Origin of the sequence: Microbulbifer agarilyticus S89, assembly GCF_000220505.1 — a bacterium.
GTDB classification, from domain to species: Bacteria; Pseudomonadota; Gammaproteobacteria; order Pseudomonadales; family Cellvibrionaceae; genus Microbulbifer; species Microbulbifer agarilyticus_B.
The window spans coordinates 1-115343 of sequence record NZ_AFPJ01000042.1; the positions used below are offsets into that span (position 1 = coordinate 1).

Here is a 115343-nt window from a genome sequence, read left to right on the forward strand (position 1 = left end):
GCGGCTGGCTTTTTTATTGGACTATAGGGCTATTATTAGGGTCCTTATTCTGCAGGCAGATAAACGCGGGGAACGCGCTGGGTTAGGCCAGTGAATAGTTCATAAGGGATAGTACCTGCGCAATCTGCCACTTCTGATATCGATATTTCGTTGCCCCACAGTTCAACCTCTGTGCCCACTTCGGCATGCGGCACCTTCGACAAGTCTACGGCCAACATATCCATCGAAACACGTCCGATCAAACGGGTACGCACTCCTCCGACCATCACTGGCGTGCCGGTGCCAGCATGTCGCGGATAACCATCGCCGTAGCCACACGCGACAATGCCATAGCGGCCATCCTCCTCAAAATGAAAATCCGCCCCGTAGCCAATCGACTCACCTTTGTGGACGGAACGCACCGCTATCAAGCGTGATTGCAATGTCATACTGCATGCCAGTGACTGAGTCTCGGCTGGGCGATCAACGCCTCGCACAACCGGGTCACTGCCGTACAACATGATACCCGCCCTATTCCAATGTCGATGGGCAGCTGGCAACGCGAGGATCGCTGCGGAGTTTGCGATACTTTGCTGGAGCGCGAAAGCTTCACCTTCTGCTCCTGGAAGATCCTTCAGCAGCTTTTCCACAGCGTTTACCGCCCTGTCAAACGACGCTAACTGCTGCGCATTTTCCTCACGGTCTGGTTCATCGGCACAGGCGAAATGGCTCGTCAGTATCACTGACTTGACCATATCCAGTGAGAAAAGCTCTTTGTACTGTTGAGCAGCTCTATCCGGCGAAAATCCAAGGCGCCCCATTCCGGTATCAATCTTGAGCCAAAGGTTTAATGTGCTGTCGCCGGCGTTTGGCTGGTACTCTTGAAGAAGAGCAACTTGATAGTCACTGTGTACAACAAGATCGAGATCTAATCGGTTGGCGGTAGCGAGCGCTTCCGCGTCAAATACACCCTCCAGAACCAAAAGTCGCCCGGGGACATTTGCCGTTCGCAGCTCAATCGCTTCTTCGAGAGTCGCCACCGCCAGAGCATCCACATGAGGGGAAAGGTGGAGACCAACATTGACAAGGCCATGGCCGTAGCCATTGGCTTTGATAACGGCTACCACCGCGCCACCGGCCAACGTTTTTGCCTGACGGTAGTTGCTTACAATGGCATCGAGTTTAACGATCGCCTGAAGAGGCCGTGTCATGCGTACTCCATGGCAAAACTATCGGCTGCAAATAGATCGCTTGCCTGACACTCCGCAATGATTGGTGCAGCCAATGCTTGCAGCCCTGCAATGAAAGACTCACTACGAACGAGTGGCAAACCGTCCTCGGTCGCAGCAGCACACTGTGTTACACCATCGACAAACCCCGCATCGACCAGGGCGTTCAGGCAGGTCGCGAGTTCAAAGCCTGTCAGTAAAGGGCGTCCAACACAGGCCGATGCCAGCGCGAGCAGAGTATAAGCTCCCCAGTTCGAAACATCCGCGAGCACGAGGTGGTCAGTGCTTGCCGACGCACAGGCCACAGGCAATTGCTGCAGGTGCGTAGCCACAAGCCCCATACCAAGCTCGTTACCACCATCCCCTATAGCAAGGGTCGGACATATAACCTGCTGCAACAGAAGTTCCCAGGTGAGGGTTTGCGCACTGATATCTTCAAATCGCATATTTCGGTGGGTGCCATCTCGTCCAACACCAGGCACCTCGATAAATATCACCAGCGTGGGCTGGAAGTCACTGACAAAGGTCCTGAGTTGGGCTTCACACTGCCCCTTGTCAATCGGCACAACACAGTCTGCGAGCTGTTCACCGTTTGCGATAGCTGCAGGCAATGCTGCACGCAGTGCCTTTGCGTAGCGCTCTGCACCCACTAGGGCTACTTCCGCACCCAATCGCTGTAGCCCATTGGCAAGCGCGATAGCGCCTGCGGGGCCGTCGGTCTCAAAACGCTCGCCTACGGGGAAACCACTCACAATCGCAACCCGCCCGCTGTTGCGCAACAGTGCCTGTACCGAATCGCGCAAGTACCCTCGATAACCACTATCGCGGACCGTCGCCATTCCCCGCAAATTACCCGCCACCATCAATGCTTCCAATTGCATGGCCAACTGGTCAGTACTGGGTCTGAGGCCTTTCTCAAAGGTTAAATTATGCATTTGCACCTACCACGGCACTGGAAAAGAATTGAGATTGCAACAGCCACTCGTGCTGCGATTCCGCCCGATTTCCCATGACAAAGCGCACTTGTGCACCCGGCCGGGCTTGCGCCAGACGGTCCAGGTCCACTCGGTAAACATGCCCGAGCTTGGGGTAACCACCTATTGTCTGGCAATCCTGCATCAACACAATTGGTTGGCCATTGGCCGGCACCTGAATTGCACCCGGGCTCACTGGCTCAGAAATCAAATTGCCCGGCGGTTCCGGTAACGCGCTACCGGCGAGGCGCACACCCATGCGGTCGGAATCCGGAGCCACGGTATAGCTGGTATTCAACAGTTGATGCACGCAATCCGCAGAAAAGGCATTGAACTGATTGGAAGGGACAACCCGCAAAGTTACTGCGGTGCCATAGGTACGTCGAAACTGGCTGGGAACCGCGCGAACCGAAGCATCATGGATTCCTGAATTCATTGGGCAGCCAAAGGTAAGGACGTCACCCTTTGCCAACGGTTCGCCATTTCCCTTCAGGCCACCAAGTCCGTCACCCTGGCTCGTTGCACGACTTCCACAAATAAGCGGGGCGTCGACACCGCCAGAAAAGCCCAGGTACCCCCGCAAACCATCGGTAGCAATCGATGCTTCGAGTTTCGCACCCGCCCGCGCTCGATAGGAACACCAGTTTTCCAGTCGCTCGCCATCTAGCCGCCACCCCAGATCAGCACCTGCAATTGCAAACCGACCCTCAGATTTGAACTGCATGCGAAAGTTTCCCAGGCACAGTTCGATCACTGCGTCACCGCTGGAATTCCCCAAGAGTCGATTGGCCCACCCGGCCCCATGGCTATCAGCAACTCCACTGGCACCGATACCGAGATGTTGATAACCAAAGCGACCGCGGTCCTGAATAAGCGCGAGCGCTCCCGGGTTCAGAATTGTTGCGAGACAACGACGCAACGCGATATCTGATGAAGAAAACGCTATGCTATTCATCAAAGCAGCCGCCTAGTTGCACATATTCATCGCGGGAAATTTGCTGGAAGCGCACCCGAGCACCGACCGAGAGCAATACCTCGGGCTGCCCGGACGAGCATGAAAACAACGGTGTGGGGCAACGACCAATCAGGTTCCAACCGCCGGGACTCGCCGATGGATAGACCGCAGCCTGATTGCCGGCAATGGCAACAGAGCCCGCGGGAACACGCTTACGCGGCGATTCCAAGCGTGGAACCCGTATGGATTCAACGACATCTCCCATAAACGCGAAACCGGGGCGGAACCCCAAAGCAAAAACCCGATACGTCTGGGAGGAGTGAAGATGGATAATTTCATTCGAACTCAATTCACACGCACGGGAGACTCTTGCCATATCAGGCGCTGACTCCTGCCCATAATAAACAGGAAGGGTAATGAGCGGTGCTTGTTCGCCCTCGCATCGGCTCGCCTGCTCCGTGTCGAGTGCTTCTCCGAGTTCACGAATGGTTCTGCGCAGAACAAAGTAGTCACAACGCAAAATGTCAAAGTACAGGGTTACGCAACAATAGGAGGGAACAATATCCTGCACGCGGTCCCCGAGTAGCCGCTTCAGTCGTTCGGCAAATGTGAGTACGCGGGAAAGCGAGTGTTCACTTGGCTTGTCTGCAAGGTAAACCGTGATCGCCGTATCACCTGAGTCTACGATCTGGAACATCAGACCCCACCTAGCTCCAATCGAGTGACTGAATATCGGTGACCAACTCAAGTTCTGAATTGAGCCTGTCAGTGATCAACATATGACCCGGCGCGTGAGTAATACAAAATGGCAAATTGGCATTACGTAGAGCTTCAATCGCCGTGACTCCACACGCCCAGAATGACGGGATCTCTTCTTTGCCAACACGTATCGCTTCGCCGAAATCCGGCTCGGCCAAATCTTCAATGCCCAGCGCGGCCGCGTCGCCAGAAAAGATGGGCGCACCATGTACCAGCGGATAGCGGCCAGAGATTTCACAGGCCTGTTCAGTCGCATTGCCACTAAAGGGACGCATGCTCACAACCAATTTGCCATGGAATCGCCCTTCCGCAACGCACTCTTTGTCGGTACGGTACATTGGCACATTGCGGCCCTCAACGATGTTCCGCACCTCCAAGCCCGATGCAATCAGTGCCTCTTCAAAAGAAAAGGAACATCCCAGAGCAAAAGTCACCAGATCATCGCGCCACAAAGCACTGATGTCCGTCACCTCCTCTGCGGGCTGTCCGGCACGATGCACCAGGTAGCGCGGCACATCTTTACGGATATCCACGTCCTGCCCCAACCCGGACATCAGGAACTGGCCTGGCTCGGCTCGATACAACAGCGCACAGGCCCGGTTATTCCTGTCACAAAAACGCGCAAACTCATCCGCGTACTCAGCGGGCACTATGGCAATATTCGCCTGAACATAACCGGCTGCGAGACCAGACGTTGGGCCGGCAAAGCGTGCCGCGCGAATTTCTGCACGAATCACACGAGGGCACTGCTTGATCATGCCACCTGGACCTCAGTGTAGAGCGGTACATTGTCCGCACGAATGAATTTCCCAAGTTCCAATTCAATGGCAAGACCGAGTTGGAGCAAGGCGGCGTCGGCATATGGATGCCCGGCCAATTGCACGCCGGTCGGCACACCATTGTCCCCCAGACCACTTGGAAGTGAGAGCACCGGACAGCGACTCAAGGTGTTGAACGGATACGTCATAAACCAGCCTTTCACGGGGTCCACGCTGACACCGTCAACTTCCAGTGAGTCTCTACCGTAGTCGAAATCTGCGGGGACTCGTGTCGTGCACACTGTAGGGCACAGCAAGAAATCGTAGTTACGGAACACCTGCTCTAGTGACTGCCACATATGCTGAGCATAATCGTTCGCCTCTTGGATACGCTCGGGGGAAGCCGCAGACGAAAGATCAAAATAGTGGCGAACGTAACTGCTTAACTGGTCGCGGCATTCTGGGTTGTCGTACTTCTGTCGCAACATATGTCCCATGGAAGCGCCCTGGTGAATCTGCGCGGTGCGAATGCAGCGTGCATCCCAATCCAGGGATACCAACTCGACCTCGGCACCCAGTGCTGTTAGCTGGTCCGCATACGCCAGGGTGTTACGACGCACGTCGTCATCCAGAGGAAAGAAGCCCAAATCCAGGGACAAGCCAACTTTGAGGCCTTTTAGCTTCAGCGGTGCCGCTGGCACTGACTCTTTCGCAATCTGGGACACCAAATCGACCGGGTGTGGTCCAGAGATCAGGTTGTACAACAACACCATGTCACGGGCACTGCGCGTGAGCATGCCGTGGTGTACGTAGGGGTCCACGTTATAGGGAGGGATTTCGGGGATACGCCCATGTGAAGCTTTAAGCCCCACAAGCCCGCACTGGGAGGCCGGAATGCGAACCGACCCGCCCATGTCCGTACCATTGGCAATGGTGCAAAGACCTGCGGCCAGGGCAGCAGCCGAACCACCGGAGGAACCACCAGGGGTAATATCGGTATTCCAGGGGTTACGTGTCACCCCCCACAAGTCAGACCACGTATAGGCGGCAACGGAGAACTCTGGAGTTGCGGTGCGCGCATGGAATATTGCACCGGCAGAGAGCAATCTCTCTGGCACCGGATCGGTCACGTCTGCCACGTTGTCTTGCAACAGCCGCGAACCATTGGTGGTCACCTCACCGCGCACGTAGGTCTCATCCTTGATCGCGGTGATTATGCCTTCCAGCGGTCGCGCTTCGCCGCGCGCATACGCCTGCTCGGCGGCATGCGCCTGCTCCATTGCCCGTTCAAAATTGCACTGTGTAAATGCATTGATTTCTGGGCCAATCTGCTCATACCGCTCGATATGTGCCGCGAGTACATCCACTGGTGACAAATCACCGCGGATATAGTGCTCGCGCACCTCACAGGCATCCATGTAACACACGTCCATTCGCATGGTGCACCTTTTATTGTTCTCACTTCGAAAGCGCTAGTGTGGCGGTCCAACCGATTGAAATTAAATGATTAACCAAAGGCAGGACCGATAGACATCACAGTGTGACTATTCAACCCTCTTTATTCACCGCCTCGCCATCTGCTTGCATTACTCCTGCACTAGTTACGGTTACTGGCAGCTCCCCGGCAGAAACCTCAGGGCTCAGTAACGCACGCGCGAGTGCGTGGTAGATTGGTCCTTCGAGCCGCTGCCCTTCACCGAGGTAGGCTTTGTAATCGAAGCTTGCCAAATGCACATCGGCCAAGGTTTCGAAGCGCGCAGCCTCGTATGGAGAACGCATACTGACAAAGACTGTCTTGGCTCCATGAGCATTTGCAGCCTGCAACGCATCGACGTAGATTTCATAGCGCTGCTCGAGATCGATCACACGATGCTCAAGTATTGCCAGATCTTCCATACCGCCCAGCTCTACGGCACTTTCGGAAGGTACGATACTCGCAACAACAAGTGCATCAGCAGCAGACTCATTAATTGCGCTTACTGCAGAATCGGGGTTCAGAACCTCGACCTCAACGTCGCTCGCCTGCATCAATGCAATACGGAAAGCCTCACCAATTGCGCGGTGCGGCGTTAACACCTGTACACGTTTTACCGTACTATCAATGACCGGCAACTTGGCAGGATCTGGGGTGAAAATATTGGTCAGCGCCGCACTTGCCAGCGCATCGGCCAGAGCGCGATGCTCCTCCGTTGCCAGCACTTGTTCCGCCTGGGCGATTGCTTTCTCCTCAGCCAGTGCCATCCAACTCTCATCGATGAACTGCTGCTTGAGCTTCTGCACACGAGCGAGTGAAGCATCGATCTCTTGCAGCGACAGCTCACCACCTTCAACCGCTAAAACAACACGGTCTATCAGTTTATCCAGCTGCACCAGATCTTCGGGAAAACGGATTTTTATCGGCATGAGTGCAATATCGGCACCAGCTTTAAAGGTATTCACCACCGCCTCTTCCGGGGTGAAGTAATCGCTGATACCTGCCATATTCAGAGAGTCAGTGATGATCACCCCCTGATAAGCCATGTCTTCTCGCAGTATTCCGGTCAGAATCTTGCGCGAAAGAGTAGCCGGCGCCAGCATCTGCTCCCCGGAACGCGATGTGAGCATGCTGGTATCCAGAGATGGATATTGGATGTGTGCAGTCATCGTCAGTGCTGGTTGCGCGCGGGCGATCACCTGTTTGAATGGGAGCAAATCTATCGCTTGTGCGTCTGCTGCGGTGCGCTCTACACGGGGAAGACCTGTATGGCTGTCCACACTGGTATCGCCGTGCCCCGGGAAATGCTTTACCGTCGCAGCGACACCGCGCTGCTGGAACCCTTCGACACTCGCGGCTCCCAGGTCAGCGACGACCTGCGGGGTTTCACCATAGGAGCGCACATTAATGACTGGGTTGTCGGGGTTACTATTTACATCCAGCGTTGGTGCGAAGTTCACATTGAACCCAAGCACACGCAACTGCTCCGCCATGACCTCTGCGGTAGCACGGGCAAACCGATCACCTTCTCGCGAGTAGGTTGCTCCGATCGCCATATTGCCAGCAAATGCTGCGGCCTCTTCACGCGGCAGCCTGTTTACGCGCCCCCCCTCCTGGTCGATACCTATCAGCAGCGGCAAACCGGAGCGAGATTGGGCGGCAGCTGCCTGCAGTGCTCTATTCAGCTTTACCATCTGTGTGCTGCTTTCCAGGTTATCAGCAAACAGAATGATGCCACCAAGGTCACTGTCTGAAATCAACGTCGCCAGCTCTGGCGGCAGCGAGGTAACCGGCTGTGCACAATGCGCCGCACCGGCTTTCCCTTCCGCCGGGCGCTGCATATCCGGGCAAAAGTAGCGGATGTCCAACATCAACTTCTGCGCAATTTTCTGACGCAAATCCAGCGATGCACCTGCAGAGCCTTGGCCGCTCTTGTCGGACTGGCCACAGGCACTTAGAGAGGCGATCAGTGCCGCGAGGGAACAGGACTTCAGCGCTTGCACAAGCAACGGTTTAACCAGCATAAATAATAACCAATTATAAGATATTTGAAATTGCGGAATAATTTATTCTTCACATTTAGCGCGGCAACGCAATAGGAAGTTTTCGAATCTAAAAAAAAGGGGGCGAAAACGCCCCCATCAATCCACAATGAGTCGATTTAGTTAGAAATCGTAGGAGACGTTCAGGCCAATAGTGCGTGGCGCCGTGTAGATTTTACGCTCACCCACGTAATGCTCTGCTTGGTAGGAAACCTCAGCGCGTTCATTCGTCAGGTTTCGAGCCCAGACTCCTGCAGTCCAGTCGTCACCCGAAAGTGCCAGGTTGGCACTGTACAGAGTGTACGAATCGTAGCGAGGGGGTTCTTCATCAGGTGAATCCGCGCGATTACTTTGAATCTCACTCGTATAAGCACCACGCACATTTGCAGACATGGTTAGACCGTTACTTAGATCGTAGAAAAAGTCCGCACCCAGATTGTGACGCCACTCTGGTGCACCACCGAGAAGGCCACCCTCGGACCAAGTCCGGCAGCTAGACCCATCTGTGTAGAGACAAACCTCTTTCGTTTCTGCCCATTTCGCTTCGGTAGTCGCAGTTGCGTACTTCAGATTAATGTTGTCAGTAACCTTCAGGCGGCTGCTGAAATCAAAGCCGCGCGACTCAGCCGCGGGACCGTTGGCAGTACCATTCAGAGGGAACAGGTTGATGCTCTGAGAGTAATAGGTCTGAGTGTTATCCCATGCAATCTGATATACGTTTGTTTCAACATAAAGCACGTCATCGAAGAAACTGCCTTTCAATCCGAGCTCAAAGTTATCAACAGAGTCAGGCGCGTAGTTCTGGGTACTTTCCGCAACCTGCTGATCTCCCAGGTTTTTGAAACCGTTCACGCCACCACGACGGAAGCCCTGGGATGCAGTTGCATAGACCAGCAGATCATCCGTCAGGTCGTAAGAAGTATTGAGCTTGAAGAACTTTTCGCCAGACTCAGATGTGTCAGTGGCACCTTTGGTGTCAACAGCGCCGAATGCATAATCTGTAATCTGGGGATCCGCTTCGTCGGAGAAGTTAAATACTCGCGCTCCCAGAGTCACATCCCAACGATCAGTCACTGCATAGGTGAGCTCGCCGAACAAAGCCAGCTCACTGTAATCAGAGTTGATGTCCTCGGAATAGCCAGCGTCCACACTACCGCCAACCGCGGAGCGATCGATTCCGCCCACAGAATCCAATGTCGGGAAAATTTCTGAGAAAGTCAGGGCGCGCTCTTGTTGGGTGTAATAAATACCACCAATCCAGCTCAATGCGCTATCACCTTCAGACACAAAGCGGGTTTCGTGACTCAAGCCAGAATAGGTGTTGTCAAACACCATGTACGGGGTTTCATCCGTATTATCCGGAGTCAGGGCACTCCAACCCCAGTCACCGTAATACAGGTAGCCAATACCGTAGTTGGCTTGACCCTCACGCGTGTCCTTAAAGTAAGAGGTACTGGACTTCATCGAGAAGGAGTCGAAGCCCCACTCAAGATCCATTGAGTCTAATTTGAAAGAGCGGTCAGAAAACTCACGGTAACGCCCCACAACAACATCCTGACCATACTGGAGCACGTCGCCATCCTGAGTGGGATCGATGGTGCTACCACCTGAGCCGTTGGCAAGCTGACTTTGCTGTGCATGCGTAAATGTGAGCTTCGCATCCGGGTTGATTTGCCAAGCTAATGCCACCTTGCCCGTGGTTACGTACTGATAATCATCGTTTTCATAGCGGGTCTGGCTCGTGCCGTCGACATTAGTCCAGGGGGTCTCGGTACGGAAAGACGGAGAGATCACTCGATCGGTGTATCCAGCCTCGTCCAAGTACGCAAGAGACGCTCGAATAGCCACATTCTCACTCAGTGGCTGGTTAATCACCACGTCGGTGTCGGTACTCAAGCCGCCGCCCTTGGTCTGATACATTCCGGTGTTGAAGCGCACAGTCGACTCGTCAAAATCTGGCTGATTGGTAATGTAGCGAACAGTACCCCCCAAACTACCAGAACCGTACAGAGTCCCTTGAGGGCCCAACAGGGTTTCTACACGCGCTATATCCTTAATACGGTAGCCGATATGCGGCAATGGGGTCTCGTCCAGGTAATAAGCCAGTGTAGAGCGCACAAAGAATTCAAGGTTATTCTGATTTACCGGTGAAACGTTGAGGCCTCGCACCGTAACGGAATCAGCGAAGCGCGCAGAATTACCAGGGGCGCTGATAGTCACAGAGTCACTGATCAAGTCTTTCAGGTCAGTGATCGCGCGTTTACGCATTTCCGCCTCTCCAATCGCGGAAATATTCAACGGAATATCTTCGACAGATGCCTCACGTCGGGTAGCGGTAACAACTACCGTCTCTAGCGCCTGGACTTCCTGGCTTCCTTCTTTCGCCAGTTCCTTCTGGTCTGCTGTACTTTCCTGAGCAAAAGTTACAGGAGCCAGACTCAGAGCAAACATTGGCACAATGTATGCCAGCGGTTTTTTATTGAATGGGAACATACCCTAGATCCTTATTATTTGACTAAGACTCTCTTCTCGGGCGCGCGAACTCATCGACCCTGCAATCAGGATCTCTCTCGAAGCTAAAAATTGGAAAATATCAACCATCGGCAACGGCGATAGATAAGCGGAAAGATAATATTACTGGTCGAGGAAACTCCTTTTCGCCAAAAGCGCACCAAGTGAGCGCGCAAACTGTCGAAAATTCAGTCGCCAGCACCATGCCGATGCAAAACCTGAGACATTTATCAGCCGCCAGATCAGGTGGAAATTACAGAAAATCCCTTAGAGCATGAGTCAAATGGCCGGTTGTGGGGCATACTGAGTTTTGATTCCAAACTGGGAATGCATGCCGCCAACGCACCAAGTCGGTTAATATCGGCCACAAGTGTGGTTAAAATAAGACCACGCTTTACAAAACCTATGCCGTCGCTTTACAGAACAATGAACTCTGATACAGTGATTTCCATAGGCCAAGCCGATACAAGCTATTCGCCGGGCCAACGAGATCTCGCATGATGGCCAGCTCGATGGAGCTAAGCATCGAACAGATGCAATATTGACCATACCCAATAAAAACTTTGGCAATTGTCGCGTTACAGGGGATTTATGGAATCGCGCTTCTTTATCGCACCAGAGCAGCTAGAGGCCTTTGAGGCAGCTGCACGCAGTGGATCCTTTTCCGCGGCCGCACGGTCTCTGGGAAAGGCGCAATCAACGGTTTCAGGACTGATAAGCAACCTTGAGATTGACACGGGCTTGACGCTCTTCGACCGCTCTGGTCGCGAACCCAAACTCACCGCCCAGGGGCGCTCCCTGTTACATGATGTTCGCTCCCTACTCAATTCCTATTCCCGCTTTGAAGCAAAGAGCCGCAGCCTCAATGCAGGGCTAGAAGAGTCACTTACTATTGCCGTCGACGAGTCCGCCATTGATTTGAGCGCTCTGGCGCAGGGACTGGAAAGATTCTATGCCGAGTTCGGCACCGTGACCATTAGCTTGCGACATGCTTCCGGGGACACCGCCGCGTCCTTAGTTCGAGAAGGTAAAGCGGATATCGGTATTGTTTTGAGCCAGGGGGACTACCCGGAAGACTTTGATTTTCGAGGGGTCGGCAATTGTTCGTTTATGCTTGTTGCAGGGGCTAACCACCCACTTACGAGACTGGATAAAGTGAGTATCCAGGATCTACACAACCACCTGCATCTGCGTATTAGTGCAAGCAGTGATCCGGCGTCCCTGCCGGAAAATGACCTCAGCGATCGAGTCTGGTACCTCGAAAGCTATTCACTGTTCATGACGATGCTGACAGAAGGGCTCGGCTGGGCATTTACCCCGCTGCATATTGCACGCCCACACATTGAAAGCGGTGCAATTGCCGTATTGGATACGGACTTCCAGCTAACTCCCTACCCATACTGCACCGACCTTATTTGGTCACGCCGTAAAACCCTGGGCCCTGCCGGACAGCGGTTAATCGATGAAGTATCCAATATCCTGTCCGCAAAAACTGCCGAGCCCGCCTAGACGACGGGCAGGTAAACGCAGGCCTTAGGCAGTCAGCTTGCGGGGGGCAGCAACAAGCCCCTCTTTTTGCAAATCGTGATAGGTGTGCTCAATTGCCGCACCTAGCCTCTCCACTACAAAGTCCACGTCGTTATGGCTCATGGTTAGTGGTGGCGACATCACATTCAAGTGCACGATAGGACGCACAATCAACCCATTCTGCTCAGCGCGGTCCGAGATCCACTTGCCAATATTCAGCTCATCCGGCAGCAACTGCTTGGTTGTTTTGTCCGCGACATTCTCCACGCACATCATGAAGCGCTTGCCACGAACGTCGCCGACAAGCGGGAGATCGCACAATGTCTGCAATCGCTTCTCGAAATACGCACCAACCTCAACCACACGTGCCAGCAGATTTTCCCGCTCGATAATCTCAATATTTTTGAGTGCCGCCGCACAGGCCACCGGATGCCCCGAATAGGTGTACCCGCTGGCGAAGTAGCGATCTGCATCACCGGTTGCGATCACATCATAAATTCGATCGGAGAACAGAGTGGCGCCCAGCGGCTGGTATCCCGAAGTCAGGCCCTTGGCACAGGTAATGATATCCGGCTGTACACCGAATAGATCTTCAGAGGCAAACCAGTGGCCGACGCGGCCAAATGCAGTAACCACTTCATCGGCAACAAAGAGAATGTCATTCTCCTGGCACAGTTCCCAGATTCGGCGGTTATAACCCTCGGGCGGTACAATCACACCCCCGGATCCTAAAATCGGCTCCGCAAAAAAAGCGGCGATTTTATCAGCACCCAACTCCACGATTTTCTGCTTAAACTCGTCAACGAGGAAGTCACAAAATTGCTGCTCATCCATGCCCGCGGGTGCACGGTAGGGGTTCGGACAACTCAGGTGGTGAATGGTGTCCTGGATATAATCGAACTCAGCAATCTTGTCGCCCGACTTACCAGTAATAGACATGGCCGCATAAGTACTGCCATGGTAGCCGCCCTTGCGCGCCAGAATGTGCTTCTTGGCCGGCTTGCCACGACAATTTTGATAGAAATGCACCAAACGGAACGCCGTATCAATCGCAGTCGACCCACCGCAGCTGTAAAAAACCCGATTCACATCGCCCGGCGCCAACTCGGCAAGCTTTTTCGCAAGCTGAGCCGCTGGCACATTCGACATATCCACAAAAGGATTGCCATAGGCCATTTCTCGCACTTGCTCGGCAATGACTTCCGCCATCTCTTCTCGGCCCAAACCAATGTTTGTGCACCACAGCCCACCTACTGCGTCAAAGTAGCTTTTGCCCTGTTCATCCCACAGGCGTGCACCTTTTGCCCGGCTAAGCATCAATGATCCCTCCTCTTTAAAGGAATCAAAATGGGTCCATGGATGCATCCAGTGGCGTTTATCCGCCTGCCAGTTCTCGCTACTCATAACCTTGCTCATTCTCAACGTTGTTGGAGTCCCCCCAACGGGACGGACAATGAGCTTAGTGTAAGCCGCTTATTGATCAGTGACAGTTTGTAGCTATCGACAGCGCCGATATGTCGAGTGCGCACTCGACTCTATAGCGTCGGTAGCTGCCATTGCGAGCGCAGGGCCATGTACTGCGCTTTTGGCAGTGCTACATACACCGGGAGCTGATCGGATTTTAGCCACTCTAGAATCGAATCCATTTGCGGCTCCGCCATTGCAGTGCAACCGGCAGTGGGGCTACCCGGCGCTTTCCACAGATGCATAAAGATGCAACTACCGGCCTTGGGTACATTAGCGGGATTGTGGGCGACAAAGATCCCTTTTTTGTACTGCTGATCCCCATAATGAATATCCCGGCGCATTCCTTCAGAGGAGCCCTTCACCTTATCAGCGCCTACCACAGCGGCGTCCACAGTCTGGTTGTACAAGGCAGACTCAGGCATATCGATACAATAATGGGAAGCGCTCATAGGTTGGTAGCCGAGCCCGGTGCGCAACGACTCCGGGTAGCCGAAAGCATCACCCAAACGAAAAATGCCCGCTGGCGCTTTTCCATCGCCCTCGCGCTTTTGAGGGTCACCTTCGCGAACAACAGAGTTGGGATGCAGTCCAATTCCCCACGCCAGCCCTGTGCGACCAAGGTTAACCGGAACTGGTTCCAGTACCGATTCCCAGCCCTCCGCTCCACGCTTAAATGCATACAGCTCGCCGGTGGTCGCACCCCAGTCATCCGTCAGGGTAATCAGTAATTGCTGACTATTCAGTGGTACCTGGGCGGCGGCGCTCAAGGTGCACAAAACCGCAAGTAAAAATAACGAACATTGTTTTCCCAACATAATATTTTCCTACGCGCGCGGTCAGCGCATCTTATTAACTAGGCGCAATACCTCCCAGCATGCACCCAACGTGTGATAGTCACACTTGCCGCCAGCGATGCTTTTTTGGTCAGAGTACTTCCGGTTGTGACGGTCAAGTAATCGATACCAAGCACCGAATTCATGGTCGACAAAATGCGCCCAGCTATATTCCCAAATTTTGTCATACCACTGCCAGTATTGCGTCTCACCGGTCGCCTCAGCAAGTAGCGCCGCCGCGGCAAATGACTCCGCCTGTACCCAGAAATATTTATCATCATCACAAATACTGCCATCTGGTGCGTGACCATAGAGAATACCGCCATACTCCCGATCCCAGCAGATCTCCAGAGCGCGATCAAACAAATTGGCTGCTCGCTCAATCATCCATGGCTCGGGCCGTTCGCGGTGTAAAAGCAACAAGAGCTTGGCCCATTCTGTCTGATGGCCCGGCTGAAAGCCCCAGGGGCGGTACAGGTTTTTGGGGTCTTCACGGTTATAGTCCCAGTCAATGCTGAGGTCTTTGGTGAAGTGCTCCCAGATCAGGCCATCTGCTTTGTCAGCAAGGGCAACTGCCACTGATTTGGCCAGGGTATATGCTCTGTCGAGAAACACAGGATCTTGCGTCGCGGAGAAGGCAGCTAAAAGCGCCTCACAACAATGCATATTTGCATTTTGGCCACGATAGGGAGATACAACGTGCCAGTCTGGTGAGGCTTCATCCGCATAGAGCCCCGCCTCTGGCTGCCAAAAATGCTCGTTAAGTAGCTCCCAGGTGGTATAAAGCTGTGAACGCATGTCGCCGACGCCGGTTTCGATACTTGTCGCATACGCGAGAATCACAAACGCCAGGCCGTAACAGTGGTTGGTCTGGTCCACTGGCCGGTTGTCCTGTAACACCCAATTATATCCGCGCCTCTCTGGATCCCAGTGATAACGTTGCAGATACTCCAGTCCAGCTTCCGCCAATGCCTTGTACTCTGAGCGCTTGGATTCATCCAAAGTGCTCTTATATGCCCGGCCATAGTTGAAAATCATCCGCGTGGTACTCACGAGATGCTTTTTGCCAATATCGAATACGCTACCATCATCGAGATAATTCTGGTTGAGACCGCCAAACGCATGATCACGCACATTCGGCCGGTAGAATTCGAGAATACTCTCGACATGTGCTTGCAAAAAATTTGGGGAGCGGAAATTAGTCATGATGAACCCTGCATATTTATTATTTTTGGAAAAAATTTCAGTAGCTGGCAGTCATGCCGAATCCAAACGTCTGCAAGCTTTCGAGTGTAGGTAGCGCGACGAAGGCACCTTTACGGGAAACCGCGTGGGCACCGCACGCACAGGCAAACTCCAGTGCGCGCATAAATTCTTTGGACCCTAACCACTCCGAAAGCCTATCTGGAGAAACTGTCTGCATGGAAAGCTGGTAGAGGAAGCCACCAATAAAGCCATCGCCACCCGCGGTGGTATCAACCGCTTCTACGCAAGGAGGTTGCACGCTACCGCTGTGACTGCGAGTCATCCACCGTACTGGCAGACCGCCATTGGTGATCAATAACAGTTGCGCCCCCTGCTGAAGTTGCTGAGAGATAAAGCCCTCAACGTCCGCGGCACCCTCATCGGCGAGAAATTCCAACTCCTCGAGGCTGAACTTAACGATATCTGCCTGTGAAACCAGGGAATTCACTGTTTGGCGATCCGCAATTCCTGCAGGCCACAGATCATGCCGCAAATTCACATCAAGACTTACTAACCAGCCGGCAGCACGCGCCCGATCCACAACAGCCTTTGTGGTATGTTCGATCGCCTTTTCAGTAAGGCTATTCGAGCAGATATGTAAAATCCCTGTGCCAGTAAATAACTCTGGAGAAAGATGCTCCTCACGAAATAACAGATCTGCCGCAGGTGGCCTATAGAACTCGAAACTTCGCTCCCCATTACTGTCCAGGGTGACGAAAGCCAAGGCTGTTTTTGCCTCATCGGTAAACTTTACATGGTCCGTATTGACGCCTTCTGCAGCTAATGCGCTATTCAGGAAGTGGCCAAACATGTCCTCTCCTAGCATCCCCGAAAAATAAGCATTACCTCCAAGCTTGGCAACGGCGACCGCAGCATTTGCCGGGGCACCACCAGCGAACTTGGTAAACTGCTCCGGTTCACTGATGCTAGCGGCGCCAGAAATACGGTTGGATAGCATGTCAACCAGCGCTTCACCAAAACAGACGACCCTCACAATCTCTCTCCTCTCCAGCATCCCTCAAGATACGTTGTAGTTATAGCGACTCAAAGACTTTCGGGAAACCTAACCGGATCCTTTGCATAGGAGGTTCGGATTACTTCACGGTAGTTTTCCAGGCCCTCGTAGAAAAAGAACACCTCCCCTAGCAGGCCTGCATCCCGATTGGCTGCCAACATGCCCCGCATCATCTCCTGCGATGGCATTGTGTCACCTACTTTAATCAGCACGCCGGGAGCAAAGCCTGAACGTTGGGTGTCTGGTATATATGAAAGGGTGTCATGCAGGGTTTCTTGGTAACTAACCAGTTGATGCCGGTACACTTGGGGAATTAACAGGTCTACTGCACCCTGCTCTATCCAGTCAGGCCAGTCTTGCAGATAGTGGTTCAAAGACCAGGGAAACACGGAAGGTGAGAAAGACACGATCACATCCGGGTCTTCCATTTTTACTGACTGATATAGATCAACAGCGTACTGATTCAAGCGGCCGGCACGCCATTGCACCCATTGAGTATCTTTGCTGTCAGCAGGTGCTCGCTGCCCCATTTCTGCATAGTAGGCGTCGGTCACTTCTGGGTTATACCCGCCCTCGGAGGGTAGGGCCGGAAGACGGTCATCACCCTGCACGCCGTCAATATCGTATTTACGCACCACTTCCAGCACAAGCGATGTCATAAACGCCTGCACTTCGGAATCCAAGGTATTCAGCCATTGGAAGCCATTTTTGCTGACCAGGTCACCGTTCCGGTCCAACGCTGCCCAGTGCGGTTTGCGCCGAACAAGTTCGCCCCCCTGCCCTCCATGCGATGCAGCAAAGCCAAATTCGAACCAGGCAAATACTTTTATGTCTCGTTGATGCGCCGCCTGAATGAGTTCTTGCAGCGGATCACGACCACGCTGCTCCGGATCCATTGACGGATCCATAGCAACGCCAGTGAATTCCTGCATAATTTCGGAAGGGTATAGGGTGTGCCCCTTATTCCAGGTGACCACGAAGATGCTGTTTATCCCGAGCTCAGCACAGAGCTCGACTGCGCGCTCTATTCCCTCGCGCGTGTACATTGCATCACTGGCCACATTAGTTAACCAAACCCCACGGACAGCTTCCGGCAGCGACTCATGCGATTCCGCCAGTTGCTGACTTTGGGCATGAGACTGCGCGATTACCATCTGCAACAGGATGCAAGCGACAACAAATATGTACCTCTGCATTACCAAACGCATATCACGCTGCCTCTCTGGACTTCTCAACTTTCTGAGGTGACACGGTGATGCCGTCTTCGCCAAATAAATAAGCATCCGTGCGATCGAAATCGAGGTATATGGCATCGCCTAGTCGTGGCAAAGCGAATTGCTGTGTCTGCACACACACATCCTGTCCGCCGACATCTATGTAGACAAAACTGACGGAACCCAACTGCTCAACAGCGCGCACCTTGCCCTGTATTGGACCTTCATTGCTAAACCGCAGGTGTTCAGGTCGTATGCCAAGAGTTGCCGTCTCACCAACCTGCCCCGCCTGTTTCACTATGGGGAAAGCCAGTTCCTTTGCTCCAAGCGCAACGGTCAACATATCGGTCGATTTCCGTACGGCTGTCACAGAAAGAAAATTCATCTTCGGAGAACCGATAAACCCCGCCACAAACTTGTTAACCGGATTGGTATACAGGGCCATTGGTTGACCGACCTGTTCGATTTCGCCATCACGTAACACCACAATGCGATCTGCCATGGTCATTGCTTCGGTTTGATCATGTGTGACATAAACCATGGTACTGCCGAGGCGACGATGCAGATCAGAAATTTCCGAGCGCATTTTTACACGCAATTCCGCATCGAGATTGGACAGAGGCTCATCAAAAAGAAACACCTCCGGGTCTTGCACCAATGCGCGGCCAATCGCTACACGCTGGCATTGGCCTCCGGAAAGCGCACCCGGCTTGCGTTTGAGGTATGGCGCCAGCTGCAAAACCTCTGTGGCATACGCTATTTTTTTTGCAATTTCGTGCTTGGGCACTCCACGCATACGCATTCCAAAGCTCAGGTTCTGCTCCGCAGTCATATGTGGATATAGGGCGTAAGACTGAAATACCATTGCCACCTGCCGCCGACTGGCTGCCAGTCCAGTCACATCCCGGTTCCCAATGTGTACCTGGCCTTCACTCACAGATTCCAGTCCTGCGATCATGCGCAGCAATGTAGATTTCCCACAGCCCGAAGGTCCGACGAATACAACAAACTCACCGGATTGAATACTCAAATCCACGCCGTGAATAGTCTGAGTATTACCAAAGCGTTTTTTTACAGCGGTCAGTTTCAGGTCAGACATAGGCAACCCCTAAATGTATATTCTCTATTCTTAAAAAGTCAGCTCGCACTATCCGGCGCACTTGGCCAGTGCAACGAGATTCCTTTCGTTTCCAGTAGCTGCTGAAACTGCTTTACCCGGATCTCACTCTCGTAAATACCGGCCGGCATCGTCTCCGTTTGTAAGCAATACGTGGCCAGAAGTCCGGCCACCTCACCGATCAGCCACTCAATGGGGTGGACGCGCGTCGCTGCATTGACCAAATGGGTGACGCTGATGTTTTTGCAGGCGGGTAACAGGTTATCGACGTCTACCGGGATGAAGACGCCCAGCGGAAGCTCAAACGGTCGAACAGCAGCATTCGTCCCCATACCAGAAACACAGGTAGGGTGGATATCCATGTTATACAGTCCAATACCTACGCTATTGCTAAAAACGGCAGGCTGCCAACTCTCATCGGAACCCTCATGCAGGATAATGTCGTTTTGGCTCAGGGTCTGTAATCCTCGAATGCGACGGGATTCCCGGACATAAACTTGCTGGGCAAAGCCATCATTGGTCCCCAGCACATCTTCTGCAAGCGCAAGCTCTGGAAACCCGGCCCCTTCTTCGCCAATGCAGTCTCGCGGTGCTTCTGTCTGGAGCCAGTGTACGAAGCAACGGGTCAGCGCTTTTGCCGATTCAACAACTTCCTGCTCACTCTGATTGTCGCCATCCAACAAAGGGTGGAGCGCATAGTCGTTTTGCGCCCAGTTGATCAGACTCACGTCGTGTACCGTGCCCAACTGCCAGTTGTGTGCAGCAATAATTCGGCGATAGCGCCAAAGGTCGAGTGTTGAGTCAGAGTACCGTCCAGACATGACGGCATCAGAAAGGAGCGGAAATCGAGTCGATAGATTCGCCTCACCAGCCGGTATCAAATCCGAAAACAGCGGATAATCGTAATGCGGAAGGATGTAGCTACGCCAAAATTCGTATTCCTCGGGCTTTGGAATCGGCTCACAGGGGGAATCGTGGCAGCGCAGTGCACACACGAACGTGACGGGTTGCTGATCGTCTCTATTCGCTTTCTCTGGCGCTTGTGGTTCGGCAAACTCTTTTTTGGACTCTTTTCCCAGCCGGCACGGTAGTCGTGCAAGGTCCAACAGGGCGCCGGTATCGGTAGCGTCCAGAAAATAGTCGGCACGGACTTCGATCTGTGTCGTTGAGCCTTGCAGCGTCTCTAACGTCACAGATTCGATCTTGCGGTGATTGCGTGACGCTGCCACTGGGCGCCTCAGCTCCAATAGCGTCAGCAGCTCGCTGTCCAAATAAGGTTGTAAAAGCTGGCGGAAATACCGTTCGGCAACCTCAGGCTCGAAGCACAAACGGCTAACCCATCCATCACCAGGATTACAGCCTTCGGTCATCACAGAGTGATCAACAAAATCCTCCTGTGATCGGTAATGCGCACGAATCCCATCCCTGAAATTCTTATAGCTTTCCGACAACCCAAACGATTCGATATAACGGTGTTCATCCGGCGGAACCCCCTGGCTGGTCATCTGCCCGCCGATCCAGGGAAACTCGCTTGTGAGGATTGTTTTAACCCCAGCACGACACAGTTGCCATGCCGCCATCACCCCACCCAGGCTTGCGCCAATTACCGCCACCTGAGCCTGTCTCACTGCAATTCCTGCGCTCATGCAGAGGCCTCCACGGAAAGCTGGCGCGATGTCTGGGTTAAGAGTGTGGACAAGCCGACTTCGAAACTTCTCCGCCAGGGGAAATACACATCATCCAGTACAACGTCGGTAAAACCCTGCTGTTGCAACCACTGACGTGCCGTGTCGAGGTAAACCTCGCGCAGGAGCTCAATATCTCCATCGGCTAATGAGAGCGATTGCTGCCGCTCACGCAATATCTGGCGGAACCTCGATTGATAGAGATAGTCGTCTAACAACCGGATCGCGAGTAAATGCCGATTTTGCTCACGGGAATTTTCGGTAGAGTGAGCCTGGCTTTGGGGGCTCACACTAAAACACAGCTGCGCAACCAGGCTGCCGATACTATTGCTTGCAGTATTCCAGCCACTATAGCCTTGCAGAGTACTCAGCCTCACGTTGCTTGTATCTTCTAGCACACTGAGCAATTCGGGATCCCCACCATTGGCATAGGCGAGATCCAGTATGGCAATGGGCCGGTGCGCTTCACGTACATCACGTTGCAGTTTTGCAAGCCACTCGTCGTCAAGCCCAAGGTCCTCCGATAGCGGATATTGCATCGCCCAATCGCCCTGTACCTTGCCGCGACAATGCACGGCAAGCACGACATCGGCCTCTTCTTCACACTCAACGATCACAGCGCCAGCAGCGTCAACCTGGCAGTGGATCGATTCCATTACCGGACGATCCTCATAGCGTGCCACCATGGCTGCCAGTGCTGAGGGATGGTGTGCGCGCACTGCGATCTTAATTGGCGACACGCTGTTGTGCCTTCGCTGCTCCAGTACCTGTACCTGATGGGCGAGTAAGGTGTAAATCACCTCGTCTGCGCCTGGATAGATCAATACGTTGTCATGTAACTGTTTGCGGGCAACCCATGACTGCAGCTGGCGGCGTTCACCAATATTGAAGCCATATTCCGCGGTATCGTCCTGGGGCAGGACCAATCGATCAATGATCTTGTCCTCGACCATCGCCAGCACTTTTTGCGTGACTGAAAAATTCCGTGCGCGCGTCGATAGATAATCGCGCTGGATCGTTTCAGGGATTTTCACCCGGGCCTTTTCTGCTCGCTCCTTATCCTCCTGGTCGTGCAGGCACGCGTATCGGTCACTGAAGTACGACCAGGACCAGATATCCGTGCCGTGCTGAGCCCAGTACAGTTTCTCTTCTTCGTTTTCATTATTGTTGGACATGCGCATTGTGGCACAGAAGCCATACAGCGGTTTATCCGGATAGTGCTGCTTCAGATCTTTCAGCAGTTCGAGCCGAGCCTCCAAGGATGGCCCAACGTCCTCAATGAACCGGCTCGGTACCAACCCGCCATATACAAGCATGTCCAGAGAGAAAATAAATCCGTCCGCACTGGCAGCGTTTTGCATCACCCAGTCGGCAAGCTGGTCACGATCCGCTGGCTGGCGAAAATATCCAAGGGACTCAACCGGCGGACACAACAGTTCACAGTCGGCAATCCGAGCGAGTAGCTGGACCTGCTCGCGGGTAACCGGTCTTCCATCTACCGACAGAGCCAGTATCTTAAATTTTGACATGAGCAGACCTCTCGCCCAGCTCACGTGTAGGGAGCTTAGCAACTGGGAATACAAAAGTGGCAATCTGATGCGAACCGACGCTACGAGAGTTCACAGAAAATTTCTCGGGGACACAACCCGCTAAGTCGGTGCGCACAAACGTATCGCTATTGAACTCTGCGGTAATCGCTAGAGACTCGGGGTTCCATACGCGCAACTCCAATGCTGGGCCACCTTGCCGTTGGACCCGGCGCAGACTACTAACCTGCAGGGTCGCATTTTGCAGTTCAAGCTGGGCAAAAGGGCCACGACCACCACCCCGTAGTAGCGTCACTGGCTTACGCCAGCTGTCCGCACGATTTAGCAGATCGATCGTGCTCGGGTTCCGGAGACTGAATGCAAATTGAAACTGATGTTTACGCAGGCACTGCGCTTCCGGTGTGGCTAGATCTGGGCCCGCCCCTAACCCACGAGTTTTCAAATCGCGACGGGACAACCAACCCACACTACGCACCAGAGTAATTGCCAAGCGGTCTTCCGAGCCGGCCTGGACCAGTTCCGCTTCCTGCAGTCCTCTGTGTAGGAAGCCCACTGGACCAGCACTCACCGCTGACTGGCTGGGGAATACCGCAACCGGAGACTCCTGCTGACCACTCACTTGGGTGCTATCTGCATAGATCTTGGGACGCTCAATCCAAGCAAAGGCGCTGTCCGAACCCGCATGCGAAACATGCTCTCCCAGTGATAGCTGCAGGCGCAGTCGCTGATCGCGTGCGCGGTTATCCCATTCGAGCTGGCAGTCGATATAGTCATCGCCGGGCATCAGACGTAACGTGAGCACGCCGGTACTCTCGACGCGCTCCGAGGTGCTCTTGCGGTCCATATCAAGCCCGGCTGGCTGGGTCAGGCGCAGCCGCAGTTCGAGGACTTGAATCGCATGCTCAGCAGACATGGAGAAGGAGGTAATTTCAGCCCGATAATCTTCACCATCAACGGGCGAAAAATTATAGGTGTCTCCACCGTCCTGCTCGCTCACCAATGAAAGTGCATCGCGATAGTGTTTTCCGGACTGCTTGTCTTCGATAACCAGTTGATTGCCATCGATAAGCAATCGATAGAAGCTGTTCTCAATACTCGCGGACAGCCGCGAGTGCTTGGCGACCGTCAAACCATTTTTCGAGTCACGCGCAGCGCCTTTCACGGAACAGCGCAACATTTCCAGGCCCGCCAGTTCGACTTGCACGGCCAGGGTATATCGGTGTCCCTTCGTCACGTCCGGAAAGTCATCGATGGGTGATTGAAACTCTTCAGCTGCCTCACAATACATCAATAGGGAAGGTAGTATTTTCCCCTGATCGGTTTCCAGCACAACCTGATCATGCGCGTCTCCCGCTAGAAAGAGGCTCACCTGCTGCCAACCGCAGCGAGGTTTGGGGGATGGATTGAACAAAGTGACACTACTGTCGTCGGCGAAGGGACTGGGCGCCATGCCGTCCCGATGAAAACTGACGCGATCATTTACAAAACCAGATACCTGTAAGGCCTGTTCAGTCAGTGCGACCATCCGCTGGTGCAACTGGGAAAATCGTACCTCCATTTCCCGATGCACTTCATCCACACTACAGCCACAAATCGAGTCGTGTGCATGCTGCTCAATCAATAGCTGCCAGGTCTGCTCAAGATAGTGCTGAGGATAATACTGGCCCGTCCACGCCGGGGCGGTCGATGCGAGTAGAGGCTCAACCAGGCCGGTGAGGAGATCTTCCAACAACTGGTTCTGGGCCTTCAGATATTGCCTTGTCGAGAGCACATCGGGCAGCACGAAGGCTGCCTGATTATCCCGCAGCTCACCAACTACCACGGAAAGCGGTTCCGCTTGCTCGCCAGACTGAACACTGCGCACATATTCCTCAAGGCCGCGCTGGACCAGACGAAAGTCACTTTGACCTTGGTTATATACATCTATTTTTTGCTGTAGCCCCTCAACCGTGAGCAGGTGATCGCCACCCTGAGTCAATAGCAAGTCACAGCCACTACTGCGATTGACGATTTTGCCCAGATAGGTGTTCAGGTTGCCCAGCCAATCCTCGGTATTGAACGGGTGTTGGTAGTAACCTTCCGTCAAAAATACGGTAACCACCGCACTACCATCTGGTGCCCGCCAGAGGATCTCAGATTGCGGCGCATCAATACCGCGCCAGGCAACAGCGTTATCGATACCAAAGCCTTGCAGGATTTGCGGCATCTGAGAAATATGCCCAAAAGTGTCTGGCAAGTACCCTACCTTCTGACACCGGCCATGTCGTGCAGCGCGGGACATACCCAGCTCAAGATTACGCACCAGCGATTCGCCAGCGCACAGGAACTCATCCGCCATGATGTACCAGGGGCCAATGACAATGCGCCCGGCCTGTACATGAGCACGCACGCGTTCGGCAAGTTCTGGCTCAGCATGTGTGTAGAAATCTTCTATCGCAGACACTTGCCCATCGAATAGGAAACTATGCAGCTCACCACAATCTAACTGTTCCACAACCTGCCGCATCACCCGCAACAGGCGAGCGAGAAACGTCTGATGCGGGTAGTACCATTCCCGATCCCAGTGAGTTTGTACAACAACTGCAACATCTCTAGTCATCGTTGCACCCACCCCTATCCTTTCACGGCGCCACGCATAGCGCCTTCAATGAAGTATTTCTGACTGAACAAGAACACCGCTAAAATCGGTAAAATTGAGAATACCGCGCCGGCGGCCACCAGTCGCCAGTCCATAGAGAAGGTATTGGCCAGTCGGTTTACACCGAGAGGCAAGGTGTACAGCGACGGGTCGTCAAGAATAATGAGTGGCCACAGGAAATCTCCCCATACAGCAATAAAACTAAATACCGCAAGGGTCGCCAGCGAGGGTTTCACCAGCGGCACCAGTACATACCACCAGATCTGCAATCGATTCAGCCCCTCCAGCAAAGCAGACTCTTCGAGGGCTTTGGGGATGCCGAGAAAGGCCTGACGCATCAGAAAGACCCCAAAGGCTGTACAAGCATGGGGTAGTACAAGGCCGAGATAGGAATTCTGCAGACCAAGTGAAATTGCCAGGTCATACACCGGGATCATGAGAAGCTGAAATGGAATCATCATGGAACTGAGTAGCGCGACAAAAATCAGATTCTTTCCGCGGAACTCCATGCGCGCCAACGGGTAGGCAGCGAGAGAGGCAAACACAAGATTGGCTGTAACTGAGAGCAATGCTACCAGCACGCTATTCTTTAGATACAAAATGAAAGGCTGGGTTTCGAGTACCCGGCCAAAATTCTCGAATGTCGCGTGCTCTGGCAACAGAGAAGGCGGGTATGCAAAGATGTTCTCGCCACCGGATTTCAACGCCGTGGACAATAACCAGAGAAATGGCCCCATTGTCAGCATGGCCACGCATAGCAAGCCGAGATAACGCAATGCGATTGCAAGCGGAGAGCTTTTCATCGATCTTTCCTCAACAGGAACAGGTTAACCAGAGACAAGATCAGGGTAAGCAAGAACAGTACGACACCAGCAGCCGCGGCGTAGCCCATTTCAAACTCTTCAAATGCGCTTTGATAGATGAAGTACACCAGCGTCTTAGTAGCATCCAGTGGTCCTCCTTGAGTCATGACATAGACCTCTTCGAACACTTTCATCGCCGCTATCGATGACATTACGGCAACTATGGCAATCGAGGGTTTTAGTAGAGGGATGGTAATGAACAGCGTCTGGCGCCACTTGGACACTCCTTCAACATCCGCCGCCTCATACAAATGCTTGGGAATGGACTGAAGGCCTGCCAAGTAAATCACCATGTAATAGCCGAGCCCGGTCCAAACTGTAACCGCCATCACGGAGTACAGCGCATTGGCAGGGTCAGTAAGAAAGGCAACAGGGTTATCGGTGATACCTGTGCTAAGCAAGAAGTAGTTGAGGATCCCCTGCTCCTCATAAACCCACTTCCAAATCAGACCGGTTACCACGAGTGATGTAATCACTGGCAGATAAAAAACCGCACGAAAGAACTTGATACCCGGTAGAGCATGATTGACTAGCAGCGCGAGAAATATCGGTGCAATCACCAGAACAGGCACCACCACCAACAAGTACAGCAGTGTGTTTTTTAAGCTATTCCAAAAGAATGGGTCCTGCACCAGCAACTTGTAATTGTCCAGGCCGACGAAGCGGGATTCGGTAATCATGTTGTAGTCAGTAAGACTCGCCATAATTGCATGTAACATCGGATAGAGAACAAAAGCGCCGATAATCACACATGCAGGCAGCAAAAAAAGATAGGGGGTCAGCCCACTCAAACCGAAACTGGGTCGCGATGTGAATGCAGCCTGAAGCTTCTGGCGAACTCGGGAAGTCAGCTGCCCCTGCCCTGTACCCGACGTCAGCAGTTCTTCACGCATCGTATTACGCGTTTGCATCCACAATCTCTCCCGATTTCGTATGCGCCAAAATTAGTTTGCCCGCGCCATGCACGCCCGCGTCGTTGTCGAGTTTCGCGGGCTGTATCTTTATGGGTAATCCTCGGTATGCAAGCTTTTCAATCATTCGCGGCCACCATAAATCACGCGCTTCCACCAGCCCGCCGCCGATCAATATGACATCAGGATCAAGTACCCAGTAAACCTGCTCCAGGACCATCGCGAGGTAGTTACAAAATTGATCCAGCCCGCGAAGTGCCTGATCGTTGCCAGCCACCGCGTGCTCAAGTACCGCACGACCATCCGCGAATTCCATATCACCATCTTCACGATTCGCCAGGTTCGTGAGGCCTGTCCCTGAAACCAGTGATTCCAGTGCAAGCAACTCACCGCGCCGCCAGGGACTGGGTACTGGCTGTCGACCAAAATGTCCGGCAACCGCGTGTGCGCCGACAACAATTTTTCCCTGCTCGGCCAGCGCTCCCCCCAAGCCAGTGCCCAAGGTAAGCATCGCAACACGGCCACTCAGGAGTTCGGCACTCTGATTCAACTCACCCAGCAATGCACACTTCACATCATTCTCGACAACCACCGGGCAGGCAAAGCGCGCTCGCAGCCATGCAGCAAGCGGTGTCCCCTTCCAGCCTGGGATCGCATCGGTCGCATCTTGAATCGAGCCTGTTTTTTCCTCAACGACACCAGCGGTGGAAATACCTATGCCAGCAACCCGGCCGTGTGGGACCGCCTCGTCACACCACGCCATACACTGGCCAATCACAGCCTCTAGCGCACTCAAGACACAGGTTTTGCCGGCACTGGCCTCACTGGGCACCTGAGTTTTAAACAACGTTCTGAGCGACCGATCAAATACCGCCGCACGAATTTTGGTGCCGCCAAGGTCCGCACTAATCAGCATCATTGCCTCGCCTTTCATTCCCGCCACCTCACTCAGTTGCCGGTGTGTCGCCGTTTTGGCGACGGCTTTGGTCGACGGGCTGGAGAAATAGTGACCAAGTTTCGCTGGTTCGCTCCAGAGCCTGATCCACTGTCAGGTGGCCGACCATTGCGGACTGCAAGTTGAATACAAAGCTGGTTTTAAGCTTGCTGTATTTGGGCAGAGGCGGAACCAGTACTGCACCATCGAGAACCTGCTGCGCGGAAAGTGCGCGCGCGCGTTCCACAACGGTGGGATTGTCCGGCAATGAAAAAAACGTATCCTGAAAAGACTCTGCGGTAGATGGCAGTAAAGGTATTCGACGAGCAAGCGCCATCTGATTTTCATGACTGGTCACAAAGGTTGCGAACGCAAAGGCGGCTTCCTTTTCACTAGACATGTTCGGCACAGCCAGATTCATCACAGCGACGTTGCTTTTGCTGGCCGGGTGTTTTAGTTGCGGGGCGACGTCAACATTTGCGTAGAGCTCAGGTGCATTCGTGCGAATGGTCTGCAGGAACTGCATACCGGTGGTTATCAGGGCCACCTGCCCGGACTGAAAGAGATCAACCGCCTTGTGATGCCCCTCGGTTAGAACATTTTTTGGGATCAATCCCTGCTGATACATATCCCGATTAAACCTAAAAAACGCTTTCCCACCCGGGCTATCAAACCCGATGGATCCATCGTCAGCCAGCAGTGGAACACCGCTGGCGGCGAGGTTCTCCAGTGGCCGACTGCCATCCATTGCAGGAAAGTAGGCATATTTTCCGAGTTTACGCTGGAGAACTTGCGCCGCGTCTAATAGCCCGGAAAAGTCCTCGGGTACGGCAACGCCGGCCTGGTCAAGCAAAGCCCGGTTGTAGATCGTAATTGTGGTAGAGAGATACCAGGGAATCGCGAAGGTTTCGCCCTGAAAGCGGTTTGCCTTCCAGATGTTGGGAAGATAGGCGGCAATCTCCTGTTCTGACAGGTAGTGTTCCGGGTTCGCCAGCGCACCAAACTCTGCCAACTTGGCTGAAAACTGCGGATTCAGATTGACGACATCGGGCGCAGTGCCGGCGGCCACCGACGCCAACATTTTCTTCTCCATTTCCTTCCACGGAACATCGACCCACTTCACCTGTACATCCGGGTGTCGTTGTTCGAATGCATCAATCATCCCCATCACATAGTCATCATGAAATGGCGAAAGTTGCATAGTCCAGAACTGGATTTGGGTCCTGTGAGCGCTCCCCGATGCGCTTGCCCACGCACTGGAATTTGCCAGTACGACGAGCGAAATGACCATCGCGATGTGCAGCTTCAAGAGCGTAGTTTTCATTATTCGGCCCCTATTGGATAGCACGACTTTAGCGAATCAAATTTTCCAAATCAAACCATTTGGTATATTATGCAGATAATTTAACCAACAAAACCAACCAAAAATTGATATTGGTTGTTTTTACTTCAGCAGGGGCTGTCATGGTGATGACACGCAAGCAACAGAAACTGCACGAACAATTGCTCGATATCATCGACCAGCAGCCGCCGGGCGCCAGGCTCCCGGCAGAGCGGGAGCTCGCTGCAGTGACGCAGGTATCGCGCGACACCTTGCGCCGCGCGCTCAAACACCTGGAAGGGCTCAAGCACATAGAAATCCGCCAGGGTGCCGGTATTTTTGTGTTGGCAAAACCACTCGCCAACCAACTGAAGCTCATGTCGTTTAGTGAAGAGATGCAACAGCTCGGGCTTACCCCGTCCAATAAATTACTGTTTAACGATGTAGTCAGAGCGGACGTAAAAGTGGCCAACAAGCTGGGGCTGGCTCCTGGCGCAGAGTTATTTTCTATTCGACGTTTGCGCTTGGCCGACGGTGCTCCGGTGGCGATCGAACAGGTGTACCTCCCAAAGTCGATCTTCCCGGAGTTGGCAACCAAAGAACTGCACACAGGCTCTCTTTATGATCTCCTCCACCGCCAGTATGAGATCGTAGTAGACCAGGCCAAGCAGCAAATCAGCGCGACCGTGGTCGATGAAGAGGAAGCGGATTTTCTCCAAATACCTGTGTTTAGCCCTGCTTTGCTCGCCGAGCGTACCGTTCTCGATGAGCAAGGCCGGATCATTGAATTGGCAAAAAGCCTGTACCGCGCCGATCGCTACCGCTTCGATGTCCTGGTACAGCGTAACGGCACCCGTCTGGCAACGGCATTTGAATAATGACAACACCCGCACCCCTTACCCTTGAACAAATCGATCAGCTACTCAGCTCGGGGCTCATCGTCTCCTGCCAACCGGTCGATCACGGACCGCTGGATACGGACGATGTCGTCGTCCGCCTGGCCAAAGCCGCCCTTGCTGGTGGTGCCGGCGGTGTGCGAATCGAGGGGGCTGCACGGGTCGCAAAAGTACGCGACGCTATTCCAGATGCCCTTATCATCGGCATCGTAAAACGCGATCTGGCAGACAGCCCGGTGCGCATCACGCCCTTTCACGAGGACGTCGAGGCATTGGCGACCGCCGGCGCGACGGTGATTGCCATTGATGCGACGCAGCGAATACGCCCGGTGCCAACCCTCGCCCTGCTTAAGCACATCAACCAGCTCGGTAAAATCGCTATGGCAGACTGCAGTAGTTTCGAAGACGCTGAGCGCGCTTTTGCCGCGGGTGCCGCAATCGTTGGCACCACGTTATCGGGCTATACGGGTGGACCTGTCCCCTCGGAGCCAGATTACGCGTTGCTGCAAAAATTCTGCGCTTACTTTCCCCGCGTCATGGCGGAGGGACGTTTCAATACGCCAGAGCATTGCATGAAAGCGCGTGAAATTGGCGCTTGGGCAGTGACGGTAGGAACGGCTATCACGCGGACGGAGGTGGTTACGGGATGGTTTTCAGACGCGATGAGCCGGGTCGCTCCACTTACGACTGCCGCTACCAACTGAGCACGATCAACGCGCCGCAGTAATTGCCAGAACAACAGGGACGGCACGCTGCTGATCCAGAACCCGCTCGCCCTCAACATACATTGCCGAGGAACCACCGCCATCCAGATTCATCGCATCCTCGCAGCCCAGCGCGAGAAGTTGCTGTGTCAATCCGTGTAGCGTTGCCCCGGAACTTACGTACAACACCAAAGTCTCTCGATCAGTCGTGCAGACTGCAGTGCGCGGACGTATATCATCGAGCTCAACACCGGAGCCCCAAAACAATTCCTCGTCATAGCTGATCGCTTTTGCTCCACCCTGCAGAAGACGAGGTCCACCGCCGATAGCCCATGCAGGAGAGATCTCCTCACCTGAACGACTATCTGGAGTTGGCAAAGGGTCGGCTTGATCGCGCCGATAAGGCATAGCCTCGGGAAATGCCTTCAAGACTCCAGAGATATCGATACCCACCCAGTCGAAACGGGCCTCTCCAGCCTTATTTATCCACAACGCGCTGCGCAATACCGGGTATGACTTGCCATTGCGTGTCACTGCGGACACACCATCGGCGAGTCGGTGCCCTCCTGAGACCACAAGGGATACTGGTGTGTTACCGATGAAGTAACCACCATTAATCACTGCAGCAGTATTCTTCTGCAGCGCCCAATCTTCCATTAGTAATGAAGTCGAGCGCATTCGTGGCGCCAGTAAATGCACCGCATCCGCTAGTGGTAGCTCCAAATAGTGCCCACCATCTTCAGTACTGGAGAACAATACCGAGTCTGGCAACTCACCATCATTCGCACCGACATCCGAAAATGGTGCAATCATCGCCAGGGCTACGAAGAAAACTTGAGCGGTGTGTTTTCGCATAATCACTGCTTGCTACATTAACAGTTCATTCGAGATCAAAGCTCGTCTGAGTACATTCATTGGGCTGAAACTCTTGCATGCCCCAGTCAATCGCCGCAATCTCTTCTTGCAGATAGTCATCGCTAATACGCCATACTGACGCATGCGGGCCGGCATGACGGACAAACTCGGTTAACTGGTCCGCGGTGAGCAGTTTGTCTTCATGAGAAACAATATGCCAGACCGGCTTGGTCGCCCCAAGCTCACGGTATTCGCAATCTCCCTGAGTGATGGTACCGGGGATATCCAGAATAAAATCACTCCCCCACTTTTCTATATACGTCTGCGGCATGTGCGCATCCACATACTCATCGATAATATCAATGCGCATGCCGTGGTATTGCGGGTTGCCCCAGCTTGTCGCGGTCAGCAAGAAATTCTCTGGAACGATATCGCCTAGTACTTCCAGACGATTGCGATGGGCCGACAGCAGCGTGTGCAGATCGTCGGAGACACCGTTATATTCTTCTTCGATATCCAATACGTAACCGACGTAACCTACACGCACCGCTGCTTCGAGCATATCCGCTTGCTCTTCAAAGGAATGTATATCGTTGTAGGTCCACGCCCAGGGTTCAATGCCCGCATCCCGGTAGAATTGAAGGTTTTCGGGCTCACAGGCGTCTTGCCATACACCGCAATTAACACCGTCGCCCTGGAAGGTAATTTTATTGGCTTCCCACTGGTAGTTGATATCACTGATCTTGATGAACACACGCTTCACGCCGAGACCAGCGAGGTACTGAGCCATGCTCGCGTGATCGCCTCGTATGAGTCCGGCCTCGTCGATGTACCAAATCCAGGCACCCAGTTTATTTTCTGCAACGGTTACCGGGTCTTCAGTGGTGTTCGTGTCATCGTCGTCATTGCTGCCGCCATCGGAACTATCATCGGATCCACCGTCGGCTACACCCTCGGTAACCTCTGGAGCGGGCGACTCGCTCTCACTGGAACCACCACAACCGACCAGTATGATGACCGTCATTACCGCCGCGAAAAAAACCCGCAACTTACCCCAGATACTCGCCATTGCCGCCTCCCTTCCTTTGACATGATGGGCAGATATTGGTCAACGGGAGAAGAAAAGGTAAAGCGGGAGCCATCGGGCAAAGCGATAGAGCAACTGCTACAAACGGGAAATTACCATCGGCCTCACCACAACAGACCTCCTAGCTCAGGCCGCGAGCCTCGACAATGGCACGCAGCCCCAGTGCAGAATAGGTGCTACCTGAGTAGTGCATACCTCTAAGCCCAAAATGCGTTAGCGCTTTCAGGTAAGGCTCCGCCAGGTAATCACCACAAATCAGGTGCACGACTGCGCCGGGCGACAGTTTATTCGCCACGCCCGCAACTTCACTGCCGATTAATAGACCTGAAAGATAAGACGCGCTTGCAGAGGCAGGCTGCAGGCCCAGTACCGACCTGCTACGGGCATTGAACAACCGATGAATAAGCCCGGCACCATCTGTGCTTGCCGCAAGACCAGCGTCAAACGCGCTATCACAAGCTATTTGGGCGCCCTGTACGAGCACACTGTGGTCATTCAGCAGCGCGTACATTTCGCCGGTGAATGCAGTGCTGAATTCACAGATTTCCCCTCCCTCCACATGCGCCCATTTACTATGTGTACCCGGCAGGCACAGAGTACTGTTGGTGCGTTCCTGCTCACTCGCCTGCGTAAGCCAACCAATGATTTGAGTCTCTTCGCCGCGCATCACATCCGCATCACCTTGCGAAGACGTCAGCTTTACACCTGGCACACACCAGGCATTCAGATTGGTCTGCGGGATGCGTACCAACGCCGCGGACAGTGACTTGACGGAGGCTGGGCAGGTTACATAAGGCACCTCGTACCAGCCAATACCGGATCCCACCATGCCACACAGGACCACAGGAGCAGTGATGCTGCCGAGCGTTGCCATTTGGGTCTTGAGATACGCCTCCATATCTTCGGGATTCAGCTGCTTTACACCTTGATCTGTAGCCACCTGAGCGAGGGTTTCACCCGACGCACTAACTCGCATTAACCGAAAGCTACTGGTTCCCCAGTCACACACCAAAATTTCACCCATTGCGACACTCCAAAACACATTCTTGTACGACTGGTTAATTGTTGACCAGACGCACTAAATCACGCCAAAATCGCAGCGAAATCGCGCTTTTCAGTACAATATCGCCCGCATCAGGGTAGATTTAACCAGCATAATTGTCGATTGTTAACATTTTATTGGGGATTTTTATTGTGGTCTGGGGTACTATCGGCAAATCGGGAGTCCGTTGTAAATTTGTTGCAACCCGTGCGTTACCGCAGAAGCAGCTGGTGACCATGATGGCCCGGGCATATCCGCCATAAGTCCTTGCCCTCCTCTACGCCAGACGGGCTGCAAGAGACGGCGAATGAAATGAACGAAATACGGTAAGCGGGGCCTCGCCTCCTACCCAAAGATAAATTGGTGAGCAGAATCGATCATGCGTGAAGCCACAAAAATTATTCCAGTCCGCGAACAGATCGCGGATCAGTTGCGCTCCGATATCATTTCCGGAGACCTGGCGCCCACTACCAAACTGAACGAACAGCAGCTGGCAAACCGGTTCGGCGTATCCCGCGGTCCCGTGCGCGACGTCCTGCTGCAGCTCACCAAAGAAGGCCTGCTGGTCGCCAAGAACAACTGCGGTGTTTCAGTAAACAGCGTGCTGGATCCGTCCATGCAGGAGCTGATGGTCGATATTCGCCGTCGTATCGAGGTGTTTGCGATCTCACAGCTGAAGGGCAAACTGACCGAAATGGATTTTGCCGAGCTGGAAGATATTCTGGTGCGCCTGCAGGATGCCTTTGATGCTCAGGAATTCAATGAGGTGACCAAGGCCGATATCGATTTCCACCGTTATCTGGTGCACGCAGCCGGTGGCGATGAACTGATCAATCTCTGGTACCCCATCGTGCTACGTATGCGCATGAACTACAAGCGGATCTCCAAACCGAAAGATTGTGTGGACGAGCACCGCGCGATCCTGGAAGCGCTGAAGGCCAACAAGATCAACGTAGCCACCACCGCACTGCGCGCCAATATCAAGTAATGTTAAGCAATATCAAATAAGTGTCACGCGACCCGCTGCGGTCGTTTGATTCGCAAAAGCCCGGCCTAGTGTCGGGCTTTTTTATTACCAACAGTTTATGTTTCCAACACCCCACAACTTTTTTCGGAGCAAAAAAAACGCGAAGCAAAACTTCGCGCAAAGTTGTTCATCCTGATGAGATGAAAGGAAGAGAACAGAGGCGCTCACGCCTCTGACAAATAAACCGTTTTCTTATCCACGTACTGCTCAAGCCCGTAGCGGCCATCTTCGCCACCGATGCCGGAAAGCTTCCAACCATTGTGGAAACCCTGGTGTTGCTCACCAATACCGCGATTCACGTAAACCTCACCAACTTCCATCTCGGCTACGGCCTGGTGGATGTAACGCAGGTTCTCGGTAAACAGATAAGCGGACAGACCGTATTCACTGTCGTTGGTATGGTTGATGGCTTCCTCGATACTGGAGATCTTTACGATCGGCAGAATCGGCCCGAAGGTTTCCTCATGTACCAGCACGTTGTCCTGCTGCACATTGGTCAATACCGTCGGTTCATACCAGTTGCCACCTTCGAAACCAGCGACATCCGCAGGTTTGCCACCGATCAACAGCTCCGCCCCCTGGGCAATACTTTGCTGCACCAGCTCGTGGATATGTTCGATTTCGCGCGCATTGACCTTCGGTCCCATCTGCGTCGCTTCATCAAGCGGGTTGCCGACATTCAGTGCTTTTACTTTCGGCAGGAATTTGTCCATAAAGGCGTCGTACACGCTTTCGTGGACATACAAACGCTCGGCACAGGTACACACCTGGCCGCAGTTGGCATAACGGGTCCACAGCGCCGCTTCCGCAGCTTTCTCCAGGTCCGCATCTTCCATCACGATAAACGGCGCCTTGCCACCCAGCTCCAGCATAACGGGAATCATGTGCTTGCCGCTGGCCTGATGAATCACCTGGCCGGCGCGGGTACTTCCAGTCATGGTAATCATGGCAGTGAGCGGACTTTCACAGAGCGCCTGGCCAACAACGGAGCCCTGACCATTCACAATGTTCAGCACACCGGCGGGAATGCCCACGTCGTTAGCAATGCGCCCCAGCTCCATGGTGGTGAGCGGCGTTTCCTGTGTAGGTTTGATAACGATGCTGTTACCGGTAATCAATGCCGGGCCAATTTTCCGGCCTGCCAACGCCAAGGGAAAATTCCACGCAGTAATCGCGACCACGACGCCGCGGGGCACCTTGTGGATATAGATTTTTTCGTCTTCGTTGTCGGAAGGCAAAATATCGCCTTCCAGCGTCAACGCGTTGTCACAGGCGTACTCGATAAACGTCGCGGTAGCATTCACTTCGTCGCGGGCAACGCCAATCAGCTTGCCCTGCTCTTTCACCAGCAGCTCGGCGAGGCCTTCGGTCTCCGCGCGAATTGCCACAGCAAACTTGCGCAGCAGCGCTGCACGGTCGCGCGCCGTGCGCTTGGCCCAAGACTTTTGCGCTTGCTTGGCATTGCTAAGTGCGCACTCGGCATCTTCAGCACAGCCCTTGGGGATACTACCCAGTACCTCACCAGTGCTCGGGTTTAATACGTCAATGACGCCGTCTGCCTCGGAGGCAACGTATTCGCCATTGATAAAGTTCACATTGTTTTTCAGTTCTAGCGACATGGGCTTATCTCCCCATCCAGCCACCGTCCACCAACAGGACGCTGCCATTCATGTAGTTAGAGGCTTCGGATGCCAGGAAGACTACCGGCCCCTTGAAGTCTGCGGGTTCGCCCCAGCGCCCCTGGGGGATACGGGCGAGGATGCTCGCCGCACGCTCGCTGTCTTCGCGTAGCGCCTGGGTGTTATCGGTGGCGATATATCCCGGGGCAATCGCATTCACGTTAACGCCCTTGGAAGCCCATTCATTGGACAGCGCCATGGCGATTTGCCCAATCGCACCTTTACTCGCGGCGTAACCCGGAACAGTAATACCACCCTGGAAAGTCAGCAGCGACGCGGTGAAAATAATTTTCCCAGCGCCGCGCGCGACCATTTCCTTGCCGATTTCGCGGCTCAAAATAAACTGTGCGTTCAGGTTAACTTCGATCACCTTATCCCACAGGTCGTCACCGTGCTCTGCCGCCGGGGCGCGCAAAATCGTACCGGCATTGTTTACCAAGATATCGATTTGCGGGTGTTCGCTTTTAACCTTGTCGATAAAACCATACAGCGAGTTGCGGTCTGAAAAATCGCACTGGTAGGGAAAAAACTGCTGACCCGCGGCTGCCACCTCGCGGCCCACTTCAGAGTCACTTAAATCCAGGTTGGCAGATACGCCGATCACGTCCGCACCCGCTTCTGCCAGAGCGACCGCCATGGCTTTACCAATACCGCGATTACAACCGGTAACCAGGGCTTTTTTACCGGCGAGACTAAATTGCTGCAACATCGTTTTACTCTCTAAATTATTTCTGGAGGATCAGTCCTCAGCACCACACGCAACCAGAGCTTTCATGCCAGATGGATTACCATCCATACTAGCGAAGGCGCTGCCAATGTCGTTTAGTTGCGCCACTTTGCTGATAAACGGCACCAGGTCGATCTTGCCTTTGGCAACCATGTCGATCGCCTGTTCAAAATCCTGCGCTTCGTACACACGTGCACCCACCAGCTCCAGCTCACGCCAGAAGAACTTGAACAGGTCCAGCTGCGGCTTTTGACTGTGGATCGCAACCATGCAAATTCGCCCGCGCACGGCGGCAATTTCGGTCATGGCGTCAATTGCCGGCTGCACACCAGAGACCTCGAACACCACATCGGCGCCCTTGCCTTGGGTCCAGTCTTCCACCGCGGCGGTGAGATCCTGTTCCAGCGGGTTAACCGCCAGTGCACCGGTCTGTTCCGCAAATGCGCGACGTTCTGGACTCGGCTCAGACACCATCACCTCAGCGCCAATACCCAAAGCAACCTGCGCCACCAATTGCCCGATAGGGCCACCGCCTAGAATGACCGCTTTCTCACCCGCCTTGAGGCGCGCACGGGAAATATCGTGGCACGCCACGGCCAGCGGCTCGATCAGCGCGCCCTGCTTTAGCGAAACGTTTTCCGGCAACTTGTGCAGGGTGCGGGCTTTTACATTCCAGAAGCTCTGGAACGCACCGACAGAGTCGATACCCATGAATTTCAGATTGTGGCAAACGTGGCTGTGGCCCTCATTACAGGCCGGGCAATCACCGCAAAAGTCGAGTGGGCGCACTACTACGCGATCTCCGACTGAGTACCCTTCCACACCTTCGCCAACGGCGTCGACCACCCCAGACATCTCGTGGCCGACGACTTGAGGCGGCTGTACACGCTGGTCCATCACACCGTGATAGATGTGCATATCGGTTCCGCAGATACCGACATAACCCACTTTAAGGCGCACCTCGCCGGCTGCAGGCGCTTCGCAGCGTCCTTCCACAACTTCAAAGGATTTGTTGCCAACATACTGAGCAGCTTGAGCTTGCATGAAAATTACCTGTTATGTGTACTTGACCAGATGTGGTCGCAGCAGTGCATCATCAAACACCACGCCGGTGCCGGGCTCATTGGAGGCAACAGCGCGGCCGTCCTGCAACACGATGGGGCGGGTGGTGTATTCATCAATTGGGAAAGAGTGAACTTCCAGGTAGCCTGCGTGTGGTTGGCTCGCCATCAGTGACACATGCAGCTCGTGCATACCGTGGCTGCACACTGGCAGGTTGTGGGCGTAGGCCAACTCGGCAACTTTCAACCAACCGGTGATACCGCCGATATTCGATGCGTCCGGCTGCAGAAAGCCGAGCTTCGACTGCGCAATCGCGTAAGTAAATTCGTGGATGGTGTGCAGGTTTTCGCCCATTGCCAACGGAATATTGATCGCCTCGGCAATACGGCCGTAACCGAGATAGTCATCGGGGATGGTGGGCTCTTCAAACCAGGTAATATCGCAGTGGTCGATGGCGCGCCCGAAACGAACGGCCTGCTCCACGGTCATGGAGTAATTGGCATCCACCATAAAAATGGCATCGTCGCCGATCAGCTTGCGTACCGCTTCCACCCGCGCCACATCTTCCCGGTAATCATCCTTACCGACCTTGATCTTGACCGCGTTAAAACCGCGCGCAAGGTAGCTGGAAATATTGTCGAGCAGTTTGGCTTCGCTGAAATTCAGGTCGATGCCACCGGCGTAACACTTGGTGGTGTTGTCCGCACCACCGGCCACCTTCCACAGCGGCATGCCTAGGCGTTTGCAGCGCAGGTCCCAAAGGGCGATATCCACGGCGGACAGTGCAAAGCTCAGCAGACCACCGCGACCCACGTAGTGCAGGTGCGACTGAATTTCTTCCCAAGCAGCACCGATTTCATTGGCATCCTTACCCTCCAGCAAGGGCTGAATATCGTCTTGCAGCAGGGAATAGATGGCACGGCCACCGCGCCCACCCGTGTAGGTATAGCCAACCCCCTCCAGGCCATCATTACAACGTACGCGGAACACCAGCAGCTCGAAATGGGTGTGGTCACCATGGCGGGCGTCAGAGAGCACTTCGGCCAGAGGTATCTGGTAGTACTCGACTTTTGTAGCGGCAATCGCGCTCGCGGGTAGCAGCGCGGACGCCTGCTCTTGCACTTCCATCAGCATGGAGGAACCCCAAAATCCGTGTCTTGTTATTAGAACTTCATTGATACAACGTCGACTATTGTAGATTGTTAACAATATTCGTCAATCACTTTTTACCGTGCTTCTGGAAACAATATGAAAACAGCGCACACGCACGAAGTGAGAGCGCGAAACCCGCCTCAAGACTACTAGGCGGAAATCACTTTCTGACAAAAGAGCTAACAGAGATTGATAGACAAGCATTTTGTCAACAATCTACAGTCATCTAACAGAAATGTAAACGTTATTGTTGCCCCAATTGGACATAACTGCTTGTTTTGAAACAAAAAAGCGCGCTACCCGGCGGGCAGCGCGCTCTCAAAGGACGGAGGATTAGGAACCGCCACCCTAGCCGGCCAAATGGGTGGAATTAGTCTTCCGACCGCGCACCACCGAAGCGACGCTCGTAGAGCCCTTCGTGGACTTCTTTGGCCGCCTTGACCATTTCCACATATGGGACGTCCGCAACCGACACAAAGCCGTTGGCATAGTTCTCACCATCGTAGGCGCGGCCAGTAATCGGCGAGTCCATGTACTGGAACATATGCACACCGACGAACCAGGGGTTGTCGATAAACGAGTGCATATAGTTCTTGAACATGCGGCCACGATCTTTCTGATCCGAGGAAATAACGATACCCGGGTGGAAATGGCCCTGATCATCGGAGCCGAAGCTGAACTCACCAATCAGGCTCGGCTTGTCGATCTCCGCCAGGAACGCCCACTTGGATGGGACCAGGCCCTCTTCGTACAGGTTGTAGCTGATAATGTCGACGTTTTTACCCGCCGCCTTGACGATTTCCGGAGGCATGCCCCAGCTTGGCAAACGGGAGCCCAGGTACAGGTGGTTGGGCAGCACAGACTTCATCGCCTTGTTAATCGTGCCGAAGTACTGATTGCCGTATTCGAACAACAGAGTGGCGTAGTCTTCCAGCTGCGCATCGGTGCTCACACTGGAGTCCATGCCCTTGTCGAACGCCTCCCACGAAGCGACCTGCTTGTCCCAGGCCTTGTTCAGCGCGTCAATGTTTCCGTATTTTTCTTTCAGAACTTTACTGAAGGCAACCTTGGCCGGCGTATCTGCCGCGTCCCGCGACAGTGCATTGATCACAATACCGTAATGCAGCTCATTGGATTCCAGACGGCCAAAGCTCTGCTCATTGTCGAAGAAAATACCCATACACCATGGGCTGGCATTAATCTGCTCGCTGACGGATTCCGCCGCAACCACAGCGCGGGCATAAAAACGCGGGTCGTAAGGGTCCGGTACCGGATGCCAGAAATCAAAGCCGCTAGAAAGCGTGCTGAATTCACCGATGATGTCTGCAAACGCAACGAACGGAATACGCTCTTCCTTGTAGTAGGAATCCGCTGCCCAGTTACCCAGGGAAGTAAAGCCCCAGTCCAGCATGCGATCGATGGTAACTTTCTGCCACGTATCCAGGTAAGACTCCGGATACGTCTCGCCGTAGCGACGCTCCAGATTGGCGCTGTAGAAGCTAAAGGTCTCCCCGTGCTTCAACGGGCCAGACTGGGTTTCGCGACGGTAACCATAGTGATTCCCCAGTGGGTCGTCATAGCCCGGCAGCCATTCGAACATATCCGCGCGGGTCTGGGAGATCAACTCGCGGGTGGCCCAGGCCTTCTCATCCACACGATTCAGCGGCTGGTCATCTTCGGCAATCACGTCTTCTGCGCTGCGCTTCGGGATCAGCGCCTGATCGTAGTCATAACCAGTAATGGTAGAGGAATTCGACAGGCGGATAATATCGATACCGGTGGAGAAATAGAGATAGCCTTCCGGGTCCACCAGCGCCCACTTGCCATTGACCTTTTCGGTACGGAAGTAACCGGTCGCTTCGAGCTTTGGCCCGTTTTTCCAGCCGCTGAACTTAGAGCGATCTGCGTTCGGCTCACCGGACAAGCTTGCCAGCTCCGCTTCAACAACCTGCTGCAACTGCTCGTCAGAGTGAATCTTGCCGACGTAATCCACCTTGGCATTCTGACCATATTGATCCAGCAGCCCGCTGAGGAAATTCTTATCCATTTCCGGGTTCGCACGCAGGCGCAGGTTATCAATGGTGTACTGGCGGTCGCTCAGACTGCCATCAGAGCCAAAAGAAATTTGGGTAATTCCGCTCAAATCCAACAGTTTTTTGCCCCAGAAGGAATGCAGCATGATGTCATCAGACTGCCAAGTGGGTGGGTTGGAGCGGAGGCCGGAGGCAAAGTTGAATTCATTCTGTGCTGCGGCCTTGGGGTCTTCCTGATCATGCCCGTGCAGCTTCGCGTAGTAAGTGCGCGCTACGCCGTCCGCTGGGACAACCAGTCCACGTGTGTAGAAATCCCCGTTTTTGTCTGCCATGGTGACGTCGATTTGGACAGACTCTTCGCCATCGTTGGAAACATCAAAGGCCAAGTTAAAATCGGAAAACTCACTCCAGTCCCAGGCCTCTGCCGGTTGAATGACAAGCCCCGCGTTATTGTGCTCGGCAAGTTTCAGCTTGACCTGCAGCGCTTTGCCACCGGCACCATCATCCACCAGAGCCGCGGTACCGTTGTTCACCTGCACCGACGCGGGCACACCATCCTTATCAAACCCTTCCAGCACAAAGTCTTCTGCCAGCAGGTTGGAATCCGCACCAGACACTGCACCGTCTTTTTGCGCACCACTTCTTTGTGCACTATCGCCCTGCTCTGCGGAACAGGCGGCCAAACCGCCCAATGTCGCCGCGGTTATGGCGAGGGCCAGCACAGAACGAATCAAAGGTGTTGAATGTGACACGGCGGCCGACGCTTTAGCGGCTGCTTTTTTGGTTTCCATCGTCTTTTCCACGTCTAATTATTGATATGTATTTCCTGAAGAAATCGTCGTTCGTATCGCGACTGCCCTTTTCAATTGAAAAAAGCCAACAAACGATTTCTTACCAATTGGTATAGCTACCGTCGGGTTTGTAGAGGCGCGGTGCCTCCCAAAATTTAAACGACTGCTCGGCAATCAATTCTTCGTTTACATCGATACCGAGACCGGGCGCGTCATCCACCTGGTAAACCCGATTCACTTCTTGCGGCCGGTTGATAAAGTACTTGTCGTGATCAGACTTGTTGCTATCGTAGGGAGCGATTTCGCACCACGCCAGATTCGGTACCGCGGCACACATCTGGATGGTTGCGGCGGTGCACACCGGGCCCAACGGGTCGTGCGGCATAATGTCGATGTAATGACTCTCCGCCATTGCCGCCACCTTCATGGCCTCGGTCAAGCCGCCGACATTACACACATCGATACGGGCGAAATTGGTGAGGTCACTTTCGATGTAAGGCATGAAGTCCCACTTGCTGGCAAACTCTTCACCAATTGCAAACGGCACATTCGTCAATTTGCGCAGACCCTGATAGGCAGTCACCGACTGGTCGCGAATGGGTTCTTCAAGAAAGTCGAGCACCCCTTCTCCCAACTTCTGGCAAAAACTTGCGGTTTCCGCCACGGAGAGTCGGTGGTGGTAGTCGATGCCCAGCACCAGCTCTTCGCCGAGTTCCTGACGAATTTCTTTCAAGCTACCGGCCGCCGCCGCAATGGATTTGCGCACATCGAATGTGGTGGGTTCGGTAGGGCTACCGTGCTCACCTGTAGTCGCGCGAATCACTTCCCAACCCTGCTCGCGCAATGCACGGAAGTCATCCATCAGCGCCTGACCCATGGGCTTGGTAGACGTGACGAACAGCGGAATTTCGTTGCGCTGCTTGCCGCCCAGCAATTGATAGGTCGGCACGCTCAGCGCCTTGCCGGCGATATCCCACAACGCGATATCAATGGCGGAAATTGCAGCGGTCAGCACGCGACCGCCCTCGAAATACTGACTGCGGTACATCTCTTGCCACAGCGCGCCAATATTGCGCGCGTCGCGGCCAATCAGAAAATCACGATAGTGTTTTACCGCACCCGCAACCGCTAACTCACGACTGGAAAGGCCGGATTCACCCCAACCGTAAACGCCCTCATCGGTCTCCACCTTTACCAGGCACAAGTTCCGGTGCCCAACCCAAACCGGGTATACCTTGATATCGGAAATCTTCATCGCAGCCAGCCCTTCTTTGAAGCCATTATTTCAGGTCATCGGTGGGACACAGACTGGCACTGAGGCCATGGTCTGCAGTGATGTTGGAGCCAGTCATGGCCCCGGAACAGGAGGACAGAAGGAAGGCGGCGATATGCCCCACTTCCTCGACCGTGTTGTACTTGTTGTCCGCGTGCATCTTGTCAAAGGATGCGGCCAGCGCAGGGCTCTCATCTGCGACCTTGGCAACCGCCTCGGTTTTCGTCAGGCCCGGGCACAAGCTGTTTACGCGAATACCTTTCTTGCCCAGGCTCCAGGCCATAGCGCGGGTCATTGCCACAATGGCGCCTTTGGTTGCGGCATACATTTCGTAGCCAGCCACACTGGCACCGGCATGATTGGAAGCGATGTTTACAATCGCCGCACCGGCCTGCATACGCCGCGCCGCAGCCTGGCACAACAGAAATACGGAGCGCTGGTTGACTTCCCACAAGCAGTCGAGCTTGTCCAAATCAAAATCGAGAAAGTCGCCTTCGATGGTCACGCCAGCGTTGTTCACCAGGCCATCGATACGTCCGAAGCGCGCCACCACCGACTCAATAAATGGGTCTATCGCCGAGGCATCGCCCACATTCAACGGAAAGTAAGCACTCTCAAAACCGCGGTCCCGCAGTGTTTCAACGCGATTGCCAGCATCGTTGATATCTGCCAGAACAACAGTGGCACCTGCCTCGGCACACACCTGTGCGATACCCCAGCCGATGCCCGCGGCAGCGCCCGTGATTACAACCACCTTCTGATCCAGCAAGGCTTTAGACATGAAGACTACTCACTTATTTAATCGTCGCTTATCGCCGTTTGCGGTGCGCGCTTACGCGCGCACCATGGTGGCTTCAATCTCTTCGATGGATTTATTCTTGGTTTCCGGCAGCAAGCGGAACAACAGCGCCAGGCTCACGGTGATGCAAGCGGCATAAAATAGGAAGATTTCCGCAGCGCCCATATTGTTCAACTGCCAGGGGAAGAACTGCTGTACGAAGTAACTGACGGTGCTCACAATCAGCGCAAAGAATGGAATGGCCACACCGCGCACATGGGTGGGGAAGATTTCCGAGAACAACACCCACATAACCGGCCCGATAGACAGGTTAAAGGACGCGATAAAACACATGATGCCCGCAAGCACCAGCGTGGCATCAATTTGAATTGCCTGCTGGATCAATAGGCCTTCATTGGCACGGGCTGTGGCCTCGCCCAATGCTTGATACATCGCCTGCTTGAAGGCCACGTCCGTTTCGAAGGCAGTACCCACCAGCGCCTGCATTGCCGACACATCAATATTCGCGGCCGCCAGTGCCTGCAGCGAGGCCGCTGTTAGTTCGTAGCTCGCCTGGTTGAATGCCCAGCTACACAGGAACAGGCTGACACCACCCCAGGCCAAACCAAACAGCACCAGCGGGCGACGGCCGAGGCGGTCGATCAGCAGCAACGCCAGGATGGTGAACATCACACTCACCACCCCCACAACAACCGCCTGCAGGAAGGCCGCATCGGTACCAATACCCACCTGCTCAAATACAGTGGGCGCATAGAACATAATCGCGTTAATGCCGGTAATCGGCTGGGCCACCGCAATGACGAGGCCTACCCAGAAGGCGGTGCGCAAGCGCGGTTTGAAAATCTCGGCAACTTGCTGCCGGAAACTACCGCTAGGCGCAGCGGCAGCGCTCTCCTGAATCTCCTGGATCTGCGGCTCAATATGAACCGCAGGCATCAGCTTACCCATGACTACGCGCGCTTCACTAAGACGACCTTTCAGCACCAGCCAGCGCGGGCTCTCCGGAATAATCAGAAGCATCAGTAGCCAGATCAGCGCCGGCACAACTTCCACCCCCAGCATCCAGCGCCAGGTGTACTGATCGATACCCAAGGTGGTTACCCAGGCGGCGTCCGCATTGGAAGCTTGCAGGATCAGGTAGTTGGCGAAGTACGCGGCAGACAGCCCCACCACTGTGGTGATCTGGTTCATCGAGACCAGCTTGCCGCGCATATTCGCCGGCGCTATCTCACCAATATACATGGAGGCCAGAGACAGGGAGGTAAATGCCAAACCACCGAGGAATCGCGCGGCCACCAGCATTTCAAAGTTGGGCGCGAGGACCGAGCCAATCGCCGATAACAGGTATAAGGCAGCGATGATCAGCAAAGCCGTCTTGCGGCCCCAGGCATCGCAGATACGCCCGGTAACCAGCAGGGCAAAGATCACCCCAAAACCCGGCGCACTTACCACGGTACCCACTTGCAGGTCAGACAGGGTAAACTCAGCGGTAATGAAGCGCACGGTGCCGGAAATCAGCGCCGCGTCGAGACCAAAGATGAAACCGCCAAACGCCACAATTGCGGCAAATTTGAAGGCGGTTAATTGAAATCCTCTCATCGGACGACCCTCTTTATTGTTATGGGTACTCCGACCGCAGGTTGCTGGAACGGGCACCACTTGATGTAGGCCCATCATACAACCCCATTTCCTTTTTGTTAACAATTAACTATATACAAATATTCCTGTAACCCCTTATACTGGCTCCATCCTGACCCCCTGTGGGAAAAGACCAGTAAGAACAACAGGAATACAACATGCTGAGCCAGCAGTTTCATCAGGCGTTGGAAGCCTGCCCACTGATCGCCATTATTCGCGGCGTTACCCCAGATGAAGTCGATATGGTCGCCAACACCCTGCTAGAGGCCGGTGTACGCGCTATCGAGATTCCGCTGAACTCCCCTGTGGAACCGCTCAAAAGCATCGAGCGACTGGCCACCATCATGGACAACTTCGGCGAAACCACCATTTGCGGTGCCGGTACCGTGCTCACCGAAGAGCAGGTACAGAGTGTACAAAATGCCGGCGGAAAGATCATTGTTTCACCTAATTGCGACCCGGAAATTATCCGGGCCACTGTCGACCGTGACCTGATTTCTGTTCCCGGTTGCCTCACCCCCACGGAAGCCTTCAGCGCGCTCAAGGCCGGTGCCCGGGTACTGAAGATGTTCCCGGTGGCAGATTTCCCGGCACAGTACCTGACCTCCCTCGGCGCGGTGGTACCAAAAGATGTGCTTACCCTGGCGGTAGGTGGCATCACCGACACCAATATGGATGAGTACTGGCAGGCCGGTGCCCGTGGCTTTGGCCTGGGATCCAACATATATGCGGCGGGCGATAACGCCAGCCAGATTGCCGACAAGGCGCGCATCATGGTCGATGCAGCCAAGCGCGCCCAGGCGCTCGGCGACTAGTTTCTCCCCGTATCGATGTGTGGTTATGCAACCGTGGCTTTAACCTCCGCGGCCCAGGCCAAGCATCAATACACGTTGTCAGTTGCGATTGACTCTTCGCAATCTTTGCCCTGCCACAACGCCATTTGTGGCGAACAGGGCATTTTCTCTCGCTTCAGCGCCTCTTTTGGGGCGCTTTTTTTATATCTGGAAAGAGCGCGCCCTTTAAATCTTCTAGTAAGCCTTCTAGGCCTGATAGGTCTGCACACCCCAACGTTCAACGCACTCAAACACCATCAAAGCCCGAGCGACGCACTGATACGGCCGGCAGACTCCTGTACCGCGCGAATCAATTCTTCACGCTCCAGTTTCTTGCCAACCACCGAAGTGAGGCTGGACACCGCCAATGCAGCAATAGTCGCGCCTTCGGGCCGACCCACCAGCGCCGCGCAGTCGGTAACGCCATCGGTTAGTTCACTGGTACACAGCTCGAACCCGGCCTCGCGCACTGCCAACAACGACTGCTCCACTTCGGCAGCCTCCGTCAGGTTATGCACGCCGCGCAGCAAATCCGCACGACGCCCAGGATCGCAATTAGCCAGAAGCACCCGGCCGGAAACCGTCTGCAGCAGCGGGAACAGAGTGCCTTCATTGAACGACAGGGATACCGGCCCCGGGCTCTGTACCTGCAGCACCACCATCAATTGCCCCTGGTGGATCACGCTCAAATGGCAGGACTGCCCGAGTCGCGCCGCCAGTGCCTCCATCTCCGGCTGTGCGGCAAAGCGCAACTGGGAGACAGGGGAAAGTGTGCGCGTCAGTTCCAGCAATTTGAGGGAGACCCGATATTTGCCGGACACCTCCTCCCGCAACAGGTACCCACGGGCCTCGAGGCCAACCAAAACACGAAAGATCTCACTGGTAGTACGCCCAATACCCTGGGCTATATCGGACTGCGACAGCGGTAGCGACTCCGCCGCCAGAAATTCGAGTATTTCCAGCGCCTTATCCAGCGCCGGAACCGCATATTTACTGCCGTTATCGCTCTTCTGGCCTGCACTCTTGTCTTTGTCTTTTGCGGGCACCGCTTTCCCCTTAAACCCGTTTCGATCAACCCAAAACAATCAACCGGTCGCATTCAAGCCATTGCTGTTCGGGCTTCTGCAAACCTTTTTGATGATTCGCGCATTTAAGCACAGGTTGACACCGGCAAAAAACGATTTTTATACTTGAACAATAATTTTATATATAAAAATCCTGATGAGCCGCCAACCAGCGGGCAAACACAGCCCGCAACCTGTCGACCAACACCGACGGGAGTTACCGAGAGAAAATCATGAGCAGCTCAACAAGCAACAGCAGCCCGGAACAAATTGTTCTGCGCGGTATGACCTGGAACCACACCCGGGGTTTCACCCCCATGGTGGCGGCCGCCCAGCGCTTTGAAGAATTGAATCCACACGTGACCATCGAGTGGGACAAGCGCTCACTGCAGGCTTTCGCCGACCACCCCATCGACGACCTTGCCGGCCGTTACGACCTGCTGGTGATCGATCACCCCTGGACCGGGTTTGCAGCACGGGAAAAAGTGATTCTGCCTTTGGATGATTACCTGCCAGCCGCTTTTCTGCAGGACCAGGCAGACAATGCCGTGGGCCAGTCCCATAACTCCTACAACTACGACGGCCAGCAGTGGGCCCTCGCCCTGGATGCCGCCACTCCCGTCGCTTCCCTGCGCCCAGACCTGCTGCAACAAAAGGGGCTGGACGAGCCAAAAACCTGGGAAGACTTGATGGCTCTAGCCGAGCAAGGCCTGGTGGCTGTGCCGAGCATTCCCCAAGACACCCTGATGAACTTCTACATGTTGTGTTCAGCCATGGGTGAAGACCCCTGTGTGGGCGAAGAGGAAGTAGTCAGTAGTGCGGTGGGCCTGGAAGCGCTGGGCATGCTGAAGGCCCTGTCCGATAACCTCGATCGCCGCTGCTTCGACTGGAACCCGATCAAGGTCTACGAGGCAATGACCCTCAGCGACGACTTCGCGTACTGCCCATTTGCTTATGGCTATGCGAATTACGCGCAGCCGGGTTATGCACGCAAGCGCCTGGCATTCCGCGATACGGTCACCGCAGGGCCCAAGGCAGAACACCTGAAAACCACCCTCGGTGGCACCGGCCTGGCAATTTCCGCCCAGACCAAACACGCAGAAGTGGCCGCACAATTTGTGGAGTTTGCCGGCAACCCGGACTTCCAGGGGTCTTTCTATATCCAGTACGGCGGCCAGCCGGGGCACCGCGCCGCTTGGCAAGCCGAGCCGGCGAACCAGCTCACCAACGACTATTTCGCCAACACCCTGCCCACGCTCGACCGCGCCTTCCTGCGGCCGCGCTACCACGGGCATATGTTCTTCCAGGACAACTCGGGCGCACCTATTCGCAACTACCTGATGCACGGCGGCGACGCCAACGCACTGCTCGACCAACTCAATGCACTGTATGTGAAATCTCGTCAGGGTTAATTCATGACGCAACCACTCAAAGGCATCACCGTTCTCGAATTCAGCCAGTACCTGGCAGGCCCCTATGCGGGTCTGCGCCTGGCAGACCTCGGTGCGCGGGTAATCAAAATAGAACGCCCGGGCAGCGGCGATGCCTGCCGCAATCTCGCCACCAAGGATTTATGGGTGGATGGTGACAGCTTGCTGTTCCACACCATCAACCGCAATAAAGAGTCCTTTTGTGCAGACCTGAAAAACCCGGGTGATCTGGCGGCGATCCGCCAACTGATCCGTCAGGCGGACGTGATGACCCACAACTTCCGTCCAGGGGTAATGGAAAAGATCGGGCTCGACTACACCAGTGTACAGGCAATTAACCCGCGCATTATTTATGGGGAAGTATCCGGTTACGGCAACGAAGGTCCCTGGGTACACAAGCCCGGCCAGGACCTACTGGCGCAAGCGGTGTCAGGACTCGGCTGGCTCTCGGGCAATCGCGACCAGGGGCCGGTGCCGCTAGGCCTCGCCATTGCCGACATGCTGTGCGGTACCCATCTGGCACAAGGTATTCTCGCCGCTCTGGTGCGCCGGCAGCGCGCCACAAAGCGCTCTGGAAAATACCCTGCGGACAACGGCGCAAATGGAATAGGGAAAATAGAAGGAATAGAAGGGGCAGAAGGAATAGAAGCGGGAAATACCGGTGCAAAAGTACAGGTAAGCCTGCTCGAGTCCATGATCGACTTTCAGTTTGAAGGGCTTACTACCTACCTGAACAATGGCCAGCAGCCACCAAGCCGCAGTGAAATCGCCAACGCCCACGCATTCCTCGGCGCCCCTTACGGGATCTACCAGACCAAAGACCACTGGATCGCAATTTCCATGGGTCCGCTGGGACCACTGGCAGAGGCACTGGCGTGTCCGGCGCTCATCCGAAACGATATTGACAAGCAAGCGTTCAGTCAGCGCGATACCATCAAGGCCACGCTCGCAGAGCATCTGCGCACTCAGTCAACCGACTACTGGATGCAGCGCCTCAACACCGCCGCCATCTGGGCATCAGAAGTCGTGGACTACGACACCCTGCTGCAGCACCCCGCGTTCAAGGCAGTAGCCATGGAGCTACAGGTCTCGCGACCCGCGCAAAATGCGCGCGGCAACGAAGTCACCGTAACGACAACCCGCTGCCCGTTACAGATTAACGGGCAGCGCTTTACCTGTCACAGAGCTGCCCCGGTACTGGGTGCCGATACCGCACACATCCGGCAAACACTGCTGGCAAAGCAGGAGGTTGTACAATGAGTGAACTGCAGCGACCGCTTGACGGCTTACTCGTACTCGACTTCTCCCAGTTTCTATCTGGCCCTTCCGCCGCACTGAGGCTAGCCGACTTGGGCGCCCGGGTGATCAAGATCGAACGCCCGGAGCGCGGCGAAGACGGCCGCAACCTCTACCTGTCGGATTGTGTTTTGGAAGGTGAGTCCACGCTGTTCCACGCAATCAACCGCGACAAGGAAAGCTTTTGTGTGGACCTGAAGGACCCCGCTCAACGGGATGCGCTGAATACGCTGATTAAGCAAGCGGATATCCTCATCGCAAATTTCCGCCCCGGGGTGATGCACCGGCTGGGCCTCGATTACCAATCCGTAAAAAGCCTGAATCCGGGAATCGTCTACGGGGAAATCAGTGGCTACGGCCTCGTTGGTCCGTGGGCGGAGCGCCCCGGGCAGGATCTATTGCTACAGGCACTCTCCGGCCTCACGTGGCTGTCCGGCAGCCGGGCAGACGGCCCCGTCGCCATGGGTGTGCCCGTTGCCGACATCTTTACCGGCGCGCAACTGGTACAGGGTATTCTCGCCGCCGTATTTGCGCGAGAGTTTTCCGGTGAAGGCAGCCATGTGCAGATCAGCATGCTGGAAGCGATGCTGGATTTTCAGTTCGAACCACTCACCATTGCCCTGCACGACCCGGAGCAATCCATCGAGCGCGCGGCCGTCAATGGCGCCCATGCGCTGGTTGCCGGCGCCTACGGGTTTTACCGCACTCAGGACGGCTATATAGCGCTGTCGATGGGACGGGTCGAGGATCTCGCGCGCCTGCTCGACTGCCCCGCATTACTACCCTTTTCCGACCCAGCACTCGCCTTCGCAGAGCGCGATGCCATCAAGCAAATTCTCGCCGACCACCTGCCCTGCCAGACTACTGCGCACTGGCTGTCACTGCTAGAGCCCGCAGACATCTGGTGTGCCGAGGTACTCGACTGGGAGCAGTTACTGGCACACGAAGGGTTCAAAACCCTCGGCATGTTGCAGTCACTCCCCATGCCCGGGGGCAACGCGTTAACCACCAGCCGCTGCCCTATCCGGATTGATGAACAGTGCCTTTGGGGCAGCCAACCTGCGCCACAACTGGGGCAACACCAGGCAGCAATTAACCAGGAAATACAAAGTTTCCTCAACGCATTGAAAGGAATGAGCCATGAGTGAAGGTCACACACCGCTCGGCGAGACAATGGTAAAGACAACGGCCACGCCCGCTCGAGTAGCACTCACCAAATCTGCGGAAGGCGTTGCGTACATTTCACTGAATCTGGCCCCCGCAAACGCCTACTACGAAGCATTTCTACGGGAAATTGGCGTGGTCATTCGCACTCTGGAGCAAGACGATAGCGTGCGCGTGGTGGTGATCAAAAGTGGGTTGGAAAAGTTCTTTTGTGCGGGCGCGGACATCAAGGTATTCGCGAGTAATAGCGTACAACAAAATCTCGCACTGGTTGCCGCCGCACGGATCAACGCGAATGCGATTGAAAACAGCAGCAAAGTCTATATCGCCGAGATTTCCGGGCACTGCCTCGGCGGCGGCCTGGAAATCGCGATGGCCTGCGATTTTATCTTCGCAGCGGAAGGCAACTACCGGTTTGGCCTGCCTGAAATCAAGCTTGGATTGATCCCAGGCAATGGCGGCACCCAGCGTCTGGTGCGCCGTATTGGCCGACGGGCAGCCATGGAACTCCTGCTTACCGGCGATACTTTTGGAGTGAGCCATGCGCAAGAACTGGGCTTGCTGGACGGTACCTACAGCCGCGATTCCCTGGCCGAGGGAACGCGTGAGTTCGCGAACGAAATTGCACGCAGCCCGGGCCGCGCCATCGCCGCCACCAAGCGCGCCTTGCGTGAAGGCAGCTCACTGCCACTCGCCCAGGGGCTGGCGCTGGAGGCCGAGTTGGCAGACGCGCTGTATGAAACACCCGACGCCGCAGAGGGCTTACAAGCCTTTCTGGAAAAGCGTTCGCCCGTGTTTAATCGATAAACGTAATCCGTAGAGACAATCAGTCCCAAATCAATCGATCAGACCCAGATATAAAAAATACAAGGAGAAGATGATGAGTACATCGAGCACAACCGCGCAACCCCATTACCAGTGCTATATCGACGGCAATTGGGTCGACAGCGCACAAAAGCTGTCGGTGGAAAACCCCGCGACCGGCGAAGTATTCAGCAGCGTACCCGACTGCACTCTGGAACAGGCAAACGCTGCACTGGCATCCTCTCAGGCTGCACTGCAAAGCTGGAAAATGTTGCCGGCAATCGAACGTGGCCGTCATCTGTTTCGCCTGATTGAAGCACTGCAACCAAAGCGCGACCTGTTTGCCCGCCTGCTGGTACTCGAACAGGGCAAAACCCTGAACGAAGCCTACGGCGAATTCGACGATACCCTGAATTACCTTACCTACTCCGCAGAGGCTGCGCGCCGCATCGAAGGCAATATCTTTCCCTCCGATAACGCAGGCGAACAGCTTTGGATTCAGAAGGTACCCTACGGCGTAACCGTCGGGCTGTGCGCGTTTAACTACCCGCTCGCCCTGATCGGCCGCAAAGTGGGCCCGGCACTGGTAACCGGTAACACCATGATAGTGAAACCCCACGAGGCGACACCGATTACCGCCATGGAGTTTGCCAAGGTTGTCGAGGAAGCCGGCATTCCAAAAGGTGTGATCAACATCATTAGCAGCAGCGGCATTGCGGTTGGCGAGCACCTGGTAAAAAGCCCGATTACCCAGCTGGTGACACTCACCGGCAGTATCCGCGCGGGCCAGGCGATCTGTCGTGCGGTGGCAGAAAACGTAACCGCGGTATCCCTGGAACTGGGCGGTAAAGCGTCCTTTATCGTGCTGGACGATGCCGACATCGACAAAGCCGTGGATGCGGTGGTGATCTCCCGCTACGCAAACTGCGGACAAGTGTGTATCTGTGCAGAACTGGTGCTGGTACACGAAAAGGTTGCTGACGAATTCACCCGCAAAGTACTGGAGAAAGTAAAAGCACTCACGGTGGGCAACCCCATGGACAACCCCAGCATGGGTCCATCGGTGACCGCACAGGGGTTGGACCGGGTGGAATCCATTGTGCAGGAAACCATTAATGCCGGCGCGACTGTCGCCTATGGTGGTGGCCGCCCACAAGGTAGCGAGTTTGAAAACGGTAACTGGTACCAGCCCACCGTGCTCACCGAGGTGACGGCAGACATGGCGGCGGCCCGTGAAGAGATCTTCGGCCCGGTATTGCCCATCGTCAAAATTTCGTCCTTTGACGAAGCGGTTGCCATCACCAACCGCCGCAACGACGGCCTGAGCTGCTACCTGTGGAGCAACGACTACCGCATCATCATGGATGGCATTGCCCGACTGGAAGTAGGCACAGTGTTTGTGAACAAGCAAATTGTCGGCTACATCCAGGGTTACCATTCCGGCCACAAGCGCAGTGGTATCGGCGGCGAAGATGGCATCTACGGCATCGAGGGATACCTGCAAAAACGCGCGGTGTATCTGAATTGCAACTAGTGCGGTGGCACTTGACAGAACGGGGGCCTAGCCCCCGTTTCAACAACGATTCTGTAGATGGATAAATGACCCAAGCCTTACCGCTCAGATGTTTTGGCCAAACCTAAACGATCACTGCGGGTTCGGGGAGCCCCTTGACCGCGTTGCGATAGACCAGCGTGACCCCATTGGCGACCTTAGCCCCCGGGCGATCTTCCAGCCCAACTGCGGCGGTGGTCACATACATATCGGTAAAATCCTCCCCCCCAAACGCCGGACAGGTGGTGCGAATCACTGGCGCTTCCAGCGCCGCGATTTCCCGGCCGCTCGGGTCAAAGCACTGGGTGCGCGCGCTGTCCCATAGTGAAGACCACATATTGCCCTGCCCATCCATTACTGCGCCGTCGGGAATCAGCTCCTGTGTACTCAGGTCCAGGAAGACTTCGGGCTCACCCATGGGCCAGCCATCAGCGGTATTCAGCAGTACGCGGTAAACGGTATTTTTTGCAGAGTCTGCGTAGTAGCCATAACAGCGTTCGCGGTCAAAGCAGATGCCATTGGGTACTGTCATTCCTGAATCGAGCCGACGCAGTTCGCCTTTGTACCACCGATAAAGGTTCCCCTGGTCCGGCTCACCATTGATGCCCATGGTACCAATCCAGAAACCACCCCAGGGGTCGGCGCGGCCGTCATTGCTGCGATTGCCCGGCATATCGGGTTCCAATACGCACAGCAGGGTCTTTTCGCCGGAATTCAAATCCATCAGGTGCAGGCCACTCTGGCAGGCAACCAGGGCACGGTCGCGATCCACCCAGCCTATCGCCGAAGGCATTTCGCCCATATCCCAGGTTTGCGCGCCATCGGGGCCCTTGGCCAACACTTTGTTATTCAGTAGGTCCACCCAATACAAGGTCTTGCGCAATGGATGCCACAGCGGGCCCTCGCCCAAGCTGCATATCCGCGCATCAAAAACTTCAGCGGATACGGTTTCCGAGCCCGGCTTTTTGTTCGGCGAATCCAGCGGTTGATCACTCACGTGTAATCCTCAAATTCATTCAGTATTTTTCGATAATAATTTCTGAGTCGGCTACTGTGCCTTTACTAAACCGGTAATTTTCGCCGATACGCTACGTTGCAGATCAACAGGTTTGGTTTGCCCGGCGGCACGTACAATCAGTAGTGCCTTGCCTTCACTGGTGCGCAATCGTTCACTCTTGTAACGCTCCATAAGCGCCGAACGACCGTTGTCGGTACCCAACAGTTCCAAACTCTCGGGTAGTTGGAACTCAATATTAGCCTCCTGGTGGCGCACCGGGCGGCCCTTGGCATCCACCAGCTGTGCTTCCACATGCGCCACGCTGTAGCTATCCGCAGGCAGTAAGTCGCGGTCAAAAGTGAGCTCGATAGACACCGGTTGCGCCGCCGTCTCCACCTCCGCGGCCGCCACACAACCATCGATACCCCGGGCGGATAGTTTACCCCCGGCGAACGGGACAGCCCACTTGAGGAGACGGTCAGGATTGTCAGCAAGGGCCCTGGCGCCCAGCGAGCTTCCATTCAGGAACAGTTCGACTTGCGGGCAGTTGCTCAGCACCTCGACAATCACTAGCTCGCCATTGGCGTAATTCCAATGTCGGTTAACATCCTGCCACCCCCACACACGCTGCTCCCAGGCACCCGGCGTCTTTTCTACCACCTTGCCGTCTGTATCGCGGCGATACAGGGATTTCTCTTCCGTCTGGGAAGTGATTGCCACATAGGGAGCTGGATTCCACAGGGTGCGGTACAGGTCATAGGCGGGAGTCTCAAAACCTGCAAGGTCCAGCAGGCCACTGCGCACCGCCTTGCGCGGCCAGGCGCCATGGGCTTCGCCCAGGTAGTCGGTACCGGTCCATAAGAACGTGCCGGGAATAAAGTCGCGTTCCTCGATGGCCTTCCACTCGTGCCACTGCACCACATTTTCGGTACCCATGATCATTTTCTCCGGGTACTTCTCGTGCCCATAGTCATAGATCACACGACGGTAGCTGTAGCCGACAATATCCAGCGCATCAGTGTAACCGGAGATATGACTCACCGAAGGCAGAATCAGGTTCGCGGTTACAGGACGACTGGTGTCGAGTTCCTTAACCCAGCCCGAGAGTTTGGCCGCCGTTTTAGCCAACACGTATTGCCCGGCTTCGCTGCCGTGAAAGCGATCCTTGATTTCCTGCTCGGTGATAAACGGCGGGTTGTAGAAGTAATTGCCGGATGCGTTCATGTCGAAGTATCCGGTGGCATCCTTGTAACGCGGGTAGGTCCACTCGATCTCGTTGCCAATACTCCACATAATCACCGACGGGTGGTTGCGATCGCGCTTTACCGAGAGCTTGAGGTCGGATTCGGCTTCCTGCTGGAAATAGTCGGCGTATCCCCGGCTGATCCGGTCGTCATGGCGCTCCCATTGGTTGAGCCGCTTGTCCTTGGGGTTATCCCATTCATCAAAAATTTCCGCCTGGACCAGAAAACCCATTTCGTCACACAGGTCGAGAAATTCCTGAGAGGCCGGGTTGTGTGCGGTGCGGATGGCATTGGTACCCGCCCGCTTCAAACTTTCCAGCCTGCGCCGCCAGACGTCTTTTGGCACCGCGACACCGACAGCTCCGGCATCGTGGTGCAGGTTTACGCCTTTGATTTCAGTGTTCACACCATTCAGGTAAAAGCCGGTATTCGGGTCAAAACGAATTTCGCGCACGCCAAAGCGCGTTTCCAGTCGGTCCACTACCACATCGCCCGACAAGATCGTGGTTTGCGCACGATATAGGTAGGGGGTATCAGGGCTCCAAAGGCTGGGCGACTTAATCGAGAGAGCCTGCATGAAGGTGCCAGATTGATCCGCCGCAAGTTTGCTACTGGAATCCGCTCTTGCGACCTCACGTCCCTGCCCATCCAAAATCACCGAGTGGATGGTAAATTGCGCAGATTCATCGCGCTGGTTGGCAACCTCAACATCTAGTGTTACTTCGGCACGCTCTTCCGTGACTACTGGTGTTTTGACAAATAACCCCCAGATGGGGATATGCAATGGGTCCACGGAAACCAACTTCACATCTCGATAGATACCGGCTCCGGGGTACCAGCGGCTATCGATGTAGCGACTGCGGTCGACGCGCACGGCCACTAGGTTCTGCTTACCCGGATCAAGCAGATGATCAGTGATATCGATGTAAAACGGGGTATAGCCGTTGATGCGGCCACCGACGCGGGTCCCATTCAGCCAAATTTCTGAATGGTTATAAATGCCATCAAAGTACAGAAGAGAGCGATTTTTACCTGCGGTTTTCGGGGTAACGAAAGACTTCCGGTACCAGCCAATGCCTCCGGGTAAATATGCAGTGGCGCCATCTAGCGATGGGTCAAAATCCTGTTCGATACTCCAGTCGTGTGGCAAGCGCAGCGCTCGCCACCCACTATCATCGTAATCAGCGTGCCTAAAGTCGCTACTGTCTTCCAGCTTAAACTTCCAACCGAAATTAAAATCGGTGGAGCGTACAGGCCCAACCTCTCCTCGATTTAGTGAAGCGCTAATCGATGTAGAGGGGTTAGCGAGCGCCGTTGATACTAGGGCGGACAAAAAAAGGACCGAAGTAACAAGAACAAACGACCGAATAGAGACTGAAGTTTTCACGGTATTTCCTGTAATAGTATCTGGCGGCAGGTCACTGGCGGCGTTCGCCAAAAGCAATGTTGGAACCTGGTACGGGATGTTCGAGTTGCTGCTGGGAACCGTCTCGCCATACCACTTCCACGCGCGTCGGCAGCATTCCCTGGCCGAGACCAAAATGCACAAGATTCAGTTGGCTTTGCGAGTGTGTGGCGCTGCCGGAACCAACGCGCTTGAGTCGGGTGAGTTCAGTTTCCCCGTGGGTAACTGTCAGGCGCACGGTTGCCGCAGAAGCATCCGCCCCCTTTGGTGAATAACCTACGTTGACCAATAAAAAGTCATTCGCGGGCGATGTATCATTTAGCTGGTTTTCAAACAAGTGCCAGCGACCCTGATCGTCGTCGCCACTCAGCAGGTCGACATCTCCGTCGAGGTCGTAGTCGAACGCGGCCCCCATGTCGCCATGCCCGGACTGCGGCACGGCAGTGGCGCCATGCATTAATTGCAGCCCAAAGTCCTTGCCTTGGCGATTGCGCAGTAGCAAGTCAACCTTGCGCTGGTGCAGCGCGCCAAACCGATATACGAAAAAGTCCTCAAAGCCATCGTTATCGAAGTCACCGGTTGCCACACCCCAATTATTATCGGTGGTTTGCACCGGCAGCAGCTGGCTTGCGTCGCTAAACCGGTCTCCCTCATTGCGCAACAGCAGGTCTGGGACTCCGAGCTCCTGGGGCTGCCAATCCGGTGTTACGGAAGTTACCCCGTGAATACTAGCGCGCAGGTCCCACGCCAGGTTGTCATTGAGGCGCCACTCAAGCCGCCATTGGCCGTCACGCACGTGGCCCAGATACCAGCCGTTTTTCGTTAGGTCCGCCGGGAAACCTATAGCCTGTTCCCGGCTCACCGAAATGCGGTCAGCACCTGCAGGTGTGTCCAGTGCCACCCCCGCTTCACCGAGGTACACAGGCAGTGTTACCTTTACACCGCGGTGCCAGTGGAAAAAATGATTGAGCTGGAGCTCCCCATCCGCGGTGAAGCTAATACCGTCGTGCCCGCTATTACCTTCATCTCGTAAGTCCAATCGCCGTGACCGCGCATCGAAGGCGACGGCATTGTTGGCAATTTGATAATAGGTTTTACCGCGGGCAAGGTAATAATCAAGGTCGCCATCGTTGTCGATGTCTGCCTCTGCCACCGCCATCACAAAGTCCTGCTCCACCGATTTCGGCAGCCATTCACCTGTGACATCTTCGAACCCAAATTCACCGTCTCCGGCCCATAAGCCAAGCGGCGCGAAGGTGATCAGGTCACTCACATTGTCGCCATTAAAATCGGTAACCAGTACGCGTTCGGCGTCGAGGGATTCAAACTGAGGATGGCTGCGGTAGCGAAATTGGTCCTGGGCGATATTTTCGAACAGGATATTGCGCGGTCCTGTTTCTCCGGGAATCATCATGGCGTTGATCTGCAACAGGTCCAGATCACCATCGTGATCCATGTCGATCCAACGCACAGAGCGGCCCCGTGCGCCCATGTGCTCGATACCACTGCCTTCAGTGATATCGACAAAATTTCCATCGTTGTTTTTTAAAATTCGCGGTGGCTGGGGGCTACTGCCGTTGCCACCACCGAGTGCGACCACTACATCCTGGTCACCATCCAGGTCGTAGTCACCAGCGGCAATGCCGTGGACATCCCAACGCATCAGTGGTGCGGGATCCAATGCATAGTGATTCTCACCAGTGGCCCAAACAAGCTGTGCAGGGACCTTATCGTGGTTACCCAGGAGCAGCTCGTAGCGCCCGTCGCCATTCAAGTCGGCAACCGCGGGACCGCCATATTTCCATGTGGGTTCTGTAACCAGACCGCGGGCTGCGGAAACATCCGTGAAGCGCACAGGTTGGGAGCGCAGTTGGTAGCGCAACAGGGTTTTGTGCGCAGTGATATAGATTGCCGATTCGTCGGCATTAAATGCCAGGTTAGCCGCAACACTCGGTGTCGGGATAGTAGCGAGGTGCTTCCCCTCCTCATCCAGCACCCACACACCACCGGGGCCGGTGGCGAACACCGTACCGGAACTGTGCACCTTCAACCCATCCGGCAAACCACTTCGATGGGCGCCAAGGCCTTTACGATCCAGTTTGTGGAATACGCGACGCGGACCCGGCACGCCGTCGGCATCAAGCTCATACAGGTACCACGCCGGTGTATTGGGATCGGAAGCCGCAACATATAAGCGGCGCTGGTCGGGAGAAAGTGCGATGCCATTGGGCAGATGGATGCTGTCATCCAGTAAGGTCAGTTCCCCGGATGGCGCAAGCGCATAAATACCCTGGAAATCCAGTTCCTTAGCCGGGTCTTCCAGTTGTGCGGGCAACCCGTATGGCGGGTCGGTAAAGTAGAGGGTACCGGTGTGGTGCAGCACGCCATCGTTCGGGCTGTTCAGGCGTTTGCCTTCAAATGACTCAGCGAGAGCTGTATACCTTGGTTGTGGTGTGTCGAGCGGCGCAGTGAGTTTGGCCACGCGCCGCGACCGGGACTGCAGGAGCAATAAGCTATTGTCCCGGTCCAGCAAGAGGCCGTTGGAGTAGCCGCTGTCTTCCAGATAAACGCTTGCCCCCTCGCCCGGGACATAACGGTACACACGATGCGTGGGAATATCGGAAAACAACAAATAGCCAGTGGCTGCAGTATTCGCGTTGCCCCCTGTACTGGTTCCGTGTGCTCCCTGCCCCCGGCCAACTCGAGATGCCGGCGGTACCCACACGGGCCCTTCCGCCCACACATAGCCCTCGCTGACCACCTCTACTTCCGCCTTGGGATCCAGTAGTGACAATACCCGCGGGTCAAAAATTTCTGCAGAACTACCTGCGCTAGCGGTGATTGGCAATATCCACCCGGCAAATGCTGCAATGACTGGCAACGCTTTACTCACGGGGTATCACCCTGTGCGGCAGCTTGTTCGCTACTGGTAAAGCGGCGTTGGTAAAGGCTTTTGTTCAAGCGGGTGACGGCATCAACCAAGGGCTCGTAGGGCGTATCGGTAACGCTCACAAAACCCACATTGTAGTTCTCCCCATCGTATGCGCGGCCGGTCAGCGGGGAGTCGATGTACTGGAACCAGTGGGCTCCCACAAACCAGGGGTTGTCGATCACACTGTGCATGTACTCGGTGTACTTCTTCCCTCGATCCACTTGCGAACTCGCGTGAATCAAACCGGGGTTGAGCAAGCCGGAATCCAGTGCCCCATTGTGAAACTCACCGATGATGCTCGGTTTGTCCAATGTCTCAAGGAAATGCCAAAACTTGTCGCTGACGCCTTCCTTGTAGTAGTTGTAGCTCACCACATCAGCATGTTTAGCTGCAGCGCGACGCACCTCCGGAGTCATGCCCCAATCTGCAAAGCGCGCGCCCAGGTACAAGTGATTGGGCATAAAGTGCTTCACTGCTGCACGCACTACTTTGAAGTACTGCCCGGTGTAGTGTTCAAGCAGTGCGGAAAAGTCCTCCACCATCGCAGGGTTAAAACTCGCCAATGCCACGCCACCAGAAAACTGCTCCCAGGAAGAGATCTGGGTATCCCACGCGCGGTTGAGCTGTTCTATGGAGGCATATTTCTCCTGCATCAACCGCACGAATTCGGCTTTGGTAGGGCTATCGACAGCATCCCGCGACAGGGTATTGATGACGATACCAAAGCGGGTTTCGGTAGAACCCTCCTGGCCCCAGCTCTTTTCATTGTCGATAAATACCCCAACGCACCAAGGGCTGCCCTGCACCTCCCTTGCGACCTGCTCGGCCGTAATGAATGCGCGTTCCTTAAACAATGGATCGAAGGGGTCTGGCAGTGGACTCCAGTAATCTTTGCCACTACTGACAGTCTTGAAGTTACCGATGATCCAGCCATTGGCAAAATAGGGAATGCGATCCATCTGGTAGTAATCGGGATCAATCCAGTTACCGAAAGACGTAAAGCCCCAACTGAGCATGCGGTCGATGGTGACCTCACGCCATTTCGCCATCAGCTGTTCGTCGTCGGTAATCTGGTACTTGCGCTGTAAGTTTGCGCGATAGAAGCTGAAGGTCTCACCGCGCGGAATCGCGCCGGTATGCACTTCCCGCCGATAGCCAAAGTTCTCGCCCAGTGGATCGCCGTAGTCCGGTAGCCAGGTGAACATTTCTGCGCGCAGTGAAGAACTGATATGGCGCGAAGGAAGCGCAGCATCCGGCACAGGGTTAAGCCCCAAGGAATCTTCAGGGGTTAAATCACCGGGCGCACGCTGGGGAACCGCACCCCGATCAAAGTCGTAACCGGTAATGGTGGAGGTATTGGCCAGGCGCACATTGGCGATACCGGTGGAGAAAAAGGGATAGCCTTCCGGGTCCACCAGCGTCCATTTTCCGTCGACCTTTTGTGTGCGAAAGAAGCCGGTGGCATCAAGCTTTGGTCCCTGGGTCCAACCACCGAAGCGAGAGCGCCCCTCCAGTGGTTGCTTACGCAGGATGGATCCTTCTTCCTCAGCTTGCTGGCGCAAAGTTGCAACCGAATCTACCTTGCCTGCAAATTCGCGCTTGGCACTTTGCCCGAAGGCATCGACCAAACCTTTCAGGTAGTCCTGATCCAACGATTGCGGTTGAATCAAACGAACATTGTCGATGCGAATCTCTTTGTCTTCCAGCACTCCGACAACGTTGAATTCGATACGCGCAATTGCGCTCACATCCAAATCTTTCGCGCCGTAGCGAAAGATAATATCTTGGTACTTACTATCCCACGAAGGCGGGTTGGACCGGATGCCGGTCTCTACCCCAAGATCCGGACCTTTCAGCTCAAAGAAGTAGGTGTTATCCGAGCGTTCTGGCACGACAAAACTACGGTTATGGGTCTTACCCTGTTGATCGTGGGCTTTCACATAAAAATGCACAGAAGATGGCTGTTGATTGGCGATGTCCAGTGCAAATGCAAACGTACCCAGTTCACTCCAGTCCCATGGCGATTGGGGTGAAAAGGAAAAGCCAGCTGTGTAGTGGTTTTCCGTTTGCAGCTTGATATTCAGTGCCTGCCCATTCTTGTCAGTTGTACCTCCAACCAACGTGGCCACCGCATTATGCAATTTGATCTCTGGCGGTACTGCAGTGTCTTCGAAATCCCATAAGGATTCGCCAATCGGGCGCTTATCCAATTGCGCCGCACTGGTCTGCTGCTGGCCATCCAAACGCTCGCTACAGGCAGCTATCAGCGCTCCCGCAAGGCAAGTTAAAACCGGCAACAAGATTCGATACCGCATTGTGGGTCCCCACCTCAATGATTATGAAAATATGGTGTGTTTACGCAGCCTGTGGCTCAACCGTGGAGCCTTCTTCGCCCTCGTGCAGCGTAATTTGCTCGATTTTTCCAACGAGAAATAAATAGGAACAAAGCCCCACCACGGCAAGCGCACCAATCAATGCCAGGGCAGGACGAAAATCACCATCGTGTGCGAGCGCCCCGATTGCGACCGGGATAATTACGGCGGACAATCCACCAACAAAATTAAAACAACCGCCTACCAGTCCGACCATATTTTTGGGCGCAATCAAGGAGACAAATACCCAGGTGATAGAGGCAAGCCCATTGCCAAAAAAGGCAAGAGAGAGGAAAAATGTCACCGCTGCCGTAGACTCCACATAATTCGCTCCAATCATCGAGCAGGAGAGCATAAGCCCAATGATGACCGGGGTTTTACGTGAAAATTCATTGGTGAACCCGCGCCGTACCAGCCAATCGGAGGTGAAGCCGGAGAGTAAGACACCGCAAAAAGCAGCGAGAAAAGGAATGGAAGCAAGAAAGCCGGTTTTGAGATCACCCATACCGCGGTACTCCGCGAGATAGGTAGGAAACCAGGTTAAAAAGAAAATCAGGGTACTGCCAAGGCAAAACTGGCCGATGTAAATTCCCCACAGTTTGCGGCTAGAAAACGCTAGGCGCAGGCTCTGCCAATTAATTGCCGCCTGTTGCGGGGCCGCACGTACAGGTTTCACCACCGCTGAATGGGTTTCTGCTTGCCCTGCATCCTCTTCCCGCTCTTTGACGACGTCTTGGGAATCTCCCGATTCGCGATACAGGAAATACCAAACCACCGCCCAGACGATGCCGATAAGGCCCGACACGATAAACAGCCCACGCCAACCAAACCACTCCTGAATCACCGCCAGCACGGGCATCAGAAAGGCCAATCCAATAAATTGCCCAGAGGTATACACGGCAATGGCACTGGCGCGCTCACGCTCAGGGAACCAATGGGTAACAATTTTATTGTTCGCAGGATACGAGGGCGCTTCAAACAGCCCGATCGCCATACGGCAGCCCACCAGGGCCGCGAGGGAGCTAACCAATCCCTGCACAACCGTCGCCAACGACCAGGCGATCAGGATAAAGGGGTACAGGATCCGTACACGCACCGCATCCACGATCATGCCGCCGGGAATCTGCATGATGGAATAGGTCCAGGCGAACGCCGAAAAAATAATCCCCATTTGTACCGGAGAGAGCTCCAGGTCCTGTGAGATCGCATTGGCCGCAACCGAAATATTGGTACGGTCCATGTAGTTGATCACCACACTGATGAAGATCAGAGCGAGCACACCAAACTTGCCGCTCTTTACGCTAGCACTGCCGCTCCGTCCTTTGGTCCCACCGCTCATCTGCCTGGTTACTCTTGTTAATGCGCGTATCAGCGCTCTTATTATTTTGTGACGTGATCGAGCAATCGCTGGCTACACCATCACGAGAACAAGGTCGCCCCTTACAATTGTTAACAATTTACATTACTCTCCTCGGCATAACAATAACCGCCCCTCAAACCGGGGGCACAAGGAGACGCGATGAAAACCACCTCTCTCACTTTGGCGGCCCTTGCGCTGTCATCCTCCGCGCTGGCTTCGGACTGGGACAATATTCCTGTTCCCGCCGATGCCGGAGCCGGAAATACCTGGAAACTCCACAGTCTTTCTGACGATTTCAACTACGCCGCGCCACCCGTCGGCAAGAGTGCGACCTTTTTTGAGCGCTGGAGCGAAGGCTTTATCAACCCCTGGCTAGGCCCGGGTGAAACCGAGTACTACGCCCCCAACTCCTATGTGGAAGGCGGTAACCTGGTCATCAAGGCCAGCCGCAAGCCCGGCACCATCAAGGTGCATACAGGCGCCATCCACTCCAAGGAGAGCATGACCTATCCGCTGTTTATGGAAGCGCGGGTAAAAATCACCAACCTCACGCTGGCCAATGCGTTCTGGCTGCTGAGCTCGGACTCCACAGAAGAGATCGATGTACTGGAGTCCTACGGCAGTGACCGCCCCAGCGAGACCTGGTTTGACGAGCGCCTGCACCTCAGCCATCACGTATTTATCCGCGAGCCGTTTCAGGACTACCAGCCGAAAGATGCGGGGAGCTGGTATCCGAACCCCGATGGCGGCCACTGGCGTGACCAGTTTTTCCGTATTGGCGTTTACTGGATCGACCCGTGGACACTGGAGTACTACGTAAATGGTGAGCACGTGCGCACCGTCTCCGGTGTTGAAATGATTGACCCCTATGGCTACACCAACGGCAATGGCCTCAGCAAGCCGATGCAGGTCATCTTTGATGCGGAGCACCAGCCCTGGCGCGATGCGCAGGGAACCTTGCCCCCCACCGATGAAGAGCTCGCCGACCCAAGCCGCAACAAGTTCCTGGTGGACTGGGTACGCTTCTACAAGCCAGTGGCAGACAGCAACGGGGGCGGCGACCCGGGCAATGGCGGTGATCCAGGTAATGGGGGCAACCCGGGAAGTGGCGAAACCATTCGCGTTGAGATGGGCAGCTTCTCCGCTACCGGTAAAGCAGGCGCGGCCGTTGCCGGCGACACCGTTGCTGGCTTCAACGCCAATGGCGACAACATCAACTACAACACCCTCGGGGATTGGGGCGACTACACCGTAAATTTCCCGGAAGCGGGTAGCTACAACGTGGAATTGCTCGCCGCCTCCCCCACCACTTCCGGCATCGCAGCGGACGTGCAGGTAGACGGCAGCTACGTAGGTACCATTCCCCTGAGCAGTACCGGTGACTGGGAGCTGTACAATACATTTACCCTGCCGAGCACGATTTATATTGCTTCAGCAGGCAACCACACAATCCGTGTACAAAGCGCTGGTGGCAGTGCCTGGCAGTGGAACGGCGATGAAATACGCTTTACCAAAACCGAGGATGACAGCACACCACCGCCGCCACCAGCGACTGGTGCCACCATCACCGTAGAAGCGGAAAGCTTTGCTTCTGTCGGCGGCACCTATGCCGACGGACAGGCACAGCCAATCAGCGTTTACACCACCAATGGCAGCACCGCGATCAACTACGTGAATGCCGGTGACTTTGCCGACTACACCATCAATGTTGCCAACGCAGGCACCTATGCCATTACCTATCACGTCGGTAGTGGCGTAACCGGTGGCAGCATCGAGTTTCTGGTGAACGAAGGCGGTAGCTGGAATAGTAAAACGGCAACGCCTGTACCGAACCAGGGCTGGGACAACTTCCAGCCACTAAACGGTGGCAGCGTCTACTTGGAGGCAGGTACGTATCAGGTGCGCCTGCATGGTGTCGGCAGTAACGACTGGCAGTGGAACCTGGATAAGTTCGTGCTGAGCAACTAATCACCAGTCATACAAACTAAAAAAGGGGGCCAGTGGCCCCTTTTTTCGTTAATACGATGATGCAGGCGAGATCTTGCAAGAGATACAAGCCCCCTCTGCCGGCTATGCCACCACCACCGGTGTGTTTGAAACACCAGACTACCTTTATGTCGGCAGCCTGCTCTCAGAAAATCTGGGACGCATGCAAAAACACTAGCAATACCGATTACCGGCGAAAGGGGTTTAGTAGCGCGGGCGCTCTGAGCAGCCCGCCTAGGTCCCACTTTCGCTTCGCCTTCGTTGCGCCGCCCTCACCCTGGGCATGCAGCAAGCGAACCAATGCCTCCACATCCCCACCTGAAAATTTGAACGGTGCGAAATTGCGTTCACCGCGTTTTGCCAGAAATGCGCGCACGGCGTCATCTACCGGGACATACTTCATCGACCATTCGTTAAAGCCCCGCTCACGTATATTTTTTAACGACAGAATCGTGGCGTCACTGTGACGAGGATCGGAGGTGATTCGCTCATAGGTTTCGGTGACCACGGTGCGACCGCCCTCTAGCACCTGAAAGAAGTACCCATCGCCAAAATAGAGCACCCCACCAATATCGACGCGACTGTTATTGCGACGGCTCTGCATCAATATGCGGGCGACGGAAGGCTCGACTCCCTGGCTATTGGGTGCGGGCTTGAACGTGGCCCGGCTCGCGTATACCAACTGGATTAGATCACTCAAGGCCTTCTCCGAATTTATGCATTATGTGATAGGTCTATACGCAGCGTGGTGAAAAATGGATCTGTCGAGATACCGTTCAAGAATACAAGACCAAAGATGAGTACAACCCCGGACAAATATTTAGTTGACCCGCAGAGATCAAGTACGCAGGGAGAAGCGAATACCCAACGTACAGACCGCGAGTGCCGGGAATGCGCTACAAGAACTACGCAAGCAGGTACTACGACTCACCTAGCCATGGAATTAGCTGAAGATAGGCCCGTAGAGTGCCGCACCGACAAATCGCGCGCGCTCCCCAAGGCTTCGCTGAATGCGCAATACTTCATTCCACTTCACCATACGCTCACTGCGGGCAAAGGAACCGACTTTGAGCTGGCCCGCGTTGGTTGCAACCGCGAGATGGGCAATAAACGCATCTTCCGTTTCACCCGAACGCGCCGATACGACCGGCAGCCAACCGGCTTTCTGGGTCATTTCGATGGCGGCCATGGTTTCGGATACGGTACCGATCTGATTGAGTTTGATCAGTACGGAATTCGCCAACTGGTTATCGATGCCATTTTGGATACGGGCAATGTTAGTAGTAAAGAGATCGTCACCGATTACCTGTACACGTTTGCCCACTTCTTCAGTAAACCGTTTCCAGCTATCGAAATCGGTGTCCGCAAAGGGGTCTTCGATAGAGATGATCGGGTATTTGTCACACCACTCAATCATCAAGTCACAAAACTCGGAGGGGGTAAATGAGGTACCGTCTTTCTTCAAGTGGTACCGCTCACCGTCGTACAGATCACTGGCGGCGATATCCAGAGAAATGGCCACATCTTTCCCAGCTTCATAACCCGCCAGACGCACCGCTTCCAGAAGGACTTCAAAAGGCTCTTCATTACTGTCAAACGCTGGCCACCAACCACCTTCGTCGGCAAGACCAACACTCTTGCCCCGCCCCTTCATCACTTCACCGGCGGCATGGTAGATATTGAAGGTCATCTCCAGCGTTTCTTCGTAGGTTTTCGCACCCACCGCAATAATCAGGAAGTCCTGAATATCAATGGCCCAGTCGGCGTGTGCGCCACCTCCCAGAATCTGGATCTCATTCAATGGGAGCAGGGTGCCCTGCCCTTTGCCCAGGTATTCATACAGCGGCACGCCGCGCGCGTTTGCCGCGGCATGGGCGCACGCCATGGAGACGCCAAGGGTAGCGTTAGCGCCGAGCCGGGATTTATTTTCCGTGCCGTCCAGCTCTACCAGTTTGCCGTCGATCGCTTTCAGGTCGGTGACGGTCATGCCCTGCAGCGCCGGGGCAATTTCCTCGCGAATATTCGCAATCGCCTTAAAGACAGACTTGCCGCGGAAAACAGACTTGTCACCATCGCGCAGCTCAAGTGCCTCAAACTGCCCAGTGGATGCACCACTGGGCACCAAGCCAGAACCGGTCACGCCGTTCTCGAGGGTGACTTCTACTTCAACCGTGGGAAAACCCCGTGAATCGTATATTTGAAACGCGTCAATACTTTGGATATTCATGGCGTGCTTAATTTATTTACCGTGTTTATTTACCGCTAATCATTCTGCGGCCAAAAGTTCTGTCCATTGATGGAGCAGCTGACTTAATGTGGTTGGTCCATCAGGGATTACTGCGTAAGCAAAGTCCCTGACGGTTTGTTGCTGGCTGGCATTCAGGTACTCCACTGGGGACTTTCCATCTACCCGGGCCAACATCAACATGGGCAGCAGGTGACACAGCCGGGACTCGAAGTCATCGTCAACAACCTCTCCCGCCGCAGCCAAGTAGGCTTCCCACACCTTCTCGCCCAGGCCCAGAATTTGCGCCGCGTTCTTTGGCTTGTGCAGTGCCTTGAGCAAAAAGTGATTTAACAGGAAGGCGACATCAAAGACGGGGTCGCCATACCAGGCCACCTCGCAGTCGAGAATCACCAGCTTGCCATTCCCAACCATCAGGTTTTTCGGGCTGTAGTCACCGTGAATAAGACAGGTAGCCGTGCTTGCAATCCGATCGGCCTCTGACACAAAGTGCGTGTTCAGCCCGGGGTGCCGGCTACCGGTTTTCAATAGGTATGGCTCAAGGCGAAGCTCGGTGAAGTCCTTCAGGGTATCGAATTTAGCTTGTGCCGAAGAATCACCAACGGACTTCTTGTGAATGCTGCCAAGATAGCTCCCCGCAAGGCCTGCATACTGGCGATCATATTCGCCAAGTAGCAGTCGCGACTTCCAGTTTTCCAGCCCTCCCTCAATCATTTCCATGCAGAAAAAATACTTTTCTGCATCGGAATAGAGAATGGCGGGCACAGACTCGGGCAGGAATGCACCGACATAACTCAGGTATTCCTGCTCGGTGATATTGCGTTTGATATCCGCAAACCAATCGTCTTTTACCTTGAGCTTGTCCAGCGCACGCTTAACGACAAAGCGTGCCTGACCGTCGTCTACCAGCAGGATCTCACAAGAAACCCCGCCGGAGAGCGGGGTAAAGGTTGCATCCTGTGAGTGCAGAAGACCTTTTTCGATCAGGTAATTACATAACGCTACCTGATCCACAGTTATTCCTCTTCGGGTTCGGCGATCGACAAATTGCGTGTGTAGTCCAGCATTGTTTCGCGGCTGTTCACGCCACCACCCATGCCACTGGCACTACAGGCACCATACGGCAGACCGTACGCAAACACGTTGTGCGCATTTACCCAGCTGTTGCCAGAGACCATCTTCTTGGCGATGGAAATAGCGCGGTCGTTGTTCGTGGTCCAAACGCTGTTGGCCAACCCGTAGTCCAGACTATTGACCTGACGCAGGGCATCGGCGTCGTCCTTGAAAGTGGTGATGTAAGCCACTGGCCCGAAAATTTCCTCACGGAAGCAAATATTTTCTTCAGAGCCCATCAACAGCGTGGGACTAACGTAGTAGCCAGAACGCTCCGCGTCAGAGAGCGGCTGGCCGCCATACACAATCTCTGCACCCTGTTCCTGCCCCTGTTGAATGTAGCCGTTGACGGTGTTCAGTTGGCGCTCGCTTACTAGCGGGCCCATCTGGCTGTCTTCGTTCATACCGGCCTTGATCAGCACTTTGTCGAGCTCCGCTTTTACCTGCTCGATAAATTCGGACGCTACGCTCTCATGCACAATCCAACGGGTCGCAGTGCAACATACCTGCCCAGTATTCAGGGTAATAGCACCAGCCAGACCCGCGGCAGCGGCGCTGATATTTGCGTCGTCGCAGATAATGGACGCGCCCTTGCCTCCCAGCTCCAGCTTCACCGGCTTCAGGTTTGCGCCACACGCTTCGCCAATCAGACGACCCACGCGGGAAGAGCCAGTGAAAGAAACAAAGCGCACTTTCGGGTGCTGGGTAAATACAGAGCCGACTTCCGGCCCCTCGCCCGGCAGCACATTGATCACGCCTGCGGGAAAACCAGCTTCCTCCGCCAATTTCGCGAGATACAGCGTGGAAAGCGGGGTTACCTCAGATGGCTTCACCACCACGGTATTACCCGCCGCAAGCGCCGGTGCAATACCCCACTGGCACAGGGTGAGCGGGAAGTTCCAGGGAAAAATAAAACCGACCACACCGTAGGGCAGGCGCACTTTGCGGGCCTGCTTCATACCGTCGAGAGTCAGCGGGGTTTCAAACTCTTCTTTCTCACAGAGATCCGCAAAATAACGCAGGCACTCGATGCCGAATGGCACATCGAACCCACGGGCGTTTTCTACTGGCTTACCGACATCCAGAGCTTCCAGCTGCGACAGTTCCTCGGCGTCGCGCTCACACAAGTCTGCAAGCTTGCGCAACAGTGCGGCGCGCTCATCAGGGCTGGTCTCTTGCCAGGAAGAAAATGCAGCATGGGCTCCTTCAATAGCTTGCTCAGCGTCACTGGCAAGAGCCTCGGAAATCGTTGCCAGATGGGATTTATCTGCCGGGTTCTCCACAGCCATGGACTTGCCAGGACTACCCGTGACCCAAGCACCATTGGAATAGAAAGGGACGGGGGACTGACCAATAAACGCCTGGACCTTTGCGGTAGTTTCAATCATCACTTTACCCATTATTTTTGGTTATCGACTAAAGGTGGGACTGCTGTAACTACGACATTACGCCTTTTGTTAACAATCTACAACATATAAATTGGCATGAAAAGGTGCTCTATTAATTACCTAACAGGGAAAAGGCAGCGCATTACCAATCTGGCACCAATGTCAGGAATGTCCAAACCACACACTTTTTGTCAACAATTTACTATTTACAGTAGCCTGCCGGCGCCGCTAGTATCCGCGAGACAAAACGATAAAAACGATCTGGAGAGAGAGCGGATGAGACCCTATTCCCTACCTGCGCGATTCGCTTTGCTTACCCTGACCGCAGCTCTTGCGGCCTGTGGCGGAGGCAGTAGCGGCAACTCTGGTAACGACCAGCCGCCACAAGACAACGGCGGTGTGCAACAAGACACACGTCCCGATGCCTTTGCATTTTCCGCCGTTAACGACGCGGACCTGGATACGGCTTATACCTCCGATGCCACTACCGTCTCCGGTATCAATACGGCCGCGAATGTGAGCATTAGTGGTGGAGAGTACTCGGTGAACAACGGCAGCTATTCCAGCGATGCCGCCACCCTTGAGAATGGTGACAGTGTCGCTGTGCGTGTCACTTCGAGCACCGCATACAGTACCGCAGTCGTCGCCACGCTGACGATTGGTGGAGTGAGCGCGGAATACACAGTCACCACTATGGCAGAACCTGTAGAACCGGCCCCTCCGGCAGAGAGTGCGATTAGAGTCGACTTCAACCTGAATATGCGGCACTCGGTGGGTGGTGAGTCAGAATTTGATCGTCGCAAGTTCATAACAGTCCATGCTTCGAATACCGAAAATGACTGGTTTGGTGGCAACTCGCAAAGCGCCGGCGCGGCGAATGAAGACCCGGACCTGATGACGAATTTCCTGGAAGGTTACGATGTCTATTTCGGCCGGGACACCGGCGGCATGAAATGGCAGTTGAGCCAATTGCCAGAAGACGGCGCGCGTCCTGGGTTTATCGATGTGGATTCAGCTATCACCAACGGTGGCGGTATGCGCTGGAACTACACCAAAGACATCAGCACAAAAGGCGAACTGATCCGGAAACATGGTCACCGTGCCATCGACATGGTGGTAGGCGGCCAACAGCACCCCTACTGGCCCAATGGCGCTGATACGGGTATGGGCTGGAGCTTCTCCACAACCGACACCGATGCAGAGCCGTTTGGTACCGCTGTCGGTCACTATATGGCGAATTTTCTCTACGAGTATTTTAATCGCGGCGAAAATGATGAATTTGGTCAACCCAAGCCGGTTTATCTCGAGGTAATGAACGAGCCTCTTTACGAACTGGTGGATTACCCACGCGAAGGCACCACCGCCACCACCCCGCAAAAAGTATTCGATTTCCACAATGCTGTGGCAAACGAAGTTCGCGCATATCGCGATACATGGAATCAGGCATCACACGAGAATGTCTTGATTGGCGGCTACACCGTTGCCTTCCCGGATTTTGAAAAAGACAACTTCAACCGCTGGGAAGAGCGCGACAAGCTGTTTATCGATGTCGCCGGCGACAACATGGACTTCCTGTCCGTGCACTTCTATGACTTCCCTGCATTTCAGGGCACCCGACAGCTCCGCCGCGGCAGCAATATTGAAGCCACCTTCGATATGCTCGAGCAATATAGCCTGATGGCAACCGGTGCACGCATGCCGTTTATGGTTTCTGAGATTGGCGCCACGGTGCACAGCATGATGAACGACGCCTGGTCGCCAGAGCGCGACAGTTACAAATTGCGCGCCTTGAACGGCCTTACCATGAATATGCTGGAGCGACCGGACCAAATTCTTAAGTCCATCCCGTTTGTCACCATCAAGGCGGAATGGGGGCGCGACCCAGATACCGGCATGCCCTACACCAACCGCCTGATGCGACAGAAAAAAGAAGGGGATGGTGAAACTGGCGATGCGTGGGTATACACCGAGTTCGTCAAGTTCTACCAGCTGTGGTCCGAGGTAAAAGGTACCCGCGTAGATAGCTGGGCGAGCGATCTGGATATACAGGTGAATGCCTATGTCGATGGCAATACTGCGTATCTGGTACTTAACAATCTGGAACAGGAAGCCTCGGTACTGGACCTCGCCACCCTCGGTATCGCTGGGAACAGTTTTGACCGTGCGACTATCAAGCAATTGCACTATGACGATAGTGGAAAGCCTGTACTGGACGAAACCTCGGTCACCGAGTTGCCACAAACGTTTACCTTAAACGCCGAAGCGACCGCCATTTTGCAGTTGACCTTTACCGATGCGATTACCATCGACAACGACAATATGGAAACCAAGTACTACGCAGAGACTTACAAACAGGCCATTACTGCTGGTGAAAAAATTTCGTTCGCCATCAACGGCGTTACCCTAGGCGATAACGGCGAAGCAATCTTGCGTTTGGGCGTCGGCCGAGATCATGGCAAGTCCCTCACGCCTTCCGTAACCATAAACGGCAACACCTTGTCCGTGCCGGAAGATTACCAGGGCTACGACCAATATTACGGTGGCAAAGGTCGCGCACAATTCTTCGGCGTTATCGAGATTCCCGTGGACCACAGTTACCTGAGTGAAAACAATGCAATTGAAATTGTATTTGACGATGACGGTGGTTTTGTCAGCACTGTCACCGCACAGGTGTCCAATACTTCGTCCCCATTAAGTCGTGGTGCGCGTAACTAATATACTTTTTCGTTAAATAGACATTTCTTGCCACTTCCCCCGGGTCGGCCGCCTCGCGGCCGGCCCCTTCTTCCGAGTTACCTCTAGTCCGTGCACCCTCCAGTACCAGTTCGCATTTCTGAAAAAAACGCAAGAACGGGAAAAATTCGCGCCATACATTATTGTCGATTGTTAACAGTTTATTGTTAAATATTGATACCGCGGATATAACGTGGACAGCTGCTGTGAAGTCGAGTGAGGCTTCAAGTAGCTGAAAGCAGAAACTACGGTCAATTCAAAGCCACTTCCTGTGCGCTTTGCCATTGCGAGGTATCGGCGAAACGCCAGAGCGGTTCAAAAAATAATAACGACACAAGCGGTACCGTGTCTCGATCCCGGAGCAAGCGATGAAACTCCCCTACCCCAGGCGCCCCCTGGCACTGGCACAGTCTGTGCTGGCGGCAGGACTCGCCTTCAGTACTGCTGCAACCGCAGCAGACTATCGAATAGAGGCTGAATCCTTCAGCAGCGTCGGCGGTACCTACGCCGATGGCCAGCCTCAAAAAATCAGCGTTTACAATGTAAATGGTGTGACCGCCATTAACTATGTAAACCGTGGTGACTACGCCGAATACGCCTTGCAAGTTGCAGAAGCCGGCACTTATAACCTGCAATATCTGATCGGTACCAGCATGACTTCTGGCGCAGAGATCGATTTCCAGATCGGCTCCGGCAGCAACTGGACATCCCTGGTCAAGAAGGCGGTACCAGCAGGCCACTGGGATAATTTCCAGCCGCTGGATGCAGGTAACGTTTCGCTTCCAGCGGGCACCATTAACCTGCGCGTTGTTGGCTCTGGCAGCAACGACTGGCAGTGGAACCTGGATGCCCTGGAACTGACTCTCGTCAGCACCGGCGGCTCTAGCAGTAGCTCAAGCTCAAGCAGCAGCTCGAGCGGTGGCTCTAGTAGTTCCAGCAGCGCCGGTGGCAGCACCGAATTTACCGTGGAAGCGGAAAGCTTCGCGCAGGTTGGCGGTACTTATGCCGACGGCCAGCCGCAAAAAATCAGCGTGTACTCAGCCAATGGCGCGACCGCGATTAATTACGTCAATAAAGGTGACTACGCGGAATACTCCGTTTCTGTGCCTCAGGCGGGTAACTACGACCTGACCTATTTCGCCGGCACTGCGGTGAACGGCGCGCAGATTGATTTCCAGCTGAACAGCAGCGGAAGCTGGCAGACTTTGGCACAAACCAATGTTCCGAACATCGGCTGGGACAACTTCCAACCGCAAGCCGCGGATACCGTATACCTGCCAGCGGGCAGCCAACAAATTCGCGTGTACGGCGGTGGTAGTAATGATTGGCAGTGGAACCTGGACCGCATGGAGTTTGCGTATACCGGTGGTTCCTCAAGCTCCGGCGGTTCTTCTTCCAGCAGTTCCTCGAGTAGTTCGTCCAGTTCTTCAAGTAGTTCGTCGAGCAGTTCGTCCAGTTCCGGCGGCAGCAGCTCCAGTTCTTCCTCGAGCTCGTCTTCCAGTTCCTCGTCGAGCTCCTCAAGCTCCGGCGGTTCCTCTTCCAGCTCCAGCTCTGGCGGCACCTCGCCCGGTAACGGCAGCCCGGTTTCCGGAACCTTTACCCTGCAGGCAGAAAGCGCCCATGTAGTAGGTGGTGATATCGACACCTATGCCATCAACGGTGGTATGGCAGTCAACTACTTCAACAGTGGTGACTACCTGGAGTACAACCTGAGCCTGGATCAGTCCGGCCTGTACCGTCCAAAGTTCTATGTGGGCACCGGAAATACTTCCGGTACGGCGGTTGGACTGATGGCCACCGACCACGAAGGTGAGCTGGTGATCAAAAACACCACCGATGTGGTGAGCCAAGGCGACTGGGATAGCTTCTATCTGGTAAATGCTTCCAGCGAAGTGAACCTGTTTGCCGGCGACCTGACCATCCGTATTTACGGTGCCGGCAGTGAGGACTTCCAGTTCAATATCGACTACGCCATTTTCGAGCGCGTGGGTGATGCTGACCTGAACCTCGACGGTGACGGCGACGGTACGCCGGATGTTAGCGACCAGTGCCCGAGCACAGACCCAGCGGAAACCGCCAACAGTGTCGGCTGTGCACCCTCGCAGCTGGATACCGATGAAGATGGCATCAACGATGCGGAAGACCAATGTCCTACTACCGGACCTGGCGAATTCGTGAATGCCGTAGGCTGTGCGAGCCCCGGTGGTGACGACGACGACTTCGATGGCGTACTCAACACGACGGATCAATGTCCCAACACCCCCTACGGTCAAAACGTTGACCCAACGGGTTGTAGCAGTTTCTCAGACAGTGATAGCGATGGTGTTGCAGACAGCGCGGACAACTGCCCGTCTACTGCCGCCGGTGCGTTTGCCAATGAGTCCGGCTGTTCTGCCGCACAAGTTGGTAATACCCACAGCGCTACCGTCACGGTAAATGCCAACATCGCACATAGTGTTAACGGCGTATCCGACTTTGGTCGCGCTCGACATATCACAGCGCATACTGCGATCTATGAGCAGGACTGGGTTGGTCACTCCGACAAGCTGAACTACCTGCTAAATACCCTCGACGTGACCCTCGGGCGCGACAACGGTACAGCTACCTGGAAGTTCTCGGATACCAAGGAAGACCCGAACAGGGAAAACTGGCCGGATATGGACTACATGGTGACACGCGGGCAGGAGCTGCGTGAAAACTATGAAGCCAACGCGTTCTACAAGCGCTTCAGCCCGGAAAGCACCGAACTGATCGCCGGTACCAACCCACATCCCACCTACCCGACACTGAGCTGGTACGACAACGGGAAGACCTGGCACAACTGGCAGCCGATGGATATCCAGACCTCTGCCGCATGGATGGGCCAGTACCTGAAGCACTACTACGCCAACAGCAGTAACGGCTTTATTGGTGATCCAATGCCGAAGTACTGGGAAGTGATCAACGAACCGGACATGGAAATGAAAACCGGTAAGTTCATGGTCACCAATCAGGAAGCGCTGTGGGAATACCACAACTTGGTAGCGCAGGAAATCCGTGCGAAGCTCGGGAATGAGGCACCGTTGATCGGTGGCATGACCTGGGGGCAGCACGACTTCTATCGTCGCGATGGAATCTCTCGCTATGGCGATGATAACTATGCCCAGTGGATCACTGCTGAGGACCCGGCAGAAGAAGCCGCTGCCGAAGCCTTCTTTGAGAATGCGATGGCTACCACGGTGGACGATACCCGCGATCAGGACTGGTATCAGTGGGATGTGATGTGGAAAGGCTTTATGGATGCTGCCGGTCACAACATGGACTTCTATGCGGTACACGTCTATGACTGGCCCGGTGTCGATGGCGACAACATGTCGGTACTGCGCCGCAACGGCCACCTGCCCGCCATGCTGGACATGATGGAGTGGTACGACGTTTACCAGAATGGTGAAGCCAATCGTAAACCTATCGTGCTGTCTGAGTATGGTGCGGTACAGGGTGGCTGGGACTATCTGGTGCACAACAATCGCTACGAATCTGAGGTGATGAAGTCCTTCAATGCGATGTTTATGCAAATCCTGGATCGCCCAGACTACGTCATCAAGTCCATGCCGTTCACCCCGGCGAAGCCGCTGTGGGGCTACAAACCATTCGGCTGCGGTTACGACGAAGTACGTACCTGTACTGCGCCTTACCACTACAGCCTGATGAAAGAGACTGCGCTCAACAGTGACGAGTGGAAGTGGTCCGACTACATCCAGTTCTACGAGCTGTGGGCAGATGTTGACGGCACACGGGTAGACAGCGTTTCCAGCGATGCAGACGTACAGGTTCAGTCCTATGTAAATGACAACGAACTGTTTGTCATCCTCAACAACCTGGAGACCTATGCCACTACCATCAACCTGAACGTGGCGGGCCTTGGCGGCGCTGCGGTACAGAATGTTGAAATGCGAAATATGCGTTACGACAGCAGCTATGACACCGTGACCGATCGTCACCACATGCAGCAAGCACCCAGCACGCTGACACTGGGTGCCGATGCAACGGTTGTTCTGCGCTACACCTTGGGTAACAACATCACCATCAACCAGTCCATGGATGAGAAGAAGTACTTCGGTAACAGCGTAAGTGGTGGCAGTGAACCTCACCGCATTGCCGTGGCCGGCGGTGCCAAGACACTGAGTATTAACAATGTGTCGGTACCTGCAGGTTACGCTGAAGCGCAACTGCGCCTGACCGTGGCACTCTTTCCGGATGAAGACGACAAGGTCGACACCAACCTCGGCATTGTGTCGCTCACCGTGAATGGTGAAGTGGTCGAGACACCCATTGACTGGCGTGGACGTCGGGCAAACAACGCCGAACGCTACTTCAACACACTGGAAATTCCTGTGCCTGTTGAATTGCTGCAAGCCAACAACACCATTGCCGTGGACTTCCGCCACGATGGCCAGTTGGCGGTTGCAAACCTGGTGATCAAGGAGTTTAGTGCGGCGCCTGTGCGCAACTAAAGACGAAAAAAGTAGCCGAAAAGCTCTAGAAAATCCGGTATCGCGAATATAAATTCAATACCGGTACTGTTAAGCCCACAGCTCTGTCTGTGGGCTTTTTTGTTGCCCAGAAAGACTCAACTAAAACTATTCAATAGGAAACCTATACTTCCGTAGAAATAGGCAAGCATAGAACACAGGAATTAGATTAGACGGCTCGGAATATCAGTTGGACAGAATGGAGAGGGTGTTGATCTGTCCTTAAATTAGAGGGCACTCCAGAGCCAGAAATACAGCACTATTCCACTAAGAAACAAATGGAACACTCCAGTTCCTCAGAAACATATACACCTGGATTCTGGTAGGTAACCTTTTCGTCACACCAAAACTTTTTACCACTGTCATATTCCCAATAAAATCCCGCGGTAAAAATTTTCAACTTTTGAATGAATCCGTAGAACAACCCTTTTTCAATATGAAATTGATCCTTATCACTCAGTGCAGCTGGAAGTTTATATGGGTACTAAGGACTGACTTCTCTCAAAGAGCTATAGAAATCCTGAGAGACTGTAGCGGAAAATTTGGCCTATTCGCAGCTTCGGAATAGCGCATCATCTGCAACCCCAAAACAAAAGGCCGCGCCTGTTTCCAGACGCGGCCAAGCAATGACAATAATTGCTAAGAGGACTTAAAAGCGTGCCTGTACACCCACGCGGAACGCACGACCAGTCTTGTACTCGATTTCGGTGCGACCTTTGGTTGCATCACCATCGAGGGGGTTACCCTCATCGTAGTAAACCGGAGCACCACTCGCATCGACATCACCCAGGTCCATAAAGCGGCTGGTGAAATAGGTGCGCACTTCAGAGTCAGTCAGGTTTGTAGCCTGGAAGTACACATCGAAGTTGTCGTTGACTGCATAGGTGGCCGAGAAGTCCAAGGTATTACGACCTTCCTGCCAAAGGGAACCGTTGTTCCAGCTACGATTTGCCAGCTGGTCGGAGGTACCCTGGTAAGCCAATCGAAGCTGGTGACCATTCTGCTCCCAGAAAACAGTCGCGTTATAGCTATGCTCTGGGGTATAGGCTACCGGCAGTTCCGGCAAGACAATGTTCGGATCGAGAGAAGATACCTCTTGATCGTAGGCACTATCCTGATAGGTATAGTTAAACATGGTACCCAAGCCAGCAAACACACCCGGCAGCATGTCGTAGGTTTGCGTGTACTGGAATTCGGCACCCAGGATCTCGGCGCCCTTACCATTGTTAATCTGCGTGGTCTGGAACTGCGCACACAATTGACTCAAGTCGTCAGAGTAAACCCAGTCTTCAGCCAACTCACCAAAGTTCAGGATACGACGCGGCATACAGCCTTCGAGGTCATCTTCACTCTTAATCAGATCGGCAGTGCTGTAGGGTTCACCGTTCTCGTTCAAACCGAGATCACGCAGATCATCTAGGTAAGTAACAATGGTTTGAGACTCTTCAAAGTTGGTCATGTCCTTGTAGAAAAGTCCAGCCGCCAACAGGGAGTTCTCAGCAAAGTACCACTCAAATGCAATATCCAGGTTATTGGATTCGAGAGGGTCCAGCTTGGTATTCGTCAGAGTCACCACGTTTCCTGGACGATCAAATCCACCCCAAACGCTTTCAGTGACTTTAAAGCCAGGACGCAGGGAATCGATCTGCGGACGAGACATAGTTTTGGACAGAGCCAAGCGACCTACCATCTCATCATTGATCACGTAATTCAGGTTCAAGCTTGGCAACAAAACGCGGTAGGTGTGGTCATCATCAACCTCGAAAGAGCGTTTGCTAAGATCACCTGTGGGCAGAAGCTGTCCATTTTCATCGTAGCGACGCTCACCGTACACATAGTACTGCTCGGTAGACAGGTCAGTGTGACGCCACAACCACCAGTTACTCGCTGGAGCACCATCTCCTGGGTGGATACGCTCAGCGCGTGCGTCGTAACAAGGCCCCTGATCGGGTAGCGGGGTATCGTCTTCTTTGGTTGCGGTTCCCTGAGTGTCGTAACCCTGGCCATCTACACGCGACCAACGAATCTCCTCGTTCCAGTCCGCACCGTACCAAACTGGATCAGCACAGGTTGGTAGAGAGGAATCCCGTAGTTCCGCCAATTTAATTGGGTCCAAAGTACGACCAAGGTTGAATGGATCACTCTGGAAAGTCACACCGGAATATCCGCTAGCAAATACGTCTGTCTCCACATAGCGCAAACCAGCGTCGCCACTCAAGCGATCATCCAAGAAAGAGAAGTTCGCCTTGAAGTAAACAGCCTGATTATCCAGCTCAGCAAAGCGGGTCTCGGTGTCGTCAGGAATAAAGCCCGCATCTGGACTTCCCTGAGCAGCAAGGAATGCTTTTTCTGCAGAAATAGTAGTCCAGCCGTCAGTGATATTGTTGCGGCTATAACCGAGAGACTCCATGAAGTCATCTGCAGGGAACTCACCCTCTTGGATATAAGTTCCAGGAATGTCCTGAAGGCCGTTAATGGTAGCTACTCGAACGCCAGTATCTGGGTCTACAACTACGACGCCCTCTCCTACCGAAAAGAACGCACCGGTTTGGTTATCGACAAATTTTTCTCGGTTGGAAATCTTCGCACCAAATTCAAGTCGATTAACACCTGCGAAATCCACATCCCAGTCTACATCTACGTATGCGGTTTTCTGAGTATCTTCGACTGCACGCACGGTACGGGCAAGATAGGAGAGATGCTGAGAACCCAGATCATCCGGGTTAAAACCAGTGGTTGAGAAGTTGTCCCAGACAGCACCACTTTCTGGATACTGGGTAGTACCTTGATCAAGCTGCCCAGTACCGCCAACCAACTCACATACGCCTGAAGTACAGTCAAAGCCAACCGGCTCAAGTTCATCTGGAGTTGCGTGCTGCAGTACCCACGCATTGATATTCGCGTAGTTTTGCAGGTTTACGTAAAGCGACTGATCAGGGATCTGCTCTGCGCTGGAATAACCAATACCGCCACTAACGACCACACTATCGCCTATCTCTTGGCTGATATCGATGGCAGCAATTTTGTTTACGTTGCTGAATTTGTTCTCTGACTGGGAGATGTCACCCAGTGCAGCACGGTTCAACATCTTGGTGAAGGTACGAGTCTCTGTATCGTATGTGTGCCAGTCTTCCTGAGGATCACTATACTCGGCAGGATCAAGAAAAAGACCCGGAGTCGAAACACCCTCAACCTTGTTACCGTAATCACCTATACGGGTGCGAATACTATGAGTAGTCGCTTCGATATCCTGTTCGTTCCAGCTCAGGTTGGTATTAACTTCAGTGGTATCAGTCGCTTGCCACTGCAGCGCTACGTTTACACCCTTGCGATCACGCTGGTTTTCCGCCAGTTCCAGGTTCGAGAAAGAAGGAACAATACCAGTAACATCATTAACGATGTTGCCGTTCTGGTCGCGTGCGATGCGAGACGTGTAGGTAGTAAAAGTTTCAGCGCGATATTGATCTTTTCGGCTGCTGCTTGATTCGTCAAAAGTAGTAAGCAAAACACCGAAGGTATCGTCAATAAACTTACCGGTATAGGTTTGCGAAATCTTATGGCCGTGATCGTCGGCCAGGTCATTGTAACGACCCTGGGAATTGATATTGAAGCCTTCGTTAACCTCGAGCGGCTTGGCCGATACGAGATTAATGTTGGCACCTAGCGAGCCTTCATCGTGATCCGCACTCGGGGTTTTTACAACCTCAATTTTGGAGAGAATATCAGCAGAATAGGACGAGAGGTCAACCGCCTGGCTAAAGTCGGTCGCACCGAGCTGCACGCCGTTCAGGCTAATGTTGTTCTGCTGAGCGTTTGCACCACGTACGGTAATGGTGGTGCCCTCACCGTCCGCCGTCTGCATGGAAACACCGGTCACGCGGGACAGGGCTTCTGCGATGTTCTGGTCGGTGGTCTTGCCGATGTCTTCGGCGTTGATGGTGTCCTTGATATTACCGCCGTAGCGCTTGTCATCAATAGACTTTTCAATACTTGCACGGATGCCCGTTACCTGAACTTCTTCAAGTGCTTCGTATTGGTTTTGTTCGTCGGATTCCTGCGCAAGCGCTTGGCCGCCACATACGGACAGTACCGCAACTGACAGTGCAGACATACGGAAGCGATTACGTACATTGGACGTAGACATGGTTATCTCTCTCCATCGGATCGTATTTTTATTATCAACTCGGCATTCACTGATACCGCTAGTGGCGCCGCCCCTAGATTTCGAATGAAGACCCGTTAGTTAAATTATTTGGGTTTCCTCCATCGATAGCTCAATCATCCACCAACGCCCAAATACATGTCAACTGTTGATTGTTAACAATATTCAATCGTTGTTTAATAGCGGCTGAAGAGCGCGTCAGGGGGCAAAAGCCTGCTCACTGACCCGAAAAACACTAACTTATTGTTTTTAATATACTTTTTACGACTCGCCGGAAAATTCCGTTAGCCGTTGTTGACAATTTACAAGCATGCACTCCGGGAGTAAAGCGCCAGACCTATCTGCTGGGCTTGACCACCGACTGGCGCCTTAAAATGCCCGTTAAACATGTCAATAATCCCTTTCGTGACAGTGATTTTCTCATACCCCAGCGGGTGCGCAACAAGGAGACATGACTGAGATGACAGATCTGGTAATTCTTGGGGAAAGCATGGTGGAGTTCAGCCAGGTAGAGCCAGGCCTCTATCAACAGTCTTTTGCCGGCGATGTACACAGTGTGGCCGTTTACTACAAGCGCCTTGCGCAGGCCGATGACCGGGTGCGCCTGATGACCGCCGTTGGCTTTGACAGTGCCAGTAACGGCCTGATTGATGCTCTGGAAGAGGAGCACATCGATACCTCACTGGTGTTCCGCCACCCCCACCGCCAATTGGGCCTTTATATGGTGAACACCGATAACGTCGGCGAACGCAGCTTCAGTTACTGGCGGGATAGCTCGGCGGCGCGGGAAGTCATGCCGTTGTTCCGCGAGGCAACACAAGTCGCGGGAGATGGGGGCTACTCCCCCGCCGGCCTCGCACCCCGGCCCGACATGTTCTTCTTTAGTGGTATCTCTCTTGCTGTATTGACGCCGGAGTCACGCCCCGCCTTTTGGGAGCTGGTGGAAAAGCTGCAGGATTGCGGTACCAAGATCGTATTCGACCCCAACTACCGCCCGAAGCTCTGGCAGTCGGCCAAAGAGACCCGCGAGCAGTATGCACTCGCCTTTGCCTATGCGGACCTGGCATTGCCGGGGATCGAAGACCTGGAAGCATTGTATGGAGTGAAGGACTTCTCCGGGGCCTGCGATCTGCTGGAGCCCTTCTCCATTACCGAGCTTGTGATTAAAGACGGCCCCAATGGGGTCTACTACCGAGGCCCCAAGGAGCGCTTTTTGGAACCGATTACAGCGGTAGATAAGGTAGTGGATACCACCGCAGCCGGCGATTCCTTCAATGGCAGCTACCTCGCCTTCCGCAGCCAGGGCGCATCCCCTCGCCAAGCGATCGCACAGGCGGCGAGGGTTTCTGCCGTAGTGATTCAGCACCGCGGGGCGCTTGTCGACCAATCCCGTTTTCCGGATACATTCGCCGACTAGCTCAATTGTTTCTCCCATAGAAAAATAACGAAACACGGTCTCAATCAATATGAAACGTCGCAACTTCATCAAGTTAACTTCCGGTACTGCGAGCATCCTTGGCGCAGCGCTGACCCCGGCACTAACGCCTTCTCTTGCTTCCGCAATGGCGGCAGCCAGACCCGAGCTTGTCGGTACCCGCCCTATTGAAGCCCTCCCCGAATCTGGCTTGCAGCACTGGCTGGGCGGGCCCCTGTGGGGCAATCGGCTACAGGACTGGCACTGCAACAATGGACGACTGGAGTGCTTGCAGGGGGAAAAGTCCTTTGAAGTGCGCACCGCAGCCTTGCTGACCCGCGAACTGAACAACCGCCACCAGGCGGGCCGGCTGCGCGCCCGGGTAGGCCTGCTGACACCAGAAGCCGGAGGCTTTTGCGGCTTTTTATTAGGTGTGGGAGCTGGAGAACTGGATTACCGGGGAGCCGCTCTGGCACAACGCGCCGGTGGAACCAACGGCGGCTTTATGGCGGTGCTGGATGACCAGGGAAACCTGAGCTTCCGCGACTTTTCCGACCAAAAGAACAGCATGGCGTTTACCCGCCTTGAGCGCGCAGGCAGCGTCGGCATCGACCGGGTAGGCACACGGGAGATTCAACTGGATTGCCATATCGATCCGGTGACCAACGGGCGGTTTGATGTGCGCCTGATTGCCAGCGACGTACACAGTGGCAGTGAACTCGGGTTTGCGGTGCGCAGCGGCGTAGAGGCTGAGCAACTCACCGGTGGGATTATGCTGGTTTCGTCTCCACACCATCAGCAGGCCGGTGCCCGCTGGTGGTTTAGTCATATTGAAACCGGCGGCGACAAGATCTCAGCCTATCCTGAGCGAGCACTCGGTCCAGTCATGGGCTGTATGCACAGCCTGAACTGTGCCAATGGGCCCGATAACGCGGTGCTGAAATTGTCAGCGCAATTTATGCCAATCGACCTACAGGCGAACCCTGCTGCACGGCTTGAATACCGCGTGCTTGGCACCGAAGAGTGGGTCGTCGGGGCCGAGGCAAAAATAGAAGATGGCTACGTTGCGGCGTTTCGTATTACGGGCTGGGATGCCGGGCAAGATCACGAGTATCGTGTGCGGTATGACAAACGCGAAGAGACTTTATACTCTGGGCAGATACAAAAAGACCCCGCTAAGAGCGACGCACTAAAAATTGCGCTGTATTCCTGCATCACTCCTACTGCGAAGAGCCTCGACGACATCGCAATAAAGAAACATATTCCGGAAGAGCGCACCCTTGGCCGCTACACAGAGGATTTTGTCTTCTTCCCACATGCGACACTGACCAAACATTGCGACAGTCACCAGCCAAACCTGTATGTTTTCGCCGGTGACCAGTACTACGAAACCTTTCCCACCCGCTACGGCCGCGATACGCCCCAGGCAAAGCTCGACACGCTGTATCGCTGGTATCTCTGGTACTGGACCTTTCGCGAATCCGTACGCAACCGCCCGTCGATCCTTCTGGTGGACGATCACGACGTATTGCAGGGCAACTTGTGGGGCAACAAAGGCGATGCCAGCGGCGGTCCGCGGGAAGAAGACGGCGGCTTCAAGCACGATATCGACCTGGTAAAAATGGTGTACCGCATGCAGAGCAGCCATACCCCGGATGCCTATGACCCCACCCCGATCCAGCACGGCATTCCAGTCACTTATGCGCACTTTGTCTATGGGAAAACCAGCTTCGCCATGGTGGAGGACCGCAAGTTCAAATCAGCACCCGACTATGAAGCTGAGCGACTCACAGTCACCGGCAGCTTGCTCGGCAGCCGGCAAGAGGCGTTTTTACAGGACTGGAAGCACATGGATCCGGGCATGCCAAAGGTTTGCCTCACCGCGTCCATCTGGGGCTCACCGCAAACTGATGAGACCGGCGCGGGCTTAGTTGACTACGACGCAAACGGCTACCCGCCCGATGGGCGTACCCGCGCGGTCAAACTGGTGGAAGACGCGAACGCACTGGTACTCGCCGGCGACCAGCACCTGGGAATGCTCGCACAGCAATACACCAATGACTTCTCCGGCGGTGCCCTGTTTTTCTCGGGACCCGCCTCCGCAGCATTTTGGCAGCGCTGGTTCGAAGGGTTTGGCAAGCTCGAGAACCCGGTCGGGAACGACCCGAATACCGGTCATTTCATTGATCCGTTTGGCAACAAGATGCGCGTATTAGCGGTCGCCAATCCGAAAATTTCGCACGCAGAGTTCAGTGACGACAATACCAGCTGGGGAAAATTTGTTTCGGATCGGGCGCTGAAGAGCGAGGGCTATGGATTGGTAACCATTGACCAGACTGCCAATCACTACACGATGGAATGCTGGCCCTGGGACGCGGATCCACAGCGGGATGCACAGTTTGCCGGCTGGCCACAGGTGCACCCCATCCTATCGGAACAAGATACCTAACGAATACGTGGAGAGCACACCTAAATCCAGCCACCTGAATGCGCGGTGTTCGCCGCGTATTCAGGCACACTCACAGCTGATTCTTTCTCTGGATTAATTTTCGCACTTGCCCCATCGAGGCACTCAACCAATACGCTGCCTGCAAGTATCCGTGCTGATGCATATACACAAGTTTGTCGGCTTCCAGCTGCTGTAGCTTCTCGTCATTGACCGTGTAAAGACCTTCGTAGCGCTTCTGCTCGCCACTGGCAAACTGGACATTGATATGCGCGGGCTCGATCAAGTCGTTGTCGGCCAGAAATTTCAAGAAAGCGGTGGTTGATTCCATCCCGCCCATGAGCTGACCCAACAGGTCACTGACCTCATTCATAAACGGTGTGTTGCTGCCTTCATCATCAAATAGGCGCATACCATCCGCCGAACTCCCGTCGCGGTTTACCCGCGGGCTATCCATATCCAGGGTGATCACCGCACCTTTGTCTTCGCCCGGCCCCGCTTCAGGGTTTCGATACCCAACCATGAATGGCTGCCTGCGGATATGCATGGGGACATATTGCGCGTCCCAGTTATCGCCATGTAAAAACAGGTTTTCACCCGGCTCAAAGCCCAACAACGCACACAGCGAAAATTGGCCGTTTTTAGGGTCCTTGGTGATACATACTGGATATTCGAGTACCAGATTGCGCAGCTCATTTGCCACCACTGGCACCAGGTGTGTCAATTCACCAAAAGCGGCGCCGCGCTTGGTCATCACTTTCAAGTTGCGATGGCTCTCGTTGTTCAATGCAACGGTATTGCTCATTTTTTCTCCCTCACTACTGCTTATTCTTGATATTGGCTGGTCTGGACTAGCTTATATTTTCTGTAACCCATGCCGGCAAATTTTATTGATTAAATCCCTGTGTGTTTCCAGCCCCTCCAGCATCTGCTGGGTGGCCTTACATTTTTGCTGAAACAACTGCCCTGCCTGCTCAAGCGATGCGCGCGATACACCGTGCACTGCGGGTTGCGTCTCGAATCCCATACCGTACAAAACATATTGGTAGCTCGCCGCCGGGAACACCTCTACTGCCCGATCAAAGTCGTCGTGCCAAGGTGGCTGGTAACGCCATAAGGTCAGCAGCTCCTGCAGACTGTCGGGAATCGTAGCCGGGTCGCAATTGTCGATCCAGAAACGGCTATCGGTGCGTTTGGTTAGTACATAGTGCAGCTTCAGGAAATCGATAATCCTGTCCCAGCGATACAAGAACGTCTCATTGAAACGACGGGCAACCACATCCATTGCGGCGCGACTTGCTGGAAACTGCTCCGCGAGCATGTTTGCCGAGATCTCCACCAACACCAGTGCCGAGGCTTCCAGCGGTTCCAGAAACCCCGCCGACAAACCAATGGCCACACAGTTCCGGTGCCAGAATTTTTCCCGGTGGCCGGGTACAATCGGGATTTTACGCACACCCAGCCGATCCAGCTCCCCTTCGCTTACCTTAAGGTACCGCGCCAGTTCGCCATAGGCGGCACTGTCGCTCGTGTGGGCGCTGGAGAAGACATGACCCACACCGCGCCGGCTCTGTAAACCAATGTCCCATACCCAGCCCGCATTCTGCGCGGTGGATATGGTATGGGTCGCTATCGGGCTATCTTCGCGCTCGTAAGGCACCTGTACCGCAAGCGCGCTATCAATAAACAGAACATCCTTGCAAGAGCGGAACGGCACCTTGTAGTGACCACCGAGCAGACGCGAACCGAAGCCACTGCAGTCAACAAATAGATCCCCGGAAACTTTTCCGTGTGCCTCCGTCCTTAGCGCCGCGATATCGCCCGTCTCCGATTCCTCAATGCCGGTAACATCCGCGAGAATATGCCGCACATCAAGATTTTCGGTGCAATGGCGTTGCAAAAAGCCTGCGAACTTTCCCGCATCCAGGTGATAGGCGTAATTGGCAACCGCCGCATATTCCGGGGTACCAATCTGCTTGGGGGCTCTATTGTGTTCACACAACGCTTCCTGCGGACAGACTGCATTCGAGAAGGACTCCGATGTGTTACCGCCAAGCCAATGGGTGGCGAGATTGTGGTTATGAAAGCCCTCCGGCTGCACCAAGGGGTGGTAGTAGAACTCGTCGTCAGCACCGGTAGTCCAGCGGGCAAATTTCGCCCCCTGCTTGAAGCCGACATTGCACTCACGAATAAACTCGGTTTCCCTCACCCCCATTTTTTTCAGTGTGCTGCGCATGGTGGGCCATGTGCCTTCCCCCACGCCGATAGTGGGCACATTTGGCGATTCAACCAAGGTGACACGAACCGGCTCCTCCTGCTCCCTGTTAAATCGGGCCGCCAAAGTGCCAGCGGTTATCCACCCTGCTGTGCCGCCACCAAGAATCACAACCGAGTTAATGGGATCAGACATACCTGGCCTCGAATTTATTATTTTGGAATCAGATTTTTAAAACAAGGAGGGCCGCCACATATGTGGCAGCCCTCCCTGGTACTACTTGACGATACTAACGCGCATTTAGAAACGCGCGCGAACGCCGATATTGTAGCGAGCACCATACTGCTGTGCGCTCACCAGCTGATTAGCGAAGCGACCATGACGACGGATGGTTTCCTCGGTCAGGTTCAAACCTTCCAAGAAAACAGATACATCTTCGGTCACATCATAGCTGGCATTCAGATCCCACTGGCCGTAGGCCTCGGTGAACACCGGCTGGTTGCCGATCTGAGACTGACGTGTATCCAGCAGGAAGTCATCACGCCAGTTGTAGGCGAGACGTGCCTGGAAGGCGTCTTTTTCGTAGAAGCCGATCAGGTTGGCAGAATCGCTCATACCGGTCAGTGCCACGGAGTTTTCGTTGTCGAATACATCGTACTCCACATCGCCATCCACCAGAGTGAAGTTGGCAATGGCACCAAAGCCGGAGTCGCCGAACATATGCTGTACCGCCACTTCCCAACCGTAAACCTCTGCCTCTTCCAGGTTACCCGGGGTCGCTACACTCCAGGTAATCACCGGGTCTCCAGCGGTGTTCAGACACGCCGCATTAGCACCGGTAGAATCGGGGCAGCCCGGACGCGGGTTGGCACTCGAGTCAGTAATCGGGTTTCCGTTAACGTCGTAAATCACACGCTCTTCGGTCGTTGCACCGATAAAGTTCTCAACGTACTTCTTGAAGAAGCCGACAGATGCATAACTGCCCTCCGAGTAGTAGTACTCAACAGAGAGGTCGAAGTTGTCGGAAGTGATTGGCAGCAAGCCCGGGTTACCCTGGGATGCGTTAAATGGACCACCCGGGCGGGACACATCCAGTGAGGTGGATGGGAACATCGCCGAGATATCAGCGCGGCTCAGGGTGCGGCTGTAAGAAGCACGTGCTACCAGGTCTTCATTCAGCTCAATGCTGGCATCCACATTGGGCAAGAAGCGAGTGTAGTCACCGTCAAGCGTATCTGCGCTCGGCATATCGTCATTGACTTCGCGCAGCTCTTCCACGTGCCAGTAACTCAGGCCAACAATACCGTTCTGGATAGAGGTACCCGATACGTCGGTATCTTCAAAGCGCAGGCCAGTGTTCAAACGCACTGGGTAGCCATTGAACTCTGTTTCGAAATCCATTGCCACAAAGGCAGCCAGGGTCTCTTCACTTACCTTGTCGAAAGTCGGCGTCGCCTCGTAGTAATCGCCATTGGCTTTCACTGCATCGATAAAGTCAGACGCTTCATAGTCTGCCAGTAACGGGAACAAACCACTGTTGCTGCCCATTTGGTCGCCGAAGTCGCCACGGTTCTCGAAGTCGATACCCAGAGCCGCGAGGTCACCCAGGTTTACAAAGGCAAAAGAGCCGCTTTCAAATACGTCCACCTGGTAATCGGTGGTCGCAACACCAAAGCGGATGGTCTTCAGTGCGCCGTCGTCGAGGTTTTCCCAGGCACCACTCAGCTGGAACTGCTGGATGCTGTTCTCAATCTCGTAGCCGCGCTCCTGGAACAGGTCAGATACGATGTTTTGTGGTGCGTATGCGCCACCGGCGAGATCGGAGTCATCAAAGCTGATACCCGGCAGACCACTGCTGCTGGAGAAATCGGCAACCACATCCACCATCTTGCCCGGGTTTTTGGTATTGGCGATGGTTTCCGCGGGAAGGCCGCCAGGCTGCGAGTGAGAAGTGGAATCGTGGAAATCCAGCGCGAAGCTCAGGGAGTCTGTCGCTTCCCATTCCACGTTGAGACCTACCGAGTCGTTGTCGGTCACGAACTGGTAGTCCCATGCCCAGAAGTTCAGCTCATCATTCTGCACACTTGGGTTGATCACGGTACCGTTGCTGTCGGTCACACCGGCTGAGGTGTCGAACCACACGCTGGTACGATTCATCGAGATCTGCTCATCGTAACGGGAAGCGGTGTAGTCCAGAGTCGCGGTTACGTTTTCGACTGGTGCAAACTGCACTACCAGCTGACCGTTCTGACGTTCGCGCTGATGGTCAGAAACATCTACATCAAAGGTCCAGGGTGCCCAGTAGGTACCCTCCGGGTTTTTGTTGCGGTCAATAGCAGAAGTATCTGCGGTGCCGTAGTTGGGTACCCACGCTTGGGTGCCGACGCCTTCACTGCGGCTATCGCGCTCAGCATGGGACAGGGTCAACAACACACCGAGTTTGTCCTCAAAGAAGGTACCGCTCACCATGCTGGAAAATTCCGGGGTGACAGAATCGCCTTTCTCGACGCTGGTATCCATGACGCCTTTGACACTCGCGCTGGCAACGAAGCCATCGTGGTCAAACGGGCGCGCGGTCTTGATATTAATGGTGGAACCAATACCGCCGGAATAAACATCCGCTTTACCGGTCTTCACGACCTCAACGCCAGATACGCTCTCAGCGGAAATCTCTGAAAACTTGAAACTACGGGTAATACCTTCCGATTGCAGTGCAGAGGAATTCGGCATTTGGCGGCCGTTCAGGGTCACCAGATTGTAGTTGGGGCCAAAGCCGCGCACGGTAACCTTGTTACCTTCGTTGTTGCTGCGGTCAATGGACACACCAGTAATGCGCTGCAGGGATTCTGCGAGGTTGGTATCCGGGAACTTGCCAATATCTTCTGCGGAAATTGCGTCTACCACACCGGCGGAATCGCGCTTGATATCCATGGCGTTGGTCAGGGATTGGCGAATACCGGTTACGGAAACCTCTTCCAGCGTGGTGGAAGCCGCGTCCTGGGCCTGCACGCCGACAGATGCTGCGGAAATCACGGCAGCAGACAAAGCGCTCAGGGTAAAGCGCTTGCTATTGATAGGCATGGGTGCTCTCTCTCCATGTGGAGGCTCGATGCTCAGACCCCTCACCTGCTCCCAGGCAACCGAGTATCGAGCGCTTATTTTTATGAGTTGAACCTTCCTTGCGGGGCACACTTGCACCAACTTGAACGTACGTGCAAGAAACCGCGCACCTATCGTCTGGTTTGCCAACAACAATGTCAATAGTTAATTGTCGACAATATGCAGTTTGTCTGCAGAGAATTTCACGTGCCTCAGGGGCGTAAAGAGCCGCAGACAAGCACGCCTCGATGACCTGCAGCCTGTGCGCGGCCAAGCGAGTAGGTTGACTCTCCACCTAATCTATCGGCATGTTAGTGTCTCAGGCCTAAGTAAAAGCAAAGACAGAAGCACAGTGCCAATCGGTCGCGTGAAAGATGAACCCGCGACAAAACGTACAAGAAACACCCAAAACAGTTGAAGTATGCAGAGCACAAGAATCCGAGCCGCCAACCATCTATCGACCCTGCTGGACATCTGGCATAGCCAGCGGGACGAACGCCAATGGGTCCTGGGAACCGTGTTCAAGACTGCCGGCTCCAGCTACCGCAAGGCCGGGTCAATGATGCTGTGCGACGATCTGGGGCGTTATTTTGGGCTACTGAGCGGCGGATGCCTGGAGTCAGATATCCAGCGCCACGCGCGCAAGGTCCTCGCCACCGGCAAGGCCAAAACCATCCGCTATGACGGTAACGACGAAGACGATATTTCCTTTCAGTTGGGTATTGGCTGCGGTGGCGAGGTCGACATCCTCCTGCAGCCCATTGACGAAGAAAATAATTTCCTGTACCTGGGCGAGCTGCGGGAGCAACTTGAGCAGCGTCAGCCGCTACTCTATCGCCAGAAGATTGCACGCAATGGCGAGAGCCAGGCGGAGCTTCGGCCGCTAGTGGAGGCTGGTCAGGGCTCCGGCATTCCACTGAAGCGCCCCATGCTCACCGAAGTCGACGGCGAACTCTGGCTGAACACACCAATTAAACCGCGGCCGCACATCCTTATTGTGGGTGGCGGCGTTGATGCCCGCCCCATGGCCCAGCAATTTAATGCACAGGGGTGGAAAGTAAGCCTGTGCGACCCGCGCCCCGCCAACGCCCGCGCCGCCTACTTTCCGGAAAGCACCACGTATCGCTGCCACCCGGATGCGCTGGCCGAATTGATGGATCTCGACTCCATAGATGCTGTGGTCGCCATGAGCCACAACCTGAATCTCGACGCCGCGACGGTACGTATTTTTCACAGGCGACCCATTCGCTATTTCGGACTGCTGGGGCCGACCAGCCGCAGGGACCGGGTATTGTCGCTCAGTGGCCTGTCCAGCAGCGAAACCGACCGGCTAGTAAGCGGCGTATTGCGCGCGCCGATCGGGCTCGACCTGGGCGGCGAGCTTCCGGAGAGTATTGCCCTGGCCACCTGCGCGGAAATCCATAGCGTATTGCATGGAAAATCTGGCCGCACCTTGACCAGCAGATCGCAGGAAATGGATGCGCGCGGTGAAGCGCACAACAAATCCCGGGTACCTTCGTGAGACGTATCCCTGATAAAGCGCTCAATGAAAAGCTGGCAACGGTGATACTCGCCGCGGGGGCGGCCAGCCGTTTTGGATCCTGTAAACACCTGATCCAGCAGAGCGGCAAGACCGTACTGCAACAACGGGTAGAATCCGTGCGCAGTGCCGGCCTGCAGGCCCCGTTGATCGTCACCGGGGCCTGGCATCAGGAAATTCAGCTGGCGCATCCGGACTTTGACCTGCACTTGAATCCCAACTGGCAACAGGGCCTGGGCACCAGTATTGCGTTTGCCATTGGCCAGCTTCCGGAAGACACCGAGGCGGTTTTGTTACTGTTGGGGGATCAGGTCGCAGTCAGTGCAGAAGAAATCCAGGCGCTTTGCCAACAATGGTCCGAGCATCGAGTACTCACCTGCGCGCATTACGGTGGCACGCCGGGAGTGCCCGCGATATTTCCACGCGCCCTATTCCCCCAACTACTGCGCCTCAACGGTGACAAAGGGGCCAAAGCGTTACTGAACAAATACGCCGGAAACATGATTCCTATGGCCAGCGCGGCCATTGATATTGATACGCCACATGACTGGCAGAATTGGCAGCGCGCACAACACACAAATAACGATTTCACAAAGGGAGAAGCAGTATGGAACTGACCATCAATGGCAAGGTTCACCAGGTCGATGTGGACGATGATACTCCACTGCTGTGGGCACTGCGGGACGAACTGAAAATGACAGGCACCAAGTTTGGTTGTGGTGCCGGCCTGTGCGGTGCCTGCACCATCCACATCAACGGCAATCCTGCGCGCGCCTGCTTGACCCCAATCACTGCGGCCAAGGGCGCAAAGATCACTACCATCGAGGGTCTCAGCGACACCGGCGACCATCCGTTACAGCAGGCGTGGGTCAAGCACAACGTGCCTCAGTGCGGTTACTGCCAGAGCGGCCAGTTAATGTCTGCTGCCGCTCTGCTGGCCAATAACCCCAATCCATCAGAGAAAGACATTGATAGCGCTATGAGCGGCAACCTGTGCCGCTGTGGCACTTACCCGCGCATCAAAGCGGCGATTCAGGATGCGGTGCAGTATTACAACGCCGGCGAGCAACAAGAAAAGCAAGGAGGCGAATAACATGACGGATAACACAAACGCGATTTCACTGGTCGACCGCCGCCGCTTCCTCAAGCTCGCGGGTGTCAGTAGCTCTGGCCTGATTCTCGGGGCTACCCTGCCCAATTTTCAGCCGGCGTGGGCCGACATTGCCGGCACTGCAGCGAAAGACAAATCTGCGGCACCGTTAAACCTGTTTGTCAGTATCGCCAAAGACAATACCGTTTCCATCGTGTGTCATCGCTCGGAGATGGGACAGGGTATCCGCACCGGCCTCCCACAAGTGGTCGCCGACGAACTGGAAGCCGACTGGGATCTGGTGGAAGTCGTACAGGGTCTCGGCGACAAACGTTACGGCAGCCAAAATACCGACGGCTCGCGCAGTATTCGCAACTTTTACACTACCATGCGCACCATGGGTGCCAGCGCCCGCACCATGCTGGAACAAGCCGCCGCGCAGTTATGGTCTGTACCCGTAAGCGAATGCCAGGCACGTAAACACCGTGTACACCACTCCGCCAGTGACCGCTCCGCGAGCTTCGGCGAACTGGCCGAGCTGGCCGCCACGCAAAAGGTTCCGGCGGAAGATACGCTGGTCCTCAAAACCCCGAGCAACTTCAACTATATCGGCAAACCCGTCGCTACCTACGACACTCCCGCAATCGTGCAGGGCAAAGGCGTTTTTGGCCAGGATGTCATTCTGGATGACATGCTGATTGCCAGTATCGAACGCGCACCGGTGCTGGGATCCAAGGTTGCCTCGGTGGACGATAGCGCGGCCCGCAAAATTTCCGGTGTCGTGGCAATCGAAAACATGGACGGCGGAATCGAGCCACCACTATTTCACCCCCTTTCCGGTGTCGCGGTAATTGCTACCAACACCTGGGCGGCCATGAAAGCCCGCAAGGCGCTCGATATTCAGTGGACCGACACCAGCCACGCCGGCCACAACAGTGCGCCGTTTATCGAGACACTGAAGCAGCGTGTTAAGCAGCCTGGTAAAGTCGTTACCAAGTACGGTGATGTGGCCTCCAGCCTTGCCGACGCAGCCAACACGCACAGCGCTACCTATTCGGTGCCCTATCTCGCGCACGCGAGCATGGAACCGCCCAGTGCCACCGCAGTAGTGAAAGATGATCACTGCGAAATCTGGGCCTGCGTACAGGTGCCCCAGGGCACACAGCAACACGTCGCCAATGCACTCGGACTCACTCCCGAACAGGTAAAAGTCAATGTAACGCTGTTGGGCGGTGGCTTTGGCCGTAAATCCAAACCGGACTTTGCCGTTGAAGCAGCGCTGCTGGCAAAGAAAATGCAACGCCCGGTAAAGGTGGTCTGGAGCCGTGAAGACGACATTCGCCACGATTACTACCACGCGGCAGCCGCCTCACATTTTGAGGCCGCCATGGATGACGGTGGCCAGGTGACTGGCTGGCAACAGCGCACCGCCTTCCCCACCATTAGCGGCACCTTTGCCAAGGGCGCAGAGCACCCGAGCAACGGTGAACTCAGCCTCGGCTTTGCCGACATGCCGTTCGATATTCCCCATCGCCAATGCGAAACGGCGCCCGCAGAGTATGAAGCGCGCATCGGCTGGCTGCGTTCTGTATCTAATATCCAGAACGCCTTTGGTGTGTGCAGTTTCGCCGATGAGCTGGCCCATCTGCTCAAGCGCAAGCCGGATGAATTCCTGCTGGAGTTGATGGGTGAGGACCGGCACATCGACCCGAATCAGGGTGACTTTGAGTACGGCAACCACGGTGCCAGCCTGAAAGACTTCCCGCTGGATACCGCGCGTCTGAAGCAGGTACTGGCAGCCACCGCCGCGAAAGCGGACCTCTCGCAAAAGGGTGACCACGCGCAAAAAGCAGGTGAAGGTTGGGGTATTGCCGTGCACCGCAGCTTCCTATCCTACGTGGGCATTGCCACCAAAGTAGCAGTGGAAAATGGCCGGGTAGCGATCAAGGAAATGCACTGTGTTGCGGACGTAGGCTTGGCGGTGAACCCGGATCGGGTGGAATCACAGATGGAGGGTTCCATGATCTTTGGTATGAGTCTGGCCCTGATGGGCGAGATCGGCATGGAAAAGGGTGCGGTAACCAACAGCAACTTCCATGACTACCCATTGTTGCGCATGCAGCAGAGCCCCAAGATGAGCGTAACCTTACTGGGCACCGAGCACGCTCCGGCGGGTGTAGGTGAGCCGGGTGTACCGCCGGTTGCCCCCAGCATTACCAATGCCATTTTTGCCGCTTGTGGTGAGCGTATCCGCGACCTGCCGGTAAACAAGCACTTGCAGCTGGCGTAGACCGCTAGTTCATGCCCGCAAAGTAAAAGCTGGGACAATGACGTCGGGGGTACTTTCAAGTACCCCCGACGTCACCTTGCCATCCACCAAATTTCTCCGCTTACTTAATTTTCCCCCACTGGATCTCAGGCAGCCTGGTCACCCATTTGCAGTACAGAAATGTTTTGCGGCAATACAAACCAGCGCAGTGCCTCCGCTGTATCCGACAGTTCCAAACGATAGGTCTCACCCTCTCGATTAGGTCGCAACAGCTCCTGCTCAGCTTGCTCCAGTAGCCCGGCAAAAGAGGTGCCGAAATCCGCACTTGCTGCCGCCGCTGGTTGGGAGAAGTCCAGCGTATTCAAACTCACTTCCGGCGAAAGCGCCCTCTTCTGGTAGCGCCAGGTTCCGTTGGTAGTATCGAAGTAGTAGTACGGCAACAACCTCCAGCCGTGCTCCGCCACCAGTTCAACCGCGCGCAACAGGTACTCATAGGTTTCCTCATCAATAAAATAATTAAAGTTCAGTCGCACCCAACCGGGGCGCAGCACCATATTTCCCTGGAGTAATTGCGCTTCAATCGCTTTACTCTGCTGCATGCTCATGCCGAGCAGGCTATGGCCATAGGGCCCGGCACAGGAACAGCCCCCGCGGACCTGAATACCAAACAGGTCGTTTAGCAACGCAACCACAAAGCTGTAGTGCAAATCTTGCTGTTGATACTTCACTTTGAATGAAACAATGGAAAGGCGCGGGGCCTCGGTACTGCCCAGGATTTCAATATTTTCGTGTTCGTTCCAGCGCGCCATGGCACGCGCAACAAAGTCCGCTTCACGACGTTCGATCTCGTGCGTACCGACATCCTGTTGCAACTTGAACACCAGGCCCGCACGAATGGATTCAACAATTGCCGGTGTTCCGCCTTCCTCGCGGCGCTCGCAGTTGGTCAGGTAACGGTGATCTTCTGGCGTAACGTAAAGCACCGTACCACCGCCGGGGACAGCCGGAATAGGGTTTTGCAGCAGGTGCTTTTTCACTACCAGAACGCCCGGGGTACCAGGCCCCCCCACAAATTTATGGGTGGAAATAAACACAGCATCCAGGCTCGAGTCCCCGCTTTCGTTCTGCTCGCCCGCCATATCGATACCCACATAAGGCGCCGCTGCCGCATAATCCCAGCAAGCGATGGCGTCGTACCGGTGTAGCAAACGCGATACCGCGACGGTATCGGTTTTTAGTCCCGTTACATTGGAGGCCGCTGAAAAGGAGCCCACCTTCACGGCTCGGCCCTGATACTGAATCAGCGCCGATTCCAGTGCTGCGAGGTCAAGAACACCCTCTTCGGTCAGAGGAATCGTGACCAGGTCTACATCGCATTCTCGCCACGGCAATTCATTGGAATGGTGTTCATAAGGGCCTATAAAAACGACGGGGCGCTGCACAGCGGATGCCGGCTGGCGGTTTCTCAACCCCAGAATATCAATGAGCTTGTTGATTGCGGCCGTCGCGCCAGACCCGCAAAAAATGACCTGATCATCCGCACCGCCATTCACTGCAGACCGAATCTGCTGCCTCGCCTCCTCCCGCAGCCGCGTGGTTTGTGCACCGGTGTAGGAGTTTTCGGTGTGCGTATTCGCGTAATAGGGCAAAACCTGTTCTCGAATAAAGTCCTCGATGAAGTCGAGGGCGCGGCCCGACGCCGTGTAATCCGCGTAAACGAGGGGCTTTTGACCAAAACAGGTGGTGATCTGTGAGCCTTCGCCAATGACCGACTGGCGAATCTTCTCAAGTAATACGTTGTGCTTTGCGCCCATTATTCTTTTCCTAAACGGTGTGAATCGGGGCAAATTGTAGGGTTCAGCGCCTGAAACATTGCTTCTAAATGTTCGACCGAATACCACAATATCGGCACAATGATCCATATATGAATATTTTTAGGCACACTGTTTCACACCTGATTAAAAATTCGCTAAAGTGGCTCATGCCCACCCTAAAGAGATCCGTCGGACAGGTACGGGCAGGTAGAAGGAAGCAACATGGCTGAGCTGAAACTCGACAAGCAGGACCGCTCGATCCTCGAACTGCTGCAAAGAGATGCTGGGCGATCCGTCGGCGACATCGCCGAGCAAGTCGGCATCTCCAAGTCCGCCTGCTGGCGACGTATCCAAAGACTCGAGAAGGAGCAGGTGATTCGCGAGCGAGTAACCCTGCTGAACCCGGAGAAGGTCAATCTGCCCCTCACCGTATACATCTCGGTGCGTACCAACCGGCACAACGATGCATGGTCCAACCACTTTCGCGAAGTCGTCGCCGGGATTCCCGAAATATTGGAGGTGCACCGGATGAGTGGTGACCTGGATTATCTGGTCAAGGCTGTGGTGACCGACATGCCCGGGTACGACCGCCTGTACAAGGAGCTGATCAAGGCAGACCTGTTTGACGTGAGCTCCAGCTTCGTAATGGAAACGATGAAGCAGACGAGCGAGTTGCCACTGCACAATCTGTAAGCCTGCTTGGGTGCTAGGCAAGACAAGCCAGCGACAGAGCCGCTTGCCAGTGCTGGTTTTACGTTACTGCTCTTTCGACCATTCGACCTTTCGGTCCGATAGTTCTCAACCGCCCCGTTTGGTATCCTACGCGGCTTGCATGAACCGCCCGCAACAGGCGGCAACCGCCATCAGGCGGCTGCAATAAAAACAACTAACCCACTGTTTTATAAAGATTTTTCTGCAATGCCCGCAACTGCCGCCGCCAAGACGTCCAAGCCCGAACACACCCCCATGATGCAGCAGTACCTGCGCATCAAGGCGGAACACACTCAGGAGCTGGTGTTTTACCGCATGGGTGACTTCTACGAGCTGTTCTACGATGACGCCAAGCGGGCTGCCGAGCTGCTGGATGTCACCCTGACGGCCCGCGGTAAATCCGGCGGCCAGCCAATTCCCATGGCCGGTATCCCCTACCATGCGGCGGAAGGCTACCTGGCGCGGCTGATCAAGGCCGGCGTTTCTGTAGCCATTGCCGAGCAGATCGGTGACCCGGCCACGTCCAAAGGCCCGGTCGAGCGCAAGGTTGTGCGGATTGTCACTCCCGGTACTGTGACCGACGAAGCGCTGCTCAACGAGCGCCGTGACAACCTGCTGGCATCTACCGTTCTTGTGGGCGACCAGTTTGGCTTGGCGCTACTGGATGTGGGCACCGGGCATTTCGCGGTGCAGGAAGTCGACAGTGAAGAAGCCCTGGCAGAGCAGATCCAGCGCTTCAGTCCCACCGAATTGCTGGTATCCGAAGACCTGACCCTGCCGGTGGAAATCGAACGCCGCCCCGGCGTGCGCCGCCGCGCGCCCTGGGAATTCGATCTGGAAAGCGCCCTGCGCCTGCTGAACCGCCAGTTTGGCACCATGGACCTGGAAGCCTTCGGCTGCAGCCATATGCATGCGGCTCTGAGTGCGGCCGGTTGCCTGCTGCAATATGCCCGCGACACCCAGCGCACTGAATTGCCCCATATTCGCACCCTGCGTACCGAACGCAGTGAAGACACCGTCGCGCTGGACCCGGCCAGCCGCCGCAATCTGGAAATCGACACCAACCTGAACGGTGGCGACGATAATACCCTGCTGTCGGTATTCGATGCCTGTAAGACGGCCATGGGCAGCCGCCTGCTGCGCCGCTGGCTGAACAACCCGCTGCGCAACCTGAATACCTTGCAACAGCGCCAGAACGCGATTTCCGCACTGATTAGTGATTACCGTTTTGAGCCGCTGCGTGAAGCGCTGAAGCCCATCGGCGATATGGAGCGCATCCTTGGCCGCCTGGCCCTGCGCTCCGCGCGCCCCCGCGACCTGTCTCGCCTGGGCATGTCCCTGGCCCAGTTCCCGGAACTGCAAAGCCAGCTGAGCGAGACCGACGCTGCCCTGCTTGGCCAGTTGAATCGTGAAATGGGTGAGTGGCCACAAACCGTGGAGCTGCTGAAGCGCGCACTGGTAGAAAATCCGCCCGTGGTTATCCGTGAAGGCGGTGTAATCGCAGACGGCTTCGATGAGGAGCTGGATGAGCTGCGCGGTATCAGTGAAAACGCCGGTGATTATCTGGTCCAGCTGGAGGTGCGCGAGAAGGAGCGCACCGGCATTCCCACACTGAAAGTCGGCTACAACCGAGTGCACGGCTACTTTATCGAGATCAGCCGCGGCCAGAGCGACAAGGCACCGGCAGACTATATCCGCCGCCAGACCCTGAAGAATGCCGAACGCTTTATCACCCCGGAACTGAAAGAGTTTGAAGACAAGGCACTGTCGGCCAAGAGCCGCGCCCTTGCCCGCGAGAAGTTCCTGTACGAGGAACTGATCACCACCCTGAACGAATCCCTCGCGGAGCTGCAAACCGCTGCCGCCGCGGTATCCCAGCTGGATGTACTGGGCAATATGGCCGAGCGCGCGGATCAGCTGCGACTGACTAAGCCGGAGCTCTCCGAGCAGCCGGGCATCCATGTAGAAGGTGGTCGCCACCCGGTGGTGGAGCAGGTCCTCGAAGACCCATTCGTGGCCAACGATATCGACCTGCACACGTCCCGCCGTATGCTGGTCATCACCGGCCCTAACATGGGCGGTAAATCGACTTACATGCGGCAGACGGCGCTCATCGCCCTGCTGGCGCACTGCGGCAGCTTCGTTCCTGCTGACAGCGCGCGTATCGGCCTGCTCGACCGTATCTTTACCCGAATTGGCAGCGCCGACGATCTGGCCGGCGGCCGCTCTACCTTTATGGTGGAAATGACCGAGACCGCAAACATCCTGCGCAACGCCAGCGAGCACAGCCTGATCCTGATGGATGAAATTGGCCGCGGTACCAGCACTTACGATGGCCTGTCTCTGGCCTGGGCCTGTGCGCACTTCCTTGCCGACCACGTGCGCGCCTTTACCCTGTTCGCGACCCACTATTTCGAACTGACCGAACTCCCTGAGCAGTGCGGCGAAGTGGCCAATATTCACCTGAATGCTACCGAGCACGGGGATTCCATCGTGTTCCTGCACCGCATTCAGGAAGGCCCGGCATCCAAGAGTTACGGCTTGCAGGTGGCGAAACTGGCCGGTATTCCCCAGGAAGTACTGGATGAAGCCAAGGCGCGGCTTGCCGCCCTGGAGGCCGGCCACACGACGCGTGATTCGGGCCCTGGTCCCGTGGCTTCTGTTATTGAAGCGAAAACAGCCGAGCCAGTATCCCGAGAGCCCGTTAAAGAGGCCCCCAAGGCTAAGCCAAAATCCGCAGCACCCGCACAGGTAGACCTGTTCGGCAGCGCCCCGCATCCGGCTGTGGAAGCACTGGAAGGGTTGGATCCGGACGATATGACCCCGCGTCAGGCGCTGGAGCAGCTCTACGCCCTGCGCAAATTGTTATAAGCACCCAACCAATTTGACTCAAAAGCCACTACAATTCGCGCCATTAATTGCTAAAATCCGCTGCTTAAAAAATAAAGCGCGGTTTCAGCAGCAACTGGCCGAGCACTGGCAACGCCAAAGTATTATCGAGGGACTAGCATGACATTCGTAATTGGGGAAAACTGCATCAAGTGCAAATACACCGACTGTGTGGAAGTTTGCCCGGTAGACTGCTTTTATGAAGGCCCCAACTTCCTGGTGATCCACCCGGACGAGTGCATCGACTGCGCCCTGTGTGAACCAGAGTGCCCGGCCAACGCCATCTTCTCGGAAGATGAGGTACCGGACGATCAGCAGGAATACACCGAGCTGAACGCTGAGCTTGCCGAGGTGTGGCCGAACATCACCGAAAAGAAAGACCCTCTGCCAGACGCTGCAGAGTGGGACGGTAAAACTGGCAAACTGCAGTATCTCGAGCGGTAAGACCTCACCACGCCATCACGTAAAAAGCCGTCCTAGAGACGGCTTTTTTGTACCCCTCAATTCCCTACCGGGCGAATCAAGTTACCTGTCATTAATCGACCGGGATGCCCAAAAATGACGCCGCGTGACTCAGCTCCGCAGTCAGCCCGGCAACCGCGACCGCTTCAAGGATCTCGGCATCGCTCGCGCCGGCTTTGCGTGCGGCCTTCACCGCAAGGTCACCGTCGTCGTGTGGTGTGGAATTCATGTGGCGGGCAAGCTCCAGCAGAGCATGATCTTTCCGGTCAAAATGCGCGTGATCGGGATCCGTACGAATGCGCAGTATTTCCCGCGGCGCCACACCCAGCTTTTCCAGCCATGCCACATGCTGAGCAATACCGTAGTCACAGTGTTCGTCTGCCGCAATCATCAGTGCGATGGCTTCCTTCAGTTTCGGCGACAGTTCACCGGTAAGCATCACATGCTGATACCTGTCCCATAACTGGGATAACAAGGTGGGGTTATTTGCATAGGCCCGGAATAAATTGGGCACCTCCCCCAGTTGGCTGCGCACTTCGTCCAGTACGGCTTTAACGCCAATATCTTGGGGGGCGTCCGCTGCAGCATGCACCAATGGCATCGAGTTCATGTCCTCCTCCCACTGCACCTTGATCGGTACAGATTATGGTTGGCTGCGCCCAAATACTGGATATAATCCCAGCATGCGCAAAATCATCCATTGAGTCAAAGAATTAATTTAATTCCAATAAAATCAATAACTTAGATGAGTTGTGTTACACGATATGCACTACAAAATGTAACACGATTTCAGAGATACAGAGATCGATTCCCTGCTGGCAATCTCTATCCTGATTCCTCACATTGTAGTGAGCTGCATGTCTAAACAAATACAACCCCTGACACGATCTAAGACCACTCGCGCTCAACGCTTATCTAGTGGATAAACTCTAAGTCACCGTAACCCGAACTCACAGAGTACACAGCAGGACGCTGTGATTCAGTGGGTTTATTGGGAAGGTTAAGAAAGGGGCGATAAGCATCAAGGCGAGTAGCCTTAGATCGTGTCAGGGGGTGGCGTCTTAGACTGTCAGTTCTTTCTGAACATCAGCGACACCGAATCGGCTAACAGCTTCTACCAGTTCCATGGGCAACCGGTAGCGGGAAGCGGCGTTATCCATTATTCGATTCAAGTACTGGGACTGCTTAGCAGGTGATAACCAGAACAGATGCTTGGTCTCACGCTCAACGTACCTAAGAGCAGCGGTCAGGCTCTGCGCCGTACCGTTTAGAACAGCCTTTTGGAGGTCTGTCAGTTCATCTTGGCCTTGGATGTAGCCACCGTGCTTGCGAATGCTTGGTAGTACTTCCTTGAAGACCCAGCGCTTGAAGCGTTTAGCTGACTTGAGCGTACTACCGAAGGCCAGTCCATACAGGCCAGCTTCATTGATCAGGTTCAGTGATCGGGCTTTGGAGTTGCCGGTTAAAGTTTGTGCGTCCGTAGAATGACATCTCAAAATGTCTTCCGGTTCTACTTGATCAAGCAGTGCCTGTCTTGCGTTCTTGTAGCCAAGGATGTCGCATACTTCTTTAGCAATCCAGTAAGGCTCTCCTTCACGCTGGACAACCTTCAATGGCTGGCCCTCGAAGTTGAGGGTGGTTACATCGTTGATAGTTAATTCATTCATCAATCAACTCTCCAGCTCTTCATTCTCAGCAACAAGGTACGGGTGTTCAGCCAACAGAAGGTCAAGGCTGGTGCAGTTCACGTTGGCCCACTCCACGAGCACTTCGAGTGCATCACACCGTCCACAGCCCAAGACATGATTACGAAAGGTGTCAGGGTTCTCTGAGGTCTCCCACGTGGACATGTAGTTATCCAGCGCGGCAGCAGCAGCTTCCCTAAGCGCTTCCTGATAGCCAGCAGTCGTCTGAAGGGAAATGCGTAGCTCGACGAACTTATCAATCGGGTCGATATAGTTGGTTTCGTTGTTGGTGGTGTTAGTAGTGTTGGTCATGGTTAGTGGTCTCAGTTAATAAATTACAGACACAGGCAAACGCAGTAGCGATACAAGACAGCTACTGGTCGGCCTGTAGTGGTTAGTTAGTTGGGTTACTTACTCTTAGCGCGACGGAACGCTTCAGCAACTTCAGGTACGTTATTGAATCTGTTGTACATGGCAGACGCCAAGACTGAAGTAGCCAGCTCACGGGTCTGACCTCGCTCCAATCCTTTCGCCCATTGGGCCATCTCGTAGACATCTACATCAGTGTCGCCATTGGCTTCCATCACATCAGCAATCTTGCTCAATGCTTGGTTCGCCATACTGTCGTAAAGACCGGTCATGTCTTGAGCTGTTACACCAAACCCGGTTAAGTGACTGGCAATGTCCAGTGCTGGAGTACTGTCGCCCATAACGTAAGCAGTTAGAGCGGCGTTGAACTTTGATTCACCTACAGTGCCTTGTACCCATCGAGCGTTATCAGAAGTTTCCTTGTCGAACTCCAGACGCTCTACGTCAGCTTCAGGCGGTGCTTCAGCATGTGGATCGATACCCAAGGCAGAGCTAATAGCATTGTTGTAAGTCTCCTCACTGATGGTGCCGTTATCCTTCATCCGATCAAGACTCGCCTTGTATGCTGGGTCGACCTGGCGAACGGTTGTAGTCGTTGATTCGTGTGGGTTAATCCAATTTGATTTAACACCAACACCAAGGTCATAAGCCTTGTCGATGTCCAGATAATCACGACCACCACGGCTCATGGCTTGCTGTGCTTTCTGATCAGCAAGGTAAGCTTCTGTAGCGGCTTCTCGCTGACTTTCAGATGTCGATGTAGGGCGTAGGGCTAAGTTAGAACGACCACTGCGGTTGGTCTCAGTGTTGATCATGGTTCCGTGTTTAGTAATTTCGGTCATGGATGGTCTCCAGTATTAAAGGTTGTGAAAGACACGGCAGCGTCCGTTGTTAGGGCTGGCTTTATGCGTGTCGAGATAGATTTGATTGATACAGAATTTGGCTACCCACTCAGCGTCAACGCTCTCGCCTTGGAGCTGGCTGAAGTAGGCAATCAGTTGTTGAAGCCTCAGACCTGTATCAGTTGGCCTGAAGTGATCTTCGATGCGCTGAGACATCGTCTGGTAGCTGCTCAGATTGTTGGTCTGTGGCGGCAATGAGTGATAGTCGGGCTTCCTCATAATGGGAAATCTCCTGTTGTACTGACCATGTATCGAGAGCCAAGAAGAACAAGGCACTTAACACAGCAGCAATATTGAATTTATTGGTCATTGAGCCATCGGCTCGACCTATCGCAGATACGGTCATGAGTGGTTCCAGTAGTTGACTTTTAGAGGGCATCAGGAATGACGCCTACAATCGTTTCCCTGCTCTACTGGTTAAATGATGTTGGTAAGTTCTCAGGCGAGCTGAGAGAGGCTTACAGGCAGCCTCAGGAGCGCTTAGGAGGCAGCTCGACACGACGATTAATAATGTCGTCAACGAGTTCAGCTACAGCTACTTTTCTATCGCGCTTCTTCTGTTCTTGGTGTTGCAGCTCAGACAGAATCTTTGCTGTCTTGGGTGGTAACTTGACGATGATGCGGGCAATCTTGTTTGGGTGAATGCACTTGTAATCGTCAATGCGTAATTGTTTTAGCATGAGTGGTTTCCTAAAGGATTTTTTACAAAAAGAATTGGGGTGATCAGTGATCGATGATGTAAGGGAGTTTTTACAAAAATGATGGACGACCACTGCCGAGGTAAGAGCAGTAGCCGACCAAAAGACCTCATCGAGATAAGGCCAGAAGCAAGGGGATATGACTGAACAGGTAACCAGAACCTAAACAAGTCTGACACGATTAAGAGTCGGTCGAGCCAAAGGCTCAGAGATAATGAGCAAAATCACAACGAAGGGCTTAGTCCACCCTTCCGATAGCGCCCTGATGCTGTCGTACTGTCTGGAGACCACCCATGACCAACGATGCGGAGATAAGACATCGATTCAAGGAGTAGACAGTACTTTAAGACAACATCAAGACGCTGACGGAAAGACGGAGAAGACAAGGAATAAGACAATGACCAAGGTAACTGACTGGTGATAGTCCTTGGTTGATAATCAACAATGATTTATCCAAGACAATCGATCTTAGACAAGCTTTAAGTTAGCTACAGGACAAGGCGAAGAGATACCAGTAGTGATTCCTGTAGATATCTTAAAGTTAACTACTAGTTAGATATTTAGTAGATAACATTGATTAACTAATCTACTACAGGCTAAAAGATAACTTTAAGATAGGAAGCCATTCCGTTCCGCACCTTAATTTACTGTCTTTTCAGTGGTCTAAGGCTCGATACTTTCCACGGTATCATGCGGCTCTGTTACTAAACCTCCAGACTGTTCAGGGCCATTACCTCCTTACTGAGTCTTTTACAACATTCACCGATAACTTCAGGTTGTCACCGAGCTTGCTTAAGGCTCTGTCGTGGTCTGTCGTTGTCGTTGCCATCTAAGGCAGTCAATGAAGTGGTGTCTTTCGCAACATGGATCGGTCTCGATGATAGTGATCATCTTGTGAGACTGAGTGTGTCCATGGTTTGTTGTCTTGGGGACAGCCTACCGGTATTTGGTTCAGGTAGGTCTTCGGGGTTTTTACGTGCTACAAGGGAACTACTGGCTAAACTACAGGGCGTCAGGAATGCACAGGCTCGATAGCTGAAAACTTTATTGCATAGGTATGGGAGAGCTTTTGACCAGACGCCACAAGCGATGCAGAGATGTCAAGAAAACTTTTAGTTTTTGCTCCAAGTTGGCCAGTAGATGACCTGAAGCAAGTAGTGAAAAGTTTTATCCATAGGTATGGGATACCCCCCTTAGACCACTACAGTCAGACCTGCACGATACGCTTGAACCTTCAGGTCGTTACCTTCCAGTTTCTTCAGCGCGGTCTCAGCCTTTTCCTTTTCACGGAACAGCAACAGTCACCAGTTGGAACGCTAAGGAACCTTAAGGAACGCTGTCGGAACGGTTCTGAAGGTCAACTGTTGTAGTAGTAGCATCAGGAAATAATGTTTTCTTGTTGGATAGGAGGGGGACCCCCCTTGACGTTTCAGAAACACCTATACCTACAGCCTTAAACCTACTTCAGCAACCGATACAAGTGAGCCTTACTGATCTCGTACTCAGCCATGATGTCCTTGATCAGAACGCCTTCAGAACGCTTCTGACGCATCTCCTCGATCAATTCATCAGTGAATTCATTCTTACGACCGAACTTAACACCATTGGCCTTAGCCTTGGCGATACCGTCAGCTTGTCGCTCCTTCCTGATGTCAGTCTCGAACTCAGCGATTGCAGCCAGCATGGAGAACATCAGCTTGCCTTGAGCTGTACTGGTATCAATGTGTTGATCAATGACTTTGAGTTCAACTCCTCGTTGTCTCAGGTCTTCAGCGATCTGATGTAGATGAACAGTGGAACGAGCCAGACGATCAATACGACTGATTACCAGCGTGTCACCTTCACGTAGATACTCAAGGCAAGCTTTAAGCTGTGGTCGCTTACCGTCGAGACCAGAGCGCTTCTCCTTGAATACCTTGTCGCAGTCTTTCAGCTTCTCTTCCTGGACTGCCAGAGATTGCCCAGTGGTACTTACTCGGGCGTAACCAATCATTGAACCTTTATGCTTTGCCATGCTGCGTCTCCTATGTCCTTAACTGTTGTGATACAGTAATTCTGAGACATAGAAGAGACACAGTCAATACGTCGGCATCAATTAGGTAACATTATGTATACATTAAGAGACGCACTGAGAGACTGATAGATTTCTTCCGAAGGTATGGGATACCCCCCTAACTGATCAATCACTGGCTACTGTCGTTGCTCTTTACTCTGTCATCTGACAACGGAACAGCAGACCAGCGGTGATCATTAAGTTGCTACAGGCTGGCAAAGGGAAGGCTTCAGGCTGGGCAGGTCAATGGGGTATAGGGGGAAACCTGGAAGTTAGTCGGTCGATGTATGGCCTCAGATTTTTCCGACGAAAAACTCTTGGCTATTAGTATGTCGAAAAGTGGCTTTTCATATTCTCACCACCAAAAATTACTTGATATATTTACAGTCGCCCCAATGCTGTAATGATTACCAGTGGCTCAAAGGGAGGGAGTGAAATGACCGCATTAAGTAACGAACTGTTTCAACATGGATGTAGTGTCGACCGGGAGCCTGATACTTGCCCCAGATGTAATCGGGGTATCGATCCTGAGCTAAAAACTACATCTTATACGTATAAAGACAATAGATTAGAGCGTCTGCAAGTTGCGTATCGCTGCCCCCGACATGAGTGTGCTGAAATATTCATCGCCAACTACATCTGCATGCTGAGAGTCTGCCACCTAAAAAGCGTTTCACCTAAAAAGCATGAGCCTCGCGAGTACCCCACAGAGATAACAGGCGTTTCAACGCAGTACAGCGAAATTTTCAATCAGTCCGCAGCAGCGGAAGCGAACGATCTAACACTAATTGCCGGATGTGGTTACCGAAAAGCCTTAGAATACTTAATCAAAGATTACTGCATCCAAAAGATGCCAGATCAAGAGGATAAAATTAAGAAAATGTTCTTGGGTAATGTCATTGATAAGTTTGTTAGTGATACTACCTTAAAAGAAGTCGTTAAGCGGGCAGTCTGGCTTGGAAATGACGAATCTCACTATACGCGCAAGTTTGTAGATAAAGACGTACAAGACCTCAAAGAAATTCTACAGTTAACTGAATATTGGATTTGTCACGACGTGAAGACCCAACAGCTACTGAAGGAAATGACCCCCGCGTAAGAACCTATTTTATCGATTACAACGCCAGCCCTTTGAGAGTCGGAGTATTTTCAATGCCCCGCATATGCTCAGCCAGTTGCTCAATCTTCAAGCCATCTGAGTACAGACCATAAGTCAACGACCCATCTTCATGTCCAACGATTTGCTTGGCTACGGAGATGGGAACGTCCTTCTCTTGCAAAGCAGTAGCAAGAAACTTCCTGAAGCTATGAAAGACCTTCTGACCTTTCTCATCGTTCTTAATACCCAGTGATGTCTTCAGGCTGCTAAACCAGCCAGACGCTCTCTGATCATTCTTCCCTGCCAGCTCAGGGAACAGCAGCTTACTACTACTAAACAACCCCTTCTCGCGCTGAGCCAGTACCATCTCAAGTATGTCGGGATGTATAGGCACCTTACGGATACCGGCTTTAGTCTTGCTTTCCCGTATATCGAAGTACCACTGACCATGCTCGGTCTGTTCAATAGCATCGACTCCAGCTAATGCCAGCTCATTGATACGTGCACCGGTATACATCCCAAGTCGGGGCAACAAGTATTTGTACCCTTCCATGTCACGAGTCTTGTCGAGGATTGCTTGGACTTCCTGCTTGGTGAATGACTGGAAGTGTCCGTCGTCCTTACCAAGTACTTCCTGATCACGGAACGGGTTCTCTTTAGGAATACCCTGAGCAACACGGCGACTATCGGTGTATATCTTCGCCAACGCTGTGACCTCAGCATTGATCGTCCCACGGACAAGCCCTTGATCAGCTCTAAAATCGATATAGCCTGCAACCTGCTGTTCAGTGATCGAGACAAGCGGTACATCCTTCTCACCGAGATAGTCCAAGAATCGCTTAGCATAGATTTCACGGCGCTCTATCGTCTTAGCGCCCCGCCCTTCCCTCTTAGCTTTCTCAGCGCTGGCCTTAGCCCCATCCAAAAGACTGAAGCCGTGCTTACCTGACTCATGGTCTTTCCGCTCCCAGAATTGCTCCAACGCCTCTCGACGAATCTGAGGAGTATTTGCGTTAATCTCGAAGTCTGGTGAGTGGTGAACGCCGTGGTCATGCGGCAGCTCATGAGGGCTTTGTGCTGGGTAAATTGCACCACGCAATTCGGAAAGAACTGACCGGAAACGATCACGGGTAGTTGTCTGCTGCTCTTCCAATACTTGACGAGCGAACTCTGCATCCATTTGGTCACGGAAAATCATCGCAGCCTTAACATCACTGGTGCCGGTAGAGCGGCGAATATGTGACTTTCCACCGTAGCGATGCTGGATACTCTTGGGTATTCTGCGCGAATACACCCACTTGTTGTGATGCAGGGTCAAATGCTTAAGGTTCACAGCCATCTCCGGTCGATTTCGGCGCCAACTTACCACAGATGTAACACGATATGTAACACGACCTGTGACTCGCCAGCCCCCGCACCATGCGGGTTTCCCGCCGTTATTGGGTTTCAGAGATGGTAAGAAAAATCATCCATTGTGACTGTGATTGCTTCTATGCCTCGGTAGAAATGCGGGACGATCCCAATTTACGTGGGCGTCCTATCGCGGTAGGCGGGTCAAGCGACCGCAGAGGCGTTATCTCGACCTGCAACTACGAAGCACGCAGCTTCGGAGTGCGCTCAGCCATGCCCACCGCACAGGCCAAAAAGCTGTGTCCTGACCTGATTGTAGTGCCGGGCAACATGAAAAAATATCGAGAGGTGAGCGAGCAGATACGGGAAATTTTTCTATCGTATACCGATTTTATTGAGCCATTATCCTTGGATGAAGCCTATCTCGATGTCACAGACAGCCCACACTGCAACGGCAGCGCAACTTTAATCGCCCAAGAAATTCGCGCGCGAGTACAGCAGGACCTAGGCATCACTATTTCCGCAGGCGTAGCGCCGAATAAATTCCTCGCCAAGATCGCCAGTGATTGGCAAAAGCCGGATGGATTGACAGTCATTCACCCAAATGCTGTCGAAGACTTTGTGCTGCGCTTACCGATCAAAAAGATTCACGGTGTAGGGCGGGTCACTGCAGAAAAAATGCAACGGCAAGGCATTCGCACCTGCAGCGATTTACGGCGCTATAGCCAAATTGAGCTGGCCCAAAAATATGGAAAATTTGGCAATCGCCTGTACCAATTGTGTCGTGGTATCGATGACAGAAAAGTAAGCAGTGATGGCGCACGGAAAAGTGTCAGTGTGGAGCGCACCTTTCGCGACGACTTGATTACTTTGGAATCCTGGCAGAAAGAAATGATTCACCTGTATGGACGATTGCAAGAGCGCATGGAGAAGCTCGGCGACCGCTACGAAATTAGTGGCGCAATCGTCAAAGTGAAGTATGCCGACTTTACCCAGTCCACCCATGAGCGCACCAGCAAGGCTGGACGCATTAGCGAGTTCAAGCAACTACTGGAGCAATGTTGGGAGAAGCGCAGCGATCCGATCCGCCTGCTGGGTGTGGGCATCAAACTAAAAGACTTGCGCGCCGAATTAGGGCCGGAGCAACTACCACTCCCGCTGCGCTACCGGCCCTCATCCAATACCTGATTTTGCTCAACTTTAGGTACCCTACTGTGCCGAACCCGATTCAGGCGTTCCGGTTACAAACGATTTCCACGCCAGTTTCGGCAGATTTTCGCGTCGCGGAACCTTTGCCCAAAATACCTGTCGAGCGTCCGCCGGCTATACTCCCATCACGGTTTTTAAAGCTGCTCCACTGAATCTATGAAGCGTGTACTTCCCAGCGCATTTGTGGGCTGGTTTCTCAATTACGCCCGCAAGTTGAAGCACCCGCAGCTATTCAAGTGGATATGTGCCCTCTTTTTACTTGATCTGATTATTCCGGATCTGGTGCCCTTTGTGGACGAAATTCTGCTGGGACTCGCAACGATTTTTCTCGCCTCATGGCGTAAAAATCGAGATGATCTGCGAGATCCTCCAGAGCGTAAAGAGAAAGTGGTGCACGGTAGTGCAGAAAAGGTTACTCCAAGAAAGTAGCCTGCAATGTGTAAAGCGTCGCACAAGAGACGACGCAAATACGAAGCCGGTACGGTTAACACTGAGTCAAGAGTGGTATTCGCTCGAAGCTGTTTTTCAGCGAAATAACGTTAACAAACTACTTGCTGGTGCATGATGTCGCCCAGGGAAGGATTCCCAAGGGATTACGCACTAGTAAGTGACGATGGGAATTGAGGCCAAGGAGGCAGATCCCATGTTTGCGGACAAGTTGTGTAGTCTCAGTGACGAAGACTTAATTCAACAGTATTACCACACACGAAACCGTCAGGCATTTCGCGAGATTTTCCATCGCTATAAGGAACCGTTGTTCCGTTACTGTGCACAGATGGACTTGGCTCGCTGTACCGCACTGATGGAGAATTTCTGGCTTACCCTACTTTCAGAGCCGCCCCTACTCGAGCGTCAACAGCTGAAAAACTGGCTGTACATTCGCGTAAACCGCTTGCTCAACTCTGCCTGTGGTGACGTCACCAGCGAAATTAACTCGCAGGAGACCACCTTACAAAACGCCTTCGAACAGTCTGACATGCTCAAGGCGCTGCAGCAGCTGCCGCGCCGCCAACGCAACATTTTCCTGCTGTACAAGCAGTGCGGCCTCTCGCTGGCGACGGTGGCAGACATCGAAAGAATTTCCCTGGCCGTGTGCCGCCAGGAGCTGGCAGATGGCAGTAACTCCCTGGAGTTCAACTTGCACGGCAGTGCGCGTAAGCCCTGGGTGTCCAGCGTCACTCTCGCGAAGCAGGCCGCTGAGGCAGATGCCCTCGCGCAAGAGCAAGCGCGCGAGCAACCCCAAACGGCCAAGCCCCGCTTCACCTGGGGAACACGGTGGGCAGCCAAAAGCCTGAAACCATCCAACTCCGAAACCAGTAAACCTACCGTTGAGATTGCGCAGGCATGAACACGAACCAATGGGAATCGTCCTACCAGCAGGCCATCGACACCATTCATGTGCCTTCGCATCTTGACGAAAAAGTCATGGACAGCCTGCGCAATATACAACCTGAGAAAAAGAGCCGACGTGTGCATGGGGAAGCCAGCACTTTTTCCAAGGTCAGCTCAGGGTTAGGTGTTTTGGCTGTCGCCATTGTGCTGCTGCACCCGGCGCAATATATCGGGGCAGAGCCCGGCCAGATCACTCCGGGCCAGGCAGAGCGAGTACAGCCAGCAGAGAACCAGCGCGTCCGGAAAGCGGCCGTTTCCGCGACCAGCCAACCGGTGCTAGATGAGTGGTACCACATACGCGCAGAAGTGCAGGCGGGAAATTTTATGTCGCTGTGTGCGCAGTGGCGCCGGCTAAAGGGCGACGACACTAGCGTCCGCCTGCCCAAGGATTTGGCAACCAAAGCAAAACAGCACTGTCGGTTGCTACCCTGACTCTCCCGAGTGCTGGGCCCCTCCCGTCAGTAAGCGGAAACGCCTCCATCAACTGCCAGTGCTTGCCCAGTGACATAGGTGAGCGCTGGGGAGCACAGCATCACCATTGCGTTCACCACCTCTTCCGGATCCCCCAAACGTTTCATCGGGCAACCCGCCGCGAGTACCCCATGTAACTGTTCTACACTGGCACCCGGGGGTGGCGTCAGCCCCGCCACCATAGGGGTTAACGTGAAGAATGGGCAGATGGCGTTCACCCGCACATTGTGCCGCGCATATTCCACTGCAGCGGTGCGAGTAAGCCCCACCACCGAGTGTTTGGCACCAGCATAGGCCGCCGCCTTCGGCGCGCCGCCAAGGCCTGCCATGGAGCTGACATTCAAAATAATGCCGTGTTTCTGTCCGCGCATGAGCTTGAGCTGATGCTTCATGCCAAAGAAGACCCCTTTGACATTCACGTTGTGTTGACGATCGAAGGTCTCTTCATCAACTTCTTCAAAATGCACCTGGGGTGGCGCAATGCCAGCATTGTTCACCGCAATATCCAGCCGCCCAAAGTTCTCCCGCGCCAGCGCGACCATCGCCGCACAGTCCGTCTCTGAGGATACATCGCAGGTAACGGCCTGGACTTCGATACCCTGTGCCGTCAACTTATCGACCACTACATGCAAGCCTTCTTCATTGATATCCCCAAGGACCAAACGGGCACCCCGGTGACCAAGCGCCTCCGCCAGTAGCGCGCCAAAGCCACTGGCGGCTCCAGTAATCAACGCTACCTTGCCGGTGAAGTCCAGCAATGGATCTCGCTGAAAGTCTGCCATGATTACAGTCCTCCACAGGCGGTGAGGCCGCCATCAACAACGACACATTCGCCATTGGTATAACTGCCGGCATCAGAGACCAAGTACAAAACCGTACCGGCCATTTCTTCCGGCTCGGCATGTCGGTGCATCGGGATATGCCCAATAGCAGCCTGGTAGATCTCGTCGTGAGAAAACAGGGCGCCGGCAAATTTGGTTTTGGTGAGCCCGGGCAACAACGCATTTACGCGGATATTGAACTGCGCACACTCCTTGGCGAAAGCCTTGGTCATATTCACCACGGCGGCCTTGGTGATGGAATAAATACCCTGGCCTACCCCGGGCTGTAACGCGTTGATCGAGGCTGTGTTTACGATGCAACCGCCACCATTTTCTCGCATCAATTTTCCGGCCTCTACGGACATATAAAAATAACCGCGAATGTTTACATCCACGGTTTTTTCAAAAGCACCAAGATCGGTATCGAGAATATGGCCGAAATAGGGGTTGGTCGCTGCATTGTTTACGAGAATATCGAGCTTGCCGTATTGCGCGCGGATATGCTGAAACACCTGCTCAATATCTTGCATGTTGCCAATATGGCAGGGCAGCGCTTCCGCTTTGCCACCGGCGTCATTGATCGCATCAGCCACCGCCTGGCAGCCCTCAATCTTGCGACTGGACACCAGCACCTGGGCTCCCTGCTCCGCCAGCAGCTTGGCGATCGCCTCACCAATGCCACGACTGGCGCCGGTTACCAGCGCAATCTTTCCCGTTAAGTCAAAGAGGTTGGTCGCCATGAATTTCTCCCGATGGTTATCGTCTATACGTTGTTCGGTTACTGACACCCGAGGCACCCAGTCCGGCACTGTATAAAAAGTGCACGAGCGGCCCCATTAGAGTCCTGATTTTCACGTTACCGGGTCCCTCGGAATCAACCAAATTAATTATGTGAATCGCCCCACATTCAAAAAATCTATGACAAATACCCATAACAAAAAAACGGGTTTCAGCACTGAGGTTCAGGCGCCAATACCCCCTGTCACAGCGG

85 protein-coding genes are annotated in these 115343 nt (G+C 54.3%); 29 read left to right on the top strand and 56 right to left on the bottom strand.

Going from position 1 to position 115343, the window contains the following annotated elements; genetic code table 11:
• Positions 1-44 precede the first annotated feature (44 nt).
• The 8 genes from alr to AS89_RS0113190 form a co-directional block, all read right to left on the bottom strand.
• Complete coding sequence (alr, locus tag AS89_RS0113155; protein WP_010133153.1) at positions 45-1190, bottom strand: alanine racemase; 1146 nt, start codon at positions 1188-1190, stop codon at positions 45-47.
• Positions 1187-2143 carry a glutamate cyclase domain-containing protein gene (locus tag AS89_RS17570; RefSeq protein ID WP_010133154.1) on the bottom strand — a complete coding sequence of 319 codons (957 nt, stop codon included), beginning with the start codon at positions 2141-2143 and terminating at the stop codon, positions 1187-1189. Before AS89_RS17570 ends, alr begins: the two co-directional genes overlap by 4 nt.
• Positions 2136-3137: a biotin-dependent carboxyltransferase family protein gene (locus tag AS89_RS0113165; protein ID WP_081475738.1), complete on the bottom strand. Its 1002-nt coding sequence runs from the start codon at positions 3135-3137 to the stop codon at positions 2136-2138. Before AS89_RS0113165 ends, AS89_RS17570 begins: the two co-directional genes overlap by 8 nt.
• Positions 3130-3834, bottom strand: coding sequence for a 5-oxoprolinase subunit PxpB (gene pxpB, locus AS89_RS0113170; RefSeq protein ID WP_010133156.1), 705 nt, complete (start codon positions 3832-3834; stop codon positions 3130-3132). Before pxpB ends, AS89_RS0113165 begins: the two co-directional genes overlap by 8 nt.
• Before the next feature lie 10 nt (positions 3835-3844).
• Positions 3845-4654, bottom strand: coding sequence for a putative hydro-lyase (locus AS89_RS0113175; protein WP_010133157.1), 810 nt, complete (start codon positions 4652-4654; stop codon positions 3845-3847).
• The gene (locus AS89_RS0113180; protein WP_033230486.1) at positions 4651-6093 is read right to left on the bottom strand and encodes an amidase; all 1443 of its coding nucleotides are present in this window, start codon (positions 6091-6093) and stop codon (positions 4651-4653) included. Before AS89_RS0113180 ends, AS89_RS0113175 begins: the two co-directional genes overlap by 4 nt.
• 109 nt (positions 6094-6202) lie before the next feature.
• Complete coding sequence (locus AS89_RS17575) at positions 6203-8152, bottom strand: glycoside hydrolase family 3 N-terminal domain-containing protein (protein WP_010133159.1); 1950 nt, start codon at positions 8150-8152, stop codon at positions 6203-6205.
• A 141-nt stretch (positions 8153-8293) separates the two neighbouring features.
• Positions 8294-10663, bottom strand: coding sequence for a TonB-dependent receptor (locus AS89_RS0113190; RefSeq protein ID WP_010133160.1), 2370 nt, complete (start codon positions 10661-10663; stop codon positions 8294-8296).
• 609 nt (positions 10664-11272) lie between these two features.
• Between AS89_RS0113190 and AS89_RS0113195 the strand changes: the two genes are divergently transcribed.
• Positions 11273-12190 (top strand): LysR family transcriptional regulator, encoded by a 918-nt coding sequence (locus AS89_RS0113195; protein ID WP_010133161.1) that lies wholly within the window; start codon positions 11273-11275, stop codon positions 12188-12190.
• 24 nt (positions 12191-12214) lie between these two features.
• On the opposite strand, the gene AS89_RS0113200 is transcribed toward AS89_RS0113195, so the two are convergent.
• The 13 genes from AS89_RS0113200 to AS89_RS17585 all read right to left on the bottom strand — a co-directional run bounded on the left by AS89_RS0113200 (position 12215) and on the right by AS89_RS17585 (position 29001).
• Positions 12215-13612 (bottom strand): aminotransferase, encoded by a 1398-nt coding sequence (locus tag AS89_RS0113200; protein WP_010133162.1) that lies wholly within the window; start codon positions 13610-13612, stop codon positions 12215-12217.
• A gap of 131 nt (positions 13613-13743) precedes the next feature.
• The gene (locus tag AS89_RS0113205; RefSeq protein ID WP_010133164.1) at positions 13744-14490 is read right to left on the bottom strand and encodes a L,D-transpeptidase family protein; all 747 of its coding nucleotides are present in this window, start codon (positions 14488-14490) and stop codon (positions 13744-13746) included.
• 21 nt (positions 14491-14511) lie between these two features.
• On the bottom strand, positions 14512-15714 hold the full coding sequence (locus tag AS89_RS0113210) for an AGE family epimerase/isomerase (RefSeq protein WP_010133165.1): 1203 nt from the start codon (positions 15712-15714) through the stop codon (positions 14512-14514).
• Positions 15715-15751: 37 nt separating this feature from the next.
• The gene (locus AS89_RS0113215) at positions 15752-16768 is read right to left on the bottom strand and encodes a carbohydrate kinase family protein (RefSeq protein ID WP_010133166.1); all 1017 of its coding nucleotides are present in this window, start codon (positions 16766-16768) and stop codon (positions 15752-15754) included.
• A 29-nt stretch (positions 16769-16797) separates the two neighbouring features.
• Positions 16798-17976, bottom strand: coding sequence for a glycoside hydrolase family 10 protein (locus AS89_RS0113220; RefSeq protein WP_010133167.1), 1179 nt, complete (start codon positions 17974-17976; stop codon positions 16798-16800).
• Position 17977: 1 nt separating this feature from the next.
• Complete coding sequence (locus AS89_RS0113225) at positions 17978-19081, bottom strand: ABC transporter ATP-binding protein (RefSeq protein ID WP_010133168.1); 1104 nt, start codon at positions 19079-19081, stop codon at positions 17978-17980.
• Between the two features lie 38 nt (positions 19082-19119).
• Positions 19120-20745 (bottom strand): FAD-dependent oxidoreductase, encoded by a 1626-nt coding sequence (locus tag AS89_RS0113230; protein WP_010133169.1) that lies wholly within the window; start codon positions 20743-20745, stop codon positions 19120-19122.
• Positions 20742-22313: a DUF4127 family protein gene (locus tag AS89_RS0113235; RefSeq protein ID WP_010133170.1), complete on the bottom strand. Its 1572-nt coding sequence runs from the start codon at positions 22311-22313 to the stop codon at positions 20742-20744. Before AS89_RS0113235 ends, AS89_RS0113230 begins: the two co-directional genes overlap by 4 nt.
• Positions 22300-24930 carry a glycoside hydrolase family 38 C-terminal domain-containing protein gene (locus AS89_RS17580; RefSeq protein ID WP_010133171.1) on the bottom strand — a complete coding sequence of 877 codons (2631 nt, stop codon included), beginning with the start codon at positions 24928-24930 and terminating at the stop codon, positions 22300-22302. The genes AS89_RS0113235 and AS89_RS17580 overlap by 14 nt, the downstream gene beginning before the upstream one ends.
• A gap of 14 nt (positions 24931-24944) precedes the next feature.
• Positions 24945-25772, bottom strand: coding sequence for a carbohydrate ABC transporter permease (locus AS89_RS0113245; RefSeq protein ID WP_010133172.1), 828 nt, complete (start codon positions 25770-25772; stop codon positions 24945-24947).
• Complete coding sequence (locus AS89_RS0113250) at positions 25769-26743, bottom strand: carbohydrate ABC transporter permease (protein WP_010133174.1); 975 nt, start codon at positions 26741-26743, stop codon at positions 25769-25771. The genes AS89_RS0113245 and AS89_RS0113250 overlap by 4 nt, the downstream gene beginning before the upstream one ends.
• Positions 26730-27677 carry an ROK family protein gene (locus AS89_RS0113255; RefSeq protein ID WP_010133175.1) on the bottom strand — a complete coding sequence of 316 codons (948 nt, stop codon included), beginning with the start codon at positions 27675-27677 and terminating at the stop codon, positions 26730-26732. Before AS89_RS0113255 ends, AS89_RS0113250 begins: the two co-directional genes overlap by 14 nt.
• A gap of 10 nt (positions 27678-27687) precedes the next feature.
• Positions 27688-29001 (bottom strand): ABC transporter substrate-binding protein, encoded by a 1314-nt coding sequence (locus AS89_RS17585; protein WP_081475739.1) that lies wholly within the window; start codon positions 28999-29001, stop codon positions 27688-27690.
• Between the two features lie 146 nt (positions 29002-29147).
• On the opposite strand from AS89_RS17585, the gene AS89_RS0113265 reads away from it, so the two are divergent.
• Positions 29148-29876, top strand: a complete 729-nt coding sequence (locus tag AS89_RS0113265) for a GntR family transcriptional regulator (protein WP_158217367.1) — start codon at positions 29148-29150, stop codon at positions 29874-29876.
• Positions 29876-30598 carry an N-acetylmannosamine-6-phosphate 2-epimerase gene (locus AS89_RS0113270; protein ID WP_010133178.1) on the top strand — a complete coding sequence of 241 codons (723 nt, stop codon included), beginning with the start codon at positions 29876-29878 and terminating at the stop codon, positions 30596-30598. The genes AS89_RS0113265 and AS89_RS0113270 overlap by 1 nt, the downstream gene beginning before the upstream one ends.
• A 6-nt stretch (positions 30599-30604) precedes the next feature.
• On the opposite strand, the gene AS89_RS0113275 is transcribed toward AS89_RS0113270, so the two are convergent.
• The 3 genes from AS89_RS0113275 to AS89_RS17595 all read right to left on the bottom strand — a co-directional run bounded on the left by AS89_RS0113275 (position 30605) and on the right by AS89_RS17595 (position 33564).
• On the bottom strand, positions 30605-31453 hold the full coding sequence (locus tag AS89_RS0113275; RefSeq protein ID WP_010133179.1) for a phosphodiester glycosidase family protein: 849 nt from the start codon (positions 31451-31453) through the stop codon (positions 30605-30607).
• Positions 31454-31478: 25 nt separating this feature from the next.
• Positions 31479-32522 carry a hypothetical protein gene (locus tag AS89_RS17590; protein ID WP_010133180.1) on the bottom strand — a complete coding sequence of 348 codons (1044 nt, stop codon included), beginning with the start codon at positions 32520-32522 and terminating at the stop codon, positions 31479-31481.
• A 139-nt stretch (positions 32523-32661) separates the two neighbouring features.
• Positions 32662-33564, bottom strand: a complete 903-nt coding sequence (locus tag AS89_RS17595; protein ID WP_010133182.1) for a 2-dehydro-3-deoxygalactonokinase — start codon at positions 33562-33564, stop codon at positions 32662-32664.
• Between the two features lie 397 nt (positions 33565-33961).
• On the opposite strand from AS89_RS17595, the gene AS89_RS0113290 reads away from it, so the two are divergent.
• Positions 33962-34570: a GntR family transcriptional regulator gene (locus tag AS89_RS0113290; RefSeq protein ID WP_010133183.1), complete on the top strand. Its 609-nt coding sequence runs from the start codon at positions 33962-33964 to the stop codon at positions 34568-34570.
• A gap of 203 nt (positions 34571-34773) precedes the next feature.
• Here the strand turns inward: AS89_RS0113290 and aldA are convergent, their stop codons facing one another.
• From aldA to AS89_RS0113330, 8 genes are all read right to left on the bottom strand, one after another.
• Complete coding sequence (aldA, locus tag AS89_RS0113295) at positions 34774-36228, bottom strand: aldehyde dehydrogenase (RefSeq protein ID WP_010133184.1); 1455 nt, start codon at positions 36226-36228, stop codon at positions 34774-34776.
• Positions 36229-36232: 4 nt separating this feature from the next.
• Complete coding sequence (locus tag AS89_RS0113300; RefSeq protein ID WP_010133185.1) at positions 36233-36997, bottom strand: SDR family NAD(P)-dependent oxidoreductase; 765 nt, start codon at positions 36995-36997, stop codon at positions 36233-36235.
• Between the two features lie 30 nt (positions 36998-37027).
• Positions 37028-38059: a zinc-dependent alcohol dehydrogenase gene (locus tag AS89_RS0113305; protein WP_010133186.1), complete on the bottom strand. Its 1032-nt coding sequence runs from the start codon at positions 38057-38059 to the stop codon at positions 37028-37030.
• Positions 38060-38071: 12 nt separating this feature from the next.
• Positions 38072-39211 carry a mandelate racemase/muconate lactonizing enzyme family protein gene (locus tag AS89_RS0113310; RefSeq protein WP_010133187.1) on the bottom strand — a complete coding sequence of 380 codons (1140 nt, stop codon included), beginning with the start codon at positions 39209-39211 and terminating at the stop codon, positions 38072-38074.
• Positions 39212-39599: 388 nt separating this feature from the next.
• Positions 39600-42053, bottom strand: coding sequence for a beta-galactosidase (locus tag AS89_RS0113315; protein ID WP_010133188.1), 2454 nt, complete (start codon positions 42051-42053; stop codon positions 39600-39602).
• 100 nt (positions 42054-42153) lie between these two features.
• Positions 42154-43308 (bottom strand): mandelate racemase/muconate lactonizing enzyme family protein, encoded by a 1155-nt coding sequence (locus tag AS89_RS0113320; RefSeq protein WP_010133190.1) that lies wholly within the window; start codon positions 43306-43308, stop codon positions 42154-42156.
• 25 nt (positions 43309-43333) lie between these two features.
• Positions 43334-44107 carry an SDR family NAD(P)-dependent oxidoreductase gene (locus AS89_RS0113325; protein WP_010133191.1) on the bottom strand — a complete coding sequence of 258 codons (774 nt, stop codon included), beginning with the start codon at positions 44105-44107 and terminating at the stop codon, positions 43334-43336.
• A 51-nt stretch (positions 44108-44158) separates the two neighbouring features.
• Complete coding sequence (locus AS89_RS0113330) at positions 44159-45724, bottom strand: MFS transporter (RefSeq protein WP_010133192.1); 1566 nt, start codon at positions 45722-45724, stop codon at positions 44159-44161.
• 197 nt (positions 45725-45921) lie between these two features.
• On the opposite strand from AS89_RS0113330, the gene AS89_RS0113335 reads away from it, so the two are divergent.
• The gene (locus AS89_RS0113335; RefSeq protein ID WP_010133193.1) at positions 45922-46578 is read left to right on the top strand and encodes a 2-dehydro-3-deoxy-6-phosphogalactonate aldolase; all 657 of its coding nucleotides are present in this window, start codon (positions 45922-45924) and stop codon (positions 46576-46578) included.
• A gap of 275 nt (positions 46579-46853) precedes the next feature.
• Here AS89_RS0113335 and AS89_RS0113340 read toward each other — a convergent pair whose 3' ends face one another.
• On the bottom strand, positions 46854-47642 hold the full coding sequence (locus AS89_RS0113340; protein ID WP_010133194.1) for an IclR family transcriptional regulator: 789 nt from the start codon (positions 47640-47642) through the stop codon (positions 46854-46856).
• A gap of 251 nt (positions 47643-47893) precedes the next feature.
• On the opposite strand from AS89_RS0113340, the gene AS89_RS0113345 reads away from it, so the two are divergent.
• The 5 genes from AS89_RS0113345 (at position 47894) to AS89_RS0113365 (ending at position 53888) form a co-directional block, all read left to right on the top strand.
• Positions 47894-49072 (top strand): ABC transporter substrate-binding protein, encoded by a 1179-nt coding sequence (locus tag AS89_RS0113345; protein ID WP_010133195.1) that lies wholly within the window; start codon positions 47894-47896, stop codon positions 49070-49072.
• A gap of 3 nt (positions 49073-49075) precedes the next feature.
• A complete protein-coding gene (locus AS89_RS0113350) occupies positions 49076-50350 on the top strand; it encodes a CaiB/BaiF CoA transferase family protein (protein WP_010133196.1) in 1275 nt (424 codons plus the stop codon).
• Complete coding sequence (locus AS89_RS0113355) at positions 50347-51534, top strand: CaiB/BaiF CoA transferase family protein (RefSeq protein WP_010133198.1); 1188 nt, start codon at positions 50347-50349, stop codon at positions 51532-51534. Before AS89_RS0113350 ends, AS89_RS0113355 begins: the two co-directional genes overlap by 4 nt.
• Entirely contained in the window at positions 51527-52357 is an 831-nt protein-coding gene (locus AS89_RS0113360; RefSeq protein WP_010133199.1) for an enoyl-CoA hydratase/isomerase family protein, read from the top strand. The genes AS89_RS0113355 and AS89_RS0113360 overlap by 8 nt, the downstream gene beginning before the upstream one ends.
• A gap of 73 nt (positions 52358-52430) precedes the next feature.
• Positions 52431-53888 (top strand): aldehyde dehydrogenase family protein, encoded by a 1458-nt coding sequence (locus tag AS89_RS0113365; protein WP_010133200.1) that lies wholly within the window; start codon positions 52431-52433, stop codon positions 53886-53888.
• A gap of 103 nt (positions 53889-53991) precedes the next feature.
• Here AS89_RS0113365 and AS89_RS0113370 read toward each other — a convergent pair whose 3' ends face one another.
• The 5 genes from AS89_RS0113370 to AS89_RS0113390 are packed head-to-tail and all read right to left on the bottom strand — an operon-like array spanning position 53992 to position 64195.
• On the bottom strand, positions 53992-54903 hold the full coding sequence (locus AS89_RS0113370; protein WP_010133201.1) for an SMP-30/gluconolactonase/LRE family protein: 912 nt from the start codon (positions 54901-54903) through the stop codon (positions 53992-53994).
• 51 nt (positions 54904-54954) lie between these two features.
• Positions 54955-57534, bottom strand: a complete 2580-nt coding sequence (locus AS89_RS0113375) for a glycoside hydrolase family 2 TIM barrel-domain containing protein (protein WP_237709691.1) — start codon at positions 57532-57534, stop codon at positions 54955-54957.
• A 31-nt stretch (positions 57535-57565) separates the two neighbouring features.
• Positions 57566-60445: an SMP-30/gluconolactonase/LRE family protein gene (locus tag AS89_RS18250; RefSeq protein ID WP_010133203.1), complete on the bottom strand. Its 2880-nt coding sequence runs from the start codon at positions 60443-60445 to the stop codon at positions 57566-57568.
• Positions 60442-62799 (bottom strand): beta-galactosidase, encoded by a 2358-nt coding sequence (locus AS89_RS0113385; RefSeq protein WP_029250032.1) that lies wholly within the window; start codon positions 62797-62799, stop codon positions 60442-60444. Before AS89_RS0113385 ends, AS89_RS18250 begins: the two co-directional genes overlap by 4 nt.
• Before the next feature lie 40 nt (positions 62800-62839).
• The gene (locus tag AS89_RS0113390) at positions 62840-64195 is read right to left on the bottom strand and encodes an MFS transporter (RefSeq protein ID WP_010133207.1); all 1356 of its coding nucleotides are present in this window, start codon (positions 64193-64195) and stop codon (positions 62840-62842) included.
• A 180-nt stretch (positions 64196-64375) separates the two neighbouring features.
• Here AS89_RS0113390 and AS89_RS0113395 point away from each other — a divergent pair, with 180 nt between their 5' ends.
• Positions 64376-66184, top strand: coding sequence for a carbohydrate-binding protein (locus AS89_RS0113395; RefSeq protein ID WP_010133209.1), 1809 nt, complete (start codon positions 64376-64378; stop codon positions 66182-66184).
• Between the two features lie 73 nt (positions 66185-66257).
• Positions 66258-66380, top strand: a complete 123-nt coding sequence (locus AS89_RS19025; RefSeq protein WP_258165063.1) for a hypothetical protein — start codon at positions 66258-66260, stop codon at positions 66378-66380.
• A 9-nt stretch (positions 66381-66389) separates the two neighbouring features.
• Here AS89_RS19025 and AS89_RS0113405 read toward each other — a convergent pair whose 3' ends face one another.
• The 4 genes from AS89_RS0113405 to AS89_RS0113420 form a co-directional block, all read right to left on the bottom strand.
• Positions 66390-66902 carry a BLUF domain-containing protein gene (locus tag AS89_RS0113405; protein ID WP_010133210.1) on the bottom strand — a complete coding sequence of 171 codons (513 nt, stop codon included), beginning with the start codon at positions 66900-66902 and terminating at the stop codon, positions 66390-66392.
• A 243-nt stretch (positions 66903-67145) separates the two neighbouring features.
• Positions 67146-68429: a phosphopyruvate hydratase gene (gene eno / locus AS89_RS0113410; protein ID WP_010133211.1), complete on the bottom strand. Its 1284-nt coding sequence runs from the start codon at positions 68427-68429 to the stop codon at positions 67146-67148.
• A gap of 39 nt (positions 68430-68468) precedes the next feature.
• Positions 68469-69461, bottom strand: coding sequence for a phosphotransferase family protein (locus tag AS89_RS0113415; RefSeq protein ID WP_010133212.1), 993 nt, complete (start codon positions 69459-69461; stop codon positions 68469-68471).
• Between the two features lie 2 nt (positions 69462-69463).
• Positions 69464-70948 carry an aldehyde dehydrogenase family protein gene (locus AS89_RS0113420; protein WP_029250033.1) on the bottom strand — a complete coding sequence of 495 codons (1485 nt, stop codon included), beginning with the start codon at positions 70946-70948 and terminating at the stop codon, positions 69464-69466.
• 276 nt (positions 70949-71224) lie between these two features.
• On the opposite strand from AS89_RS0113420, the gene AS89_RS0113425 reads away from it, so the two are divergent.
• Together AS89_RS0113425 and AS89_RS17605 are read left to right on the top strand one after the other, a co-directional pair.
• Positions 71225-73663: a hypothetical protein gene (locus AS89_RS0113425; protein WP_010133214.1), complete on the top strand. Its 2439-nt coding sequence runs from the start codon at positions 71225-71227 to the stop codon at positions 73661-73663.
• A gap of 386 nt (positions 73664-74049) precedes the next feature.
• A complete protein-coding gene (locus AS89_RS17605; protein WP_010133215.1) occupies positions 74050-78174 on the top strand; it encodes a carbohydrate-binding protein in 4125 nt (1374 codons plus the stop codon).
• 667 nt (positions 78175-78841) lie between these two features.
• Here AS89_RS17605 and AS89_RS0113450 read toward each other — a convergent pair.
• Entirely contained in the window at positions 78842-82336 is a 3495-nt protein-coding gene (locus AS89_RS0113450; RefSeq protein ID WP_010133216.1) for a TonB-dependent receptor, read from the bottom strand.
• A gap of 478 nt (positions 82337-82814) precedes the next feature.
• Here AS89_RS0113450 and AS89_RS0113455 point away from each other — a divergent pair, with 478 nt between their 5' ends.
• Positions 82815-83771 (top strand): sugar kinase, encoded by a 957-nt coding sequence (locus AS89_RS0113455; protein WP_010133217.1) that lies wholly within the window; start codon positions 82815-82817, stop codon positions 83769-83771.
• Between the two features lie 49 nt (positions 83772-83820).
• Positions 83821-86217 (top strand): alkaline phosphatase D family protein, encoded by a 2397-nt coding sequence (locus tag AS89_RS0113460; RefSeq protein WP_010133218.1) that lies wholly within the window; start codon positions 83821-83823, stop codon positions 86215-86217.
• Between the two features lie 70 nt (positions 86218-86287).
• On the opposite strand, the gene AS89_RS0113465 is transcribed toward AS89_RS0113460, so the two are convergent.
• The 3 genes from AS89_RS0113465 to AS89_RS0113475 form a co-directional block, all read right to left on the bottom strand.
• Positions 86288-87019, bottom strand: coding sequence for a SapC family protein (locus AS89_RS0113465; protein ID WP_010133219.1), 732 nt, complete (start codon positions 87017-87019; stop codon positions 86288-86290).
• A 51-nt stretch (positions 87020-87070) separates the two neighbouring features.
• Entirely contained in the window at positions 87071-88624 is a 1554-nt protein-coding gene (locus AS89_RS0113470) for a tryptophan halogenase family protein (RefSeq protein ID WP_029250035.1), read from the bottom strand.
• 105 nt (positions 88625-88729) lie between these two features.
• Positions 88730-91510, bottom strand: coding sequence for a TonB-dependent receptor (locus AS89_RS0113475; protein WP_010133221.1), 2781 nt, complete (start codon positions 91508-91510; stop codon positions 88730-88732).
• Between the two features lie 439 nt (positions 91511-91949).
• On the opposite strand from AS89_RS0113475, the gene AS89_RS17610 reads away from it, so the two are divergent.
• Genes AS89_RS17610 through AS89_RS0113495 form a run of 4 tightly spaced genes read left to right on the top strand, consistent with a single transcriptional unit; the run spans position 91950 to position 96448 of the window.
• The gene (locus AS89_RS17610) at positions 91950-93050 is read left to right on the top strand and encodes an XdhC family protein (protein WP_010133222.1); all 1101 of its coding nucleotides are present in this window, start codon (positions 91950-91952) and stop codon (positions 93048-93050) included.
• Positions 93047-93685: a nucleotidyltransferase family protein gene (locus AS89_RS17615; protein WP_010133224.1), complete on the top strand. Its 639-nt coding sequence runs from the start codon at positions 93047-93049 to the stop codon at positions 93683-93685. Before AS89_RS17610 ends, AS89_RS17615 begins: the two co-directional genes overlap by 4 nt.
• Complete coding sequence (locus AS89_RS17620) at positions 93676-94161, top strand: (2Fe-2S)-binding protein (protein WP_010133225.1); 486 nt, start codon at positions 93676-93678, stop codon at positions 94159-94161. The genes AS89_RS17615 and AS89_RS17620 overlap by 10 nt, the downstream gene beginning before the upstream one ends.
• 1 nt (position 94162) lies before the next feature.
• Entirely contained in the window at positions 94163-96448 is a 2286-nt protein-coding gene (locus AS89_RS0113495; RefSeq protein WP_010133226.1) for a xanthine dehydrogenase family protein molybdopterin-binding subunit, read from the top strand.
• A gap of 125 nt (positions 96449-96573) precedes the next feature.
• On the opposite strand, the gene AS89_RS0113500 is transcribed toward AS89_RS0113495, so the two are convergent.
• A complete protein-coding gene (locus tag AS89_RS0113500; protein WP_010133227.1) occupies positions 96574-98241 on the bottom strand; it encodes an aminotransferase class V-fold PLP-dependent enzyme in 1668 nt (555 codons plus the stop codon).
• A 222-nt stretch (positions 98242-98463) separates the two neighbouring features.
• On the opposite strand from AS89_RS0113500, the gene AS89_RS0113505 reads away from it, so the two are divergent.
• The 3 genes from AS89_RS0113505 to fdxA all read left to right on the top strand — a co-directional run bounded on the left by AS89_RS0113505 (position 98464) and on the right by fdxA (position 102285).
• Positions 98464-98934: an Lrp/AsnC family transcriptional regulator gene (locus AS89_RS0113505; RefSeq protein ID WP_010133228.1), complete on the top strand. Its 471-nt coding sequence runs from the start codon at positions 98464-98466 to the stop codon at positions 98932-98934.
• 225 nt (positions 98935-99159) lie between these two features.
• A complete protein-coding gene (gene mutS, locus AS89_RS0113510; RefSeq protein ID WP_010133229.1) occupies positions 99160-101823 on the top strand; it encodes a DNA mismatch repair protein MutS in 2664 nt (887 codons plus the stop codon).
• Positions 101824-101961: 138 nt separating this feature from the next.
• On the top strand, positions 101962-102285 hold the full coding sequence (gene fdxA / locus AS89_RS0113515; RefSeq protein ID WP_010133230.1) for a ferredoxin FdxA: 324 nt from the start codon (positions 101962-101964) through the stop codon (positions 102283-102285).
• A 91-nt stretch (positions 102286-102376) separates the two neighbouring features.
• Here fdxA and AS89_RS17625 read toward each other — a convergent pair whose 3' ends face one another.
• The 4 genes from AS89_RS17625 to AS89_RS0113535 form a co-directional block, all read right to left on the bottom strand.
• A complete protein-coding gene (locus AS89_RS17625; RefSeq protein ID WP_010133231.1) occupies positions 102377-102913 on the bottom strand; it encodes a carboxymuconolactone decarboxylase family protein in 537 nt (178 codons plus the stop codon).
• Between the two features lie 451 nt (positions 102914-103364).
• Positions 103365-103970, bottom strand: coding sequence for a BRO-N domain-containing protein (locus tag AS89_RS18255; RefSeq protein ID WP_010133232.1), 606 nt, complete (start codon positions 103968-103970; stop codon positions 103365-103367).
• Between the two features lie 3 nt (positions 103971-103973).
• Positions 103974-104300, bottom strand: coding sequence for a hypothetical protein (locus AS89_RS0113530; protein ID WP_010133233.1), 327 nt, complete (start codon positions 104298-104300; stop codon positions 103974-103976).
• A gap of 95 nt (positions 104301-104395) precedes the next feature.
• The gene (locus tag AS89_RS0113535; protein WP_010133234.1) at positions 104396-105199 is read right to left on the bottom strand and encodes a hypothetical protein; all 804 of its coding nucleotides are present in this window, start codon (positions 105197-105199) and stop codon (positions 104396-104398) included.
• Between the two features lie 63 nt (positions 105200-105262).
• On the opposite strand from AS89_RS0113535, the gene AS89_RS18700 reads away from it, so the two are divergent.
• Entirely contained in the window at positions 105263-105457 is a 195-nt protein-coding gene (locus tag AS89_RS18700; protein WP_138976406.1) for a hypothetical protein, read from the top strand.
• A gap of 272 nt (positions 105458-105729) precedes the next feature.
• Here AS89_RS18700 and AS89_RS0113545 read toward each other — a convergent pair whose 3' ends face one another.
• Together AS89_RS0113545 and AS89_RS0113555 are read right to left on the bottom strand one after the other, a co-directional pair.
• Positions 105730-105939: a hypothetical protein gene (locus AS89_RS0113545; protein ID WP_010133236.1), complete on the bottom strand. Its 210-nt coding sequence runs from the start codon at positions 105937-105939 to the stop codon at positions 105730-105732.
• Positions 105940-107416: 1477 nt separating this feature from the next.
• A complete protein-coding gene (locus AS89_RS0113555; protein ID WP_010133237.1) occupies positions 107417-107971 on the bottom strand; it encodes a recombinase family protein in 555 nt (184 codons plus the stop codon).
• Between the two features lie 475 nt (positions 107972-108446).
• On the opposite strand from AS89_RS0113555, the gene AS89_RS0113560 reads away from it, so the two are divergent.
• On the top strand, positions 108447-109109 hold the full coding sequence (locus AS89_RS0113560; protein ID WP_010133238.1) for a DUF4145 domain-containing protein: 663 nt from the start codon (positions 108447-108449) through the stop codon (positions 109107-109109).
• Positions 109110-109125: 16 nt separating this feature from the next.
• On the opposite strand, the gene AS89_RS0113565 is transcribed toward AS89_RS0113560, so the two are convergent.
• Positions 109126-110442: a tyrosine-type recombinase/integrase gene (locus tag AS89_RS0113565; RefSeq protein ID WP_158217368.1), complete on the bottom strand. Its 1317-nt coding sequence runs from the start codon at positions 110440-110442 to the stop codon at positions 109126-109128.
• A gap of 119 nt (positions 110443-110561) precedes the next feature.
• Here AS89_RS0113565 and dinB point away from each other — a divergent pair, with 119 nt between their 5' ends.
• From dinB to AS89_RS0113585, 4 genes are all read left to right on the top strand, one after another.
• Positions 110562-111647 (top strand): DNA polymerase IV, encoded by a 1086-nt coding sequence (dinB, locus tag AS89_RS0113570; RefSeq protein WP_033230492.1) that lies wholly within the window; start codon positions 110562-110564, stop codon positions 111645-111647.
• A 177-nt stretch (positions 111648-111824) separates the two neighbouring features.
• Positions 111825-112097: a DUF6116 family protein gene (locus tag AS89_RS17635; protein WP_010133241.1), complete on the top strand. Its 273-nt coding sequence runs from the start codon at positions 111825-111827 to the stop codon at positions 112095-112097.
• Positions 112098-112311: 214 nt separating this feature from the next.
• Positions 112312-113016, top strand: coding sequence for an RNA polymerase sigma factor (locus tag AS89_RS0113580; RefSeq protein WP_158217369.1), 705 nt, complete (start codon positions 112312-112314; stop codon positions 113014-113016).
• Positions 113013-113492 carry a hypothetical protein gene (locus AS89_RS0113585; protein ID WP_010133243.1) on the top strand — a complete coding sequence of 160 codons (480 nt, stop codon included), beginning with the start codon at positions 113013-113015 and terminating at the stop codon, positions 113490-113492. The genes AS89_RS0113580 and AS89_RS0113585 overlap by 4 nt, the downstream gene beginning before the upstream one ends.
• A 26-nt stretch (positions 113493-113518) precedes the next feature.
• Here the strand turns inward: AS89_RS0113585 and AS89_RS0113590 are convergent, their stop codons facing one another.
• Both AS89_RS0113590 and AS89_RS0113595 read right to left on the bottom strand, forming a co-directional pair.
• Complete coding sequence (locus AS89_RS0113590; RefSeq protein WP_010133244.1) at positions 113519-114313, bottom strand: SDR family NAD(P)-dependent oxidoreductase; 795 nt, start codon at positions 114311-114313, stop codon at positions 113519-113521.
• A 2-nt stretch (positions 114314-114315) separates the two neighbouring features.
• Entirely contained in the window at positions 114316-115092 is a 777-nt protein-coding gene (locus tag AS89_RS0113595) for an SDR family oxidoreductase (RefSeq protein WP_010133245.1), read from the bottom strand.
• Positions 115093-115343 lie beyond the last annotated feature (251 nt).

Bases quoted from the DNA above. Each gene is read 5' to 3' on its own strand.
- alr (WP_010133153.1), bottom strand. From the start codon at position 1,190: ATGACACGGCCTCTTCAGGCGATCGTTAAACTCGATGCCATTGTAAGC.
- AS89_RS17570 (WP_010133154.1), bottom strand. From the start codon at position 2,143: ATGCATAATTTAACCTTTGAGAAAGGCCTCAGACCCAGTACTGACCAG.
- AS89_RS0113165 (WP_081475738.1), bottom strand. From the start codon at position 3,137: ATGAATAGCATAGCGTTTTCTTCATCAGATATCGCGTTGCGTCGTTGT.
- pxpB (WP_010133156.1), bottom strand. From the start codon at position 3,834: ATGTTCCAGATCGTAGACTCAGGTGATACGGCGATCACGGTTTACCTT.
- AS89_RS0113175 (WP_010133157.1), bottom strand. From the start codon at position 4,654: ATGATCAAGCAGTGCCCTCGTGTGATTCGTGCAGAAATTCGCGCGGCA.
- AS89_RS0113180 (WP_033230486.1), bottom strand. From the start codon at position 6,093: ATGCGAATGGACGTGTGTTACATGGATGCCTGTGAGGTGCGCGAGCAC.
- AS89_RS17575 (WP_010133159.1), bottom strand. From the start codon at position 8,152: ATGCTGGTTAAACCGTTGCTTGTGCAAGCGCTGAAGTCCTGTTCCCTC.
- AS89_RS0113190 (WP_010133160.1), bottom strand. From the start codon at position 10,663: ATGTTCCCATTCAATAAAAAACCGCTGGCATACATTGTGCCAATGTTT.
- AS89_RS0113195 (WP_010133161.1), top strand. From the start codon at position 11,273: ATGGAATCGCGCTTCTTTATCGCACCAGAGCAGCTAGAGGCCTTTGAG.
- AS89_RS0113200 (WP_010133162.1), bottom strand. From the start codon at position 13,612: ATGAGTAGCGAGAACTGGCAGGCGGATAAACGCCACTGGATGCATCCA.
- AS89_RS0113205 (WP_010133164.1), bottom strand. From the start codon at position 14,490: ATGTTGGGAAAACAATGTTCGTTATTTTTACTTGCGGTTTTGTGCACC.
- AS89_RS0113210 (WP_010133165.1), bottom strand. From the start codon at position 15,714: ATGACTAATTTCCGCTCCCCAAATTTTTTGCAAGCACATGTCGAGAGT.
- AS89_RS0113215 (WP_010133166.1), bottom strand. From the start codon at position 16,768: ATGCTGGAGAGGAGAGAGATTGTGAGGGTCGTCTGTTTTGGTGAAGCG.
- AS89_RS0113220 (WP_010133167.1), bottom strand. From the start codon at position 17,976: ATGCGTTTGGTAATGCAGAGGTACATATTTGTTGTCGCTTGCATCCTG.
- AS89_RS0113225 (WP_010133168.1), bottom strand. From the start codon at position 19,081: ATGTCTGACCTGAAACTGACCGCTGTAAAAAAACGCTTTGGTAATACT.
- AS89_RS0113230 (WP_010133169.1), bottom strand. From the start codon at position 20,745: ATGAGCGCAGGAATTGCAGTGAGACAGGCTCAGGTGGCGGTAATTGGC.
- AS89_RS0113235 (WP_010133170.1), bottom strand. From the start codon at position 22,313: ATGTCAAAATTTAAGATACTGGCTCTGTCGGTAGATGGAAGACCGGTT.
- AS89_RS17580 (WP_010133171.1), bottom strand. From the start codon at position 24,930: ATGACTAGAGATGTTGCAGTTGTTGTACAAACTCACTGGGATCGGGAA.
- AS89_RS0113245 (WP_010133172.1), bottom strand. From the start codon at position 25,772: ATGAAAAGCTCTCCGCTTGCAATCGCATTGCGTTATCTCGGCTTGCTA.
- AS89_RS0113250 (WP_010133174.1), bottom strand. From the start codon at position 26,743: ATGCAAACGCGTAATACGATGCGTGAAGAACTGCTGACGTCGGGTACA.
- AS89_RS0113255 (WP_010133175.1), bottom strand. From the start codon at position 27,677: ATGAAAGGCGAGGCAATGATGCTGATTAGTGCGGACCTTGGCGGCACC.
- AS89_RS17585 (WP_081475739.1), bottom strand. From the start codon at position 29,001: ATGAAAACTACGCTCTTGAAGCTGCACATCGCGATGGTCATTTCGCTC.
- AS89_RS0113265 (WP_158217367.1), top strand. From the start codon at position 29,148: ATGACACGCAAGCAACAGAAACTGCACGAACAATTGCTCGATATCATC.
- AS89_RS0113270 (WP_010133178.1), top strand. From the start codon at position 29,876: ATGACAACACCCGCACCCCTTACCCTTGAACAAATCGATCAGCTACTC.
- AS89_RS0113275 (WP_010133179.1), bottom strand. From the start codon at position 31,453: ATGCGAAAACACACCGCTCAAGTTTTCTTCGTAGCCCTGGCGATGATT.
- AS89_RS17590 (WP_010133180.1), bottom strand. From the start codon at position 32,522: ATGGCGAGTATCTGGGGTAAGTTGCGGGTTTTTTTCGCGGCGGTAATG.
- AS89_RS17595 (WP_010133182.1), bottom strand. From the start codon at position 33,564: ATGGGTGAAATTTTGGTGTGTGACTGGGGAACCAGTAGCTTTCGGTTA.
- AS89_RS0113290 (WP_010133183.1), top strand. From the start codon at position 33,962: ATGCGTGAAGCCACAAAAATTATTCCAGTCCGCGAACAGATCGCGGAT.
- aldA (WP_010133184.1), bottom strand. From the start codon at position 36,228: ATGTCGCTAGAACTGAAAAACAATGTGAACTTTATCAATGGCGAATAC.
- AS89_RS0113300 (WP_010133185.1), bottom strand. From the start codon at position 36,997: ATGTTGCAGCAATTTAGTCTCGCCGGTAAAAAAGCCCTGGTTACCGGT.
- AS89_RS0113305 (WP_010133186.1), bottom strand. From the start codon at position 38,059: ATGCAAGCTCAAGCTGCTCAGTATGTTGGCAACAAATCCTTTGAAGTT.
- AS89_RS0113310 (WP_010133187.1), bottom strand. From the start codon at position 39,211: ATGCTGATGGAAGTGCAAGAGCAGGCGTCCGCGCTGCTACCCGCGAGC.
- AS89_RS0113315 (WP_010133188.1), bottom strand. From the start codon at position 42,053: ATGGAAACCAAAAAAGCAGCCGCTAAAGCGTCGGCCGCCGTGTCACAT.
- AS89_RS0113320 (WP_010133190.1), bottom strand. From the start codon at position 43,308: ATGAAGATTTCCGATATCAAGGTATACCCGGTTTGGGTTGGGCACCGG.
- AS89_RS0113325 (WP_010133191.1), bottom strand. From the start codon at position 44,107: ATGTCTAAAGCCTTGCTGGATCAGAAGGTGGTTGTAATCACGGGCGCT.
- AS89_RS0113330 (WP_010133192.1), bottom strand. From the start codon at position 45,724: ATGAGAGGATTTCAATTAACCGCCTTCAAATTTGCCGCAATTGTGGCG.
- AS89_RS0113335 (WP_010133193.1), top strand. From the start codon at position 45,922: ATGCTGAGCCAGCAGTTTCATCAGGCGTTGGAAGCCTGCCCACTGATC.
- AS89_RS0113345 (WP_010133195.1), top strand. From the start codon at position 47,894: ATGAGCAGCTCAACAAGCAACAGCAGCCCGGAACAAATTGTTCTGCGC.
- AS89_RS0113350 (WP_010133196.1), top strand. From the start codon at position 49,076: ATGACGCAACCACTCAAAGGCATCACCGTTCTCGAATTCAGCCAGTAC.
- AS89_RS0113355 (WP_010133198.1), top strand. From the start codon at position 50,347: ATGAGTGAACTGCAGCGACCGCTTGACGGCTTACTCGTACTCGACTTC.
- AS89_RS0113360 (WP_010133199.1), top strand. From the start codon at position 51,527: ATGAGTGAAGGTCACACACCGCTCGGCGAGACAATGGTAAAGACAACG.
- AS89_RS0113365 (WP_010133200.1), top strand. From the start codon at position 52,431: ATGAGTACATCGAGCACAACCGCGCAACCCCATTACCAGTGCTATATC.
- AS89_RS0113385 (WP_029250032.1), bottom strand. From the start codon at position 62,799: ATGCGGTATCGAATCTTGTTGCCGGTTTTAACTTGCCTTGCGGGAGCG.
- AS89_RS0113390 (WP_010133207.1), bottom strand. From the start codon at position 64,195: ATGAGCGGTGGGACCAAAGGACGGAGCGGCAGTGCTAGCGTAAAGAGC.
- AS89_RS0113395 (WP_010133209.1), top strand. From the start codon at position 64,376: ATGAAAACCACCTCTCTCACTTTGGCGGCCCTTGCGCTGTCATCCTCC.
- eno (WP_010133211.1), bottom strand. From the start codon at position 68,429: ATGAATATCCAAAGTATTGACGCGTTTCAAATATACGATTCACGGGGT.
- AS89_RS0113420 (WP_029250033.1), bottom strand. From the start codon at position 70,948: ATGATTGAAACTACCGCAAAGGTCCAGGCGTTTATTGGTCAGTCCCCC.
- AS89_RS0113425 (WP_010133214.1), top strand. From the start codon at position 71,225: ATGAGACCCTATTCCCTACCTGCGCGATTCGCTTTGCTTACCCTGACC.
- AS89_RS17605 (WP_010133215.1), top strand. From the start codon at position 74,050: ATGAAACTCCCCTACCCCAGGCGCCCCCTGGCACTGGCACAGTCTGTG.
- AS89_RS0113450 (WP_010133216.1), bottom strand. From the start codon at position 82,336: ATGTCTACGTCCAATGTACGTAATCGCTTCCGTATGTCTGCACTGTCA.
- AS89_RS0113455 (WP_010133217.1), top strand. From the start codon at position 82,815: ATGACAGATCTGGTAATTCTTGGGGAAAGCATGGTGGAGTTCAGCCAG.
- AS89_RS0113460 (WP_010133218.1), top strand. From the start codon at position 83,821: ATGAAACGTCGCAACTTCATCAAGTTAACTTCCGGTACTGCGAGCATC.
- AS89_RS0113465 (WP_010133219.1), bottom strand. From the start codon at position 87,019: ATGAGCAATACCGTTGCATTGAACAACGAGAGCCATCGCAACTTGAAA.
- AS89_RS0113470 (WP_029250035.1), bottom strand. From the start codon at position 88,624: ATGTCTGATCCCATTAACTCGGTTGTGATTCTTGGTGGCGGCACAGCA.
- AS89_RS0113475 (WP_010133221.1), bottom strand. From the start codon at position 91,510: ATGCCTATCAATAGCAAGCGCTTTACCCTGAGCGCTTTGTCTGCTGCC.
- AS89_RS17610 (WP_010133222.1), top strand. From the start codon at position 91,950: ATGCAGAGCACAAGAATCCGAGCCGCCAACCATCTATCGACCCTGCTG.
- AS89_RS17620 (WP_010133225.1), top strand. From the start codon at position 93,676: ATGGAACTGACCATCAATGGCAAGGTTCACCAGGTCGATGTGGACGAT.
- AS89_RS0113495 (WP_010133226.1), top strand. From the start codon at position 94,163: ATGACGGATAACACAAACGCGATTTCACTGGTCGACCGCCGCCGCTTC.
- AS89_RS0113500 (WP_010133227.1), bottom strand. From the start codon at position 98,241: ATGGGCGCAAAGCACAACGTATTACTTGAGAAGATTCGCCAGTCGGTC.
- AS89_RS0113505 (WP_010133228.1), top strand. From the start codon at position 98,464: ATGGCTGAGCTGAAACTCGACAAGCAGGACCGCTCGATCCTCGAACTG.
- mutS (WP_010133229.1), top strand. From the start codon at position 99,160: ATGCCCGCAACTGCCGCCGCCAAGACGTCCAAGCCCGAACACACCCCC.
- fdxA (WP_010133230.1), top strand. From the start codon at position 101,962: ATGACATTCGTAATTGGGGAAAACTGCATCAAGTGCAAATACACCGAC.
- AS89_RS17625 (WP_010133231.1), bottom strand. From the start codon at position 102,913: ATGAACTCGATGCCATTGGTGCATGCTGCAGCGGACGCCCCCCAAGAT.
- AS89_RS18255 (WP_010133232.1), bottom strand. From the start codon at position 103,970: ATGAATGAATTAACTATCAACGATGTAACCACCCTCAACTTCGAGGGC.
- AS89_RS0113530 (WP_010133233.1), bottom strand. From the start codon at position 104,300: ATGACCAACACTACTAACACCACCAACAACGAAACCAACTATATCGAC.
- AS89_RS0113535 (WP_010133234.1), bottom strand. From the start codon at position 105,199: ATGACCGAAATTACTAAACACGGAACCATGATCAACACTGAGACCAAC.
- AS89_RS18700 (WP_138976406.1), top strand. From the start codon at position 105,263: ATGCGTGTCGAGATAGATTTGATTGATACAGAATTTGGCTACCCACTC.
- AS89_RS0113545 (WP_010133236.1), bottom strand. From the start codon at position 105,939: ATGCTAAAACAATTACGCATTGACGATTACAAGTGCATTCACCCAAAC.
- AS89_RS0113555 (WP_010133237.1), bottom strand. From the start codon at position 107,971: ATGGCAAAGCATAAAGGTTCAATGATTGGTTACGCCCGAGTAAGTACC.
- AS89_RS0113560 (WP_010133238.1), top strand. From the start codon at position 108,447: ATGACCGCATTAAGTAACGAACTGTTTCAACATGGATGTAGTGTCGAC.
- dinB (WP_033230492.1), top strand. From the start codon at position 110,562: ATGGTAAGAAAAATCATCCATTGTGACTGTGATTGCTTCTATGCCTCG.
- AS89_RS17635 (WP_010133241.1), top strand. From the start codon at position 111,825: ATGAAGCGTGTACTTCCCAGCGCATTTGTGGGCTGGTTTCTCAATTAC.
- AS89_RS0113580 (WP_158217369.1), top strand. From the start codon at position 112,312: ATGTTTGCGGACAAGTTGTGTAGTCTCAGTGACGAAGACTTAATTCAA.
- AS89_RS0113585 (WP_010133243.1), top strand. From the start codon at position 113,013: ATGAACACGAACCAATGGGAATCGTCCTACCAGCAGGCCATCGACACC.
- AS89_RS0113590 (WP_010133244.1), bottom strand. From the start codon at position 114,313: ATGGCAGACTTTCAGCGAGATCCATTGCTGGACTTCACCGGCAAGGTA.
- AS89_RS0113595 (WP_010133245.1), bottom strand. From the start codon at position 115,092: ATGGCGACCAACCTCTTTGACTTAACGGGAAAGATTGCGCTGGTAACC.